Source organism: Rhizobium laguerreae (genome assembly GCF_019778565.1).
Taxonomy (GTDB): domain Bacteria; phylum Pseudomonadota; class Alphaproteobacteria; order Rhizobiales; family Rhizobiaceae; genus Rhizobium; species Rhizobium laguerreae.
In genome coordinates this window covers 1-115,343 of record NZ_JAAXQT010000010.1, presented here as the reverse complement: position 1 = coordinate 115,343, position 115,343 = coordinate 1, and the positions used below count along the sequence as shown (strand labels likewise).

The 115,343-nt window shown below is 60.1% G+C and carries 102 protein-coding genes and 6 pseudogenes (1 of these 108 running past the window's edge); 65 read left to right on the top strand and 43 right to left on the bottom strand.

The features are described from left to right. The 4 genes in view from hutU to hutI are tightly spaced (at most 24 nt apart) and all read right to left on the bottom strand, a layout consistent with a single transcriptional unit that may run on beyond the window. Window positions 1-1,596: the 5' portion of a urocanate hydratase gene (gene hutU, locus HFO71_RS27280; protein WP_221988652.1), read on the bottom strand. It extends 78 nt beyond the left edge of the window; 1,596 of the gene's 1,674 nt are visible here — the first part of the coding sequence; it begins with the start codon at window positions 1,594-1,596; the stop codon falls past the left edge of the window. Window positions 1,597-1,620: 24 nt separating this feature from the next. Continuing rightward, window positions 1,621-2,442: an N-formylglutamate deformylase gene (gene hutG / locus HFO71_RS27275; RefSeq protein WP_221988650.1), complete on the bottom strand. Its 822-nt coding sequence runs from the start codon at window positions 2,440-2,442 to the stop codon at window positions 1,621-1,623. Between the two features lies 1 nt (window position 2,443). Next, a complete protein-coding gene (gene hutH, locus HFO71_RS27270) occupies window positions 2,444-3,979 on the bottom strand; it encodes a histidine ammonia-lyase (RefSeq protein ID WP_221977599.1) in 1,536 nt (511 codons plus the stop codon). Continuing rightward, window positions 3,976-5,238, bottom strand: a complete 1,263-nt coding sequence (hutI, locus tag HFO71_RS27265; RefSeq protein ID WP_221988649.1) for an imidazolonepropionase — start codon at window positions 5,236-5,238, stop codon at window positions 3,976-3,978. The genes hutH and hutI overlap by 4 nt, the downstream gene beginning before the upstream one ends. 119 nt (window positions 5,239-5,357) lie before the next feature. Here hutI and HFO71_RS27260 point away from each other — a divergent pair, with 119 nt between their 5' ends. After that, a complete protein-coding gene (locus HFO71_RS27260; RefSeq protein ID WP_131640735.1) occupies window positions 5,358-6,704 on the top strand; it encodes a formimidoylglutamate deiminase in 1,347 nt (448 codons plus the stop codon). 118 nt (window positions 6,705-6,822) lie between these two features. Continuing rightward, window positions 6,823-7,545 carry a histidine utilization repressor gene (gene hutC, locus HFO71_RS27255; protein ID WP_221988648.1) on the top strand — a complete coding sequence of 241 codons (723 nt, stop codon included), beginning with the start codon at window positions 6,823-6,825 and terminating at the stop codon, window positions 7,543-7,545. Window positions 7,546-7,579: 34 nt separating this feature from the next. On the opposite strand, the gene hutC (HFO71_RS27250) is transcribed toward hutC (HFO71_RS27255), so the two are convergent. Then, window positions 7,580-8,335, bottom strand: a complete 756-nt coding sequence (hutC, locus tag HFO71_RS27250; RefSeq protein ID WP_131640736.1) for a histidine utilization repressor — start codon at window positions 8,333-8,335, stop codon at window positions 7,580-7,582. A 196-nt stretch (window positions 8,336-8,531) separates the two neighbouring features. Here hutC (HFO71_RS27250) and HFO71_RS27245 point away from each other — a divergent pair, with 196 nt between their 5' ends. The 5 genes from HFO71_RS27245 (at window position 8,532) to HFO71_RS27225 (ending at window position 13,206) form a co-directional block, all read left to right on the top strand. Continuing rightward, window positions 8,532-9,374, top strand: coding sequence for a transporter substrate-binding domain-containing protein (locus HFO71_RS27245; protein ID WP_003548669.1), 843 nt, complete (start codon window positions 8,532-8,534; stop codon window positions 9,372-9,374). Between the two features lie 105 nt (window positions 9,375-9,479). Beyond that, window positions 9,480-10,205, top strand: a complete 726-nt coding sequence (locus tag HFO71_RS27240) for an ABC transporter permease (protein WP_077980242.1) — start codon at window positions 9,480-9,482, stop codon at window positions 10,203-10,205. A gap of 10 nt (window positions 10,206-10,215) precedes the next feature. Further along, a complete protein-coding gene (locus HFO71_RS27235) occupies window positions 10,216-10,920 on the top strand; it encodes an ABC transporter permease (protein ID WP_131640737.1) in 705 nt (234 codons plus the stop codon). A gap of 25 nt (window positions 10,921-10,945) precedes the next feature. After that, the gene (locus HFO71_RS27230) at window positions 10,946-11,722 is read left to right on the top strand and encodes an ABC transporter ATP-binding protein (protein ID WP_003548676.1); all 777 of its coding nucleotides are present in this window, start codon (window positions 10,946-10,948) and stop codon (window positions 11,720-11,722) included. After that, window positions 11,719-13,206, top strand: coding sequence for an HAL/PAL/TAL family ammonia-lyase (locus HFO71_RS27225; protein ID WP_168339651.1), 1,488 nt, complete (start codon window positions 11,719-11,721; stop codon window positions 13,204-13,206). The genes HFO71_RS27230 and HFO71_RS27225 overlap by 4 nt, the downstream gene beginning before the upstream one ends. Window positions 13,207-13,212: 6 nt before the next feature. Here HFO71_RS27225 and HFO71_RS27220 read toward each other — a convergent pair whose 3' ends face one another. Further along, complete coding sequence (locus HFO71_RS27220) at window positions 13,213-13,755, bottom strand: hypothetical protein (protein WP_131661951.1); 543 nt, start codon at window positions 13,753-13,755, stop codon at window positions 13,213-13,215. A gap of 249 nt (window positions 13,756-14,004) precedes the next feature. Between HFO71_RS27220 and HFO71_RS36495 the strand changes: the two are divergent. Next, a pseudogene (locus tag HFO71_RS36495) lies at window positions 14,005-14,346 on the top strand (transposase); the annotation flags it as partial. 96 nt (window positions 14,347-14,442) lie between these two features. Further along, window positions 14,443-15,555, top strand: coding sequence for a site-2 protease family protein (locus HFO71_RS27210; RefSeq protein ID WP_077980239.1), 1,113 nt, complete (start codon window positions 14,443-14,445; stop codon window positions 15,553-15,555). A 434-nt stretch (window positions 15,556-15,989) separates the two neighbouring features. On the opposite strand, the gene HFO71_RS27205 is transcribed toward HFO71_RS27210, so the two are convergent. From HFO71_RS27205 to HFO71_RS27190, 4 genes are all read right to left on the bottom strand, one after another. Then, complete coding sequence (locus HFO71_RS27205; RefSeq protein ID WP_077980238.1) at window positions 15,990-16,778, bottom strand: DUF481 domain-containing protein; 789 nt, start codon at window positions 16,776-16,778, stop codon at window positions 15,990-15,992. A gap of 90 nt (window positions 16,779-16,868) precedes the next feature. Further along, window positions 16,869-19,142, bottom strand: coding sequence for a tetratricopeptide repeat protein (locus tag HFO71_RS27200; RefSeq protein ID WP_338150490.1), 2,274 nt, complete (start codon window positions 19,140-19,142; stop codon window positions 16,869-16,871). 73 nt (window positions 19,143-19,215) lie between these two features. Next, window positions 19,216-20,187, bottom strand: a complete 972-nt coding sequence (locus HFO71_RS27195) for an HAD family hydrolase (protein ID WP_376775493.1) — start codon at window positions 20,185-20,187, stop codon at window positions 19,216-19,218. Window positions 20,188-20,296: 109 nt separating this feature from the next. Further along, the gene (locus tag HFO71_RS27190; RefSeq protein WP_221988644.1) at window positions 20,297-21,967 is read right to left on the bottom strand and encodes an arylsulfatase; all 1,671 of its coding nucleotides are present in this window, start codon (window positions 21,965-21,967) and stop codon (window positions 20,297-20,299) included. 299 nt (window positions 21,968-22,266) lie between these two features. Between HFO71_RS27190 and HFO71_RS27185 the strand changes: the two genes are divergently transcribed. The 3 genes from HFO71_RS27185 (at window position 22,267) to HFO71_RS27175 (ending at window position 25,264) form a co-directional block, all read left to right on the top strand. Further along, window positions 22,267-24,162 (top strand): sensor histidine kinase, encoded by a 1,896-nt coding sequence (locus HFO71_RS27185; protein WP_221988642.1) that lies wholly within the window; start codon window positions 22,267-22,269, stop codon window positions 24,160-24,162. Continuing rightward, window positions 24,159-24,797 (top strand): response regulator transcription factor, encoded by a 639-nt coding sequence (locus HFO71_RS27180; protein WP_221988641.1) that lies wholly within the window; start codon window positions 24,159-24,161, stop codon window positions 24,795-24,797. Before HFO71_RS27185 ends, HFO71_RS27180 begins: the two co-directional genes overlap by 4 nt. A gap of 98 nt (window positions 24,798-24,895) precedes the next feature. After that, entirely contained in the window at window positions 24,896-25,264 is a 369-nt protein-coding gene (locus tag HFO71_RS27175) for a response regulator transcription factor (protein WP_131640745.1), read from the top strand. A gap of 575 nt (window positions 25,265-25,839) precedes the next feature. Here HFO71_RS27175 and HFO71_RS27170 read toward each other — a convergent pair. Next, window positions 25,840-27,201: a Fic family protein gene (locus HFO71_RS27170; protein WP_221988639.1), complete on the bottom strand. Its 1,362-nt coding sequence runs from the start codon at window positions 27,199-27,201 to the stop codon at window positions 25,840-25,842. Between the two features lie 577 nt (window positions 27,202-27,778). Between HFO71_RS27170 and HFO71_RS27165 the strand changes: the two genes are divergently transcribed. The 3 genes and pseudogenes from HFO71_RS27165 to HFO71_RS27155 all read left to right on the top strand — a co-directional run bounded on the left by HFO71_RS27165 (window position 27,779) and on the right by HFO71_RS27155 (window position 29,696). After that, window positions 27,779-28,516, top strand: coding sequence for a phosphatase PAP2 family protein (locus HFO71_RS27165; protein WP_131661946.1), 738 nt, complete (start codon window positions 27,779-27,781; stop codon window positions 28,514-28,516). A 207-nt stretch (window positions 28,517-28,723) separates the two neighbouring features. Beyond that, window positions 28,724-29,475 (top strand): annotated as a pseudogene (locus HFO71_RS27160) (COG4280 domain-containing protein). Next, the gene (locus tag HFO71_RS27155) at window positions 29,472-29,696 is read left to right on the top strand and encodes a hypothetical protein (protein WP_065283859.1); all 225 of its coding nucleotides are present in this window, start codon (window positions 29,472-29,474) and stop codon (window positions 29,694-29,696) included. The pseudogene HFO71_RS27160 and the gene HFO71_RS27155 overlap by 4 nt, the downstream one beginning before the upstream one ends. A 147-nt stretch (window positions 29,697-29,843) precedes the next feature. Here the strand turns inward: HFO71_RS27155 and HFO71_RS27150 are convergent, their stop codons facing one another. The 5 genes from HFO71_RS27150 to HFO71_RS27130 form a co-directional block, all read right to left on the bottom strand. After that, a complete protein-coding gene (locus HFO71_RS27150; RefSeq protein WP_168337042.1) occupies window positions 29,844-32,405 on the bottom strand; it encodes a GcvT family protein in 2,562 nt (853 codons plus the stop codon). A gap of 100 nt (window positions 32,406-32,505) precedes the next feature. Continuing rightward, complete coding sequence (locus HFO71_RS36590) at window positions 32,506-32,637, bottom strand: hypothetical protein (RefSeq protein WP_338150491.1); 132 nt, start codon at window positions 32,635-32,637, stop codon at window positions 32,506-32,508. A 136-nt stretch (window positions 32,638-32,773) separates the two neighbouring features. Next, window positions 32,774-33,013: a hypothetical protein gene (locus tag HFO71_RS27140; RefSeq protein ID WP_017957896.1), complete on the bottom strand. Its 240-nt coding sequence runs from the start codon at window positions 33,011-33,013 to the stop codon at window positions 32,774-32,776. A gap of 9 nt (window positions 33,014-33,022) precedes the next feature. Further along, on the bottom strand, window positions 33,023-33,283 hold the full coding sequence (locus HFO71_RS27135) for a hypothetical protein (protein WP_131661943.1): 261 nt from the start codon (window positions 33,281-33,283) through the stop codon (window positions 33,023-33,025). Further along, the gene (locus HFO71_RS27130; protein ID WP_131640750.1) at window positions 33,284-33,604 is read right to left on the bottom strand and encodes a helix-turn-helix domain-containing protein; all 321 of its coding nucleotides are present in this window, start codon (window positions 33,602-33,604) and stop codon (window positions 33,284-33,286) included. A 195-nt stretch (window positions 33,605-33,799) separates the two neighbouring features. Between HFO71_RS27130 and HFO71_RS27125 the strand changes: the two genes are divergently transcribed. After that, window positions 33,800-34,861 carry a class I SAM-dependent methyltransferase gene (locus HFO71_RS27125; RefSeq protein WP_221988638.1) on the top strand — a complete coding sequence of 354 codons (1,062 nt, stop codon included), beginning with the start codon at window positions 33,800-33,802 and terminating at the stop codon, window positions 34,859-34,861. A gap of 21 nt (window positions 34,862-34,882) precedes the next feature. On the opposite strand, the gene HFO71_RS27120 is transcribed toward HFO71_RS27125, so the two are convergent. After that, the gene (locus tag HFO71_RS27120; RefSeq protein WP_207159552.1) at window positions 34,883-35,908 is read right to left on the bottom strand and encodes an AraC family transcriptional regulator; all 1,026 of its coding nucleotides are present in this window, start codon (window positions 35,906-35,908) and stop codon (window positions 34,883-34,885) included. Between the two features lie 60 nt (window positions 35,909-35,968). Between HFO71_RS27120 and melA (HFO71_RS27115) the strand changes: the two genes are divergently transcribed. The 6 genes from melA (HFO71_RS27115) to melA (HFO71_RS27090) all read left to right on the top strand — a co-directional run bounded on the left by melA (HFO71_RS27115) (window position 35,969) and on the right by melA (HFO71_RS27090) (window position 45,038). After that, window positions 35,969-37,435, top strand: a complete 1,467-nt coding sequence (gene melA / locus HFO71_RS27115) for an alpha-glucosidase/alpha-galactosidase (protein WP_221988637.1) — start codon at window positions 35,969-35,971, stop codon at window positions 37,433-37,435. Between the two features lie 124 nt (window positions 37,436-37,559). Continuing rightward, window positions 37,560-39,647 carry an ABC transporter substrate-binding protein gene (locus HFO71_RS27110; RefSeq protein WP_131640752.1) on the top strand — a complete coding sequence of 696 codons (2,088 nt, stop codon included), beginning with the start codon at window positions 37,560-37,562 and terminating at the stop codon, window positions 39,645-39,647. A 177-nt stretch (window positions 39,648-39,824) separates the two neighbouring features. Next, window positions 39,825-40,832: an ABC transporter permease gene (locus HFO71_RS27105; protein WP_077980222.1), complete on the top strand. Its 1,008-nt coding sequence runs from the start codon at window positions 39,825-39,827 to the stop codon at window positions 40,830-40,832. A gap of 1 nt (window position 40,833) precedes the next feature. Beyond that, window positions 40,834-41,967: an ABC transporter permease gene (locus HFO71_RS27100; RefSeq protein ID WP_221988636.1), complete on the top strand. Its 1,134-nt coding sequence runs from the start codon at window positions 40,834-40,836 to the stop codon at window positions 41,965-41,967. Between the two features lie 10 nt (window positions 41,968-41,977). Then, window positions 41,978-43,645: an ABC transporter ATP-binding protein gene (locus HFO71_RS27095; protein WP_221966429.1), complete on the top strand. Its 1,668-nt coding sequence runs from the start codon at window positions 41,978-41,980 to the stop codon at window positions 43,643-43,645. Between the two features lie 22 nt (window positions 43,646-43,667). Next, window positions 43,668-45,038 carry an alpha-glucosidase/alpha-galactosidase gene (gene melA, locus HFO71_RS27090; protein WP_168327511.1) on the top strand — a complete coding sequence of 457 codons (1,371 nt, stop codon included), beginning with the start codon at window positions 43,668-43,670 and terminating at the stop codon, window positions 45,036-45,038. 653 nt (window positions 45,039-45,691) lie between these two features. On the opposite strand, the gene HFO71_RS27085 is transcribed toward melA (HFO71_RS27090), so the two are convergent. Further along, window positions 45,692-45,919 carry a hypothetical protein gene (locus tag HFO71_RS27085; RefSeq protein WP_221988635.1) on the bottom strand — a complete coding sequence of 76 codons (228 nt, stop codon included), beginning with the start codon at window positions 45,917-45,919 and terminating at the stop codon, window positions 45,692-45,694. A 976-nt stretch (window positions 45,920-46,895) separates the two neighbouring features. Continuing rightward, window positions 46,896-47,501 carry a hypothetical protein gene (locus tag HFO71_RS27080; protein ID WP_221988634.1) on the bottom strand — a complete coding sequence of 202 codons (606 nt, stop codon included), beginning with the start codon at window positions 47,499-47,501 and terminating at the stop codon, window positions 46,896-46,898. A gap of 390 nt (window positions 47,502-47,891) precedes the next feature. On the opposite strand from HFO71_RS27080, the pseudogene HFO71_RS36585 reads away from it, so the two are divergent. Continuing rightward, window positions 47,892-48,015 (top strand): annotated as a pseudogene (locus HFO71_RS36585) (DUF983 domain-containing protein); the annotation flags it as partial. 3 nt (window positions 48,016-48,018) lie between these two features. Here HFO71_RS36585 and HFO71_RS36490 read toward each other — a convergent pair. The 3 genes and pseudogenes from HFO71_RS36490 to HFO71_RS27065 form a co-directional block, all read right to left on the bottom strand. Next, a pseudogene (locus HFO71_RS36490) lies at window positions 48,019-48,276 on the bottom strand (hypothetical protein); the annotation flags it as partial. A 573-nt stretch (window positions 48,277-48,849) separates the two neighbouring features. Next, window positions 48,850-49,284, bottom strand: coding sequence for a hypothetical protein (locus HFO71_RS27070; RefSeq protein WP_020053042.1), 435 nt, complete (start codon window positions 49,282-49,284; stop codon window positions 48,850-48,852). A gap of 291 nt (window positions 49,285-49,575) precedes the next feature. After that, a complete protein-coding gene (locus HFO71_RS27065; RefSeq protein ID WP_025397805.1) occupies window positions 49,576-49,875 on the bottom strand; it encodes a hypothetical protein in 300 nt (99 codons plus the stop codon). Window positions 49,876-50,125: 250 nt separating this feature from the next. Between HFO71_RS27065 and HFO71_RS27060 the strand changes: the two genes are divergently transcribed. From HFO71_RS27060 to HFO71_RS27050, 3 genes are all read left to right on the top strand, one after another. Continuing rightward, window positions 50,126-51,040, top strand: a complete 915-nt coding sequence (locus HFO71_RS27060) for a hypothetical protein (protein ID WP_221988744.1) — start codon at window positions 50,126-50,128, stop codon at window positions 51,038-51,040. 82 nt (window positions 51,041-51,122) lie between these two features. Next, complete coding sequence (locus tag HFO71_RS27055) at window positions 51,123-51,521, top strand: hypothetical protein (protein WP_245006991.1); 399 nt, start codon at window positions 51,123-51,125, stop codon at window positions 51,519-51,521. Window positions 51,522-51,523: 2 nt separating this feature from the next. Then, window positions 51,524-53,542 (top strand): hypothetical protein, encoded by a 2,019-nt coding sequence (locus tag HFO71_RS27050; RefSeq protein WP_245006996.1) that lies wholly within the window; start codon window positions 51,524-51,526, stop codon window positions 53,540-53,542. Window positions 53,543-53,645: 103 nt separating this feature from the next. On the opposite strand, the gene HFO71_RS27045 is transcribed toward HFO71_RS27050, so the two are convergent. The 9 genes from HFO71_RS27045 to HFO71_RS27005 form a co-directional block, all read right to left on the bottom strand. Beyond that, complete coding sequence (locus tag HFO71_RS27045; protein ID WP_221988631.1) at window positions 53,646-54,458, bottom strand: ABC transporter ATP-binding protein; 813 nt, start codon at window positions 54,456-54,458, stop codon at window positions 53,646-53,648. Beyond that, entirely contained in the window at window positions 54,455-55,444 is a 990-nt protein-coding gene (locus HFO71_RS27040; protein WP_077980212.1) for an ABC transporter ATP-binding protein, read from the bottom strand. The genes HFO71_RS27045 and HFO71_RS27040 overlap by 4 nt, the downstream gene beginning before the upstream one ends. Window position 55,445: 1 nt before the next feature. After that, entirely contained in the window at window positions 55,446-56,303 is an 858-nt protein-coding gene (locus HFO71_RS27035; protein ID WP_131640760.1) for an ABC transporter permease, read from the bottom strand. A 3-nt stretch (window positions 56,304-56,306) separates the two neighbouring features. Then, complete coding sequence (locus HFO71_RS27030) at window positions 56,307-57,311, bottom strand: ABC transporter permease (RefSeq protein WP_025397817.1); 1,005 nt, start codon at window positions 57,309-57,311, stop codon at window positions 56,307-56,309. Between the two features lie 113 nt (window positions 57,312-57,424). Next, window positions 57,425-59,329, bottom strand: a complete 1,905-nt coding sequence (locus tag HFO71_RS27025; protein WP_131640762.1) for an ABC transporter substrate-binding protein — start codon at window positions 59,327-59,329, stop codon at window positions 57,425-57,427. 197 nt (window positions 59,330-59,526) lie between these two features. Next, entirely contained in the window at window positions 59,527-61,035 is a 1,509-nt protein-coding gene (gene arfA, locus HFO71_RS27020; protein ID WP_132614838.1) for an arabinosylfuranosidase ArfA, read from the bottom strand. A gap of 210 nt (window positions 61,036-61,245) precedes the next feature. Continuing rightward, window positions 61,246-62,169: an ArsR/SmtB family transcription factor gene (locus HFO71_RS27015; protein ID WP_026158376.1), complete on the bottom strand. Its 924-nt coding sequence runs from the start codon at window positions 62,167-62,169 to the stop codon at window positions 61,246-61,248. A 117-nt stretch (window positions 62,170-62,286) separates the two neighbouring features. Next, window positions 62,287-62,706 (bottom strand): type II toxin-antitoxin system VapC family toxin, encoded by a 420-nt coding sequence (locus HFO71_RS27010; protein ID WP_206988756.1) that lies wholly within the window; start codon window positions 62,704-62,706, stop codon window positions 62,287-62,289. Beyond that, on the bottom strand, window positions 62,703-62,951 hold the full coding sequence (locus tag HFO71_RS27005) for a FitA-like ribbon-helix-helix domain-containing protein (RefSeq protein WP_077980279.1): 249 nt from the start codon (window positions 62,949-62,951) through the stop codon (window positions 62,703-62,705). The genes HFO71_RS27010 and HFO71_RS27005 overlap by 4 nt, the downstream gene beginning before the upstream one ends. An 87-nt stretch (window positions 62,952-63,038) precedes the next feature. On the opposite strand from HFO71_RS27005, the pseudogene HFO71_RS27000 reads away from it, so the two are divergent. Beyond that, window positions 63,039-63,220 (top strand): annotated as a pseudogene (locus HFO71_RS27000) (acid phosphatase); the annotation flags it as partial. Window positions 63,221-63,268: 48 nt separating this feature from the next. Here HFO71_RS27000 and HFO71_RS26995 read toward each other — a convergent pair. After that, the gene (locus tag HFO71_RS26995; RefSeq protein ID WP_221988629.1) at window positions 63,269-64,027 is read right to left on the bottom strand and encodes an IclR family transcriptional regulator; all 759 of its coding nucleotides are present in this window, start codon (window positions 64,025-64,027) and stop codon (window positions 63,269-63,271) included. 337 nt (window positions 64,028-64,364) lie between these two features. Here HFO71_RS26995 and HFO71_RS26990 point away from each other — a divergent pair, with 337 nt between their 5' ends. The 9 genes and pseudogenes from HFO71_RS26990 (at window position 64,365) to HFO71_RS26950 (ending at window position 74,590) form a co-directional block, all read left to right on the top strand. Continuing rightward, on the top strand, window positions 64,365-67,439 hold the full coding sequence (locus HFO71_RS26990; RefSeq protein WP_221988627.1) for an ATP-binding protein: 3,075 nt from the start codon (window positions 64,365-64,367) through the stop codon (window positions 67,437-67,439). 25 nt (window positions 67,440-67,464) lie between these two features. Further along, complete coding sequence (locus HFO71_RS26985) at window positions 67,465-68,643, top strand: YcaO-like family protein (RefSeq protein ID WP_221988743.1); 1,179 nt, start codon at window positions 67,465-67,467, stop codon at window positions 68,641-68,643. Between the two features lie 9 nt (window positions 68,644-68,652). Further along, complete coding sequence (locus HFO71_RS26980) at window positions 68,653-69,396, top strand: TfuA-like protein (protein ID WP_221988626.1); 744 nt, start codon at window positions 68,653-68,655, stop codon at window positions 69,394-69,396. Window positions 69,397-69,440: 44 nt separating this feature from the next. Further along, window positions 69,441-70,625, top strand: coding sequence for a gluzincin family metallopeptidase (locus tag HFO71_RS26975; RefSeq protein WP_168286824.1), 1,185 nt, complete (start codon window positions 69,441-69,443; stop codon window positions 70,623-70,625). Between the two features lie 242 nt (window positions 70,626-70,867). Further along, a pseudogene (locus HFO71_RS26970) lies at window positions 70,868-71,176 on the top strand (hypothetical protein); the annotation flags it as partial. A 237-nt stretch (window positions 71,177-71,413) separates the two neighbouring features. Next, window positions 71,414-72,121: a 3-oxoacid CoA-transferase subunit A gene (locus tag HFO71_RS26965; RefSeq protein ID WP_221988624.1), complete on the top strand. Its 708-nt coding sequence runs from the start codon at window positions 71,414-71,416 to the stop codon at window positions 72,119-72,121. Further along, window positions 72,118-72,822, top strand: coding sequence for a CoA transferase subunit B (locus HFO71_RS26960; protein WP_168286826.1), 705 nt, complete (start codon window positions 72,118-72,120; stop codon window positions 72,820-72,822). Before HFO71_RS26965 ends, HFO71_RS26960 begins: the two co-directional genes overlap by 4 nt. Before the next feature lie 9 nt (window positions 72,823-72,831). After that, window positions 72,832-74,037, top strand: a complete 1,206-nt coding sequence (pcaF, locus tag HFO71_RS26955) for a 3-oxoadipyl-CoA thiolase (protein ID WP_025397831.1) — start codon at window positions 72,832-72,834, stop codon at window positions 74,035-74,037. Between the two features lie 70 nt (window positions 74,038-74,107). Continuing rightward, a complete protein-coding gene (locus HFO71_RS26950) occupies window positions 74,108-74,590 on the top strand; it encodes a GNAT family N-acetyltransferase (protein WP_206988765.1) in 483 nt (160 codons plus the stop codon). Here the strand turns inward: HFO71_RS26950 and HFO71_RS26945 are convergent, their stop codons facing one another. After that, window positions 74,591-75,499, bottom strand: coding sequence for a LysR family transcriptional regulator (locus HFO71_RS26945; protein WP_206988767.1), 909 nt, complete (start codon window positions 75,497-75,499; stop codon window positions 74,591-74,593). 244 nt (window positions 75,500-75,743) lie between these two features. On the opposite strand from HFO71_RS26945, the gene HFO71_RS26940 reads away from it, so the two are divergent. The 5 genes from HFO71_RS26940 to HFO71_RS26920 all read left to right on the top strand — a co-directional run bounded on the left by HFO71_RS26940 (window position 75,744) and on the right by HFO71_RS26920 (window position 81,777). Further along, a complete protein-coding gene (locus HFO71_RS26940) occupies window positions 75,744-77,036 on the top strand; it encodes an ABC transporter substrate-binding protein (protein ID WP_206988769.1) in 1,293 nt (430 codons plus the stop codon). Window positions 77,037-77,038: 2 nt separating this feature from the next. After that, window positions 77,039-78,001: a carbohydrate ABC transporter permease gene (locus HFO71_RS26935; RefSeq protein WP_206988771.1), complete on the top strand. Its 963-nt coding sequence runs from the start codon at window positions 77,039-77,041 to the stop codon at window positions 77,999-78,001. After that, window positions 77,998-78,855 carry a carbohydrate ABC transporter permease gene (locus HFO71_RS26930; protein WP_221988622.1) on the top strand — a complete coding sequence of 286 codons (858 nt, stop codon included), beginning with the start codon at window positions 77,998-78,000 and terminating at the stop codon, window positions 78,853-78,855. The genes HFO71_RS26935 and HFO71_RS26930 overlap by 4 nt, the downstream gene beginning before the upstream one ends. A gap of 38 nt (window positions 78,856-78,893) precedes the next feature. Continuing rightward, the gene (locus HFO71_RS26925; RefSeq protein ID WP_206988775.1) at window positions 78,894-80,387 is read left to right on the top strand and encodes a sulfatase; all 1,494 of its coding nucleotides are present in this window, start codon (window positions 78,894-78,896) and stop codon (window positions 80,385-80,387) included. A gap of 175 nt (window positions 80,388-80,562) precedes the next feature. Next, window positions 80,563-81,777, top strand: coding sequence for an MFS transporter (locus HFO71_RS26920; protein ID WP_221988620.1), 1,215 nt, complete (start codon window positions 80,563-80,565; stop codon window positions 81,775-81,777). A gap of 163 nt (window positions 81,778-81,940) precedes the next feature. Here HFO71_RS26920 and HFO71_RS26915 read toward each other — a convergent pair whose 3' ends face one another. Continuing rightward, the gene (locus HFO71_RS26915; RefSeq protein WP_221988619.1) at window positions 81,941-82,216 is read right to left on the bottom strand and encodes a hypothetical protein; all 276 of its coding nucleotides are present in this window, start codon (window positions 82,214-82,216) and stop codon (window positions 81,941-81,943) included. Between HFO71_RS26915 and HFO71_RS26910 the strand changes: the two genes are divergently transcribed. From HFO71_RS26910 to ligD, 7 genes are all read left to right on the top strand, one after another. Next, window positions 82,189-86,853: a caspase family protein gene (locus HFO71_RS26910; RefSeq protein ID WP_221988617.1), complete on the top strand. Its 4,665-nt coding sequence runs from the start codon at window positions 82,189-82,191 to the stop codon at window positions 86,851-86,853. The two genes, HFO71_RS26915 and HFO71_RS26910, sit on opposite strands and share 28 nt — an antisense overlap. Further along, window positions 86,840-87,280 (top strand): hypothetical protein, encoded by a 441-nt coding sequence (locus HFO71_RS26905; protein ID WP_077980200.1) that lies wholly within the window; start codon window positions 86,840-86,842, stop codon window positions 87,278-87,280. The genes HFO71_RS26910 and HFO71_RS26905 overlap by 14 nt, the downstream gene beginning before the upstream one ends. Beyond that, window positions 87,277-87,867, top strand: a complete 591-nt coding sequence (locus tag HFO71_RS26900; protein WP_077980199.1) for a DUF4760 domain-containing protein — start codon at window positions 87,277-87,279, stop codon at window positions 87,865-87,867. Before HFO71_RS26905 ends, HFO71_RS26900 begins: the two co-directional genes overlap by 4 nt. Before the next feature lie 115 nt (window positions 87,868-87,982). Further along, window positions 87,983-88,777 carry an SDR family NAD(P)-dependent oxidoreductase gene (locus HFO71_RS26895; RefSeq protein ID WP_026265610.1) on the top strand — a complete coding sequence of 265 codons (795 nt, stop codon included), beginning with the start codon at window positions 87,983-87,985 and terminating at the stop codon, window positions 88,775-88,777. A 103-nt stretch (window positions 88,778-88,880) separates the two neighbouring features. Continuing rightward, window positions 88,881-91,037 (top strand): glycogen debranching protein GlgX, encoded by a 2,157-nt coding sequence (glgX, locus tag HFO71_RS26890; RefSeq protein WP_168256043.1) that lies wholly within the window; start codon window positions 88,881-88,883, stop codon window positions 91,035-91,037. Between the two features lie 12 nt (window positions 91,038-91,049). Beyond that, a complete protein-coding gene (locus tag HFO71_RS26885; protein WP_077980196.1) occupies window positions 91,050-92,057 on the top strand; it encodes a DNA topoisomerase IB in 1,008 nt (335 codons plus the stop codon). Beyond that, the gene (gene ligD / locus HFO71_RS26880; RefSeq protein ID WP_221988615.1) at window positions 92,054-92,932 is read left to right on the top strand and encodes a non-homologous end-joining DNA ligase; all 879 of its coding nucleotides are present in this window, start codon (window positions 92,054-92,056) and stop codon (window positions 92,930-92,932) included. The genes HFO71_RS26885 and ligD overlap by 4 nt, the downstream gene beginning before the upstream one ends. A 12-nt stretch (window positions 92,933-92,944) precedes the next feature. Here ligD and HFO71_RS26875 read toward each other — a convergent pair whose 3' ends face one another. Genes HFO71_RS26875 through HFO71_RS26865 form a run of 3 tightly spaced genes read right to left on the bottom strand, consistent with a single transcriptional unit; the run spans window position 92,945 to window position 94,335 of the window. Further along, entirely contained in the window at window positions 92,945-93,670 is a 726-nt protein-coding gene (locus HFO71_RS26875; RefSeq protein ID WP_221988613.1) for a glutathione S-transferase, read from the bottom strand. Between the two features lie 6 nt (window positions 93,671-93,676). Further along, window positions 93,677-93,967, bottom strand: coding sequence for a DUF3175 domain-containing protein (locus HFO71_RS26870; RefSeq protein WP_020053081.1), 291 nt, complete (start codon window positions 93,965-93,967; stop codon window positions 93,677-93,679). Between the two features lie 53 nt (window positions 93,968-94,020). Further along, window positions 94,021-94,335, bottom strand: a complete 315-nt coding sequence (locus HFO71_RS26865) for a plasmid stabilization protein (protein ID WP_221988612.1) — start codon at window positions 94,333-94,335, stop codon at window positions 94,021-94,023. 153 nt (window positions 94,336-94,488) lie between these two features. Here HFO71_RS26865 and HFO71_RS26860 point away from each other — a divergent pair, with 153 nt between their 5' ends. After that, window positions 94,489-94,866, top strand: a complete 378-nt coding sequence (locus HFO71_RS26860; RefSeq protein WP_026158379.1) for a hypothetical protein — start codon at window positions 94,489-94,491, stop codon at window positions 94,864-94,866. Window positions 94,867-94,900: 34 nt separating this feature from the next. Here the strand turns inward: HFO71_RS26860 and HFO71_RS26855 are convergent, their stop codons facing one another. The 5 genes from HFO71_RS26855 to HFO71_RS26835 all read right to left on the bottom strand — a co-directional run bounded on the left by HFO71_RS26855 (window position 94,901) and on the right by HFO71_RS26835 (window position 99,346). Continuing rightward, window positions 94,901-97,624 (bottom strand): hybrid sensor histidine kinase/response regulator, encoded by a 2,724-nt coding sequence (locus tag HFO71_RS26855; RefSeq protein ID WP_221988611.1) that lies wholly within the window; start codon window positions 97,622-97,624, stop codon window positions 94,901-94,903. A gap of 177 nt (window positions 97,625-97,801) precedes the next feature. Further along, complete coding sequence (locus HFO71_RS26850) at window positions 97,802-97,975, bottom strand: hypothetical protein (RefSeq protein WP_165503844.1); 174 nt, start codon at window positions 97,973-97,975, stop codon at window positions 97,802-97,804. Window positions 97,976-97,985: 10 nt separating this feature from the next. Then, window positions 97,986-98,168 (bottom strand): hypothetical protein, encoded by a 183-nt coding sequence (locus HFO71_RS26845; protein ID WP_020052618.1) that lies wholly within the window; start codon window positions 98,166-98,168, stop codon window positions 97,986-97,988. Window positions 98,169-98,307: 139 nt separating this feature from the next. Continuing rightward, on the bottom strand, window positions 98,308-98,562 hold the full coding sequence (locus HFO71_RS26840) for a DUF2934 domain-containing protein (protein ID WP_168256041.1): 255 nt from the start codon (window positions 98,560-98,562) through the stop codon (window positions 98,308-98,310). Window positions 98,563-98,704: 142 nt separating this feature from the next. Then, window positions 98,705-99,346: a UdgX family uracil-DNA binding protein gene (locus HFO71_RS26835; RefSeq protein WP_077980190.1), complete on the bottom strand. Its 642-nt coding sequence runs from the start codon at window positions 99,344-99,346 to the stop codon at window positions 98,705-98,707. A gap of 165 nt (window positions 99,347-99,511) precedes the next feature. Here HFO71_RS26835 and HFO71_RS26830 point away from each other — a divergent pair, with 165 nt between their 5' ends. From HFO71_RS26830 to HFO71_RS26810, 5 genes are all read left to right on the top strand, one after another. Further along, window positions 99,512-100,975, top strand: a complete 1,464-nt coding sequence (locus tag HFO71_RS26830; protein WP_077980276.1) for a phospholipase D-like domain-containing protein — start codon at window positions 99,512-99,514, stop codon at window positions 100,973-100,975. A gap of 95 nt (window positions 100,976-101,070) precedes the next feature. Continuing rightward, window positions 101,071-101,886, top strand: coding sequence for an endonuclease/exonuclease/phosphatase family protein (locus tag HFO71_RS26825; RefSeq protein ID WP_077980189.1), 816 nt, complete (start codon window positions 101,071-101,073; stop codon window positions 101,884-101,886). A gap of 313 nt (window positions 101,887-102,199) precedes the next feature. Next, window positions 102,200-102,487: a DUF2934 domain-containing protein gene (locus tag HFO71_RS36485; protein WP_077980188.1), complete on the top strand. Its 288-nt coding sequence runs from the start codon at window positions 102,200-102,202 to the stop codon at window positions 102,485-102,487. Window positions 102,488-102,638: 151 nt separating this feature from the next. Beyond that, window positions 102,639-103,559, top strand: a complete 921-nt coding sequence (locus HFO71_RS26815; protein WP_132614820.1) for an NAD(P)/FAD-dependent oxidoreductase — start codon at window positions 102,639-102,641, stop codon at window positions 103,557-103,559. Window positions 103,560-104,151: 592 nt separating this feature from the next. Continuing rightward, window positions 104,152-104,493 (top strand): hypothetical protein, encoded by a 342-nt coding sequence (locus HFO71_RS26810; RefSeq protein WP_077980185.1) that lies wholly within the window; start codon window positions 104,152-104,154, stop codon window positions 104,491-104,493. A gap of 172 nt (window positions 104,494-104,665) precedes the next feature. Here the strand turns inward: HFO71_RS26810 and HFO71_RS26805 are convergent, their stop codons facing one another. Beyond that, window positions 104,666-104,869, bottom strand: a complete 204-nt coding sequence (locus HFO71_RS26805; RefSeq protein ID WP_025397417.1) for a hypothetical protein — start codon at window positions 104,867-104,869, stop codon at window positions 104,666-104,668. 291 nt (window positions 104,870-105,160) lie between these two features. On the opposite strand from HFO71_RS26805, the gene HFO71_RS26800 reads away from it, so the two are divergent. The 11 genes from HFO71_RS26800 (at window position 105,161) to HFO71_RS26755 (ending at window position 115,204) form a co-directional block, all read left to right on the top strand. Then, on the top strand, window positions 105,161-106,702 hold the full coding sequence (locus HFO71_RS26800; RefSeq protein ID WP_077980183.1) for a UbiA family prenyltransferase: 1,542 nt from the start codon (window positions 105,161-105,163) through the stop codon (window positions 106,700-106,702). Between the two features lie 10 nt (window positions 106,703-106,712). Next, window positions 106,713-107,144, top strand: a complete 432-nt coding sequence (locus HFO71_RS26795; RefSeq protein WP_025397419.1) for a GtrA family protein — start codon at window positions 106,713-106,715, stop codon at window positions 107,142-107,144. A 7-nt stretch (window positions 107,145-107,151) separates the two neighbouring features. Beyond that, window positions 107,152-108,474 (top strand): FAD-binding oxidoreductase, encoded by a 1,323-nt coding sequence (locus HFO71_RS26790; RefSeq protein ID WP_077980182.1) that lies wholly within the window; start codon window positions 107,152-107,154, stop codon window positions 108,472-108,474. Further along, on the top strand, window positions 108,471-109,220 hold the full coding sequence (locus HFO71_RS26785; protein WP_077980181.1) for an SDR family oxidoreductase: 750 nt from the start codon (window positions 108,471-108,473) through the stop codon (window positions 109,218-109,220). Before HFO71_RS26790 ends, HFO71_RS26785 begins: the two co-directional genes overlap by 4 nt. A gap of 145 nt (window positions 109,221-109,365) precedes the next feature. After that, entirely contained in the window at window positions 109,366-110,925 is a 1,560-nt protein-coding gene (locus HFO71_RS26780) for a hypothetical protein (protein WP_077980180.1), read from the top strand. Window positions 110,926-111,084: 159 nt separating this feature from the next. Then, window positions 111,085-111,831 (top strand): hypothetical protein, encoded by a 747-nt coding sequence (locus HFO71_RS35955; RefSeq protein WP_245006988.1) that lies wholly within the window; start codon window positions 111,085-111,087, stop codon window positions 111,829-111,831. A 20-nt stretch (window positions 111,832-111,851) separates the two neighbouring features. Continuing rightward, window positions 111,852-112,454, top strand: a complete 603-nt coding sequence (locus HFO71_RS35950; protein ID WP_245006987.1) for a hypothetical protein — start codon at window positions 111,852-111,854, stop codon at window positions 112,452-112,454. 708 nt (window positions 112,455-113,162) lie between these two features. Next, complete coding sequence (locus HFO71_RS26770; RefSeq protein ID WP_077980179.1) at window positions 113,163-113,486, top strand: DUF736 domain-containing protein; 324 nt, start codon at window positions 113,163-113,165, stop codon at window positions 113,484-113,486. Window positions 113,487-113,828: 342 nt separating this feature from the next. After that, window positions 113,829-113,996: a hypothetical protein gene (locus tag HFO71_RS26765; RefSeq protein ID WP_165504247.1), complete on the top strand. Its 168-nt coding sequence runs from the start codon at window positions 113,829-113,831 to the stop codon at window positions 113,994-113,996. A 325-nt stretch (window positions 113,997-114,321) separates the two neighbouring features. Next, window positions 114,322-114,798, top strand: a complete 477-nt coding sequence (locus tag HFO71_RS26760; RefSeq protein ID WP_221988610.1) for a hypothetical protein — start codon at window positions 114,322-114,324, stop codon at window positions 114,796-114,798. Between the two features lie 136 nt (window positions 114,799-114,934). Further along, window positions 114,935-115,204 carry a type II toxin-antitoxin system prevent-host-death family antitoxin gene (locus HFO71_RS26755; RefSeq protein ID WP_017958416.1) on the top strand — a complete coding sequence of 90 codons (270 nt, stop codon included), beginning with the start codon at window positions 114,935-114,937 and terminating at the stop codon, window positions 115,202-115,204. Window positions 115,205-115,343: the final 139 nt, after the last annotated feature.

The window sequence follows — 115,343 nt, the reverse complement described above, 5'->3', positions numbered from 1 at the left end:
GTGGCGCATGACGCCGGTCGCCGGGTCGTTCCAGAGCACGCGCTCGAGGCGTCTTGCGGCATCGTCCGTGCCATCGGCGCAAATGACCATGCCCGAATGCTGCGAGAATCCCATGCCGACGCCGCCACCGTGATGCAGCGACACCCAGGTGGCGCCCGATGCGGTGTTGAGCAGTGCGTTGAGCAGCGGCCAGTCGGAGACGGCGTCGGAACCGTCCTTCATCGCTTCGGTCTCACGGTTCGGCGAGGCGACCGAGCCCGAATCGAGGTGGTCGCGGCCGATGACGATCGGGGCGGAGAGTTCGCCTGTTCTCACCATCTCGTTAAAGGCGAGGCCGAGCTTGTGGCGGTCGCCGAGACCTACCCAGCAGATGCGGGCCGGTAGGCCCTGAAAGGCGATGCGCTCCCTGGCCATGTCGAGCCAATGATGCAGGTGCTTGTTGTCAGGCAGCAATTCCTTCACCTTGGCATCGGTCTTGTAGATATCCTCCGGGTTGCCGGAAAGGGCGGCCCAGCGGAAGGGGCCGATGCCGCGGCAAAACAGCGGGCGGATATAGGCCGGCACGAAGCCCGGAAAGGCGAAAGCGTTTTCGAGGCCTTCGTCCTTGGCGACCTGGCGGATATTGTTGCCATAATCGAGGGTCGGCACGCCGGCATTCCAGAAGGCGATCATCGCTTCGACATGTTCGCGCATCGAGGCGCGCGCCGCTTTTTCCACAGCCTTCGGATCGCTTTCGCGCTTTGCCTTCCATTCGCCCATCGTCCAGCCCTTCGGCAGGTAGCCGTTGATCGGGTCGTGCGCTGAGGTCTGGTCGGTGACGATATCGGGGCGGATGCCGCGGCGGACCATCTCCGGCAGGATTTCGGCAGCATTGCCGAGCAGGCCGACGGATTTTGCCTCGCCGGCCTTGGTCCAGCGGTCGATCATCTCAAGCGCTTCATCCAGCGTCTCGGCCTTGGCGTCGACATAGCGGGTGCGCAGGCGGAAATCGATCGAATCGGGATTGCATTCGACGGCAAGGCAGCAGGCGCCGGCCATGACGGCGGCGAGCGGCTGGGCGCCGCCCATGCCGCCGAGCCCACCGGTCAGGATCCATTTGCCCTTGAGATTGCCGCCGTAATGCTGGCGGCCGGCCTCGACGAAGGTCTCGTAGGTGCCCTGCACGATGCCCTGGGTGCCGATATAGATCCACGAGCCGGCCGTCATCTGGCCGTACATCGCAAGGCCTTTCTTGTCCAGCTCGTTGAAGTGGTCCCAGGTCGCCCAATGCGGCACAAGATTGGAATTGGCGATCAGCACTCGCGGCGCGTCCTTGTGGGTGCGGAACACGCCGACCGGCTTGCCGGATTGCACGACCAGCGTTTCTTCTTCCGTCAGCGTCTTCAGCGTCGCGACGATACGGTCGAAATCCTCCCAGGTGCGGGCGGCGCGGCCGATGCCGCCATAGACGACGAGCTCGTTCGGATTTTCGGCGACGTCGGGGTCGAGATTGTTCATCAGCATGCGCAGCGGCGCTTCGGTCATCCAGCTCTTGGCATTGAGATTGCTGCCGCGGGGCGCGCGGATTTCGCGGATATTGTGGCGTGGATTGTTCATGGCGGTTCCCCTGTCGAGAGATCGTTATCGTTTCAGGCCTGGAGCAATCTGTTCGATGCGCACCAGAATGTTCTTGAGATGGACGCGGAGTCTGTCTGCCTTGGCGGCGTCGTAGGCAAAGGGCGGTGCCTCGGTCTCGAGATGTGTCGATTGGGCGAGCTCCATCTGGATCGCGTGCACACCAGTGTCGGGCCGGCCATAGTGCCGTGTCGTCCAGCCGCCCTTGAAGCGACCGTTGAGCACACTGTCGTAACCCTCAGTGGCTTCGACGACGGTGAGCGTTGCCTGCTCGATCGCGCTGTCGCAGGTCTTGCCCATGTCGGTGCCGATATTGAAATCCGGCAGCTTGCCTTCGAAGAGGAAGGGAATATGCGAGCGGATCGAGTGGCAGTCGTAGATGATCGCGATGCCATGGATTGCTCTCACGCGCTCGATCTCGGCGGCAAGTGCGGCATGATAGGGAGCATGGAAGTCGCGCAGCCGCATCACGATGTCGGTTTCGTCAGGTCCTTGCCCATCCTTCCAAATCGCCTTGCCGTCGAAATCCGTTTCCGGCACGAGGCCGGTGGTGTTCTGGCCGGGGTAGAGGCTGACGCCGGCCGGATCGCGGTTGGCGTCGATCACGTAGCGGTGGAAGGTGGCGCGCACGGTCGTGACGTTGTCGAGCAGGCCATCATAGAGCTCGTGGATGTGCCAGTCGGTGTCGGCGAGGATCCTGCCATTGTCGTTGAGACGGTCGGCGATCTCAAGCGGCACCTCGGTGCCGGTATGGGGGAAGCCGAGGATGATGGGCGAGGTGCCCTGGCGAATTTCGCATGGGGAGGAGACTCTTTCCTTGAACATCATCTCAGCTCTCCAGAACCGGCAATATCCCAGATGAAACCGAGGCGTTCAGCGTGCCCGCCGCCACCAGTTCCGCGGCGGCGGCGAGGTCGTTTGCCATGTAACGATCGACGTCGAGGCTCGGAACTTTGGTGCGGATCGTGGCGATCGCCTTGCCGAGTTCCGGGCTTGTCGACAGCGGCGCGCGCAGCTCGACGCCTTGGGCGGCGGTCAGCGCCTCGATGCCGATGATGCCGAACAGGTTCTCGGTCATGGCAAGCAGGCGGCGGGCACCGTGGCAGGCCATGGAGACATGGTCTTCCTGGTTGGCCGATGTCGGCGTCGAATCGACCGAGGCCGGGTGCGACATCTGCTTGTTCTCCGACATCAGCGCCGCAGACGTCACCTCGGCGATCATCAGGCCGGAGTTCAAGCCCGGCTTCTTGGCGAGAAAGGCCGGCAGACCGTAGGAGAGGGTCGGATCGACGAGCAGCGCGATGCGGCGCTGCGAGATCGCGCCGATCTCGCAGACGGCGAGCGCGATCTGATCGGCGGCAAACGCGACGGGTTCGGCGTGGAAATTGCCGCCGGAGACGACGGAATTGTCCGAGAGCACCAGCGGATTGTCGGTGACCGCATTGGCCTCGATTTCAAGGGTGCGGGCGACCGAGCGCAGCAGATCGAGGCAGGCGCCGTCGACCTGCGGCTGGCAGCGGATGCAATAGGGATCCTGCACGCGTTCGTCGCCCTCGATGTGGCTTTGGCGAATGATGGAGTTTTCGAGCAGCGCGCGAAGTGCCGCCGCCGTGTCGATCTGGCCCTTATGGCCACGCAATGTGTGAATATCGGGATGGAAGGGCGCCGAAGAGCCCATGGCGGCATCGGTGGACATGGCGCCGGTGATGAGGGCCGCCTGTGCGGCACGATGGGCGCGGAAGAGGCCGGCAAGTGCCAGTGCCGTCGAGGTCTGGGTGCCGTTGATCAGCGCCAGGCCCTCCTTGGCGGCGAGCACCACCGGTTTCAGCCCGGCCCTTTCGAGGGCTCGCGCGCCCGGGAGCCGTTCGCCGGCGAAGAAGGCTTCGGCCTCGCCCATCATCACCGCCGCCATATGGGCAAGGGGCGCAAGATCGCCGGAGGCGCCGACGGAGCCTTTTTCCGGGATCAGCGGAATGACGCCCTTATCAAGCATGCCTTCGATCAGCCGCACCAACTCCAGCCGCACGCCGGAGGCGCCGCGCCCGAGCGAGACCAGCTTCAGCGCCATGATCAGCCGCACGATATTGTCGGGCAACGGCGCGCCGACGCCGCAGCAATGCGATAGGATAAGATTGCGCTGCAAGGTGGTCACATCGGCGCTGTCGATCTTGATCGAGGCGAGTTTGCCGAAGCCGGTATTGATGCCGTAGACTGGCGCATTGCCGGCGGCGATCTCGGCGATACGGGCAGCGGCCTTGGCGATCCCCGCATCGAAGGCGGGATCGAGCCTTGCCGGTGCGCCCGTCCAGTAGATGATTTCCAAATCCTTGAGCGAGACGGAGCCCGGGTGGAGTGTGATGGTCATCGACCGTTCCTTTCGCCCTTGAAGACGCGTGTATGAAGCGGATTGAAGCCGATGCGGTAGACGAGCTCGGCGAGGCTTTCGATATTCCAGACGGCGAGATCGGCGGATTTGCCGGTTTCGAGCGTTCCCGTTTTGTCGAGCAGGCCGAGCGCGCGGGCGCCTTCGCGGGTGGCGCCGGCGATGCATTCCTCGACGGTGAGGCCGAAAAGTGTGGCCGACATGTTCATGGTGAGCAGCATCGAGGTGAGCGGCGAGGTGCCGGGATTGCAATCGGTGGCGATCGCAATCGGTACGCCCGCTTGGCGCAGCGCCTCGACCGGCGGCTTCCGCTTTTCATGGATGGCGTAGAAGGCGCCGGGCAGGAGCACGGCGACGGTGCCGGCTGCGGCCATCGCCGCAACGCCATCTTCGTCGAGATATTCGAGGTGATCGGCCGAAAGTGCGCCATAGGATGCGGCGAGCCTGGCGCCGCCGAGATTGGAGAGCTGCTCGGCATGCAGCTTGACCGGCAGGCCGAGCGCTTTGGCCTTGTCGAAGACGCGGGCGATCTCGGTCGTGGAAAAAGCGATGCCCTCGCAGAAGCCGTCGACGGCATCAGCAAGACCGAGGCCATGCATGTCGTCGAGGCCGGGCAGGACGACATCATCGAGAAAATCATCATTGCGACCCTTATATTCCACGGGCGTCGCATGGGCGCCGAGATAGCTGGTGGCGACGCGGACCGGGCGGATATGGCCGAGCAGGCGGGCGCTCTGCAGCATCTTCACTTCACCGGTCCGGTTCAGCCCGTAGCCGGATTTGATCTCGATCGTGGTGACACCTTCGGCAAGCAGCGTGTCGAGCCGCGGCAGAGCCTGCGCGACAAGCTCCTCGACCGACAGCGCATTGGTCGCCTTCACCGAGGAAACGATGCCGCCGCCGGCGCGTGCGACCTCCTCATAAGTCGCGCCTGCCAGGCGCATTTCGAACTCGCGGGCGCGATTACCGCCGTGAACGATATGGGTATGGCAGTCGACGAGACCGGGCGTTACCCACCGGCCCTCGAGATCGACGATTTCGGAATGTTCGATGGCCGATGCCGGCAGCTCGCTTTCAGCGCCGGCAAAGGCGATGCAGCCATTTTCGATCAGCAAGGCGCCCTTTTCGACGATACCGAGCCCCGATTTTGTCGGCGCGAGCGTGGCGAGCCGCGCATTGCGCCACAGCACTGGGCGGGTGTCGGCAGATGGGGCTTCCTCTGAAAAATTGTTCCCGGTCATCAGCTTTGCGCCTTTCCTTATGCCAAAACATGTATATACATAATCGAGAGGTGACAAGAGAAATTTTGTGCGCTTTTCTGGAAAAGAAAGATCGACGCGGCAAGAGGAGAGGGAAGGCGATGACCACACTTCACGCAGACACGGCGCTGACGCCGCAGGGCTGGCAGAAGGATGTGCGGCTGACGCTTGAGGCCGGGCGCATCGCGCGGGTCGAAATCGGCACCGCTCCCGAGCCCGGCGATGAACGCCACGCTCTCCTCGTTCCCGCCATGGCGAACCTGCACAGCCATGCCTTCCAGCGGGCGATGGCCGGTCTTGCGGAAGTGCGCGGCCCGGCAAATGACAGCTTCTGGAGCTGGCGCACTGTCATGTACAAGTTTGCCCTGGCTATGACGCCGGACCATGTCGAGGCGGTCGCCGCCAAGCTTTATGCAGAAATGCTGGAGGCAGGCTTTTCCCGTGTCGGCGAGTTTCACTATCTCCACCACGACAGGGATGGCAGCGCTTACGCCAATATCGCCGAGCTTGCCGAACGCATCGGCGCGGCAAGCGAAGAGACCGGCATCGGCCTGACGCTGCTGCCGGTCTTCTACGCTCATTCCGGCTTTGGCGGTGGCGCGCCCATCGACGGCCAGCGGCGCTTCATCAATTCGCTCGAAAGCTTCCAAAGGCTGATGGAGGGGTGCCGGACGGTGACCGGCCGGCTCGACGGCGCCGAGCTCGGGTTGGCGCCGCACAGCCTGCGCGCCGCAACGCCGGAAGAGCTCACAAGGCTGGTGCCCATGGCGGGCGACGGTCCCATCCATATCCATGTCGCTGAGCAGGTGAAGGAGGTCGAGGACTGCATCGCCTGGTCCGGCGCGCGGCCGGTGCAATGGCTGCTCGATCATGCGCCGGTGGATGAGCGCTGGTGCCTGATCCACGCGACGCACATGACCGAGGACGAAACGCGGCGGATGGCGAAAAGCGGCGCGATCGCCGGCCTCTGCCCGATCACCGAAGCCAATCTCGGCGACGGCGCCTTTGCCGCGCCGCTTTTCCTCGAAGAGGGCGGGCGTTATGGCATCGGTTCGGATTCCAACGTGCTGATCTCCGTGCCGGAGGAACTGCGCCAGCTCGAATATTCGCAGCGCCTGGCGCTTCGCGCCCGCAACGTCGTCGCGGCACCTGGCGGTTCGACGGCGCTTTCGCTGTTCAGCCAAGCGCTGGCCGGCGGCGGTGCCGCGCTGAAGGCACCAGCAGGTCTCGCCGAGGGGCATCATGCCGATATAGCTTCGCTCGATACGACGGCCGTTCCTTATCTCACGGGCGACCAGATCCTCGATCACTGGCTGTTTGCAGGCGGCGTTTCCGTCGATTGCGTCTGGGCGCGCGGCCGCAAGCAGGTGGAGGCCGGACGCCATCTCAGGCGCGATGCCATCGACCGGCGTTTCCTCGCGGCGATGGGTGAGTTGCTCGCCGTTTGAAAAAGAGCTTTTCCGGTCCAGGCATTCGAATTAGAGCAATTTCAGCAAGTGTGTAGCGGTTTGTGTCCGGAATTGCGTAAAAACAAAGAGATAGCGGGAGGCCAATCGGAACGTGGCGATGAACCAAAGCAGGGATCCCACCTTGCATCAGCGCATCCTCGGCGACATCGAGGGCCGTATCGTCTCGGGCGATTGGCCGCCGGGGCACCGCATTCCGTTCGAGGTCGATCTCGCCACGCAGTATGACTGCTCGCGCATGACGGTGAACAAGGTGCTGACCCAGCTTGCCAAGGCCGGCCTCATCGAGCGCCGCAAGAAGTCCGGCAGCTTCGTCACCCAGCCGCAGGCGCAATCGGCCATTCTCGAAATCCACGACATCAAGGCCGAGGTGCAGTCGCTGAACCTGCCCTATTCCTATGCGGTTTCGAAGAAGGTGAGCCGCAAGGCCAAGGCGGATGACAGCCGCCGGCTGGAACTGCCTGTGGCGTCCTCGGTCGTCGAGGTCGTCTGCATCCACAATGCCGGCATGCGCCCCTTCTGCCTGGAGGAGCGGCTGATCAGTCTTGCGACGGTTCCTGAAGCCGCCGATGCCGACTTCCTGACGACGGCACCGGGTCCCTGGCTGCTCAACCAGGTTCCGTGGAGCACGGCCGAACACCGGATCCATGCCGTCTCAGCTGGTGCCGAGCTGGCCGCGGCTCTCGATATACCACGCCATGCCGCCTGCCTCGTCGTCGAACGCCGCACCTGGAGCAATGCCGGCCCGGTGACGCATGTGCGCTTCACCTATCCCGGTGATCGTCACGCGCTGGTGGCGCGTTTCACGCCGGCATCGCAATAAATCCCCGATGTTCCATATACAACATGGGCGGTTTTCACTCCTCGAACATCTTACCGCTGCGCGCTTCGAGCCGGTAGCGGTGGCCGGGATAGACGAGGCGAGCTGTTGAGACCACCTGCTTTGCCGACCACGTGCGCCGGCGGATCGTCAGGCAGGGTTCGGTCTTCATGATGGTCAAGAGCTTGCATTCCCAGGCCTGCGGCATTGCCGCCTCGACGACGTGCTCGGAGCCGCTGAGCGGGGCTGCGGCCGTCAGATAGGCGTTCGGCGTCAGCGAGGTGAAATCCTGGGCGAGATATTCCGGGGCCGCCTCCGGATGGACGAAGCGATCCTCGATCTGCACCGGAACACCGTCTTCGCTGTGGACGATCAGCGAGTGGAAAACCGCAGCACCAATTGCAAGTTCCAGCGCGTCGGCAATCTCGGGAGAGGCGGTTTCCTGGGCGAGAACGACGACGGCGGCCTCATGGACATGGCCGCGTTCGGCGATTTCCTCGGCGATGTTGCGGACTTCGAACAGTGCCGAATAGCCCTTGCGCTCGGCGACGAAGGAGCCGACGCCCTGGATGCGGATCAGTTCGCCTTCATTGGCGAGTTCGCGCAGCGCCCGGTTGGCGGTCATCTTGCTGACGCCGAGTTCGACGACCAGCTCGTTTTCCGAGGGCACGCGATATTTCGGCGGCCACTCGCCGCTATGGATGCGGCCGAGGATCACCTGCTTGACGCCGGCATAAAGCGGAGTGCTGTCATTTTCCGCCAGTTCGCGCTTCATTTCGCCGGGACGCTTCATTGCCTATTCCTTTTGCACGAATGGAATTCGCCACATAATTCAACTTTCCCACTTGCATATCACAAAATATCTCATATGGTACCATATACAACCTCCCAATCGGTCCTCTGAGAAAAATAGGACAAGAAAGGGCAAGCCGGCGAAGATCGGTCGTGGTGCCGCAAGGTCTGTTTCAACTCCAGAGGAGAATTCACAAATGAAATTCAGCGCAATCCTGCTTTGTGGCGTGGCGGCTTTTTCCGCCTTCGCCGCGCCTGCCTTTTCCAAGGACTGGACGAAGGCGACTATTACTCTCGAAGGCGCCTATGCGCCCTGGAACCTCACCAATGCCGACGGCACGCTCGGCGGCTTCGAGCCGGAACTCGCCAAGGTGCTGTGCGAACGCGCCAAGATCGAGTGCACGCTGGTTGCCTCCGACTGGGACGGCATGATTCCGGCGCTCAACGCCGGCAAGTTCGACGTTATCATGGATGCGCTATCGATTACCGAAGAGCGCAAGAAGATCATCGACTTCACCATTCCCTATGCCGCCACGCCCGCCGCCTTCGCCGCCGCCAAGGACAGCCCGCTGGCGAACGCCGCCGGCACCGGCGCCACGATTAAGATGACGCCCGGCCAGACCGGCGTGAAGGAGATCGACGCGCTGAAGGAAGTCTTCAAGGGCAAGACGATCGGCATCCAGGCGGCCACCGTCTACGCCAAGTTCGTCTATGACAATTTCGGCGACATCGCCGAGATCCGCGAATACAAGACCGGCGCCGATCGCGACCTCGACCTGCAGAACGGCCGTATCGACCTCGGCTTCGATGACGCCGTCTATTTCGCCAACGCGTTCAAGGCCGCCAACGACACGCTCGCCTTCACCGGCCCAGAAATCGCCGGCTCGATCTGGGGCGAGGGTGAAGGTCTCGGCCTGCGCAAGGCCGATACCGACCTGCGCGACAAGTTCAACGAGGCGATCAAGTCGACGCTTGCCGACGGCACGGTCAAGACCCTGTCGATGAAGTGGTTCAAGATGGACGTCAGCCCGCAGCAGTAGGCGTTTCGGCCTTTCGGCCGCAGACACGGGTCTCCGGCTTTATCGCCGGGGACTGCGTGTTATTGTCAATCCACAAAACACTGCCGCGGACGGGGAACGGACGATATGGCAAGTTTGGAACTGCTTGGCTTCGGCTCGACGGGATGGGGCGCGCTGCTCATTGCCGCCACCTTGATGACACTGGCCGTCACGGCAACGGCGCTGGCGATCGGCGCGGTGCTCGGCGCGATCGTCGCGGCGGCGAAACTCTCCGGCAATCTTATCCTCATCACGCTTGGCAACGTCTATACGACCGTGTTTCGTGGCGTGCCCGAACTGTTGATCATCTATCTCATCTATTTCGGCGGCTCCTCGGCCGTCACCGCGATCGGCAAGGCAATGGGTTACGAGGGCTTCCTCGGCTTGCCCTCCTTTATCGCAGGCGCGCTTGCCGTCGGCATCATCTCCGGCTCCTACCAGGCGGAGGTCTTCCGCGGCGCCTTCCTTGCCATCTCCAAGGGCGAGCTCGAAGCCGCCTCGGCGATCGGCATGCATCGTGGCATGCGCCTTCGCCGCATCATCATGCCGCAGGTGTTTCGCCTCGCCATTCCCGGCCTCGGTAACGTTTGGCAGCTCAGTCTCAAGGATTCGGCGCTGATCTCCGTCACCGGCCTTGCCGAGCTGATGCGAACCAGCCAGGTGGCGGCAGGCTCGACCCGGCAGTATTTCCTGTTCTTCATCGCTGGCGGCTGCCTCTATCTCATCCTGACCAGCCTTTCAGACCGCATCTTCAACGGGGCGGAGCGCCGCGCCAACCGTAGCATGCCGGCATCGGCCATGGGCCAGGCGTAAGGAGGCGACAATGGATTTTACCTTCATCGCCTCGACCCTGGTCACCCTGCTCAAGGCCGTACCGACGACGCTCATCCTGTTTTCGCTGTCGATCATCTCAGGCGGCTTGCTGGCGCTCGTCATCGTGTGGATGCGGACCAGTGGCAATCCGGCACTTTCGGGTTTCGCCAAAGGCTATATCTTCATCTTCCGCGGCTCGCCGCTGCTGATCCAGATGTTCCTGGTGTTCTACGGCCTCGGCCAGTTCGGCTTCATCCGTTATTCCTTCCTCTGGACGTTCCTGCGCGAGCCGATGGTCTGCGCCGTGCTGTCGCTGGCACTCTGCACCGCCGGTTACACGGCGGAGATCTTCCGCGGCGGCATTCGCGCCGTCTCCCCGAAAGAGATCGAAGCGGCGCGCTCGATCGGCATGTCCGGCTTCCTGCTGGTCCGCCGTATCCTGGCGCCGATCGCCTTCCGCCACGCGCTGCCGGCCTATTCCACCGAGATCGTGCTGATGATGAAGTCGACGGCGCTTGCAAGCCTCGTCACTGTCTGGGAGGTGACCGGCGTCGCCCAGCGGCTGATCTCGCAGACCTACCGCACGATGGAAGTCTTTCTCTGCGCGGCGATCATCTATCTCATCCTCAACTTCATCATCCTGCAGGGCATGGCTCTGCTCGAATATTCGCTCTCCCGACACCGCCGCGCGGCCCCGCAGGCGCTGAAGGCGTAGCAGTTTTGACCCGATTGGAGCAACCATGCCAGGCGTAACCCGACTATCGGTCCGCAATATCCGCAAGAGCTTCGGTACGCACGAGGTCTTGCGCGGCATTTCCCTCGATGCGGAAGACGGCGATGTGATTTCGCTGCTCGGCGCCTCCGGCTCCGGCAAGTCGACCTTTCTGCGCTGCATCAACATGCTCGAAACCGCCAGCGACGGCGAGATCTGGGTCGATGGCGAGGAGGTCCGCATGGTGCACAAGGGCGGGCGAAGCAAGCCGGCCAGCCAGAAGCAGGTGGACCATATCCGCTCCGAGCTCGGCATGGTGTTCCAGTCCTTCAATCTCTGGTCCCACATGACGATCCTGCAGAACGTCATCGAAGGTCCGATCCATGTGTTGAAGCGGCCGCGCGCCGATTGCATCGCCGAGGCCGAAGCGCTGCTCGAAAAGGTCGGCATCGCCGATAAACGCCACGCCTATCCGGCTCATCTTTCCGGCGGCCAGCAGCAGCGTGCCGCAATCGCCCGCGCGCTGGCGATGAAGCCGAAGGTGATGCTGTTCGACGAGCCGACTTCGGCGCTCGATCCAGAGCTTGTCGGCGAGGTGCTGCGCGTCATGCGCGCGCTTGCCGAGGAAGGCATGACCATGCTCGTCGTCACCCATGAGATGAGCTTTGCCCGCAACGTCTCGAACCGCGTCGTCTTCATGCGCGAGGGGCTGATCGAAAGCAGCGGCAAGCCGGACGAGATGTTCACCGGCGGCGCGACACCGGCTTTCCGCCAGTTCATCGGCCATTTCGGAAGCGGTCAATGACGATCACTATCGATGCGGGGCTTACCTGGCGCGATGTCGCGCGCGTCGGGGCAGGGGAAGCGCTGGCGCTGTCGCCGGCCGCCTGGGGGCGGGTCGAGCAGGCAAGCCGCATCGTTGCGCGTATCGTCGAGACGGGCGTGCGCGCCTACGGCGTCAATACCGGCGTCGGGGCGCTGGCGGATACCGTCGTCGATCGGGCCTCGCAGAGCCTGTTGTCACGCAGCATCGTGCTCAGCCATGCCTGCGGCGTCGGGCCATTGCTGGCTGCCCGCGAGGTGCGTGCTATCATCGCTGCTGAGATTGCCAATTTCGCCCATGGCCATTCCGGCGTGCGGCGCGAGATCGTCGAGCATCTCGCGGCCTTGCTGGAACATGATTGCATTCCCGACGTGCCATCCAAGGGCTCTGCCGGTTATCTCGTCCACAATGCCCATATTGCCCTTGTTCTGATCGGCGAAGGCAGCGCTCACCTGGGCGGCCGGCGCATGAGCGGCCGCGAGACGCTTGCTGCGATCGGGCTCGAACCGCTGGTGCTCGGCGCCAAGGAGGGCTTGAGCCTTGTCAACGGCACCGCTTGCGCCACCGGCCTGACCGCCGTAGCGCTGTCACGCGCCGAGCGGCTGCTCGACTGGGCCGATGCGATCGCAGCCCTGACGCTGGAAGCGGCGGGCTGCCAGATCGCCGCCTTCGACGCCGCCGTGCTGGCGCTGCGCCCATCGGCGGGGATCGAGAACGTCGGAGCGAGCCTGCGCGCGCGGCTTCAGGGCAGCGGCCTTGTCGCCGCCGCCTTCGGCCGGCGCACGCAGGATGCGCTCAGCCTTCGTTCGGTGCCGCATGCGCATGGCGCCGCCCGCGACGTCTTCGACAATTCCGCCCGCGTCGTCGATCAGGAGCTTGCCTCAGTGACGGACAATCCGGCTGTCTCAGGCACGCCGGAACAGCCGATCGTCTGCTCCGAGGCGCATGCGGTCGCCCCGGCGCTCGGGCAGGCAGCCGATAGCCTGGCGATTGCGCTCGCTCAGATCGGTGCGATCAGCGAACGGCGCATGGACCGGCTGGTCAATCCGCTGGTAAGCGGCCTGCCTCCGTTTCTGGCCAGCGACGCCGGCCGCCATTCCGGCTTGATGATCGCCCAATATACCGCCGCCGCCCTCAGCAACGAGAACCGCCGCCTTGCCGCACCGGCGGCCATGGACGGCGGGCTGACCTCCGGCCTGCAGGAAGATTTTCTCGCGCATCCTACGGCCGCCGCCGGCAAGCTGCTCACCGTCATCGACAATGCCGAATATATCCTGGCGATCGAGCTGATGGCGGCTGCCCAAGCGCATGATTTCCTGGCGGCGACGGCGCCGCGGGCGCCAGGCACGAACCTTGTCTATCAAGCGGTGCGGCAGCATGTTTGCCATTATGGCGACGAACGGCCGCTCAACGGCGATATCGAGACTGTCCGCACGCTGATCCGCGAGACTGCGCCGCCGTTATGATCGGCCTCAGAACGGCTGGGTTTCGGAATTCTGCTTTGGCTTTTCGCCGGCCTCGAGACGTTTGAGGCACTGGACGAAGGTCGGGTAGAGCTGCTCCACCCGCGAGAGCGGCAGCGTCCAGTCGCCTTCGTCGCCGGCAAAGCTGATCTGCACGTCAGGCATTCCGGCAAAGGAATTCTTGATGATCTTCTTCAGCCCGGCGCTCCCCTTGCTGGCCGGGCCCCAGAGGCGAAGCGTGTTCTTGTCGAAGAAATCGGCAGCGATCACTTTCGTCACCGTACGATCGGTCAGCGTCACCTCGGTCTTGGTGCCGGCCGGAATGTCCCATGTGTTTTTTTTGACGAGCCAAAACGTCTCGGTCGCGCTCTGGCGGAATTCCATGGTCTTGCCGATCTCGCTGTCCCACAGCAGCCGGCAATAGGGATCCGGGCTCTCGTCGGCAAAGCCGACCGACCATTGTCTCGCGCCGCCTATCCATTCGGTCTCGCCAAAGGCCGAGACCGGCTGCAGGAGGGCCGCCATCAGAACCATTACTGTCGGAATTTTCATCGCCGAAATCACCTCCAACGCAATCGTCTCCAGCGATAGCAAAAGAAGGTTGAGCTTTTGCTACTACAGCGCCGCGCGTCTTTTCAGGCACGCAAAGGACGCCGCAGCAGTTTGAACTGCTGCATAATTTATCCTTAAATCGATTTCCGATCTAAGGAACTATTCAGAAAGCGGGCTGAGATCAGGCGACGGCCGCGCTCGGTGTCGCTTTTACGTCCCGATGGCAGCGGCCTGACCGTCTCCGCATTCAGAGACAACCTGACGAAATCCGAGACCGTCACCATCGCCGCGATCGAAAGCGGCGTTCCCTTGCTCGTCGCTGCTTGCAATATCATTGTCGACTTCCATTTTATGATCTGGCGCAAATCGGAAAACGAGCTCGCATCGTGGATCGACCGCGCTCGCGAAAGTCTGGTTGCCTCCTTTGCCAGTGGCGTTGCGAAAGACATACAGGCAGTCCGAGCAGCGATCGTCTCACCGTAGTCCAACGGACAAACTGAGGGGCAGATCACCAAGCTCAAGCTGGTAAAGCGCCAGGTGTACGGTCGCGGAAAGCTTGATCCATCTTCCCGCCTGATCGGCTCGACATGAGAGAATTGCACCAAATCTGCGTCAGAGCCAATTTGCCGCCGTTTTACTGCCAGGGATTGCGTCCGAAATCTTCACCAGAACGGAAGGGAGTGCCTGATGGGATGGTCTTTCAAGATCGGGACGGTCGGCGGCACGGTGATACGCGTTCATATCACCTTCTCGCTCCTGCTCGTCTGGATATGGCTTGCGCATTATCGGGTCGGCGGCGCGCCGGCGGCCTGGGAGGGCATTGCCTTCATCCTATCCGTCTTTGCCTGCGTCGTGTTACACGAGTTCGGCCATATTGTCGCTGCGCGCTACTTCGGGATCAAAACGCCGGATATTACCTTGCTGCCAATAGGGGGTGTCGCCCGTCTTGAGCGCATGCCCGAAGAACCACATCAGGAACTGCTGATTGCCATCGCCGGTCCGCTGGTCAATCTCGTGATCGCCGGGCTGATCGTTCTCGTGCTCGGCGCATCGGTGGGCGTGGAGCAGATCATCGAAGTCGACGACCCGAAGATCGGCTTCCTCACGAGGCTCGCCGGCGTCAACATCTTTCTGGTATTCTTCAACATGATCCCCGCCTTTCCGATGGACGGGGGTCGGGTGCTGCGTGCCGCTCTCGCTTCGCGTCTTACCTGGTCGCGTGCGACACAGATTGCCGCGATGATCGGCCAGGGGCTAGCCTTTGTCTTTGGTTTCATTGGCCTCTTTTATAACCCGCTGCTGATCTTTGTCGGTATCTTCGTCTATCTCGCCGCGGCGGCGGAGGCGCAGAATGCGCAGATCCGCGAGATCTCCGGCAGCGTTCTGATCAGCGATGTCATGATCACCAAATTCGCAAGGCTCGATCGTTCAGCGAGTATCGACGAGGCAATCGAGATGCTGCTTGCGACAACACAACGCGAATTTCCAGTGGTCGATTCTGCCGGTCATTTTGAAGGCCTCCTGACGCGTGACGACATGATCCGTGGGTTGAAGGACAAAGGCCCTGACATGCCGGTCGCAAGCGCGATGCGCGTCGATATTCCAAAAATCCATCATCGCAAGAGCCTGGAAGAAAGCTTGCGATTGATGCGGCAGGGAAATGTGCCGGCCATCGCTGTCGTTGACGGCGCAGATCATCTCATCGGCCTCATGACGCATGAGACAATCGGAGAAATGATGATGGTCCGCGCCGCGGTATCAGATGGTTTTCGCTTTGGCCGCCTGCGCAGACACCAGTGAGATTAGCCGTGGGCGCACGGCCTTGTCCGAAGAGCATTTGACGAGGAATCAGGCAGCGGATCGCGCGAAACATGACAGAAAACTCGTCAACCTGCCGCTCAACGAGATCGAGAAGCACCTGCCCGCCCGCGTCGAGCGCCGAGGCAACTGCCCAGCTAGCGGCCTGCGATGGCGGGCCAGAGAGACCGCAGCGGGGCAGGCAGACCGTCGATCAGCTTGGCGGTCAGTCCGGGATCGAGTTCCTTCCACAACAGATCGAAAACGGCGTGGGTGGGTCTTCGGATTCGTTACCACCTTCTTAGAAGATTGATCATGAGCGACCGTTTTAAAGCGGCTCTCTGTTTTTTTGGTGGCGTCGCCGTTCCAGCTTCTGCACCACACCTACTTTCCCAAGGCGGGCATACCAGCACTGAAAGTACGAAGCTCGCCGTCGGCTAGAACCGGACGGCAACCCCGATAATCGGCCCCTGCTGGACGACGTCGAAGACGAACCCGTCATTATCGTAATTGACGCCAAGTGCACGATACCCGGCGACCGCCGAGATAGTATCGTTGAACTTGTAGCCGAGGCCCAATGCCACGTCCCAGTCGATATCGGCGCCGCCAGCACCCACTAGGCCCCATCCGGTGACATAGATTTGCGGCGTGAAGAAGTAGTTTCCTCGGACGCCGGCGACGGCATCGACCCATGTGGCGCTGTCTTCGACATCCACTCCGGCAAGAATGCCGCCATTGAAGGAGATCTCGGTTTTGGCCGACCAGACCTTCATGCCACCGACCACGTCGAGGTGGCCATTTTGGTCTTCGAGCACGGCGTAACCGACGCCAAGAAATCCCGCGAAGGTCTTCGATGTCACATCGACGCTCTCGGCGAGGATGCCGGCAGGTGTGTCGGCGTCGGCACCGAGCTTGGTGTAGATCACGTCACCGACGATGCTGAAGCGATCGTATCTTGCTTCGCCTGCCGCCATGAAAGCGAAGTCGAGATTATTGAGGATATCGCCGAAATCCGCGTCGATATGAACTTCCGGAAGCCCAAACTGGCCAATATCGCCGGATATGCCGGCAGCCCAGAAATATGGCGCGAAGGTGAATTCCCAGCCGCTCTGGCTCTCGACAGTTTTTGCTTCCGGCGTAAGTGGCGTGACATCAGCGGCATTACCGGCCGACGCGGCGCAGACGCCTGCCAGTAACAGAATGGCATGCAAGTGTATGGCTTTCATGAGAATCCCCCGATCTCGTTTGTCGCCTCGGCACTGTTGTCCCGAGTCGGCACTTTGCAGCGAGAAGTAGATTTGGACAAGCTTAAATACCTATTTTCCGTTGATCGCCTGCTTCAGCTGTCCGATGAGGCCTGAAATCTCCCGGTCCCCAGGTCTCAGTCGCGCCAGGTCTTCCGCGTGTTTCAGCGCCTGCGGCAGCCGTCGAAGCTTGAGACTGTATTGGAGCGCCAGACCGATGATGTCGGGGTCTGCGCCCGTTGCCCAACCATCGAGCCTGTCCAGTGCCTCTTCCGTCCGGCCAGCCGAATCGAGAGCGACGGCGAAGGTCGTCTTGTAGCGGGAGTTTTGCGGATCGAGCCGCACCGCTTCTGCGAGTTCCGTTATCGCCTCGGCCAATACCTGCTTGCGAACCAGGGATAGCGCATGTCCGTAACGCAGATCCGCGCGTTCGGGCGCCATGCCAATCGCTTCGGCATAGGTCTGCTCCGACCTGTCGTTCTGACCGGTGGCGCGGTAGAATTCGGCGAGATTGATGCGCATTGCCTCGAGTGTCGGGTCGAGAGAAATCGCTCGCCGGAATGCCGCTTCGGCCTCGGCCGTACGCTGTCGGGCGAACAGGAAGAAGCCATAACTGCTTTGAGTTTCCGCGACATCGGCATTCGTTTCGACATAGGCGCGCAGGTCCCCGACAGCGGCTTCCAGATTGACTTGCCGATCGCCGAAGAGTTCGGGAGGAGTGCTGGCGAGCACATTGGCGGCAGCAACGCGAACCGCACGCGTTGCATCGCCCACCAGATTGCCGATTGCCTCCAGCCTCTGTTCCGGCGCAAGGTTGCCTGCTGCTTCCGCTGCACCGAGCCTGACGAGCGGATCGGCATCGGCTGCGGCCATTCGGATGTCGGCGGTGACGTCCACTCCGGCGATCCCGCTCATTGCGGCGATGGCGCTGCCCCTGACAATTCCTGCTTGGGTTTGGTCACCGACAAGGTCGCGCAGAGCCTCCACCGCGGCTCCATCGCCGTTTGCAGCTCCGGTGAAGGCATGGGCGATCGACGCGCGTTTGCGCCATTGCGTCCCGTACCAATTGTCCATCTTTTCGGCTGCCCAATCATTCGTTCTGTCGACATGGCAGGTCGTGCACGCATTCGGCGTTCCGAGGGTTGCCGACAGGTCTGGCCGGGGGATGACGAAGGAGTGGTCGCGGCGGGGATCGACCTTCATGTAAGTGCGCTCCGGCATGTGGCAGTTGACGCATTGCGCTCCGGTCGAACCGGCCTGATGGCGGGTATGCGCGGGGGTGTCGAACAGGCCGCTCGGGTCCTGGCCGGTAAAGCGCTCCGGCCTGGTTTCCGCGTGGCATTGCGTGCACAGCGCATTGCCCTCAGCCTTAAGGCCGGCATCGTGCGGCCGATGACAGTCGAGACAGGTCACGCCCGCCCTTGCCATCTTGCTTTGCTGAAACGAGCCATATTCGAAGACCTCGTCGAGTATCTGTCCGTCCGGGAAGTAAAGATCCGGTCGCAGCAGGGCGGGGGAGAAATAGTCGAGAAAGGGCTTTCCCGGCTGATAGCCGTCCAGCAGCCGGGTGCGTCTGGCGTGGCAGGCGAAACAAATGCCCGCATCGACTTTCGGCAGGCTTGTATCCGGCATGGAGGACGAAGCATTGCCCGAATGCGCCGAAGCCACGTGTTTCGCGCCGGGGCCATGACAGGACTGACAGCCGATGCTGGTGGCGACGTAGGTCGACTTGTATTCATTGGTCTGCGGTTGAAACTTCGCCTGGGGGTCGGTCGAATGACAATCGATGCAGGTGCGGTTCCAGCGATAGAAGGGACCTGTCCAATGATAGGTCGAGCCCGGTTTGGCCGGGGTGCCGTCGCCGAGCCAAAACCACTGTCGTCTGGCCGTATCCCAGGCGATGTCGAGCGCCTGCAGCCGCCCGCCTCCGATCTCGACGAGATATTGCTGCAGCGGTTCGTAGGCGAAGGTATATTTGACTTCGAACTCGCCCTCGCCTCCGTCCGCATCCTCGGTGTTCACGAAGAAGCGGCCATCGCGGCGGGTGAAGGTCGTGACGACGCCGTCATGTTCAAACCTGCTATTGTCGAAATCGCCGCGGACCGTTTCGTCGTCGGCGAGCGCCATGGCCTTGGCATGGTGGGACTTCGAAAAAGCCGCCGCCTGATCGGCGTGGCAGGATGCGCACGTCTTTTCGTCCACGAAACCCTCATGGATCGATATTCGCGGGTCGGCAGCGGGCCTCGAGAGGGCGTCACTCGCAAGGCTGTGCTTGGCAAAGGAAAGCACCAGGAAAAGCAGGAGGGGCACTCCTCTCACTGCTGCTGATCGGACAGACGCTGCCACTCAATCGCTCCCCGTCGACGCTCCAGAAGGTCACGGCGCCATCATGCAAGGCTCCGGCGCTCGGCGCATTCCCCTAGTCCTTGAACACCTGCTTCCAGTCGGCCTTCATGTCGACGACGGTCCAGCCGGCGATGGAGGCGGCATCGAGCGCCTTGTCGAGGCGGCCGAATTCGGTTTCGCGGTCGTAGGCGTATTCGCGCTCGGCATCGGTATGATGGATCAGCACGCCGAGCCTGGCAGGCCCGCCGGCCATGGTCGTCCATTGCAGCATTTGGAGATCTCCGTCGGAATTGCCGAAGGCTGCAATCGGCCGCCTGCCGATCTGCTGGTTGATCCCGACGGGCTTGCCGGCCTTGTCGTCGATGAAATTGATTTCGGGGAGCCGAAAGAGGGTCGGTGTGTCGTCCTGCATCCTGAACTCGGTCTTGATCGACGAACCAATCACCTGCTCGGGCGGGACGCCATAGACTTTTTCAGCCCACGGTCGCATGAACTCTATGCCTCCGCCTGAAACGATGAAGGTCTTGAATCCGTTGGCGCGGAGATAGGCGAGAAGCTCGATCATCGGCTGGTAGACAAGCTCCGTGTATGGCCGCTTGAATTTCGGGTCGCGTGCTGAAGCAAGCCAATCGGTCACGACCTTCTGGAAATCGCCGCTGGTCATCCCCGCATGCGTGGTCATGATGAGTTCCATCAGGCCCTTTTCGCCGGATGCGGCGAGCGTCTTCATGTCGCCTTCGAGCACCGCCTTGAACGGCTGGGTTTCCTTCCATTCCGGATGCTGCGGAGCGAGTGCCTTAACGCGGTCCAGGGCGAAGGCGAGCTGGGTGTACATCGGATGTTCCACCCACAAGGTGCCGTCATTATCGAACACCGCGATCCGTTCGTTTTCCGGGACGAAGTCGGGCGATCCCTGACCGGTAACCTTTTCGACGAAAGAGACGATGGCAGCTTTCGAGGCTGTATCGTTCCAGGAGGGCAAAGGATCGCTTTGAGCGAATGGGGAAGTGGCATGAAGCAGTGCGGCACCGAGCGCAATGATCATGAGGCAGATCAATCGCGGCGCCAAGCGGACAAGAGACATTGGTCATTCTCCAGGGTTGGCAACAGGGAAAACAAGAACGGGCGGCGGCCTCGAGAGCCGCCGCTCTTTGTCAATTCCCGGTCGGGAGGGTGAGCGTCACGCCATCCTTGGCGAGTTGATCCCGCACCCATTGAAAGCGTTCATAGTTCGAGAGAGTGATCGGACCCGTGTAGCCGACGCTCTGCATCTTTCGGGGAGGATACTTCATGTAGGTCGCCATGATCTTCTGGAGCTCTTCGCCCATGACAACGCCCATCCAGGTTCGTTCCGCAAAGTTGTTCATGAAGATGTCATAGCGCTCTTGCGGATCCTGCCAGAGGTCGAACACCTGGGGAACCGTCGCGACATACTTGTCCGGCCCCTTCCAACCGAGGTTTGAATCAACCGCCAGTCCGCCGGTCGACGCTCCGTCGTCGCCACGGATATTGAACGCAAACTTGTAGTTATTGACCCGAATAGCACCTGGCGACAGCTCATTTTCAGTGAAGTAGAACCAGGATTTCCGTTCCGATTTCCCCGTGCCAAGGAGGATAGGCGACATATCATAGCTATCGAAAATGATTGGCTTGTTTTCGCGGTCCTCTGTCGGAAGAGGGACCGCGCCGACTGCGGCAAAAGTCGCCATTAGATCGAGCCCGCCGACGATGTCATGGTTCGACGTGCGAGGCTTGATCTTTCCCGGCCAGACCGCGATCGCAGGGACGCGATTGCCGCCCTCGCGCAACGTGCCCTTGGTGCCTCGCAAGGGGGTGTACCCGGCGTCCGGATAGACATCCTGCCAAGCGCCATTATCGGTGGTGTAGAACACGAGTGTATTCCGGTCCATTCCCGTTTCACGCAGCTTGTCCATGATCCGGCCAATACGGGTGTCCAGCTCCACGATCGAGTCGGCATACTTGCTCTTGGACAGCGACTTGTGCTCGAATTCGGGCGCCGGCATGTTTGGCTGGTGCACCTTCATGAAATTTACATTGATGTAGAATGGCTCGTCGGGCTTCTTGGCGGCGGCGTCGAGGAATTCCAGCGCTGCTTTTTCGACATAGCTGTCGAAGTAGGGGATGCCGACGACGCCCTCCTTGCCGTCGATAACCGGCGTATCGACATATTGACCGTTGACTTTGAAGTCTTCGGTGACAGGTCCACCGGCCTTGCCGGAAAGCGCCCCCTTCGTCACCCTTTGGAACATTTCACGCAGCTTCGGGTCCATGTCCGGAAACCACGTTGGGTCCGCGTAGGTGTAGGCATTCAGATGATAGAGGCCGGTGTACCGCATCTCGTCATAGCCTTGCGCAATCGGCAGAGCATAGTCCGCTTCGCCGAGATGCCATTTGCCGGTGAAGTAGGTGTGATAGCCACCGCGTTTCAGCACGGATGCAAGCGTCCATTCGGCCGCGGGCAATCCGCCGCCCTGGCCTTGAAAGGCGACCGTCGTCATGCCGCTGCGGTTGGGAATGCGTCCCGTTTGCATGGCGGCGCGACCGGGCGTGCAGCTCGGCTGGGCGTAGAAGGAAAAGAAGGTCATGCCTTCGTCGGCCAGCTTGTCGATGTTCGGGGTCGGCATCCCGCGCCCTTCACCCCCGCCATAGGGGCCGAGATCGCCGTAGCCGGTATCATCCGAAACGATGAACAGGATGTTGGGTTTTCGCTGAGAGTCCTGCGCTTGCACGGGCAAGGCTGCCAACCACAGAATGGTGGATGAAGCCAAGGCTCCGATGCAGCGGATAAGGATTCTGCCGTCCATGTCAAATCCCTCCGTTGGAGTTTGGTCGATGACGGTGTCGCTCGCGGCAAAGGTCTGCGATCGCATGCGTGCTCGACCGGACTGCTTTGAAAATGACGTTCCTGCCGTAGCTGTCTCCGGCGGGTTACGAAGCCGACCGCATATCTGCCCCGGCGCGTTGGACCTTAGCGAATACGGCCTTCGCCCGATATTGTACTTTGGGGAATCCCGCTCTCGGGAAGCAATCGAAAGTAGTGCTATGGCAGATGACGTCGCAGCGGGAAGCTGTTATTGTTCGCCCGGCTTTGGGGGGAAAGCTGATGGGCTTGGGCAAATGGTCAGGTCGATTATGCTGCACTGCCTTTTTGTTGGCGGTGGCCGCCCTGGGTGTGTGCACTCGTCAGGCAGCAGCTTCCGACCCCTCGATTGCCGTGATCGACCGGGTTCCCCGCGTCCTCGTTCTCTATCCTTATGACGAGAGGGTCGCGGCGACGACCGCTGCCGGTGAGGCGTTGCGGAGCCGTTTGCTGCAGGCGACCAACGGCAAGATCGATCTGTTTTCCGAATTCCTTGATCTCTCGCGGTTTCCGGAAAACGACCATATCGCGCGCATGGCCCAATATTTGGGCGAGAAATACGCAGCACGCCGCCCTGACGTGGTCGTGGCCGTCGGCCGGGAATCCGCCAGCTTCATCGTCGCGAACCGCGGCACGATAGCTCCCGGCGCAAAAATCGTCGCCGCCGGTTTCGGCACCGCCACTGCCGAGAAAATCGCTTTGCCGGATGACGTGATCGGAGCCTTTTCGACATTCAACATTCTGAAGACGGCCGAGATGGCCCGGAGCCTGCAGCCCGATGCCCGCCACCTCTACATCGTCGGAGGCTCGTCCGACTTCGACCGGAGTTGGCTGACGACGGCCCGCGCGGATTTGAAACAGTTCTCCCAGTCCTTTGATACGACCACCTATCTGGAAGATCTGACGATCGACGAATTCGTCGAACGCGCATCCCGCGTGCCGCCCGACAGCATCATCCTGGCATTGACGGTCTTCAAGGATCGGACAGGGCGCAACTTCATTCCGCGCGACGCGATCAGGCAGATCGCAGCGACCGCCAGCGCGCCTGTCTACGGACCCTACCAGACCTACATCGATCATGGCGTCGTCGGGGGCAATACCGTCACATTCGATGCGCTAGGCCGCACCGTCGGCGACCTGGTCATCGGTGCGATCGCCGGCAAGACGGTGTCCGATCTCGAAGCGCCCCAGACCTATGTCGCCGATGCCCGACAACTTCAGCGCTGGGGGCTTGCCGAAAAGGATCTGCCGCCGGGCACGATCCAGATGCACAAGGAGAGGAGTCTCTGGGAGGAACACTGGGTCATATTGACGGCGGTGAGCGGTCTCCTGCTGGCGCAAGCTGGCATCATCTCGGTGCTGCTGCTCGAGCGGAGGCGGCGCCGCGACGCCGAGCGCAGCGCGCAACTTCATTTGCTGGAAGCCGTTCATCTCAATCAGTCCGCGACAGCCGGTGCGTTATCCTCGTCCATCGCTCACGAACTGAATCAGCCTCTTTCGGCAATCAGAAACAATGCCGAGGCAGCCTCGATGCTGCTGCGAAGCGAGAACCCGGATCACGAACTGATCCAGCAGATTCTCCTCGACATCCAGGAAGACGATCAGCGCGCAGGCGATATCATCAGCCGGATGAGAGGATTGCTCAAGAAAAGAGACGAGATCGATTGGCAGGAGTTCGATCTGAACGATGTGACATCGAGCGCAATCCGCATCATTCACGGCGAGGCGGAACGGCGCGGAATTAAGCTGACCTCAACCCAGCCGCCGGGCGAGCTGCCGGTACGTGCCGACAAGGTTCACGTGCAGCAGGTTATTCTCAACCTGGCGACCAACGGGATGGATGCCATGCTGAACGCGGTCCCGACCGGGAGAACGCTTAGCTTCGCAACTGGACTGGCGAACGAGAAGGCGGAGCTGCGGGTCTCCGACACCGGAGACGGCATTCCCGAAGAGAGGCTGATCCGCATCTTCGAGCCGTTCTATACAACCAAGCAGGCGGGTACCGGGCTTGGGCTTTCCATAGCCCGCGCCATTCTCGAGACCTATGGCGGGACGATCCGTGCCGACAACCGCCCCGAAGGAGGCGCAGTCTTTCGCGTGGCCCTGCCGCTCGCCCACAGGGAGGAGCGATCGAGATGAAACCGATTGTCCATATCGTCGATGACGACAAATCCTACCGGACGGCGATCGCAAGGCTGCTTTCCGCACACGGCCTCAAGGTAGAAGCCCATGAATCCGGAGACCAGTTTCTCGCCGGCCTTTCCGCTTGCGAACCGGGCTGCGTTCTTCTCGACCTCCAGATGCCTGGTCAGTCCGGCCTGCAGATTCAACGGCGGCTGCGCGAGCTGGCGCCGCTATTGCCGGTCGTCTTTCTGACCGGAAAAGGAGACATCAAGGCAAGCGTCGAGGCGATGAAGGCGGGCGCCAAGGATTTTCTGGAGAAGAGTTCGAACACAGCGGCATTGATGGAGGCGATCGATCGCGCTCTCATCCAATATGAAAGGCAGCGGGCCGGACACGACCGCCTTCGAGCCCAGCAGGCCCTGGTGGCGGGGCTTAGTCCGCGCGAGGCTGAAGTGTTCCAGTTCCTCATTCGCGGCCGTCTCAACAAGCAGATCGCTTTTGCGCTCGGCATCTCGGAGCGCACGGTGAAGGTACATCGACATCAGGTCATGGAAAAACTTGGCGTGCGCTCGCTGGCAGAGGCGGTGTCGATCGCGGCGAATATCGGCCTCATCGAACAGGATACGACATCGCCGGCGGGTGACAGGTGACTCCTTCCCCTTAGGACAATATCAATCGACCTCCAACTGGCCTACTCTGGCCAGGAACCGTCGATCTCTTATGTGTTCGAAAGAGGAGGGGGCATGAGGTGGAGAAGCTTCGCCGCACGGTCGCTGTCGTCGATGATGACGCAAGCCTGCGGCGCAGCCTCGGGCGGCTGCTCAACGCCTATGGTTTTCTGGCTGAGGAGTATGTGTCCGCCGAGGACTTTCTCGCTCGCGATCGGAAAAAGCCGATAGATTGCCTTGTCCTTGATATCGACCTCGGTGGCATGTCCGGCATTGATCTGCAACGCAGGCTGAAGGCCGAAGGGTCTGTCCTTCCGGTAATCTTCATCACGGCGCTGGAATCCGGCGCCGTGAAGGCGGAGGCGGAAAAGGTGGGATGCGTTGCTTATCTGCAGAAGCAATTTTCCGGAGCCGCGCTGATCGCGGCCATCAACAACGCATTGGCATGATGTCCATGGAGCCCATCCGGGCTCTCAGCCAAAGCGGGAAGGGTATCGTTGGCAAGGTGGGCTGATCCTCGCGAAAGACGCTGAGTTGAAGGAACATTCCCTCGTACGCTCCATGGGAACGGCTCCCCGTCGAAATGCCTTTCCCCATCTCGCGGGTGGTGTCGAGACCATGGACGGCGGCCTCGCCGACCGCAAAAACTCGCTTCAGGAGCGCCGTGGAATGGGGCAGGGCCTTGAGGCGAGGACCGACATTATGAAAAGGGAGTTCGACGGCAGGCATGACCGGAGGTTCAACGCGGCGCACGGCCAGCAATCTTAGCGTTTTGGCTTTCGGTCCATGATGCGTTTATTGTATTTTGCCGCTAGCGCGGGTGCGGCGGCAAAGACGCGCTTTTCAATCTCATCCTTCTGTTCCTGTGACACTGCGCCAGGGCTGAACTCGCAAAGCGCTTCGATGACCTCCGCGCGAGAATGCCCGTACTCTCCAATGCTCTGAGAAATCACGCGGTCCTCGACAAATTGCCAATCTATCGTCGTAGGTTCGGTCGTTGCGAGTTCTTGGGCCGCTATTTTGCCTAAGGTACTTCTCGCGCCAAGCGATTGCTGCAGGGCAGTGATACCGTGACGCGCTTTTGAAATTCCTCATCTTCATTGGAAGGTGGCTTGAAGGAAGACCGAATGGCAGCCTCTTTCGTGCGCGTCTGAGTGATGAATGACGGAACAGGCGGCTTTGGCGCATCTATCTCCCCATCTGTGAAAAGATTGGGGAATAGCCGCTCGCGGTAATCAAGCGGGAAAGCAATCCGCACGGGTGTTTTCGGTGAGGAGGACTTCAGAAAGCCACCATCGAGCAGGGCCTTCAATGTGTTTCGCGCTGTGCGGTCGGGCGACTTCGTGATGAAGCCGATATCACCGCGATCTATCGAGCCATGTTTCAGGGCTGCCGAGATGATGTCCGGGGCACGCTTATCGTCGATAACATCTTCGATCAATTTGCGATAACGGCTTTCAAGCTTGTCGAAAGAGAAGACAGCATTGGAAAACTGAATCTGATCAAGGGCCGCCGACAAAAACCATTCGCAAAAGTCTTGAAGTGCCTTTGCAGAAAGATTGCCTCGGCCATCTCTATCATTCATCCGCTGCTGGTCGGCATGATCCATCATGCTTTTGTATTCTGTCTTGTCTTTGAGGCCACGGGCCAAGCCACGCGATATGGACCACAGCCCTTTCCCGCCCACACCTGCTTCCTGAGCCATGGCGTGCGACATCAGCCGGCTCACCCGGCCGTTCCCGTCCATGAAGGGGTGGATGAAGTTGAGACGATGATGCGCCGCCGCGATGGCAATGATCTTGTTGGTAGCTCCGGCCTGCGCGGCTGCGTAGCGCTTGGAAAAATGTTCCATGAGCGCTTTGACATACGCGGAGGATGGCGGCTGGTGCCGACCGACGGAGACATCGTCTTCGCTTTTTGATCTGAAGGCGCCGGGAACGATCTCGACCTTAGGTCCATCACGGCCTTCGACGAAGCGGAATTCTTCCGGCATCTCCTCATAAAAGCGACGATGTACCCAAGCGATGAACTCGGAAGATGTTGGTGATGGCAACGCACCATCCCGGCTCAAACGGTCAATTTCACGCTGAACGACAACATGCGCCTTTGCCTCCAAGACCAGAGGGCGCGTAGCCTCCTCAATTTCAACGCCCGCGAGCGCTCGCTCGATGTCCTTAGGACGCGTGTTGTGCCCTTCGATCAGGTTCGAGTAATAGCAGTTCATCACCCTCACGAGGTCAGAGAGCTCGAAGGCGGCGTCGTTGTGCAGGCCGTAGCCCAGCTTCGCAGCTGCCGCCTGAATCTCCACAACCAGATCGGAGATCGAGGATGGGATGCTTTCCTCGAAAAATGCGGGCTCAATTCGGGTCGGGACTTCTTCTGCCATTTTTTGCCGATCTTTTTATCTCGAAAACATGATTATATTTAGGAGGTTAACACGCCTAAATCAAGAAAATTGCCGATGTTGATTGCCGATCTTTGAAGTTTGCAACATGTCGATGGTTTTGCCGATAGTTGAAAACAAATTTGTATCAATAAATCATACGCTTACCTAAGACGTAGCGACAAACCTGCCGATGTTTCTTGCCGATCTTCGCTGCCCACAGTTCGCCATGAATATCAGGCGGATTCCGCATCTGACGGCCAGGGATCTGGCGAGCTTCACCAGTCTCATCGACCAGGATATATAGCATCGCTGGCGGGGTGATCGGAGCCCTTTCCCTTAGGGCGGCGGCAGCAACGCGTTTTTTCCGACCCGCCTGCGGCAGACCTTTGCCAGGACGCGACCGGATCAATCCCTTCCCCCATCTCGCGGGTGGCGCCGATGAACCATGGAGGCGGCTTCGCCGACCTTAAAAACTCGCTTCAGGAACGTTCTTGCATGCAGCTGGGCCTTGAATCCTGAGGTCGCGTTGCCAATCTGGCGAGGACCGGCATCATGTAAAGGGAGCTCGACGGCAGGCATGACTGAGGTTCAACGACAAGGTTTTCTCACAAGGCTTACCGCCTATGAACCGCTGACGCTGATTACGCTGGCGTCGATCGCGGGCGGACTGTTCGTGCTCCAGCGGCTGACGAGTGAAGTCCTGGAAGGCGAGTCCTTTCGCTTCGATGAGGTGATCCTGCTGGCGTTGAGACGTGCGGACGATCTTGCCGTGCCGATCGGCCCCGGATGGCTGACTCATGCCGTCGACGATATCACCGCCCTTGGCGGCATCACCGTTCTCTCGCTCCTGACGGCTCTGATCACCATCTATCTTTTGTTCGACCGGCGCTGGCCGATCGCTATCTTCGTCTTTTCCTCGGTGCTGACCGGCTGGCTGGCCAGCGCGACACTGAAGATCCTTGTCGCCCGGCCGCGTCCCGATATCGTTCCGCATCTGGTCGAAGTGAGCGATCTCAGCTTTCCTAGCGGACATGCCATGGTGTCGGCGGTAACCTATCTGACCCTAGGCGCGCTTGTCGCGCGAACGCAGCGTTATCCGTCGACGCGGATCTTCGTCATGGGCGCCGGCGTCTTCCTTGCCGTCATTGTCGGTTTGAGCCGGGTCTATCTCGGAGTCCATTACCCCACGGACGTCTTCGCCGGATGGTGCGCAGGTGCGCTCTGGGCGCTCGGCTGCTGGCTGATCTCGAAGCGGTTCATTCCGAGCCGCGCGCCTGACGCTGCCGCCGAGGCTGAAAACGGTGACAGAAGATAGCTCTCCCAAGTCTCGTCCATCGCGTTGACGGCGGAGAGATAGGGGATGTCGATCAAGGCGGATGCGCTTCCAGATTTTCGATTTCATCCTTCAATACCTTCATGCACAATCTTTAGCCGCGCACGCCTGTTTCCTTTCTCGCAGCTGTTGCACAGTGCTGCCGGCATCAACAACGCATTGATCTCCGCCGTATAACGGACAAAAACCATGACAACTCTGACAACGATCACCTCGACGGTCGCGGCCGCATTTCTCGGATCCTTCGTCGAGGTTGTTGAAGCCTTCACTATCATCCTCGCCGTCGGCGTCACGCAAAGCTGGCGGCCGGCCTTTATCGGCACCGGTCTTGCGCTCGGCGTTCTGGCCATCCTTGTGCTGGCGCTCGGTCCATTGCTCGGCCTCATTCCGCCGAGCTGATGCAGTTCGTCATCGGAACGCTGCTCGTTCTCTTCGGCCTGCGCTGGTTGCGCAAGGCGATCCTCAGGGCTTCGGGCTTCATCGCGCTGCACGACGAGGACAAGGCCTTTGCCGCCGAGACGGACAGCCTGAGGCGCCAATCCTCAGAGCGCCGCGCCAATCTCCTGGCGGGCATTGCCGCCTTCAAGGCCGTGCTGCTCGAGGGGATCGAGGTGGTGTTCATCGTCATCGCCACCGGCGCCGGACATGGCATGATCGGCTATGCCAGCCTTGGGGCCGCTGCGGCTTGCCTTTTGGTGCTGATCATCGGCATCTTCGTGCACAAACCGCTTTCGGCGGTTCCGGAGAACAGTCTCAAATTTGTCGTCGGGCTGCTGCTTAGCGCCTTCGGCATTTTCTGGGTCGGCGAGGGCATCGGCGCCGACTGGCCGGGCGACGATCTTTCGCTCCTGGCGATCCTTGCCGTGCTTGCCGTCTTTTCCTTCGCCGCGGTCCGGATGCTGCGCCAGTATTTCAACGCCCATGCCGAGGTCGCCGCATGACGAATATTCTTAAAGTCGTGTTCAAGGAATTCTTCGGCATGTTCATCGACGACGGCGCATTGGCGCTGGCGGCGCTGCTGCTGATCGCTGTCGTCGGCGTGCTGGTGAAATTCGCCCATGCCGACGCGCTGCTCGCCGCCGCTCTGCTTCTCCTCGGCTGCCTGCTGATCCTCGCCGAGAGCGTGGTGCGCGCGGCGCGGAAGAAGTTTCAGGGGAAATAGCCTCGAGCATGATGCCGACAACATCATGCTCTATTTCTTTGATTTAGAGCAGCTATTGGGCCCCTGGAACAGGTGTCACCAGCGAGCTCATCGAGCCGCCGTTCAGCGTGGCGCCCCGTGTTTGCGGCGCCACATGCACGTGAGTGCTCAGCTGCGCGGCTTCAGATTTTCTGGGTCATAGATCGGCTTGTACCCGACGCCGACAACCTCGACCGGAAAAGTTTCGGCGAAATATTCGACATTCAGCCTGCGTCCGACCTGGCAATGCGACCAAGGCAGATAGGCCAAGGCGATGTTCTTTCCGACCGTTGGGCCGTAGGCGACCGAGGTCGTGTAGGACCGACGGCCAAGCTCGTCGACCAGAACCTCTCCCGTGGCGGGATCGACAACCGGCATATTGCCGACGGGATAACGCTTCACGCCTGATTTGTCGGTATTCTCGGTCATCACAAGCGTGCAGAGCATGGCCGGCTGGTGTTCGCGCGCCTTGTATTCCAGATGTTTTGCCTTGCCGCGGAAATCGGCTTCCTTGACCTTCGGACGGGCGAGATCGGCTTCGATCAGGTTGTACTGGGTCAGCAGGTCGGCGTTCTGCAGGCGTAGGCTCTTTTCCATGCGGCGCGAGTTTGCATAGGTTTCGACGCCGAAGGCCATCACGCCGGTCGACCGCAGCGCATCCCAGACGGCGAGGCCGTCTTCGTACTTCATGTGCAATTCCCAGCCCTGCTCGCCGACATAGGAGATGCGGAAAGCGGTGACAGGCTTACCGGCGATTTCGATCGGCTTGATCGCCGCAAAGGCGAAATTTTCCTGATCGAGCCCGGCCGGATCGGCCACGGCCTTCTTCAGCGTGTCGCGCGCGTTCGGACCCCAGATGCCGATCGTCACGAATTTTTCCGAGACGTCGGTGATGATCACGTCGAGGCCGCGGTCTTCGGCGACGCGTTTCATGTAGTGCAGGTCGCGCGGGCCGGCATCGGCGCCGTTGACGAGACGGCATCGATCGGCCATGCGGAAGACTGTGAAGTCAGCGCGCACCATGCCTTCGTCGTCGAGGAAGTGGGTGTAAATGCCCTTGCCGATGTTTGCATCGCCACCGATCTTGGCGGCGCACAGCCATTCCATCAGTTCGACATGGTCGGGTCCCTCGATATCGACCATGTGGAAGTGGCTGAGATTGACGATGCCGCAATCCTCGCTCATCGCCAGATGCTCGGCATTCGATACGCGCCAGAAATGGCGGCTGTCCCATTCATTCTCGCGGACCGGGACGCGGTCGGCGTATTTCTCCAGAAGGTGTTCGTTGGCGGCGTAGCCATGCGCACGCTCCCAGCCGCCAAGTTCCATGAAGTAGCCGCCGAGTTCCTTTTCGCGTTCGTAGAAGGGCGAGCGCTTGGCGTTGCGGCCGGATGCATAGGGTTCGCGGGTGTGAACAGCCGGGAAATAGATCTTCTGGGCGGCTTCGTAGCAGCGGCCCTCGATGAACTCTTCCGTCAACTGATGCGGATAGAAGCGGGCGTAGTCGATGCTGTTGTGATCGATTTCTGTACGGCCATCGGTCATCCAGTCGGCGATCAGCTTGCCATAGCCCGGGCCGTCCTTGACCCAGATGGCAACGCAATACCAAAGACCGCGCACCTTCTGGCTCTCGCCGCAGGATGCGCCGCCGCCGGCGGAAACCTGCAGCAGGCCGTTGAAGGAGTGACCTTCGTTATAGCCGAGTTCGCCGAGGATCGGCGTCAGTTCCATGGCCCGCTCGAGCGGCTCGATGATCTGTTCCATCTCGAGATCACGCTGCGAGGGCGAAAGGCGCGCTTCGTGTTTTTCGAGAATGTCGCGCGGATGGCACATGCGCGGATTGGTGGCTTCGTAGTAGCCCCACTCGATCTGGCCGCCCTCCGTCGTCGCCGGGTCGCCGGTATCGCGCATATAGGCGGAGTTGCCCTGGTCGCGCAGCAGCGGGAAGCCGATTTCCTTGCCCGTGCCTTCGAATTCATTATACGGACCGAAGAAGGTGAGCGGGTGGTCGACCGGCATGACCGGCAGGTCTTCGCCGACCATCTCCGCGATCAGGCGCCCCCAGAGGCCGGCACAGACGATGACGTGGTCGGCCATAATAGTGCCGCGATGGGTGACGACGCCCTTGATGCGGCCACCTTCGACGATCAGCGACTTCGCCGGCGTGTTGCCGAACACCTTAAGCTTGCCGGCCTTTTCGGCGGCATCGACCAGCTTGCCGGCAACGGTCTGCGAGCGCGGAATGACGAGGCCGGCATCGGGATCGTAAAGGCCGCCCATCACCTGATCTTCCTCGATCAGCGGGAACTTCTCCTTGATCTCGGAAGGGCTGACATAATGAGCGCGCGTGCCGAAAGCGCGTGCCGAGGATAGCTTGCGCTTTATTTCCTCCATCCAGGCATCGTCGCCGGTGCGCGCCACTTCGAGGCCGCCGATGCGGGCGTAATGGCCCATCTTCTCGTAGAAATCGATCGAATATTGCGTTGTCCAGACCGACAGATAGTCGTGGCTCGTGGTGTAACAGAAGTCCGAGGCATGGGCTGTCGAGCCGATATCCGTCGGTATGCCCGACTTGTCGATGCCGACGATATCGTCCCATCCCCGCTCCACGAGATGATGCGCGATGGAGGCGCCGACGATACCGCCGAGCCCGATGATGACGACCTTTGCCTTTTCCGGAAATGCTGCCACGTGCTGTTCCTTCTATTTATCGCACGAATTAAAATGCCCTAACCGCGCTTGACGTACGCTTCGCGCGTGAGATGCAGGAGCCATGTCAGCGGTAGGGGTGTCACATTTGCCGAAGCAGCGGAACCCCCCGACGGCTCCGCATGGAAGCTGCGATGAGGCTATTATGCATAAGGCCCGTGATCGTCATTGGTCCTACGCCGCCGAGTAACGGCGTAATTGCGCCAGTCCGGATCGAGGCAGCGCGGCAACCGCAAAACAGCGCCGGCGCGCGCCGGGGAACCGTCCCGCATCGAACGGTTTGGCAATGGCTGGCGTGCGAGCGGATAGGCGAGCCTTTGCAGCTCGCCTATCCGCTCGCACGCCTGGGATCACGGCGCCGCAATCGCTGCGAGTCGATCGATGTCCACCAGCACGATGTCTTCGGAAACAGGTTCGCGATTGTGCAGCCGGAACCATTCCGCAGCTTCCCGCACGCGGTCACCATGCGGCGGCGGATAGGCGCCGAGTCCCAGAACCCATTCCCGCACGGTCTCGCGCTCCATCCGCCCGGCCCGATACCGATCGCAGACGGTTTTCGCCGATGCGACGAGATCATTGATGCTTTTCACGGATATTCCTCAATGCACGGATGGCTCGTCTTCTTCGAGAAAGGATCGAATGCCGTCGCGGGCGACGACGGCAAGGAATTCGTCGAAGGCATCCCTGTCTGTCGCAAATGGCTCGTCCCAGCGGATCAGGTCTTCCGCTTGCGTGACCACTTCCATCGTCCAGTCTTCATTGCTGCCCGATGTGCGGAAGATATCGACGAGCACGGTGATTCCGTCGTCGGTGAATTCTCCCGCCAGTTCGGAGTGTTCAAGCTTCTCTTTCTTTGCCATTCAGCCGCCTGCACCGGGAGGGGCGTCATTTGTGAGATGCTCCTCGTATTGAACCGTCTGGGTTTCGTTCGTGTCGATCGAGGCGGTCGCGCGTTTCGCAAGGCGAACGCCGGCCCCTCCGCCGTTTTCGGGGATGAAAATGACGCCGCCAACTTCCAGCGCCTGCTTCATGTCCTCAAGTGTGCGTTCATAGGGAGAGCGCTTTCCGGCCTCGAAATTGGCAATCGTCGCTTTGGCAACTTTCGAGGCTGACGAGAGGTCGTCCTGCGACCACTCCAGAAGTGCCCGGGCAGCCCGACATTGAGCAGAAGATAGAGACAAAACGACAACCTTGCATCAAAAGCGTAGTCTGCTTCCGCAAAACTATACGAAAACCTCATCTCGACACAAGCGATGTTAGCCCATCCATCACATTCTTCGACCGCTGGTATCCCATCTGCAAAAGGTCCAGGTGATTGACGGAATATCATTAAAGTCTAATTTAGATCATCCTTATCGCGCCCGGGGGAGGCAACAATGCGTGAACCAGATATGCAGAAACTCGATGCGCTTGTCGGTCGCCTTGTTGGCGACGTCGGCGCCGCCATGTCAGGCGCCCTGGTCGTGCTTGGCGACAAGGTGGGGCTCTTCAAGGCGATGGCCGACGGAACGCCGATGAGCGTCCAGGATCTTGCCGCGAAGACGGGGGTGAAGGAGCGCTACGTCAGGGAATGGCTGAGCGCCCAGGCGGCCGCCGACTACATCGCTTATGATGAAAAGACCGATCGTTTCAGCCTGACGCCGGAGCAGGCGATGGTGTTTGCCGAGGAAAACAGCCCGGCCTTTTTCGTCGGTGCCTTCGAGGTCGTTCAATCCATGTGGATGGACGAGCCAAAAGTCGCTGATGCCTTCCGCTCCGGCAAGGGTCTCGGCTGGCATGAGCACAGCACCTGCCTCTTCCGGGGAACCGAGCGGTTTTTTCGTCCGGGCTATAACAGCCATCTCGTCAATGAATGGATTCCGGCCCTTGGCGGCGTCGAGGAAAAGCTCAAGGCCGGAGCCAGCGTCGCCGATGTCGGCTGCGGTCATGGGGCATCGACCATCCTGATGGCGCAGGCCTATCCCGCCTCCCGCTTCACCGGCTTCGACTATCATGGCCCGTCGATCGAAAGGGCAAAGGCCGCCGCCGAAGATGCGGGTGTTGCGGACCGTGTGACCTTCCAGGAGGGCTCGGCGGCGGAATTTCCGGGGCGAGACTATGACATGGTCGCCATGTTCGACTGCCTTCACGACATGGGCGATCCAGTTGGCGCCGGCCGGCATGTCAAGGATACGCTTGGACCGAACGGGACGTGGCTGATCGTCGAGCCCTTTGCCCATGACCATCTCAAGGACAATCTCAATCCGGTCGGCCGTGTCTATTACGGTGCGTCGACGATGATCTGCACACCGGCATCGCTCTCCCAGGAGGTGGGGCTTGGGCTCGGCGCGCAGGCAGGAGAAATGAGGCTTCGAAAGGTCGCGCTCGACGCCGGGTTCACGCATTTCCGGCGCGCCACGGAAACGCCGTTCAACATGGTGTTCGAGGTGCGGGCCTGAAGCCAAGCCGGGGACGACCAGCTATCTCAGCTTGCCGATGCTGGCATACATGCCCGTCGTGCGGAATTCGGTGGGGTTGGTGCCGTAGACGCGGCGGAAGACTTTGGAGAAATAGTTGGGGTCCTCGAAGCCGCACATGATGGCGACTTCCTTGACCGGCAGGAAGTCCGCCTTGGTCAAAAGCTTGACGGCGCGCTGCAGGCGTTGCTGCAGCACGAATTCGGCCGGGGGCATGCCTTCGCTCTCGGCAAAGCTGCGCGAGAAATGCGCGCGGCTGAGGCCGACGATGCCGGCAAGCTCGCTGACCGGCAGCGGCTTTTCGAGATTGGCATTGATATGGTCGATCACCGGCTGCATGAGGCTGAGCTCGGCGGCGAAGGCCGGCGAGCCGAAGACGTCGTCGTAAAGCGCCATCGCCGCTTCATAGGCGATCGCCGAGGCGGCACCCGGCGACGTCGCGCCCTTGACCAGCCGCAGGCTGCAATCGGCGAGATGATCGATGGTCGCGGGCTGGAGCTTCAGCACCGGGCCGGCTGTCGACAGCACCATCTGGTGGATGCGCAGCGTTTCCTCGCCGTTCATCGAGATCCAGAAATATTCCCAGCGATCGCCCTTCTCCAGCCAGTAGCGATGATTGTGCGGCACCAGGACGAGCAGCGTGTCGCCACCCTGAAGGCGATAGTTGCGGTGCTGGTAGCGCAGCTGGCCGCTGCCGCTGATCGTGTGCTGCAGCACGGTGAAGGGAGTCTGGCCGCGCCGGCGACCGTCCCAGTCATAGCTCTCGTTCTCACGCACTTCATAGCCGGCGCTGGTCGGCATGGCGTGCAGTCGCTGGCGGCCGCGGGGTAGCGAAACCGTCCTCATCGACTGTCCGTTGGCGATCAAATCCTGCAGCACAAAATTACCCCTGAAAGCATAATCCTTCTCTGGTCGCCCTGCCGATTTCGGGCATAATCCCGGCCGACACGAGGAAGAGACCACGGCCGACAGAGCGGCCGGGAGGAAAAAGGCAGATTTTACGGTGTTTTCAGCCACATGCGTCGGCATGCGGCCTGATCCTCCATAACCGTCTTTTCCTTAGCATTCGATTGGGTCGAGGTGAAGATCATGAGTTTCAAAATCGCTATCATCGGTGCGGGCAGCGTCGGTTTCACCAAGAAGCTGTTCACCGACATATTGTGCGTTCCGGAGTTTCGCGACATCGAGTTTGCACTGACCGATATCAGCGAACACAATCTGGAAATGATCAAGGCGATCCTCGACCGCGTCGTCGAGGCGAATGGGCTGCCGACGAAGGTGACGGCGACGACCAACCGACGCCAGGCGCTGGAAGGCGCGCGCTACGTCATCAGCTGCGTCCGGGTCGGCGGGCTCGAGGCCTATGCCGACGATATCAGGATCCCGCTGAAATACGGCATCGACCAGTGCGTCGGCGATACGATCTGCGCCGGCGGCATCCTCTATGGCCAGCGCAACATCCCGGTCATCCTCGACTTCTGCAAGGATATCCGCGAGGTCGCGGAGCCCGGCGCGAAATTCCTGAACTATGCCAACCCGATGGCGATGAACACCTGGGCGGCGATCGAATACGGCAAGGTCGATACTGTCGGCCTCTGCCACGGTGTCCAGCATGGCGCCGAACAGATTGCCGAGGTACTCGGCGCAAAGTCGCTGAGTGAACTCGACTATATCTGCTCCGGCATCAACCACCAGACGTGGTTCATCGACCTGCGCCTCAACGGCCGAAAGATCGGCAAGGACGAGCTCATCGCCGCCTTCGAGGCGCATCCGGTCTATTCGCAGCAGGAGAAATTGCGCATCGACGTGCTGAAGCGTTTCGGCGTCTATTCCACCGAAAGCAACGGCCATCTCTCGGAGTACCTGCCCTGGTATCGCAAGCGGCCGGACGAGATCACCCGCTGGATCGATATGTCCGACTGGATCCACGGCGAGACCGGCGGCTATCTCCGCCATTCCACCGAAACGCGCAACTGGTTCGAGACGGAATATCCGCAATTCCTGGAATCCGCCGCAAAGCCGATCGATCCCGCCAAGCGCTCGAACGAACATGCGAGCCATATCCTCGAGGCGCTGGAGACGAACCGGGTCTATCGCGGCCACTTCAACGTCAAGAACAATGGCGTCATTACCAACCTGCCGTCCGATGCGATCATCGAATCGCCGGGCTTCGTCGATCGCTTCGGCATCAACATGGTTTCCGGCGTCACCCTGCCGGAAGCTTGTGCGGCCACCTGCATCGCCTCGATCAACGTCCAGCGCATGTCGGTGCACGCGGCGATATCAGGCGACATCGACCTCTTGAAGCTGGCCGTGCTCCACGACCCGCTGGTCGGCGCCGTCTCGACGCCCGAAGAGGTCTGGCAGATGGTCGACGAGATGGTCGTTGCCCAGGCGCGCTGGCTGCCGCAATATGCCGATGCCGTGCCGGCCGCCAAGGAGCGGCTGTCGAAATCGAAGGTGCAGACCCGCGACTGGGCGGGGGCCGCACGCCGCAACGTTCGCTCGATCGAGGAGCTGCGCGCGGAAAAGGCGGCGCTGAAACAGGCCGTCTGAATTTTGTGAAGGATGGGTCGTCATGGGTTTCCGGGAGGGAAATCCATGACACCAGACCCGCTTTCATGTCGTTCGAGGAAAAAGGAGCCGCGCAACCCGCGCTCCGGAACAAGAGGGAGAAACGATGATGAATTTCCGTAACGCAGGCATCCTGGCCGGACTGGCGCTCAGCGTCTCAGCCGCGGCGCTGAATGCATATGCCTCCGAGCCAACCATCCCGCCGGCGCCGGCCGACTTTCCGGCCGAGGGCAAGATCAACTATGTTGCGCGCGACTCCATCCTGGAGTTCAAGGCGCTGCCCGAATATCACGAGCCCGACTGGGTCACGAAGAATTTCGTCGCCTCCGGCAAGCTGCCGCCGGTCAAGGATCGCCTGCCGAAGGAGCCCATGGTCTTCAAAACAGGCAATATGCCCGACGGCATCGGCGTCTACGGCGATACGATGCGCCACGTCATCGGCGGCCGGCCGGAAGGCTGGAACTATGGCGCCGGCCAGACGCAGGGCTGGGGCGGCATCGATATCGGCCTTTCCGAATGCCTGACGCGCACCGCGCCGCTGTTCCAGGTGCAGGCCTCCGATACCGAGCCGCTGCCGAACCTCGCTAAGAGCTGGGATTGGTCTGAAGATGGCCACAAGCTGACCATGCACCTGATCGAAGGCGCCAAATGGTCTGACGGCGCGCCGTTCAGCGCCGACGACATCATGTTCTACTGGGAAGACGAAGTCATTGACCCGAACGTCTCGCCGCTCGGCGGCGGCGCATCGCCGGAAGCCTTCGGCACCGGGACGACGCTGAAGAAGGTCGACGACTACACCGTCGAATGGACCTTCAAGGAGGCCTTCCCGAAGCAATATCTCTACACGATGTCCTACCCGAACTTCTGCCCGGGTCCGTCACATATCCTGAAGCCGAAGCATCCGAAATATTCGAAGAACACATACGACCAGTTCAAGAACGCCTTCCCGCCGGAGTTCATGAACATGCCGGTCATGGGCGGCTGGGTGCCGGTGGAATATCGCTCCGACGACATCATCGTCATGCGCCGCAACCCCTATTACTGGAAGGTCGACGAGAAGGGCAATCAGCTGCCTTATCTGAACGAGCTGCACTACAAGCTCTCGACCTGGGCCGACCGCGACGTTCAGGCCGTGGCCGGATCCGCCGACATCTCGAACCTCGAGCAGCCGGAAAACTTCGTCGCCTCGCTGAAGCGTGCCGCGGAAGAAACCGCACCCGCCCGTCTTGCCTTCGGCCCGCGCCTCATCGGCTATAATCTTCGCATGAACTTTTCCGCCAATGGCTGGGGCAACCCGGACGAGCGCGGTCAGGCGATCCGTGAGCTGAACCGCAACGAGGACTTCCGCAAGGCCGTCACCATGGCGCTCGACCGCAAGGCGATCGGCGACTCGCTGGTCAAGGGACCGTTCACCGCGATCTATCCCGGCGGGCTCTCCTCCGGCACCAGCTTCTACGACCGCAACTCGACCGTCTACTATCCTTTCGATCTCGAGGGCGCCAAGGCTGAACTCGCCAAGGCCGGCCTCAAGGACACCGACGGCAACGGCGTCGTGAACTTTCCGGCCGGCACGGCAGGCGGCAAGGATGTCGAAATCGTCATGCTGATCAACAATCAGTACACGACCGACAAGAGTCTTGCCGAAGGTGTCGTCGGCCAGATGGAGAAGCTCGGCCTGAAGATCGTCATCAATGCGCTCGACGGGGCCAAGCGTGACGACGCCCACTATGCCGGCCGCTTCGACTGGCTGATCCAGCGCAACACGACGGAGCTGTCGTCGGTGGTGCAGAACACCGAGCAGCTCGCCCCTGTCGGTCCGCGCACCAGCTGGCACCACCGCGCCGGCAAGGATGACCAGCTCGATCTGATGCCCTTCGAACAGGAGCTTATCGACGTCATCAACAAGTTCAGGACGAGCCAGAGCAACGAGGAGCGCGTCGACCTGATGAAGCAGTACCAGAAAATCTCGACCGAGCACGTCAATACTGTGGGCCTGACGGAGTATCCGGGCGCGCTGATCATCAATAAGCGGTTCTCGAACGTGCCGCAGGGCACGCCGATCATGATGTTCAACTGGGCTGAAGACTCGGTGATCCGCGAGCGCATGTGGGTGGCCGCCGACAAGCAGGGCAAATACGAGCTGTTCCCCGAACAGCTGCCCGGCAAGCCCGGCGAGAAGGGTCCGATCAACTGATGCATGATGCCCGGAAACAAAGAGTTAAAGCGCGTCGCATGTGATGCGACGCGCTGGAGAGCTCCCTCCCAGCTGAAGTGAGTTCCGGGCCGCGCGTGCCGCGCGCGGCCCGATATGACCAACGAGCCGGCCGCGCTGACAAGGAGCGACTGGCGGCAAGGAGAAGCGAACCGTCTGATGTTACGATTCCTGCTCGTGCGCATAGCCTCCGCGATCCCCATTCTCTTCATCCTGAGCGTGGTGACTTTCGCAATCATCCAGGCCCCGCCCGGCGACTATGCCGATTACATCCGCTCCCAGCTGATCAACCAGGGGGGCGCCTCCTATGCCCAGGCCGAAGCGCAAGCGCAGGCTTACCGCGTCGAACACGGGCTCGATAAGCCGCTGGTCGTCCAGTACATCAACTGGATCGGCGGAATTGTGACGCGCGGCGATTTCGGTTACAGCATGTTCTACAACAAGCCGGTCGCCGATGTCGTCGGTGAACGCCTGCCGCGAACGTTGCTTCTGGCGCTCGTCTGCCACCTCTTTGCCTCGGTGCTTGGCATCGGCTTCGGCATCTGGGCGGCAACGCGACAGTACAGCTGGATCGACAGCCTGCTTTCGGGAATTTCCTTCCTCGGCATGACGGTGCCGCGCTTCCTGATGGCGCTGATCATCGTCTATCTCCTGGTCTTTCAGCTCAACGTGACCGAGATCGGCAGCTTCTTCTCGCCGCAATATGGCGGGGCGCCCTGGTCCTGGGCGAAATTCGTCGATCTCGTCCACCATGTCTGGCCGGTCGTGGCGATCGCCACCTTCGGCGGGCTCGCCTACAACATGCGCGTCATGCGCGGCAATCTGCTCGATACGCTGAACGCCCAATATGTCGAGACGGCCAAGGCCAAGGGCCTTTCAGGCGGAGCGGTGGTGATGCGCCATGCGGTGCCGAATGCGCTGCATCCGCTGGTGATGTACCAGGGGGTCGTGCTGCCCTACATGCTGACCGGCGAGATCGAGACCGCCATCATCTTCGCGCTGCCGACCGTCGGTCCGGCGATCGTCGGCTCGATGGCGGTCGGCGACGTCTATGTCACCGCCACCTTCATGATGGTGCTGTCGGCGACGCTGATCGTCGGCAACATCATCGCCGACATGCTGCTCGCCTTGCTCGATCCGCGTGTCCGCCAATATGGAGGAGCCTGAGATGCTTGCTTTCGACTCTTCCGCAACACCGCCGACGACCGACATCGTGGCCAAGCCATCGCATGGTCATGAGAGCTATATCGCCCTTGTCTGGCGCCGGTTGAGGCGCTCCTGGACCGGCATGGCAGGCCTCGTGCTCGTCGTGCTCCTGCTCCTCATGGCAATCTTTGCCGATTTCTTCGCGCCGATGGATCCGAAGGCGACCGATGTCGGCTTCGCGCCGCCACAGGTGATGAGCTTCCACGACAAGGACGGCAATTTCGTCTTCCAGCCGCGCGTCTATGCGCTGTCGGATTCCGAAGAGCTTGATCCGGTCACCTTCCAGCCGATTGTCGGCATCGACTACGATAATCCGCGGCTGCTCGGCTTCTTCGTCAAGGGCGCTGAATACCGGCTGTTCGGCCTGATCCCGGCCAACCGCCACTTCTTCGGCTCGACCGACGGAAAGCCGGTGCATTTCCTCGGCACCGACAAGTTCGGCCGCGACGTGCTGTCGCGCGCCATCATCGGCTCGCGCATTTCGCTGACGATTGCCCTGACGGTCGTGTTCATCGTCACCATCATCGGCACGACCGTCGGAATGGTGTCCGGCTATTTCGGCGGCACCTTCGACGTCTGGCTGCAGCGTTTCGTCGAGCTGGTGCTGGCCTTCCCGCAATTGCCGCTCTATCTGGCGCTGACCTCGCTGATCCCGGTGACGGCGCCGACCAATGTCTTCCTCGCCTTCGTCATCGTCGTCATGTCGGCGCTCGGCTGGGCGCAGATGTCGCGCGAGGTGCGCGGCAAGACGCTGGCGCTCGCCCGCATCGATTATGTCAGGGCCGCCATGGCCGTCGGCGCCACCGACACACGCATCATCTTCCAGCACATCTTGCCGAACGTGATGAGCCACGTCATCGTCGCGGTGACGCTGCATATACCGAGTGTCGTGCTGCTGGAATCCTTCCTCGGTTTCCTCGGCTTCGCCGTCAAGCCGCCGCTGATCTCCTGGGGGCTGATGCTGCAGGATACGGCGACCTATTCGGTCATCGGCTCCTATCCCTGGATTCTCGCTCCCGTCGGCTTCGTGCTCGTCACCGTCTTCGCATTCAATGCGCTCGGCGACGGATTGCGCGACGCGGTCGATCCTTATTGAGGTGATTGATATGGCTCTTGCACTGGTCAATTCCTTCGCTCCGCCCGTCCGCCATGATCATGATGGCCGTTCGGACACGCCGATCATCGATGCCCGCAACGTGGCGGTGAATTTCAAGGTCGAGGACGGCATGGTCGAAGCCGTCAAGGACGTCTCCTTCCAGCTCTATCGCGGCGAGACGATCGCGATCGTCGGCGAATCCGGTTCGGGCAAATCGGTGACGGCGCGAACCGTGATGGGATTGTTGTCAAAGCGCGCCGTCGTCTCCGAGAAATCGACGGTCGCCTATGACGGCAGCAATATCCTGAAATTCTCCGAGCGGGCGCGCCGCAAGCTGCGCGGCGATCGCATCTCGATGATCTTCCAGGAGCCGATGAGCTCGCTGAACCCGATCTATACGATCGGCAGCCAGATTGTCGAAGCGATCCGCGTGCATCGCCGGATCAGCAAGAGGGATGCGCAAAAGCGCGCGCTCGAACTGCTGGAACATGTGCAGATCCCCGATCCCGCCGCGCGGCTCATGCAATATCCGCATCAGCTTTCCGGCGGCCAGCGCCAGCGGGTGATGATCGCCATGGCGCTTGCCAACGATCCCGATGTGCTGATCGCCGACGAGCCGACGACGGCCCTCGACGTCACCGTGCAGGCGCAGATCCTCAACCTGATCCGCAACCTGCAGAAAGAGCTGGGGATGGCCGTCATCCTCATCACCCACGACCTGACGGTTGTGCGGCAGTTCTCGGATTACGTCTATGTGATGCAGTACGGCGAAGTGCGCGAGCACAACACCACCGAAGCGCTGTTTGCCAATCCGCAGGACGCCTATACCAAGCATCTGCTCGCCTCCGAGCCGCGCGGCCTGGCCAATCCGCTGCCCGAAGGATCGGATGTCATCCTCGATGCCAAGGGCGTGCGCGTCTCCTTCATGATGCGTCACGGCACATTTCTCAAGCCGGCGATGCGTGAGCTTGTCGCCGTCGACAGCCTCGACCTGACGTTGCGCCGTCACGAGACGCTGGGGCTGGTCGGCGAATCCGGCTCCGGCAAGACGACGTTCGGCCAGGCGATCCTGCGGCTGAACACGCCCGACAGCGGCGAGATCCGTTTCGACAATCAGCCGATCCACGGCCTGTCCAGGTCCGAGATGCGGCCCTTGCGCGCCCGCATGCAGGTGGTGTTCCAGGACCCGTTCTCATCGCTCAATCCGCGCATGACGATCGGGCAGATCATCGAGGAAGGTCTCGTCGTCAACAGGCTGGGCGCGACCAAGGGCGAACGGCAGGATCGGGTGCGCGAAGCGCTGATTGCTGCCGGCATGCCGGGCAATATCCTGTCGCGTTTCCCGCACGAATTTTCCGGCGGCCAGCGCCAGCGCATCGCCATTGCCCGCGCTATCGCGCTGGAGCCGGAATTCATCCTGCTCGACGAGCCGACATCGGCGCTCGACCTTTCCGTCCAGGCGCAGATCATCGAACTGCTGCGCAAGCTGCAGGACGAGCGCGGCCTGAGCTACCTCTTCATCTCCCACGACCTCAAGGTCGTCAGGGCGCTCTGCCATCGCGTCATTGTCATGCAGCATGGCAAGATCGTCGAAGAGGGTCCCGTCGACGAAGTACTATCCCATCCCAAGACCGCCTACACCGAACGGCTCGTCAAGGCCGCTTTCGAGGTAGCATGATTATCGAATGCCGGAGGCTATAATGGCAGGAAATCCCAAAATCACCTTTATCGGAGCAGGCTCCACCGTCTTCATGAAGAACATCGTCGGCGACGTGCTGCAGCGGCCCGCGCTGTCAGGCGCGACGATCGCGCTGATGGATCTCAATCCGCAGCGGCTGGAGGAAAGCGCCATCGTCGTCAACAAGCTGATCTCGACGCTCGGCGTCAACGCCAAGGCCGAGACCTATTCCGACCAGCGCAAGGCGCTTGCAGGCGCCGATTTCGTCGTCGTCGCCTTCCAGATCGGCGGCTATGAGCCCTGCACGGTCACCGATTTCGAGGTGCCGAAGAAATACGGGCTGCGCCAGACGATCGCCGATACGCTCGGCGTCGGCGGCATCATGCGCGGCCTGCGCACCGTGCCGCATCTCTGGAAGGTCTGCGAGGACATGCTCGCCGTTTGCCCCGAGGCGATCATGCTGCAATATGTCAACCCGATGGCGATCAACACCTGGGCGATATCGGAGAAATATCCGACAATCCGCCAGGTTGGGCTTTGTCATTCGGTGCAGGGCACGGCGATGGAACTGGCCCACGATCTCGACATCCCTTACGAGGAAATCCGCTACCGCGCGGCCGGCATCAACCACATGGCCTTCTATCTCAAATTCGAGCATCGCCAGCCGGACGGTTCCTACCGCGACCTCTATCCCGATCTCGTGCGCGGCTACCGCGAGGGCAGGGCGCCGAAGCCCGGCTGGAACCCGCGCTGCCCGAACAAGGTGCGTTACGAGATGCTGACGCGGCTTGGCTATTTCGTCACCGAAAGCTCGGAGCATTTCGCCGAATACACGCCCTATTTCATCAAGGAGGGCCGTGAGGATCTGATCGAGAAATTCGGCATTCCGCTCGACGAATATCCGAAACGCTGCATCGAGCAGATCGAGCGCTGGAAGGGCCAGGCGGAGGCCTATCGTTCGGCCGACAAGATTGAGGTCCAGCCGTCGAAGGAATATGCCTCCTCGATCATCAACTCGGTCTGGACCGGCGAACCCTCGGTGATCTACGGCAATGTCCGCAACAATGGCTGCATCACCTCGCTGCCTGCCAATTGCGCCGCCGAAGTGCCCTGCCTCGTCGACGCCTCCGGCATCCAGCCGACCTTCATCGGCGACCTGCCGCCGCAACTGACGGCGCTGATCCGCACCAATATCAACGTGCAGGAGCTGACGGTGCAGGCGCTGATGACGGAAAATCGCGAGCACATCTACCACGCCGCGATGATGGACCCGCATACGGCAGCCGAACTCGACCTCGACCAGATCTGGTCGCTGGTCGACGACCTGCTCGCCACCCACGGCGACTGGCTGCCGGAATGGGCGCGCACGAGCCGCAAAGTACAGGCCGCCTGATCCCCTCTCCCGGGTGAGGCGTCAAGGAGCCCCGCGGTCGCAACAACCGCGGGGCTTTTTGCGCGTGTGGGGTGGGGCGCTTTTTCGATTAAGGTGCCGGCAGGCCATCGGCTGTTGCGCAGGCGAGATGTCGATACGTCGGATTGGCGGAGTTCTTGCCGGGCGACTTGAATTAAACACAGTCCGACGCTATCTAACGGTCATCGGCGTTGCTGGTGAGTGCTCCACGCGAGCGTTCGCGACTGCCGAAGTCGCTTATCTGCTTTTGACCACGGATGTACTGGCACTGGTGTGAGAGCGATGTTGGAAAGGTCGGTGCGATTTCGCCCCGGCCTTTTTTATTTGCCCGTTAGCCAGGGCGGCAAGTGTCCCCTCAAACGACATCGGTGTCGTCTCCAACAAGGTTGGCTGCGTCTTCAGGGCTCAAACTGGGTCGGCCCCATCGTCGAACTTCCCGCAAGTTCCGTTGGGTTATGGCAGCAAACTTCTCCATCGGGCAGTCACCGGTCAGTTAGACGGTTCGATCTGCTACGACTGGACCCCGAAGGGTTGGTCGTTGTGTTTCGATTAAAGGAAAAGCGATTGTCGGTATGAACGCCCGACAAAAAGGGTGCCCTCTGTCAGGCCCCTCGTTCGCTTGCCCGGTGAACGGTTCACTCGGCGGCTTGCCGGAGAGGGTATTCTTCTGGGAGCTCCGCCAGAGCGATGATCTCGAAGTCTGCGGGCATAGCGTGCTGATCGGTTCCCAGGAGCGCCAGCGTCCAATAGTCAGAATCCTCCCCGAAGACCGTGGAGACCCGAACGATCGTCGGTCGTCCGTCGAAATATTTCGAGGACTTCGCCCAGTAAAATGCATCCGGAACCAAACTCGCTGCAATCATGACGCCTACTCCCGTGACCTGTGGATGATAGCGGAAAACCTGGAAATGAGAATGCCTCAGCTTGTCCAGGTCGTCATCGGGTGGATAATGATCACCCGTCGATCTACCCGGCTTCCAATTCCTCGCACGACGACCTTCCAGCGCAGAGACGCGGCACTGCTCCGAAGCCGCCGTTCGTCGTCGGGCAGAACCTTCAAATGGGCGGCTCGACTTTGCTGCCATCCAGTCCGGCTAGTCCGCTCATTCAGGCGGTGTCTGGCGGTTCCGAGGCACTGACGGAGGTTCGAAGCGCGACTAGAGTCGTTGCGGTTGTAGCTTGGTGATGCGACGCAGCTCCTTTGGAAGCTCCCTGCTGATCGAGAGCCACACCTGAATAGAAATCCGATTCCACACTGCGCATCTACGGTAAGGGCCGCCGTTTGCCGCCGGCGCTGACGTCACGTACTGGCGCTGACCCGCGTGCATCCCCTTTGCCTCGGGCGCCGCTTATCAAGCGTCATCCCTGCGAATGGTCGATAGCTATGCTGCAGATGGATATATGCTCTGACGACGGCAGTCTGGCTGCCTCGGAACTTTTGATCTCGCCATTCTGTTCAGACCGTTGAATGGAGGAGCTGACCATGTCCAAAGAGAATAATGCCCCATCACAGGGCGGCAATCTTAGAGAGCAGCCTGTCAATCGCCCTGACCGTAAGGAAGCGCCACCAGAGACTGACGATCACAAACCCCCGGCTCGAGATACGAGGGAGGCACCGGTGCCCAACCCAAACGGCGAGCCTGTCGACAAACCTTAGCAACTGCCGGACCCTCGTGAAGCAACTTTAGCGGGTTCGTTGTCTGGAACAACTACGATCCAACCGTCTCGCGATGCCATCACCGATATCGCACGTTATTGGCACGGCCGGAGGCGGTCGCTCAGCGTTCATGAAATTGATGCGAAGCTGCTGTCTTACTGGCAGTCTGACCTCACGATCAATCAGTTGCCCCAGCCAATTTGGAACCGATCAAATCGAACCTCGCTCAACGGCTGGTTGGAGGGGCCTAGCCTTACCGAACGAAGAACGAGACGAAGCTCGGGGGAATAGTATTGTTCAAAAATAATCGGAGGCAATCCCGTCAGTTCGAGACGGCTGTTGACGGCCCAAACTTTGTAGGAACAAGACGCGATAGCTTCTTCTCCCCAGCCGTCGAACCTAATAATAGTAGCGCCCAAAACGGATTTTTGGCCATTGATGAAAAGCTTAGTCTCGGATTGCCAGTTCTTCTTCTGTGGTAGATCGTCTAACGCAATCGCATTCGTGTATTTCAGCTCATGCGTCCCGCTGGCACTAACTCTCTTTTCGACGAGCAAGGGGTGCAAATATACAGCCGACACCGGCTGCAGTGAACGGTTACGTTCCATCAGCCGTTGTTCGGTGAGACCCGGACCGTCCGCCTTGTAGAACGCGGAAAAGAAAGGCACTTCTCTGGTAAGCAGCACGCCCTGTTTGGTTTCTTTAGCGCTCAAGCAATTGCCAGAGGCGGGCGCCGCCAATGTTAGTCCAACCAACAGGGACGACAAACTTCTCAGCAAGATCGACATTCCAGATATCCCTCATCGAGACTGTGATGCTTTTGGCCTGACCCGATGTCACAACGACAGCATGACAAGTTCGCACCTCAGCTATGAGTATGCACGGCGCGACTTTGTCGCTGTGGAGCCGCCCGTGGCAAAATACCTTCGCTTGATACCGAGCAAGGCCGCTTTCGTCCACGGAATCGGGATCTCAAGAGGGTCCCGCTGCCGCTTAACAAACGCGAGAAGCCCTCATCCATGCCGCCGACGAAGCTGGCATTTCGTTGATCACCGTTGTTCACTGAGTTTCGCAGCCGACGATGAAATGAGCTCAGGGGCGTGCCGCCTCCTTCCTCTTGCCGATCGCCTTCGCATACGCTGCCTTGATCTCCTCAAAGCGGGCTCGCTTTAACTGGTATCAAAGGGCGTTGCCCACGTTGCCAGCGCCGACATCTGTTCAATGGCCTCCTATTACTCCTTCGCGGACCCGGCGGCCGGGCAGGCATTCTTCGCCATGAGCATCGTCGCGGTTCCCGCGCTGGGGTCACCCGATCTGCCAACGCGATGCAGTACCTGCGGTCCGTGGGTGGTAAACGCGGTGAGGTCGCGTCGGAGCCGTGACCGAGTCACGTAACGGGCGGAACTGGTGGCGCAGGATTTCGCCGCCGGCATCCATGAACACTACGCGTTGCGCGAGCTTGCGGGCAAAGCCCATTTCGTGGGTCACCATCGTCATGCCTTCCTCCGCGACAGCGACCGACATCGGATCGAGCGCCGAGGTTGGTTCGTCGTAAACAGCCAGGCTGTGTTTCTAAAGCGGTCGAAACACCCTCGATGGGCTAGTAACCGCCTATCTCACCGCGTACTGGGCCTATCCCCTGCGGCTGTGCATAGGTTGTGTTGTCCGATCCGCTAGTTGCGCATCCTGAGAGTGTCATGAAGACGATTGCTGCTGCGGCCAAAATGTTCTTCAGAGGCACGGCGTTCTCCGATCATGGCAGGCTGCCCAGGCCTCAAGGGCCACGCCGGGGATTTTCCGTTAAATCACCTATAATGGCAAGTGCGTGGTTAGCTGGCGCTAAGTAGCGATACGGCCTCTTCAAGCCTCTCCCTGACTGGATAGTCGCTCGGCGAGGCATCTTTCCCCAGCACGCTGACATAGATGTGGGTGCTGCTGGTGAACGCCCTGACCCAGGTCCTTAGGGGCGTGGTCGGCCAGCGCAGAAAACCTGGTTCCTGCTGACCAGCAGGAACCAACCGCTTCAGAAATCTGCCCCCTCAAAATGTCAGCGATAGTCGATGCCGCAGGAGCAACGACCCGACGGGGATCGATGCATCCCCGAGTAGCACGTCAGATAGTGGCCTGTGGCCTCAATCAGGCAAACCACGCACGAAGCTGAGCGAAAAACCCGTCTGGTTTGGAACCTGACATCTTCCGCAAACGGCGAGCGACGACTGCCGCGCTGACGCGTTCACCGAAATGGCAGAAGCACACAAGATCATGCAATTGCTCATCGCTGAGTTCGAAGAACCGCTTGGCCTCTCCATAGCTGTCATTTTCCATTCCTGCCGCCCGCAGCATGGGATCAGCGAATGCAACGGAGATCGGGGTGCCGTCATCCCTGAGAGCAAGCCGATCGGCAATCGGTTGATATTCGGTTTCGTGAAGTGTCTTGAGAAACGGTCTCGGGCTGTGTTCGAGACTTTCGGCCCACCGTTCAAGCCGTTCGCGCCGGGTCATTTCAAGGCGCTTGCAGGTCGGGCTGACCGTTGCGATGCTTTTCAACTGGTCTAATGCGTACTGTTCCATTTCGGCCTCCTATCTCCGGAAAAATAGATGGTCCGCCTCCCGATAACAGCGTCGCTCAGGTCGCAGCCGATGTCCAATCACGATTGAAAACGGCGCTCGCTGACGTTTGCGTAATCACTGCAGGCGCCTTTGATTGCGGGCTGGCTCTTTCTCATAAAGTTTCTCCGCCATGTCATACCAAGGCAACCAGGCAGGGTTCGGTATGAGGCGACTTCGTCGCGCCGCACTCGTGGCCGACGACAACTGGACCTGTTCGCTGAGGCAGGAACCAATGCTACTGTGCGCGATCTCTTAAATCCCCGACCCGTAGAGTTCCTGGTCATCGTCGCCTTCCCAAGGGGAGGGCATCGAGGTGCGATTGGCCGAGGGCATCGGCATCCAACACTTCAATTCCGGCTCGGCATATTCGATGATGTGCCCGGGCGAGGAATCAGAGGCGCGCCAGCCTTCACCGGCGAACTGATCGCCATTCGACCAATAGGCGAGATCAACTTCCGCCGGCCCCTGTTCGGACGGGCGAATCGTGACGAGGATCCGGCTACCGTCTCTCGGTGCGCTTGCCATGTCGCGCCAGCGATCTGTGTCGTCCATCGTTTTCCTCCTGCCTCGCCGCAGCTTGCAAGTGTCGCCTCGCCATCGGAAACGGTCAATTGAAACTTTGCGGAACCATCCTCGTCGACGCCTCCGGCATCCAACGCCGACCTTCCGAGGATTCGCGCGTGTGGAATATTCTAGACTATAAGGAGCTTCGGTTGTATTCGCGGGTGCTCGAATAACCAATTGATTGTGCCGCCGTCAGATGTAAGGATAGTCAGCATATTCGCAGGGGGGTACATAATTGGTGACGAATGCAGTTCAGGTTTGGAACCCTGACGACTGGGAATTATTTTCTTTAAATCTGCTTCAACATCGGCACGGCGCTTTAAACGTGCATAAAATCCCCGCCGCACATCAAGGCGACTTTGGGATCGATTATTACTGCACCAAAGAGGCAGTCGCGTATCAATGTTATGCGGTTGAAGAGCCAATAGATATTTCGACGCGTGCTGATAGGCAGAAAAACAAGATCACCAGAGATTTAGCAAAGATCGTCGCGAATGAGGTCGAAATAAAGAAACTCTTCAACGACGTTAAAATCAGACACTGGATCCTACTGTCACCCCTGCACGACAGCAAAGACGTCAACATTCATTGCTCGAAAAAGACCAAAGATATGCGCAATAAAAAATGTAGCGCATTAGATGACGTGTTTGAAGTTGCCATTCACGACTTAACGCTCTTTCCCGCAGCGGTGATCGCAAACGGCCTCACGTCGATATCTAGCGTCAAGCTTTCCGTTCCTGCCCCTTCAACGGAGGAGGTGGCGGCCTGGACCGTGGGCTCGTCCAATTTGCTGGCCAACGCTCATCATAAACTTCTGAAGCGCACGTCTGCCGAGAACGTCGGCGAGGCTGTTGCCGATGCAACGTTAGCATTCCTGCAAGGAAATGCTTTGCTCGACGCATTGCGCAGTGGATCGCCGGACCTTCATGAGAAAGTGACTGTCGCCATCAAGAGCCGAGCGCGGCGCCTTCAGTTCGCCGGCCCACAGGGCGGACAAAGTGCCGGCGGCATTTTACATGCGGAATTAGACTCGTTGATCTCAGCTGTCCTATCGGCCGCGCCAAACCTTTCAAACGAAAACGCAGAGCAAATCGCGTACGGTGCGATCTCGGAGTGGATTATGCGTTGCCCATTGGACTTCCCAAATGCCTGACGGGTCTGCATTCCGAAATGCGGTTCAGCGCGGGACGTTTACTTACACGCCGAGACCAGACCCTGTGCCCGCCGATTTGAGAATGTCGTGGGGTCTCGCAATTCTCTTGCTGGCGCTTCTTTACAGCAAGGGCAAGAAATCGAATTTTCAAAAACTACAGTTTCTTGCCCATTCGGTACGTCTCCCTGAAGGAAGAGAAGAGGTTCGAGGTCTACTTGCAGGGCAGTATCGGCCGTCTGATGTATCGGTGCGGGTCGAGCCGTCTCTAAATCGGGCCGTATCACTGGCCTATGGGTTGAAGCTGGTAAAGATCGATCGTGGCGTTTCCGTCACGTTGACGGATAGCGGGAAAACTACCGCGGAGACCATAGCTAAGACGGGCGATTTGCTTGAGGAGGAACTTCAATTTTTACGCGAGGTCGCACCGCGAATGACCGATAATCTCATGAAGCGCGTATGGCGGTTGGAGGACTTGCTTTGACCATGAGGTTTAGACACCTTCGCCTGCGAGCGGTGACGTCTGACGGAACGTATGGTGCTGACGTCGAATTCGGCGACGGTCTGACGGTGCTATGGGCAGACAACACTAAGGGTAAATCGACGTGCATGCAGGGGATGCTCTACGCGCTTGGCTTAGAAAAGATGTTGAGCCCGCGCAGAGAAATTCCTTTGCCTCACGCGATGACGTCTTACTTGAATCGGGATGACGGCCAGCGCGTCGATGTAGTCGAGTCCAGGGTCTCGCTAGAGATTGCAAATGGCAAAGGGCAGATCATAACAGTTCATAGGGCCGTTAAGGCGCCTACCGACAGCAGATTGATAAGTGTCGATTTTGGCGCGGCTCTCACGGATGGATCCAAGCCACTTCGGACCCAGAATTTCTTTGTCCTTGATGGCGGTGCAGCACAACGCGAAGATGGCTTCCATTATTTTCTCGAGCAGTTTTTGGGCTGGGAACTGCCGCAGGTACGTCGATACGACTCGCCGGAGACCAAACTGTATCTTGAAACGGTATTCCCGCTCTTTTGGGTGGAGCAGAAATACGGATGGTCTGCGATCCCGGCTGCAATACCGACCTACATGCGAATCCGCGAAGTTCATAAGAGGGCGGTAGAGTTCCTTCTGGATCTTGATGTGCATAAACTTGAGATGCAGCGGGAGCGGTTGTCTGAGCGTATAACGGCGAACGCCAAGGACTGGTCAGCGGTGCACGAGGAACTAAATCGCTTCGCGTCTCGAAATGGAGGCCGAACTGTTGCGCTTACGGAAAAGCCTGTTGCGGACGGTGAAACTCTGGACCGTGCTCATTTAGAAATGGCTGACGGACTTGACTGGGTACCACTTTCGACAATGGTGGCGCGGTATCGAGCAATCGCCGCGGAACTAAGCGCTGTTTCCGTGCCAGAGGTTAGCGAGCAGGCGGTTGAGGTGTCACGGCGTCTGGACCGGCTAACGGCGGAGGTTGACCGCCTCAATGCCGAAAGAATTCGAGTTCATGGGATCCGACAGTTGAAGGCGGCGGACATGCTTTCGCTACAGAGGCGTATCGATACGCTCGCGGACGACCTCGCAAAAAACTTGGACGTGCAGAAGCTGCAGCGATACTCTGGTATTTCGGCAGTCCTTACCCCGGATCGTTGTCCAACCTGTGAGCAGGCCCTGATCGACACGTTACTTTCCCAAGACGCACTGTCCGCTGTGATGCCGATCGCCGACAATATTGAGTATATTCGCTCGCAAAAGAAGATGTTCGAGGATATCCTCGGACGCGAGGCTGCCGATGACGATGGCAGAGCCGACCAAGTTGGTGCAATCAACCGCGAACTCGCTGATCACTACGCACAAATTAGATCCCTTCGTTCTGAGTTAATTGCTCCCGGATCAAATCCATCGGCGGCCGCCATCGAAGATCGTATCCGTGCGGAGGCGAAGGTTCGCGACCTAGAGGCACTCCAGACAGTCTTTGAAGATGCGATCGACAGGTTGGCATCGATCCAAAAGGAATATGCTTCGCTCTTACTCGAGCAAGCAAATCTTCCGAAGGATAAACTCTCCGCTACCGACCAAGCCAAACTAGATCGCCTCACAGAGTTGCTCCAGTCGCAAGCAGCCGAGTTTGGGTTCAGTACCTTTTCGGCGAGCGAGCTAGAGATTTCTGCTGATAGTTACAGACCGGAAAAAGAAGGCTTTGAAATCGGATTTGAGACGTCAGCAAGCGACGCAATTCGGTTGAAGTGGGCGTATCAGCTTAGCTTACTCGAACTCGCTTCTGGCTCCGAGACCAACCATCCAGAGCTGCTCATTTTCGACGAGCCTCGGCAGCAATCCTCGTCAAAGGTCAGCTTCGAAAGCTTGCTCAGGCGGGCATCGAAGGCACAGGATCGCGGACAGCAGGTGATATTCTCGACTAGCGAAGACTTGGAAAATCTCCGCCAAATTACGAGTTCGATGGAATGCCACGAAGAGATATTCAAAGGCTATATCCTGCAAAAGGTCGGGTAAATGATTGTCAGCGTTGCCTCACCAAATCGCAACGGCATGGGCCGTTTTCGACCACATTTGCCGTTCAGCAGGACAACTGGAACGATTGCCATCTTCCCCGCCCTTACGTCGCCGCACTAAAATCCGCCGCCAGCACCGCCTCCTTGAGCGCCCGCGAATACTCATGCTGCGGATCGTCCAAAACGGCCCGGGCCTGTCCTCGCTCGACGATCTCACCTTTGCGCATGATGATGATGTTGTCGCTGATATAATAGGCGGTGGCGAGGTCGTGGGTGATGTAGACGATGGAAAGACCGAGCTCGTTTTTCAGGCGGCCAAAGAGATTGACGATGGCCATGCGCAACGATGCGTCGACCATGGAGACCGGTTCGTCTGCCACCAGCAGGCGGGGTTGCGGGATCAGCGCGCGGGCGATGGCGACGCGCTGGAGCTGGCCGCCGGACAATTCATGGGGAAACCGGCCTTTCACCTCTTCAAGGGTCAGGCCGACATGGACGAGGGCGGCATCGGCCATCTTCTCCGCCTGCTGCTTGTCCGGCCGGTTTCCCGAGAACGAAAAATTGCGGGCGGTCTCGAAGAGATAACGATCGACACGTTTCAGCGGATTGAAGGCTTCGAAGGGGTTCTGCAGAACCGGCTGGACCTCTTTCATGAAAGCCTTGCGCTCGGATCGGCTATGAATGGCGACGGTCTTGCCGCTGAATTGAAGCTCTCCTTCGGTTGGTTCGGTCTGCCCGAGGATCATCGCCGCGATCGTCGATTTTCCCGATCCAGATTCGCCGACGATCGAGAGGATCTCCGGCTCCGCTCCCAGTTCGAAGCTGACGTCCTTGACCGCCGTGATCAGACGCCGGCCAAGCATGCCGCCCTGGCGGTAAACTTTGGTGACATGCGAGAGGCTAAGAAGAGCGCTCAAACCGGATCTCCCGTAACGGCAAAACACGCCACCCGCCGCCCCGGCTCGACGGTGACGAGCGGCGGAACCTTCTGCGAGCAGATCTCCATGCGCTTCGGACAGCGCGGGTGGAACCGGCAGCCTTCCGGCGGCATGGCGAGGTTGGGGGGGCGGCCCTCGAGCGAAGGGCGGGCCGTCGCATCGCCGATCCGCGGCAGGCTGCCGACGAGGTGCTGCGTATAGGGGTGGAGCGGTTTGCTGAAGAGCTTGGGGGTCGGCGCTTCCTCGACAAGACGCCCGGCATAGACGATGCCGATGCGGTCGGAGACCGTCGCGTGAACCCCCATATCATGGGTGACGAACAGGAAGGACGAGCCCATCTCGCGCTGGATTTCGCGGATCATCGACAGCACGTCGCGCTGAACGATGACGTCGAGCGCGGTCGTCGGTTCGTCGGCGATGATGAATTCGGGCGTCAGGATGGTGGCCAGCGCAATGGTCATGCGCTGGCGCATGCCGCCGGAGAGTTCGTGGGGATAGGCGTCGAGCAGATGCGGATCGAGCTTCAGCCGCTGCAGATGGGTGGCGACCCTTTCGAAAAACACCGGGCCGCTGACCTTCATGTGGCGAAAGGCGAAATCGGTGAAGGAATGCCGGATCCGGCGCACCGGATTGAGCACATTCATCGAGCCCTGCATGATATAGGACAGATGCTTCCAGCGCAGCGCCAGCCGATCCTCCGGCTTCATCGCGTAGATATCCTGGGTGCCGCCGTCGAAATGGAATGTCACTTTACCGGACACGACCCGCAGCGGCGGCCGGATTGCGCCGGCGATGGTCTTGATCAGGGTGGTCTTGCCGCTGCTCGATTCACCGGCGACGCCGTAGACCTCACCGCGGGCGATGGTCAGGCTGATATCGTCGACAGCACGCACCTCGCGATCGACGCCAAAGAGGAAGGCACGGTAATAGGCTTTCAGATTCTCAATTTCGACCAAAGGATCCATACTAACTTCCCATCCGGTTCAGCCGGCTGCGCGGATCATTGTATTCGTTCATCGACATGGACAGCAGGAAGAGCGCCAGGAAGAGGACGACGATGACGGCGACGGGGGCGGCCACCCACCACCATATGCCTGATATCAGCGCCGAATGGGCATTGGCCCAATAGATCATCATGCCCATGGTCGGCGTCTCGATATCTGTGAAGCCGAGCACCGACAGGGTGATCTCCATGCCGATCGACCAGATCATGTTGTTCATCGTGGTGGCAAAGACGATCGGCAGAACATAGGGCAGGTGCTCCTCGACGAGGATCTTGCGCATGCTCATGCCGGAATAGACGCTCTGGGTGGTGAAGGATCTGGTCTTCAGGCTGATCGCCACCGAGCGGATGAGGCGCGCGTCATAGGACCAGCCGAGCGAGGCCATGATGAGGATCAGCGCCGTCCAGGTCATGCTGTCCTTCAGCACAAAATAGAACAGGATCAGCAGCGGAAATTGCGGGATGACCATGACGCTGTCGTTGATGGCCATCAGCACCCGGTCGACCGCGCCGCCGGCATAACCGGCGACGAGGCCGACGACCAGCGAGATGATGCGTGAAATGACGGCGACGCCGATGCCGAAAAACAGGGTGTTCCTGAGCGCGGTCGTCAGCTGCCAGAAAACGTCCTGGCCGCGCGACGTCGTGCCGAGCCAATATTCGCCGTCCGGCGGCATATCGGGCGGCAGAAGATAGATGTCGGTCGCGCTGTAAGGCGAGAAATAGGACACCACTATCAATGCGACGATGACGGCAAAGAGCAGCAGGCCGCTGAGGAATTCCATATTCTGGCGCGCGAGGTCGCGGACGATCGTAAACATGCTCTATTCCACCTTGATGCGCGGGTCGATCAGCGGGCTCAGAATGTCGATGATGAACACCGCGGCGGCAACGCCGACGATCGACAATGCGCTGAGGCCGAGCACCAGGCTGTAATCGCCGGCATGCACTGCTTCGATCAGCAGGTTGCCGATGCCCGGATAACCGAAGACGATTTCGGTGATGACCGTGCCGTTGAAGATCGCGCCGAGCGACATGGCAAGCCCGGTGAACTGCGGCACCATGGCATTGCGGGCGATATAGGAGCGCAGGATCTTCCGCTTCGGAACGCCGCCGAGCTCGGCGAAGACGACGTAATCCTCGGTGATGATGTTGGAAACGAGCGCGCGCATGCCGATCAGCCAGCTGCCGGCGCCGACCAGGATCAGCGACAAGGCCGGCAGGATCGAGTGTTTCAGGATATCGAAGACCAGCGCAAAGGAGAGGTCCAGATTGGCGTTCATCTCGTAGCCGCCATTGATCGGCAGCACCGGCCAGAGATAGCCGAAGACAATCAGAAGCACGAAGGCCAGAATGTAATAGGGAATGGGAAGCAGGGCGATGAAGACGAGGCTGACGGCTTTCAGCACCATGTCCTTGCGGTAATAGCCGGCGAGTGCGCCGAGCGCATTGCCGAGCACGAAGGTGATGAGGGTCGACACCGTCATCAGCCCGATAGTCCAGGGCAGGGACCGCAGGATGATGGTGGAAACGGGTGTGGGAAAGGCCGAGAGCGAGGGACCGAGATCACCTGTCGCAAGCCGAAGCCAGAAATTCAGATATTGCTGCCAGATCGAGCCCTCCATGCCGTAAAGCTCGCGAAGCGACTGGCGCATCAGCTCGATCGCATTGGGATCGGACTGCCCCATCTGGGTGATGGCGCCTATGCTTTCTTCGACCGGATCGATCGGGGTCAGGTGGGTGACGAAGAACGTGATGGTCACGCCAAGAAATACGACAAGCAGAAACTGACCGAACCGCTTCAGCACAAAGATCAGATAGGACGTCATAGGGCGGTGGTTCCTCTCTGGTTCCCTTCATCAAGTGGAAAGGATCGACGGACATGCCACATGCCCGTCGATTAGGGGGCCGGCGCGCAACACTCGCGCCGGCGTTGGGAGGATTATTTCGGTTGTGCCGGCTTCAGCTTGACCATCATCAGCCTGGAGTTGGCCCAATTCGGCACCGGATCGGTATAGGGATCGGATATCGTCGGATAACCGGTCCAATAGGTCGTATCCATCGAGGTGAAGACGTTATACGACATCAGCGGGATCGTCGGCATTTCGCGGGCGACCAGCTTCAGATAATCCTTGCCGAGCTCGACGCCCTTCGGATCGTCGGCGCTGATGCCGCGGATGCTTTCGATGATCTTGTCGAGCTCCGGATTGCTCCAGCGCTGCCAGTTGCGCGGCGGCTGGTTCTCACCCTTCTTGGCCACGAACTGCGAATGCCAGCTATCGAGGAAGAACGACAGGTCGGGATCGCCGCCCCAGGTTTCGACGCTCCAGGCGATCGCCACCTGGAAATCGCCGGGCTGTAGCGCCGTCTGCCAAAGTTTCGCGGCCGGCACGGCTTTGGCGTCGATGCCGAAGGCCGCCCATTGCTGTGCAATCAGCGTCCCGGCGCGGGTGAAGACCGAGCGCGTGTCGCCTTCCACCGTCATCCGGATCTTGAAGGGCTGTCCATCAGGTGTCAGCCATTTGCCGCCGGATTTCTTGAAGCCTGCCTTCTCCAGCAGTTCGCCGGCAGCCTTCGGATCCGGTTTCCACCAGCCATAGCCGAACGCACCGCTGATTGCCTCAGGATCGCTCGGGATCTGGTCCTTGAACTTCGGCTGCTTGCGCAGGATATCGGCGATCTGTTGCCCGACCGTCGGGTCATAAGGCTTGATCTTGCTCTTGCCGGTATCGATCTCGAAATTCTTCAGCCAATCCTGCATCGGCGCCTGATAGTCCTTCATCGTGGCCGCCGTCGGCGGCACGCCGAGCGCCGAAAGCGTCGCCGCCCCGCGATAGCTCGCCATATCCACCGCCTTGATGTCGATCAGCAGGGCAAGCGCCCAGCGTACATCGGCGTTGTCGAAGGGCGGATTCTGGGTGTTGAAGATCACGGCCGGAAGCGTCGGGTCCGGATGGGCGAAGGGGAAGCCCGGGAACCATGTCTCGACCGTCTTAGATTTTTCCTTCAACGTGAACATGCCCTCAGGCGTGTTGTCGTGAATGATATCGAGATTGTGCTCGAGCTGGGCGATCGTGCGCTTATCCGGCGGGCCGGGATCGGTGTAGGTTACGTATTTCGGGGCCGGCTCGCCGAAGCGGGCAAGCGAGGTCCGCTGCCAGTCGTCACGCTTCTCCCAGGTATACCACTTGCCCTGGGGGTCGTAGGACTTGAGCTTGTAGGCGCCGAGCGAGACGGGATTGGCGAAATCATAACGAAGCGGATCTTCGACTTTCTCGAAGACATGCTTGGGCATGATCCAGGCGCCGTTCCAGCGAACGGTGAAGATGGCATGGAAGCGCGAGTTAGGCTTCTTCAGCTTGAACACCACCGTCTGGGGGTCGGTTGCCTCGACGCTTGCCACCTGCACCGAGAAGGCAGCACTCCAGACCATGCCGGGGTGATCCATCTGCGTCTTGACGGTATAGACCACGTCGTCTGCCGTGAACTCCACGCCGTCGCTCCAGAAGAGCCCCTTGCGCAGTTTCACGGTCATCTCGGTGAAGTCGGCATTATATTGCGGCTTGTCGGCGGCGAGCGAATTATCCCAGGTCGCGCCGCCAAGTCCTTGTTCGGGGTCGATATACCAGAGCGTATCCATGGTCAGCTGCTGCAGGCCGGTCGATACGCCGCCGCCGCCATTGACCCAGATGTTGAACCAGCCGGGATTTTTAATCGTCCCTTCCGGATTTTCGACGATGAGCGTCTCCTTGCGCGGCAAGGAGGTGTATTCTTGGGCTCCGGCCACTGCGGTCAGGCCGAACGTGGCCAGCACGAAGCCGAATGCAAACCTCTTCCACTTTTGCATGAACTCCTCCCTTGAAAGCGATAATGCCGCGGCCGCAAAGGCACGCATGGGCATGTCGCGGTTGTCGGTTCGCAGAGGCATCAGGACCTGAAAGTCCAGAGCCTCGGTGAACCATCCCTCCGGCTCCCTGCCTCCTCGCAGCGAGCCGAATATCTTCAGCCGGGGCGTGCCCCAAATGGGCTACCCGGCGGCAGCTGTCAAACCGACAGCCGGATGACGTTGTAGGAGAACGGTTTCAACGCCGCCCGCAGCCGTCCATCCTCGATCTTTCCACTCTCGACATCAACGGGGGCGACCGTCTGCGGCCGCGCTGCCGTGTTGACGGCTTCCAGGTCCCCGTGGGTCATTTCCACCTGCTCGACCACCCGGGCGCTTCCGAAGCCTTCCAGCCGCACATCGAGATCGAGCGCCGTGCTCGGATGGCGGTTGACGGCAAAGAAGGTCAGCGTCTTGCCGTCCTCGGAATGGACTGCCGATACGTCGAGATAGGGGACGTCGTTCTCCTCGTCGCTGTCATAGGTCGGGCCATCGACGACCAGCTGGAGCGCCGTTCCACGGCCATATCTGGAGGCGTAATAGAACGGGTAATAGATGGTCTGGCGCCACGCCGCACCGCCGTCCTCGGTCATGATCGGGGCGATGACGTTGACGAGCTGCGCGATGCAGGCGATGCGCACCCGGTCGGAGCGGCGGATGAAGGTGTTCAAGATGCCGCCGACCTGCAGCACGTCCTCGAAATTATAGATATCTTCCAGGAGATGCGGGGCATCCGGCCACTCGTCGCGCGCCAGGATCTCCTTGTCCTGCTGGTTGGAATGATACCAGACATTCCATTCGTCGAAGGAAATGCCGATCGTCTTCTTCGAGCGTTTTTTTGCCTTGATGTAGTCGATCACGCCGCCGATCGTGGTGATGTAACGGTCGAGCTTTGTCGCGCGGGCGAGATAGTTGAGCGTATTTTTCTCACGGTTGGCAAAATACATATGCAGCGAGATATGGTCGGCGCTGTCATAGCACTGCTCGAGAACCTGGGCTTCCCATTCGGGATAGGTCTTCATGTCGGAATTGGACGAGCCGCAGACCACGAGCTCGAGCGACTTGTCGAAGCCGCGCATGGCCTTCGCCGTCTCGTCCGCCAGCCGGCCATATTCATAGGCCGACTTGTGGCCGACCTGCCAAGGACCATCCATCTCGTTGCCGAGGCACCACAATTTGACATCGTGCGGATTGGACCAGCCGTGCTTGCGGCGCAGATCAGACCAGTAGGTGCCGCCGGGATGATTGCAATATTCGAGGAAATTGCGGGCGGCATCCAGGCCGCGTGACCCGAGATTGACGGCAAGCATCGGCTTGGTATTCGCCTTCTTGCACCAGTCGACGAATTCGTTGACGCCGATCTGATTGGCTTCACGGGTGCGCCAGGCAAGGTCGAGGCGAACCGGGCGCTCGGCACGCGGGCCGACGCCGTCTTCCCAATTATAGGCCGAGACGAAATTGCCGCCCGGATAACGGCAGTAGGGCGTGTCGAGCTCACGCACCAGATCGAGGACATCGCGGCGGAATCCGTCCTCGTCGGCGGTCGGGTGACCGGGCTCATAGATGCCCCCGTAGATCGCCCTGCCGAGATGCTCGAGAAATGAACTGTAAAGCCTGGAATCGATGGTCGCGATGCGGAAATCGCGGTGAACCACAACGTTCGTCTTCAACGGATCCTCCCGTTTATATATCAGGTATTTTGTTTTCTTGCCTCTAACTTGATATCAGGAATGTTGTTCTGTCAACCAAGTTGCGAATTTAATCATACTAATATGGATTTCAGAGAAAATTGTGTTGTTTCAGTTGCTTGGGAGACTTTATCGGCAGCCGAAACTGGAAAGAATCGTGATATTTAAATCAAGATTTCCGATTTTGATTTTTCAGACGTGAAGTCGCATGATGATGTCGCGCCCGTGATTTCCGAAGCCGCGGCCGAAAATATTCACGCCGCCGGTATGGCCGGCATTCTCGGCGATGCCGACCCGGAGCCGGATGGAAGAGTGCTGGGCAAGCGCGAGATCGCTGAGCGTGACATTCGAGGCGGCGACGCCGTCGATGAAGGTGCCGCGCGTCGAGATCCGCCAGGTCTTCATCATCCCATATTGCGAGCCTTCGAGCTTCCACCAGGCCGGCGTGAAGGCGCCGCGCTTGTCGCCGTAGTCGCCAGGGGACGTCCAGGTTCCGATCGCCATTCCATTGACCCAGAGCGTTATATCGGAAGGCCAGTCCGGATTGGTGCCCGGCACTTCCGACGACAGCTCCAGCGAAAACTCGATGGCGCGGATATCCTTGTTCAACACCTTGGCATTGTTGGGGAATTTATATTCCACATAGCCCCTGCCGAACCAGACGAGCCCGGCCTGCATGCGCTGCGGGTCGAGAAAGTAGTCAGGCACATCGAGAGGACCGATGACGCTCTCGGTCGAGCAGAGACCACAAGGGGCATGGACGTCACAGCTGGTATATAGCCCGACCGGCATCTCGACTTCGATGATATTGTTGGCCCTCTGGGCGGCACTTTCCTCGAAGCTGATCAGAATTTCGCTGTAGATCGCCGAGCAGATCTTCTGGTTTCCCTTGCGCGCCTTCGTCAGCTGGGAATCGACAAGCCGGGCGTCTTCCAAAATCTGGATCCCGGTAGCGACAGTCGATTGAGGAAGAGAAAGGGCACGCGCGATATCGTTGATATTCATCGGCCCTTTGGCGCAAAGCAGCTTAAGCATCTCCAGCCGCGCAGGTGCCGAAAGCGCCCGTATCGCATCGTTATTCTCGCCGGCGGCAATCGTCAAAAACGAGCGTTCCATCGTTCCCCCAGTATTTCCGATGAAATGATGTATATCGGAAATTATGATACATCAAGTGGAATGATTAGGTCGAGCGTGCCTGACCTGGACGGTTTAGAATTCTGCGATGCGAGGGTGTTAGTGGTCCGTCCACGGATTGATGATCTGCAAGCCTATTCCTTCGAAATCGGACAAATTGCGCGTTGCGAGTGAAGCGCCGCGCGAAATGGCGATGGCTGCGATCTGCGCATCGAACTGCCTGATCGGCCTGCCAGCCTTGCGGCGATCGGTAATGATGGCATAGACGTCTGCCGCGTCACGATCGAATGGCAGGACACGGCCACTCATGTCTTCATTGAATATCGGCAGGACTGCCGCCTCGAGATCACTCCGACGCCGTCCGTGAGGAAGGAGACGCAAGCCATATAGAATTTCCGCTTCGGTAATCGCGGTCGTGAATACCGATAGTGGATGTTGTGCCCCGAGCCATTCGATTACACCCACATTCGGCGCCGGCGTGAGCAGTTCCGAAATGACGTTGGTATCGAGGACGATCACGCGTCAAAGTCCGGCGCGTCCCGGATCGGCTGCCGGGGCGAAATTTCGAGCTCCACCCCTCCGACCGATTGCAAGCGGGCGCGAATGGTATCGGCAAGATTGCTCGCCACCGGCTCGGTAGTCGCAAGTGCCATACGCTGAATATCGCGTGCTTCGTCTTCCATTGACCGGCCATGCGTGTCGGCGCGAACACGCAGCCGCTGCTTCAAAGCATCATCGAGATTGCGGATCGTCATGCTGGCCATCATTGCCTCCATTCATCAATGACAGCATATAAATCACTGATTGCATATTCTCAAGCAACGGTCGCGAGATGCGTTTCCGTCCTCAGCAACCGCATTCCGGCCTTCATCATCTCGCCCTTCGCCAAGGGCGGCATGGTCGATCATCCGCTTCATCACCGCGCTACGATCTGGCGGTGCTGCCCGGCGTCATCGCCCGCGACAAGGCGCTGCGCAATAACGACCGGCCGCCAATGGGCGACCTGACGGCCGCGCTCGACCTGTCGCATTGACCGATTACGATCGGCCCCGGCTCTGACCGGGGCCGCTCCGCAACGAAGTCACCGCCTCAGCAGCGGCCGCAACGCTGCCTGTGTTTCCTTCAGCAGAGGCAGATAGCGTTCCTTCATTTCCGCGGCGGGAACGAGGGCGGCCGGCGCGCCGATATTGATCGCCGCGACCGTTTCGCCGCGGTCGTTGTCGACAGACACGGCAATGGAGCAGAGGCCGATTTCCAGCTCCTGATCGATGATGGCGTAACCCTCAGTGCGGACACGGCGGAATTCGGCGATCAGCTCGTCCGGCTCGGTCTTGGTATTCGGCGTGTTTTGCTTCAACTCACTGCGGGCGAGAATCGTGCGTGCCTCGCTCTCTGGAAGGGCAGCGAGCAGCACGCGGCCCATCGAGGCGCAGTAGGCGGGCAGGCGGCTGCCGGGGGTGAGATTGATCGACATGACGCGGCGTTGCGAGGCGCGGGCGATATAGACGATGTCGGTGCCGTCGAGCACCGAGGCCGAGGCGCTCTGGCCGGCCCTTTCCGAGAGTTGATCGAGATGCGGCTGCAACAGCGCCGGCAGCGGCGTCGCCGAGAGATAGGCATGGCCAAGACGCAGGATTTTCGGCGTCAGCGTGAAGAACTTGCCGTCATAATCGGCATATCCAAGCTCGGCGAGCGTCAGCAGCGAGCGGCGCGCGGTGGCGCGGTCAAGCTCCGTCAGCTTCGAGGCCTCGGCAATCGAAAGCCGCTGCCGCGTTTCACCGAAAGCTTCGATCACCTTCAGGCCGCGGGCAAAGCCGCTGACAAAATCCGTTTCGCGCATGGGTCGGGTTATTGATGCTCTTTTGGTTTGGCGCTTGCGCAGTTTTCTAACGACAGTTTCTCTGCGTCACTTGGAACCGATCCTTATTTGATTTGGACATTTTGCGCCAATAGATTTGGCCTAGCTAGAGCCAGTGCTCATCAGAGCGATGGCGCAGTCAGCCAGACACCGCAGGTGTCATATCGGCGCGTTGAATGTTCGTAGCGGGGGTTACAGCTGCAGCGTTGACGATTTCGTTGGAAACACCTCCCACATTCCCAGCCGACAACCCGGATAAGCCGTGATATGATCGCCCGAAATAGCGTGATTATCGATACTCGGAAGGCAGGAGCCGCTTATGAGTCGCGACACGCCAATCGATAAGCAGGGGCGATCCACAGACGTTTCGAGTGACGATAGCCGTTCTTCCCAACATGGCGGCGAGCGGCGGGTCGTGACTGCATTGTGCTATGACCTGATCGGCTCCACCAATCTCTTCAATCTGATGGATATTGAGGACTATCAGGATATGATCGCCGCCTTCCAGCAAGCGGCGCGGCAAGCGATTACGACAAATTCCGGTGTCGTCCGCGTCGAAGCCGGGGACGGTGGAGTTGCGCTTTTCCCGATCGAGCTTGGACCGAGGGATGCCGCGTCAGCTGCGATCCGTGCCGGCCTTGAAATCGTGAAAGCCTGTCAGCGCCTTGCGCATGAACTTGTTCGAGACGATCTGCGCGTGCGCGTGGGTGTCGCGACATCGGTCGCCCTGATCCGGGATGCGCAGCTGCAGAACTGGATACATGAGCCGGTCACGGGCGCGGCACTTGCGCTTGCTACACGGCTCGAGGCCGCCGCTGAAGCCGACAGCGTGCTGGTTTCAGAAGAGACCCGGAACCTCGCCGGCCGCTCACACGCCTTCGTTCCGGAAGGCACACGCATGTTGAAAGGCTTCTCCGAGCCTGAAAATGTCTGGAGAGCAATCGGCCACAGACGGGAGCTCGACCGCTTCCACGCCTTCGGAAGGCTGGACGGCACGTTCGTTGGCCGCGTCGCGGAGCTTGACCGAATAGAGAAGACCTGGGACGCAGCCGTCGGAGGCAAGGGCCAGGTCCTTGCGATCACAGGCCAGGCTGGCATCGGCAAGTCGCGGTTGTTACGGCAAGCCCGGCGCATGATCCATGCGCAGCCGGCCCGATCGCTGTTCTTTCAATGCCTGCCGGGAGGGTTTCGCTCGACGCTTCACCCGCTGGTGAATAGTTTTTCCCAGCGCCGTTCCGATGCTGCGGATGGCGGGCGGCTGACGGTCGACGCGGTCGCCGCCCAGTTCGCGCGCCATGGTGTCGAAGATCCGCAAGTGATTGGCATATTTTCCCATTTGCTCGGCGCGGATGGGCGCAATGAAGCTTTTTCCGACAGCTCCCCCAAGGCAATCCAGAAAAGCGCACGGCAGGCGCTGTCAAAAGTGTTGAGCGTCATATGCGGACAAACACCGCTGGTCATTGCAGTGGAGGACATTCATTGGATCGACCCTACGTCCGAGTACCTGCTTCGCGAAGCGGCGCGGCTCGTGCCGACGCTTCCCGCACTGCTGATCGTCACCAGCCGAGAGAACCGCCATGCCAGCCTATTCGATGAGGGCGAACCAGAACATATTTCGCTCGGCCCGCTCGACCATGACGAAACGCGGCTGGCGATCGCCGCGCGATGGCCAAACCATCGCCAGGAGGCGTTGCCGCAGCTGCTTGAAGTGAGCGAACGCATATCCGGCGGCGTACCGCTTTTCATCGAGGAAATATGCCAATGGGCATTCGAATCTGCTGCCGAAGATGCAATGAGCGTGCCGCCAAATGCGTCCCGTAATCATGTTTCCGCCTTCGAGGGGATCTTGAATTCGCGGCTCGAGAATTTGGGTTCCGCCAGGGATGTAGCGCGCGCCGGGGCCGTCGCAGGGGATCGTTTTACCGTTTCGCTGCTCCGCCCACTGTTGCCGGAAGCGAGCAGGAAATCTCTCCTGCATGCTGCTGAAACTCTATGCGAGAGTGGATTTTTGACCCGCGTGCGTGCCCATGGCGGCATCGCCTACGGCTTTCGCCACGCTTTGATCCAGGAGACGATTTACAACGGTCTGCTGAAAACGCAACGCCGGCTTCTCCACCGACGCCTCTTCATGGCCGCGAACGGCAATCGCGCCATCGCGGGTTGGCTGGATACGGGTGCGCTTGCCGAGCATGCAGAGGCTGCCGGCCTTCCGGAGCATGCGGTTTTGTCGTTCATGAGGGCCGGAAAGGAGCACGCCAGCCGATCGGCAATGGTGGAGGCGCGCCACCATCTCGAACGAGCCCTAGCGCTTTGCGAGACTATGCCCAAAGGTGTTTCCGATGAGTTGCACCTTTCGGTGTTGACGGTGCTCGGACCGCTGCTGACGGCAACGGTCGGACCCAATTCGACACCGGCGCGAATCCTTTACGAAAAAGGCGTCGAGATCGCGCGCCGTCAGCCGAAGGAAGATCAGCCCAAGTGGTTTCCACTCTATTGGGGCTGGTGGTTGACCGGGCAAAACTTCATGGAGATGCACAGCCGCGCCCGTAAAGTCCAGGCGATGCTCTCCGGAATCGCCGATCGCGAAATCGAACTGCAGGTCAACCATTCGATCTGGGCAATCGAGTTCAATGTCGGAAGGCAGGGGGAGGCCCAAAAGGCGATACGAGCGGGGCTTGCTCTCTACGACGATGAGGCAGCGAAGGCGAGCCGCAATGTCTTTGGTGGCCATGATGCCAAGGTTTGTGGTCTCGGACAGCTTGCGCTGTCGCTCTGGCTGACGGGGCAGACCGAAGAATCCAGCAAGGCACTTGCAGACATGGTCGCTTTTGTGGATCGGATCGAGCATATGCCGAGCAAGTCGCACTCGCTGGATACCGAGGCGGTATCGGCGTTCTATCGCAACGACCATGCACGCCTGATCGAGATTTCGGGCAGGATGGGCGATTTTGCGAAAAAGCACGAACTGCAATCCTTATCGGCACTCGCGATGCTCTTTCGCGGATGGGCGACTGCGCACATTGAAAACCTATCCAGCGGCCACGAAATCTTCCGCGCAGGCTTGGCGCTTCTGAGAGAGCTCGGAACCGTCGCCGATCTGCCGATCTACCTCTACATGCATGCGACCATGCTCGGCCAGGCGCGGAAGTACCAAACAGCGATCGAGGTCGCCACCGAAGCTATCCGGGAGGCGAATGCGACAGGCCATGGTTATTGGTTGGCCGAGCTTCACCGCCGTCGCGCATTGCTGCTGTCGTGCGCCAAGGTAGAAGAGCCGGCTCTCCTGCCGGATCTGAGGACTGCGATCGTCATTGCGCAAGAGCAAGGTGCGGTTGCCTTGCTGCACCGGTCGCAACGATCGGCGAAGGAGCTTGGCCTTGCTGGCGAGCTCTGAAATTTCTTCCGAAGACGGGAGGGAAATGCTCTCGGCATTTTATGCCGACATCATGAACGGAAACATGTCTCTCGTATCGCCGGAACCGGACCCTCGGGACGCCGAGGCCTATTTCCGCTCCCTGCTGCCGCTTTGCCGCCGAGCCCGGATCACACGCGTCGCCGATCTGACCGGCCTTGATCGAATCGGATTTCCGGTCGTTCAGGCCATACGACCGGCCGCATTGTCGGAAGTCACCTCGCTCGGCCGTGGAATGTCCATGGCGTCTGCCGCGATCGGAGCGGTCATGGAATCGTTCGAGCGCCTTTACGCCGAGGCAATCCCCGCGTCCCGCGTCTTCCTATCGACTGCAGAAAGGCTAGAGGTTGGCGCTGGTTCCTTCGATGATTTCTGCCTTGCTGATTCCCGCACGAATTGGCGTGAACGCGAGATCGACTGGATCATGGGTGTTGATATGGCAACCGGCGCTACTGCGCCCATCCCGTTTGAGCTTGTGCACACGATCTATACCGATCCGCCCCCACGCCATGATGGCGTTTTTCTGCGCACCACGGCTGGCCTCGCATGCCATCGGTCAGATTTTGGCGCGTTGCGGCATGGGTTGCTGGAATGCATAGAGCGGGATGCGATTGCCCGGGCATTCAAAACCCACGGCTTCATGGATCGGATGAGACTGCCCTTATCGGAATTGGGCACAGCAGTTCAGGATGTTCTCTCGCACGTGGCCAAACTCGGAATATCGGCTGCCTTCTGGTACGCCCTTTCGCCGACACGTATTCCGGTCGTCTGGTGCCAGACGATTGAAGCCGGCAAAGGCGAACCCGTATTGGCTCTCCCGACGGAGGGTTATTGTGCCGGTCTCGATCTTCATAAAGCGGCGTTCGGTGCGTTACTTGAAGCGCTGGCCGCCCGAGCCGGAGCAATATCTGGCGCGCGAGACGACCAGACGCGGAAACACTATGCGAGGCCAAGCAGCGCTATGCTTGCCGATGCCCGCGATCTCATTCTTGATGAATGTGCTCCATCGATCGATTTTGTGGGCGTTTTGCCCGCGGTTGCCGGCCTTGCCGATCTCCTGGAAAGGATCATTTCTGCCGGTCTAGGCCCCGTTCTCGCCGTTCCAGTCGCGTCCGAGAACAACCCTCACATTCATTGCGTGCGAACGGTACTTGCGGGCATGCGCCCTTTTACAGTCGAGCGGTGAGGGTCCGGGATGGATCAGAAAACGAACGGTCCAATACTCGTTTTTCTCGGTCCGACCCTCCGCTTGCCGGACGCGCAACGCACTCTTGACGCCATCTACCTGCAGCCCGTTTCGCAGGGAGACATCATTCTTGCCGCCCACGCATTTCGCCCGAAAGCGATGGTCTTGATCGATGGTCTTTTCGAGGACAGGCCGGCGGTGCGTCACAAGGAAATTCTCTGGGCGCTATCCCAGGGTATCGTGATGATCGGGGCTGCAAGCATGGGCGCGCTCCGGGCCGCCGAACTGCATCCATTCGGAATGATCGGTGTCGGTCTCATCTATCGATGGTACAGGCGTTGGCCGCTGACAGCGGAAGATGCAGTCGCGGTCGAATGCGGTCCCGCGGAACTCGGCTTCACGGCTTTGACCGAAGCACTGGTGGACCTGCAGCGCACCTTTACCGCGCTCTTTCGACGTGGCCTGATTGCGAAATCCGAAATGGATGCAGGTATCGCCGCAGCTCGACGGCTTAATTTTCGTGAGCGGTCAGTTCGAAAGGTGCTCGACGCAGCACAATGGCCAGCGGAAAGATCGGTCTTGCTACGCAGCCATCTGATCGCACAGAAGAAAGCCGATGCGCGCCTTGCCCTACGGTTGGCGCCAGGCTTGTCGAAACACAAGCCTGCGAGGTTGTCTTTTACGGTAACCAATACCTTCCTGCGCGATCTTGAAGCTGGATCTATTGACATCAATTTAATTAGCAAGTACTAATTTAAGTTGTTGCCATATAACTCATCTAACTGAGTAGTTGAGCTATGGAATTGTCTCCTGACATATCACTTAGAAAGTCTGAGCCCAGTCTTGGGACTCGATTCTGGATATTTCCTCAGCCGCCCTTTATCTTTGGATATGAGCAGCCAGATCGCGTCTTGCTGTCGATATTGCCTGACGAGATCGGTGATGGACCTAGCGACATGTCGATGTATGTCGCGGATCCGCTGTTCGACAAGGAGCCTTATCGTTTTGGTGGGTTACCTCCATACCGTGGTCCCCAACGACGGCCGGTTCGGTCAGGCCCGGATCGCCACTTTGATAGCCTCGACCCGAGATCGCGGGATTATCTGGGCGCCCATGCCTTTGCTTGCATTCATTTCGTTCTTGATGTCTGGCGCAATTATCTCGCACGACCAATGCATTGGTTCTTCTCTGATTTCTATCCGCGGCTTGAAATTGTCCCCCTTGTTCGGTGGAAGAACGCGCAAGCGGGCTTTGGTTTCATCGAACTCGGTTACTCGGAAGTGGGTGACGAGCAATCGCCCTATGCGCTGAATTTCGACACGATCGCCCATGAGATCGGTCATCTCATCACGCTCTCGCAAACGGGGCTTCCCGATACTCTTTCTCGTGAGGCAGATTTCTTTCCATTCTCCGAAGCCATGTCGGACAGCATATCCTTGATCTCGTTCCTGCATTTCGATTCCGCCATTGACCGCCTGCTGCGCAGGACAAAGGGGAACCTCCTTCTCTATAACGAGCTCAACCGCTTTGCCGAGACAAGCCCGGAGACGCAGATCCGCCTTGCGACCAACTTCCGACGCATGTCGGAAGTCACAAGCGAGGTTCATGACCGATCCTTGCCCTTCCTCGGTGCGATCTTCGATGCGATCGTTGAACTCTACCATCGGGAGTTGGTTGCCAGCGGCTGCGCCGATCACCGTCTTCTCTCCGTCGATCTTCGCGATCTGACGCTGGATGAGTTAGATTGGTTCCGGCAATCGACGGCGGCGGCCTTTCGGGACCGACCGCTCTTCTTCAAGCTGGCCCTGACCAAGGCAAGGGATTCAGTGGGAAGGGCGATCGGCGGAGCACTTCATAGCTTGGATCCAGACACGATGCGGCTTAGGGACGCCGCGCGGGCTATCATCTCGGCGGCGGATGTAGCGACTGCCGCACAATTAGAGGAAAACTTTGCATGGCGTGAAATTATCGGCTCGAGGTGAGCCAGAAAAGGAGAGGGGAAATGAGTTGCTGCTCTGAGACTCCGTTCATTGGCACAGGTAAAGTGCCATTCAATCCCAGCGAGGTCCGTCTCTATGGGCGAAATGAATTTTGTCAGCCCGGCACAGACGCTCATCCGACTCAAGGGGCTCAAGTAAAGCCAACCGAGGATAGCGGTTCGGACAAAATTAAGCTCAAGGTGGGCAACTGTTACATTCTGATTGATCCTGGCAGGGTCCAGATGGTCAGCATTGGCGTGATCTATGGTTATGCCTATGAGGGCCATTGCTACAAGCTGCCGAAGCCGCGGATCATGTATCTCCCGGTCAAGGCCACAGAGATATCCCGCGACGACTGCGGATGCGATTGCGGCTATTCGCGGGCGCTCGGCTATTCAGTCTGGTCATTGGACAAGCTCGAACGAGTGATCGCGCTCGACGTCCGCTCCGACGACATCAAAACGCTGATCCTTGACGAAAACCTGCCTGGCAACCGTTCGCCGCTTGCCTATGCGCAGACGCAATCGCTGGCGCCGCAACGGCTTCGTGATTGAATCCATGGCAATGCTCGGATTGGGGCCGAGATGGGCCTCAATCCTTCCGATACTAGCGGCACAACAAACAGCATACCTGTCAATCTTGATCTGGGACTTAAAGGCCAGCCCGTGCGGTATATGAACAAAAATCAAATAACGCACAAATTTCTTGCGGTCACGTCCGCCGCGCCTTATGCCTGACGCTGGAGGACGGGATCAGCTTCCCGGCCGCTTCTAGCCAAGGAGAGATCCCGCATGGACAAGACAGTCGGGAGCACGGCGGAAGCCGTCTCTGAGATCGGTGATGGCGCGACCGTGATGATCGGTGGTTTTGGCGGCTCGGGCGCACCGATCGAGCTCATTCATGCCCTGATCGACAAGGGCCCCAAAAACCTCACCGTGATCAACAACAATGCCGGCAACGGGCGCATCGGCATCGGTGCGATGATCGATGCCGGCATGGTCAGAAAGATGATCTGCTCTTTCCCGCGTTCGTCGGACCCTCGCGCCTTCACGGATAAATATCTGGCCGGCGAAATCGAGCTCGAACTGGTGCCGCAGGGAACGCTTGCCGAGCGCATCCGCGCCGGCGGGGCCGGCATCCCGGCTTTCTACACGCCGACCGCCTATGGCACCGAGCTTGCCGAGGGCAAGGTCATTGCCGAATTCGACGGCCGCCATTATGTCCAGGAGCGCTGGCTGAAGGCCGACTTCGCGATCGTGAAGGCTGCGATCGGCGATATTCAGGGCAATCTCACCTACAACAAGGCCGGCCGCAACTTCAATCCGCTGATGTGCATGGCGGCGGCGAAGACCATCGTCCAGGTCTCATCCATCGTACCGGCCGGCGGCATCGATCCCGAGCAGGTGGTGACGCCAGGCATCTTCGTCGACCGCGTCGTCGCTGTCCCCAATCCCCAGCAGGAAGAAGAGCTTATTCGAGCCGGAGTGGCCTACGTATGACCATCGATATCAGCCCCATCAACACCCGGGAAGACATCAAGCTTTCCAATGCGCAGATCGCCTGGCGCGCCGCGCAGGACATTGCCGACGGCGCCTATGTGAACCTCGGAATCGGTTTTCCCGAAATGGTCGCCCGCTATCAGCCGCCCGGCCGTCAGGCGATCTTCCACACCGAAAACGGCATCCTGAATTTCGGCGAGCCGCCGGCGGCAGGGGAAGAGGACTGGGACCTGATCAACGCCGGCAAGAAAGCGGTGACGCTGAAGCCGGGTGCTGCCTTCTTCCATCACGCCGACAGCTTCGCCATGGTGCGCGGCGGCCATCTCGACGTCGCGATCCTCGGCGCCTATCAGGTTGCCCAGAGCGGCGACCTTGCGAACTGGCGGGTTGGCAGCAAGGGCGTGCCGGCCGTCGGCGGCGCCATGGACCTGGTGCACGGCGCCAAGCAGGTCTGCGTCATCACCGAGCACGTCACCAAGACAGGCGAGCCCAAGCTGGTGGAGAAATGCACCTTCCCGCTGACCGGCGTCGCCTGCATCACCCGCGTTTATACCAGCCATGCCGTCATCGACATCGTCAAGGGACGTTTCGTCCTGCGCGAGAAGCTGGCCGCGATGTCGCAGGAGGAATTGCAGGCGATGACCGGCGCGCCGCTGCATGTCGAGGGCCCGGTTGCCGACCTTGTTGTCCCCAAACTCTGAGGAAAAGCCATGACCGAAGCCTTTATCTGCGACTATGTCAGAACGCCGATCGGCCGCTTCGCCGGCTCGCTGTCCCAGGTGCGGGCCGACGATCTCGGCGCAATTCCGCTGAAGGCGCTGATGCAACGAAATGCCGCCGTCGATTGGGACGCTGTCGATGACGTCATCTTCGGCTGCGCCAACCAGGCGGGCGAGGACAACCGCAATGTCGCGCGCATGTCTGCTCTGCTAGCCGGCCTGCCGATCGCGGTTCCCGGCACGACGATCAACCGGCTCTGCGGCTCCGGCATGGATGCGGTGATCACGGCGGCGCGCGCCATCCGCTCCGGCGAGGCCGAGCTGATGATCGCTGGCGGCGTCGAGAGCATGTCGCGGGCGCCCTTCGTCATGCCGAAGGCCGAGACGGCCTTTTCACGGGCGGCTGAAATCCATGACACGACGATCGGCTGGCGCTTCGTCAACCCATTGATGAAGAAGCAGTACGGCGTCGATTCCATGCCGGAGACCGGCGAGAATGTCGCCGAAGACTACCATGTCAGCCGCGAAGACCAGGATGCCTTCGCAGTGCGAAGCCAGGCGAAGGCGGCTGCCGCCCAGGCGAACGGACGGCTGGCGAAGGAGATCACCCCGGTGACCATTCCGCAGCGCAAAGGGGATGCTGTTATCGTCGACAAGGACGAGCATCCGCGGGCGACGACGATCGAAACGCTGGCGAAACTCGCGACACCTTTCAAGAAGGAAGGCGGTACGGTGACGGCAGGCAATGCCTCCGGCGTCAATGACGGCGCGGCGGCGCTGATCGTCGCTTCGGAAGCGGCGGCGCGGAAATACGGCCTGACGCCGATCGCCCGCATCCTCGGCGGCGCGGCTGCCGCGGTTCCGCCAAGAGTGATGGGTGTCGGGCCGATCCCGGCCTCGCGCAAGCTGATGGCACGGCTCGGTATGACCGCGGATCAGTTCGACGTGATCGAACTCAACGAAGCCTTTGCCAGCCAGGGGCTGGCGGTGCTGCGCGCGCTCGGAATCGCCGATGATGATGCGCGGGTGAACCGCAATGGCGGCGCGATCGCACTCGGCCATCCGCTTGGCATGTCGGGTGCACGCATCACCGGCACGGCAGCGCTCGAGCTTCTGCAGACCGGCGGACAATATTCGCTGTCCACCATGTGCATCGGCGTCGGGCAGGGGATTGCGATAGCGCTTGAAAGGGTTTGAGGTCGGGGCGCTTTTTGCCGGAGGCTGCCGACCCGTTGCGCCGGGCGCCCGGTTTCGTTAGAGATCGGCCATGCTGATCCGACCCGCAGACAAGAACGATCGAAGCGCCATCTGGAGGATCATCGGTCCGACGATCCGCGCCGGCGAAACCTATGCGCTCGATCGCGATCTGAGCGAAGCCCATGCGCTGGCTTACTGGATGGGACCGGACCGCGAGACTTTCGTCGCCGAAGAGGACGGCGCGGTCCTCGGCACATATTACATCAAGGCCAATCAGGCAGGCGGCGGCCGGCATGTCTGCAACTGCGGCTACATGACCGATGCTGCCGCGAGTGGCCGTGGCGTCGCCCGGCTGATGCATGAGCATTCCCTGGACCATGCCCGCTTGCGGGGCTTTCGGGCAATGCAGTTCAATTTCGTCGTCAGCAGCAACGAACGCGCGGTGGCGCTGTGGCAATCTCTCGGCTTCGATATCGTCGGCCGGCTTCCTGGCGTCTTCCTTCATCCGACGCGAGGTTATGTCGACGCGTTGGTGATGTTTCGCACGCTTTGATCACGCGGTTTCCGCGAGCGAGAATTCAGGTAGCTCCAACAACGGCATCGAACCACGCACCAAACGCAGGAAGTCGCGGACCGGAGATTTTTCGAGCGCACGCGGAAAATAGATCGCGCCCGATTCCTGTACCCGGCCGTGGTCCTGGAACATCACGGGTTTGATCCCGAACCCACCGAACAATTTCTCGAAGCCGCTGGAGGCGGCCATCACCAGCGGCGAACCCTGCATGATCAACAGAGCCTGCAACATGGAATCTACGCGTACCGCAAAGTCCCGGGTCTGACGCTCGAGTTGACCAGGTCCTTCATCGTCTCCGTAGCCGGGGCTGATCCAGCGCTGACGCAGAAGATCATCAAGGGTGACAGCCGCCGCTTTGGCCAGGTGGTGATCCTTATCGCAGTAGATGTAGGTCGCCTGCCTTACCAGCGTTTCGAACTCGACCTGCATGACGGCTTCATATTTGTAGGAGAGCGTTCCGAAGACGAGATCGTAGACGCCATGGCGCATCCCCTCGAAACGCGTTCCGTCATCGGCTATCTCGACATGAACGACGACACCCGGATGCGTCCGGCTGAAGGCTTTTATGATCCCCGGCAATATGACAAGCCCCCAAAGGTCGCCGGTGGCCACCCGAATGACGGCCTTGGCGCGGCCCTGAAGATGTTCGATCTCTTCTTTCGCTTCATCGAGCGCCGGCAATATCCGCACCGCCCGGCTATAGAGGGCTGAACCGTAAACACTCAATTCGACGCCGGCTCCGGTCCTGTTGAACAGCGGAACGCCATAGCTGTCTTCGAGTTGCCGGATCGCCCGGGAAAGCGCCGGCTGCGAGATATTCAGCTTCTTGGCGGCACGCGAGATCGATCGCTGGTTTGCCACTTCGACGAATTGACGTAGCTCCCGCATCCGTCTCTCTCCCTATGCGAATTATGCATAACATATAGCATGTTTGCATTTGACCTCAGCGCCATCTGCGCCACATTGTACACAACAATAGTAGACTAATTCGGGCGTGCCAAGTGCTGCGAAAGCCCTTCATTGCGTGGAGTTTCGTACCCCGAGCACGTTCTCGACGGATGTTCGACACAGAAGAATAAGCCTTCGACAAGGAAATCGGGGCGCGGGATGGGGATAGAAGGAGGAGGAACCGATGTTTAAAAATGGCATAGGCCGGCCGCTGATTTTCGCCGTGACGACGGCGGCGTCGATGATCTTTGCGATCGTTCCATCGGCGGCGCAGGAAAAGGTCCAGCTGACGTTTCGTCAATTCGATCCTCCGACCGAAATTCAAGGCCTGATTGCCGCCGTCGACGCCTGGAACTCCGGTCATCCCGATGTCCAGGTCAAATTGGAGACGATGTCGGGCGGTGATACGCTTGCCCAGTTGGCGCGCGAAATTCCTGCCGGTGCGGGACCGGATGTTCAGCAGCTGGCTTTCGTGTGGACGCGTGATCTGGCGCGATCGAAGCTGCTTCTCGATCTCAGTCCTCTCATCCAATCGAAGGCGCCGGGAGCCGGCACCGACGATTTTCTGGCTCTCGACCTCGCCACCCTCGACGGCAAAATCTTCGGCCTGCCATGGACGGCAGATACATTCTCAATGGCCTATCGCCCAGATCTCCTGCAGGCAACAGGTGTCTCAAGCTTTCCGGATAGCTGGGACGATCTTGCGGCAGCTGCCAAGAAATTGACCACCGAAGGTGGCGAAACTGAACAATACGGTTTCTGCTTCCCCGCGGGCAGCGCACCCGACAGCGGCATGTGGACGCTTGTGAATTATTACCTCTGGAGCAACGGCTCGACCCTGGTCACGGAGGAAAGCCCGGGGAAATGGAAGGTGTCGGTGACGCCGGAGCAACTGGCGGCGGCGATGAACTATTTCAACCAGTTTTTCGTGAACGGAACGGCGCCGGAAAATCTCATCACCGTAAATGCGTGGGGCGATCCCGAACTGATCGGCGGGCTCGGCCGAGGCGATTGCGCGATCACTTTCTTTCCGCCGCAAACCTTCAGGGCCGCCCAGAAACAATCGGACAAGCCGCTGCTGACGGCACCGATCCCGAAAGGGACGGCAAAGCGCATCTCCCATCTTGGCGGACGTGCGCTGGGCGTCAATCCCAACACCAAGCATCAGAAGGAGGCCTGGGAGTTTGTCAAATATCTGGTCGGCCCCGAGACCTTCAAAACCTATAACCAATATCCCTCGCAGAAGTCGCTGCTTTCACAGCTCCAGTTTCCGCCGGCCGAGCAGGGCTATGTGACGATGCTTCCATTGGCGCAGACCTTCGAGCGCTACATCTCTTCCCCGATCAAGGTGTCGAGCATGACAGCCCTCATCAATCGTGAGTTCGGCGCCGTATTCTCCGGGCAGCGCAATCCTGATGAGGCTGCGGATGTCATCATCAGGGAGCTCAACGACTTGCTCGCCCGCGGCAAGGGCTGACCATGTCTGTTTCCGCAAACCCGGACGGCGCGCTGGCCAAGCGCGCCGAAAGACGAGGATCATTCCGGAGTTGGCACTTCGAGCCTTATGGCCTGGTCATGCCGGCGATGCTCATCCTGGCAATCTTTTTCGCCGGCCCGGCATTCTACAATATCGCGCTCAGCTTTCAGGACCTCAGCCTTTTCGATCTGGGAAAGGAGGGTCGGTGGGTCGGTTTTGCCAACTTTGCCACCGTCCTCAAGGATGAAGGAATTGCCGGCGCGTTGTTCAACACGGCTTTCCTGCTGACATTCGTGACGGTCGTCATTCGATTGGCACTCGGACTTGCGCTGGCGATCCTTCTCAACGCCGAGGTCTTTGCCAGATGGCGCATCGGCTGGCTCGTCCGGTCGCTGGTCCTTGTCCCATTCGTAACGCCGCCGGTCGTCGCCGTCGCCGCCTGGAAGTGGCTGCTTGACCCGCGCTATGGCGCGGTCAACCAGTTTCTCCTGTCGACTGGGCTCATCGACAGGGGAATTCCGTTCCTTTCCAGGACGTCGACGGTCTGGGGCGCGGTCGAAACCATGTTGATCTGGCGCGAGCTCCCTTTCGTCATCATCACCTTCCTCGCGGCGCTGCAGTCGATTCCGAGGGAACTCAGGGAGGCCGCCCGCATCGACGGCGCGTCGGAGTTTCAGATCCATTTGCGCATCATCCTGCCGATGCTGAAGCCGGTGATCGCGGTCGTCGCGCTGCTGACGACGATCTGGACCTTCAACAATTTCGTCTATGTCTGGCTCGCCACCCGAGGAGGGCCGGGCGACTACACACAGGTTCTGGCCACGAAGATGTACACGGTCTCGTTTGTCGACTATCGCGTCGGCGAGGGTGCCGCCATCGGCGTTCTGATGAGCCTGATGATGTTCGCCTTCGCGCTCATCTACCTCGGGGTTCTCTCCCGCGGGAAACGAGGAGCTTCGTCATGAATGTTTCAATGACGCATCGAGCACGGCATATCAGGTTCGCCAGGGACCTGATCACCGTCATTCTGGGTCTCGGCCTGCTGCTGATTTTAGCATTCCCATTCATTTGGGTGGTGCTGATTTCCTTCCGCCCGGACAACGAAATCTTCACCCGGACGTTTCACCTGTTCACCAGCGTCACCCTGGAAAACTACTACACGCTCCTTCAGAACTCGCCGTTCCCGAACTACCTCAGAAACAGCCTCGTCGTCTGCACGATCTCGACTGTTGCCGCCGTTACCATCTCGCTGATCACCGCCTATGGCTTTTCGCGCAACCGCGATTTCCGCGGCCGCGGCCTATTGCTGATCCTGGTGATCTGCACGCAGCTGTTTCCCTACGTGATCCTGATCACGCCGCTGTACTCGATGTTTTTCGCCGTGGGCTTGATCAACAATCCGCTGAGCCTGGTTCTGTCCTATACAGCGATGAACCTGCCATTCGCCATCTATCTGCTTCTCGGCTATCTCGACACGATTCCCCAGGATCTCGACGAGGCAGCCAAGCTCGACGGCGCCTCCACGATCCAGATCATCTTCAAGGTCATTCTGCCGATCGCCTGGCCGGGTGTGGTGACGGTCGCGGTCAACGCCTTCGTGTCGGCGTGGGATGAATTTCTGTTTGCCCTGACACTGATGACAGCGGACGAAAACAAGACCGTGCCGGTCGGGCTTGCCGGCTTCTTCGGCGAATACACCACCCAATGGAATCTGGTGATGACGGCATCGGTGATATCGACGCTGCCCACGCTTGTCCTTTTCATGCTGCTTCAGCGAAAGCTCGTCTCCGATCTCGCGGCCGGTGCGGTGAAGCTGTAGCGGTGTGAAAGCCTCGAACGAACATCGAAGGTCCTTCCATGAACATCATCCTCGTGCTTATCGACAGCGTTAACCGCAATGCTCTTTCGGCCTATGGCGGAACCGAGTTCGCGACGCCCAATCTCCAGTCTTTCGCCAAAAAGGCCTGGCGTTTCGACAATCACTTCGTCGGCAGCCTGCCCTGCATGCCGGCGCGACGTGAAATCTTCGCCGGCTTCAGCGGCATGCAATGGCGCCCTTGGGGACCGCTCGAACCCTTCGACCTACGCCTGCCGAAACTTCTGGAGATTGCGGGTTACACAACCGCGATCGTCACCGATCACTATCACTACTGGGAGGAGTCGGCGAACGGCTACATCCAGAGCTTCCAGGGTGCGGAATTCATTCGAGGGCACGAGCTGGATTTCTGGGAGCCGCTCGTGCCGGAGGCGGATCTGCCGCAATGGGCGCACAATATTGAGAAATGGCGCCCGGGCTATGGTCATCGCTACTTTTCCAATGTCGCGAACTTCAAGGATGAGGCCGATTTCTTTCCTGCCAAGGTGATGACATCAGCGAGCGAATGGCTCGCCAAGCCGAAGACTGGAAAGCCGTTCTTCCTGCAGGTCGAGTCCTTCGACGTGCATGAACCCTTCGATGTGCCGGAGCCCTATGCATCGATGTACGGCGACGGTGCGGCACGCGACCGCTTCACGCTGTGGCCGCCATATCAGGATGCGGCACGCCAGGCGGAGTTCATGAGCCAGGCGAGCCCCGAGGAACTGGCTTTCGTTCGCTCGCAATATGGCGCCAAGCTGACGATGACGGACCGGTGGCTGGGCAAGCTGTTCACCACCCTGGACGAACTCCAGCTCTGGGACGACACGGCCATTATCGTGACCACCGATCACGGACATGATCTCGGCGAACGCGGCGGCTATGGCAAGCAATTCCCGCATTTCGACAGCCACGCGAACATCCCGCTGCTCGTCTGGCACCCCGCCTTCCAGGCCAATGGCGGCGCGATTCAAAATCTGACGTCGACCGTCGACCTCTTCGCGTCGATCCTGGCGATCGCCGGCGTCGAGCCGCCACGAAAGACGCACTCGCATTCATTTCTGCCGCTTCTCAAGGAAGATACCAGCAACACGCGGAACGCCGTCATTTACGGCACATTCGGGCAAGGCATCTGCTGCACCGATGGCGAATGGACGCTGATCCAGCCGCCGGATCGCGACAAGCCGCTTTACGCCTACTCGACCATGGTGCCGACCACTATCGAGCCGCAGGACAAGCCGGTCGATCATGGGCGCTACATTCCCGGTATCGACATGCCGCAATGGAAAATTCCCATCACTCCCGACGGCCCCGGTGACCGGCGGAACCTCGACAGCCAGCCGCTGCTATTTAATCGACGCAATGATCCAGGCCAAAAGCACGACCTCTGGCAAGACCGGCCCGAAGAGCGGGAACGAATGCTGCGTCTTATGCGGCAAGTCATCGAACGGTACGGTGCACCGGCCGAGCTGTTTCAGAGACTGGGGTTGGACTAGTTTCGAGCATCAGAGCGCATTGCCGATAGGGCCATTGCCGATTCGACACTTAAAAAAGATGTGAATGCGCTGTCGAATCCGCCGCGGCCCAAACGTCTTGAGATCGCAGGCGCGAAATGCGGTAGGTTTGTCGCATGCGTCGCGGTCACTCTGTCGGCATGGAGGTTATGAAGCCATGAGTGTTTCCTATCGTTGGGTCATCGTCGCTGCGGGCGCATTGATGACATGCGTTGCGCTCGGCGCGATGTTCTCGTTGGCGATCTTTCAGGAGCCGATTGCAACGGCGACCGGCTGGTCGCGTGTCGGTATCGCGAGCGCGATGACGCTGAATTTCATCGTCATGGGTTTCGGCGGCTTCTTCTGGGGGGCGGCAAGCGACCGCTTCGGCCCGCGCGTGGTCGTGCTGATAGGGTCCGTGCTGCTCGGCCTGGCGCTGGTGCTGGCGAGCCGGGCCGAAACTCTGCTGCAGTTCCAACTGACCTACGGCATCCTCGTCGGGCTGGCCGCCAGCACGTTTTTCGCGCCGATGATTGCGGCGACGACCGCCTGGTTCGATGAAAATCGCGGCCTTGCGGTGTCGCTGGTCTCGGCCGGCATGGGCGTTGCCCCGATGACCATCTCACCCTTCGCGCGTTGGCTGATCTCGGCCTATGAATGGCGGCCGGCCATGCTGATCATCGGCATTGCCGCCTGGGTGCTGCTGGTGCCGGCCGCGCTGCTGGTCAGGCGCCCGCCAACGGAGACCACTGACACCGGAAACGCGTTCGCCATCGACGGCGCGCGGCCGCAACTGTCGAAAGTCTTCCGGTCGCCGCAATTCATCGTGCTTGGCCTGACCTTCTTTGCCTGCTGTGCGGCGCATTCCGGGCCGATCTTCCACATGGTGAGCTATGCGACGATCTGCGGCGTAGCACCGATGGCGGCCGTCAGCATCTACAGCGTCGAGGGTCTGGCGGGATTGGGCGGCCGGCTGCTCTATGGCAGCCTTGCCGACAAGATCGGGGTGAAGCCGGTGCTGGTCGCCGGCCTGCTGGTGCAGGCAGTCGCGCTCGCGACCTATCTCTTCGTCAGCCAGCTCGGCGAATTCTACGCACTCGCCATCGTCTTCGGCAGCGCCTATGGCGGCGTGATGCCGCTCTATGCGGTGCTGGCGCGGGAATATTTCGGCCAGCGCATCATTGGTACCGTCTTGGGCGCAGCGACGATGCTATCCAGCCTCGGCATGGCGTTCGGCCCTCTGATCGGCGGCTGGATTTTCGACACTTTCGCCAATTATTCCTGGCTGTTCATCGGCTCCGCGATGGTCGGGCTGGGGGCCGCGGCGATAGCGCTGGCATTCCCGCCTCTCGCCCGCCAGAAACCACAGCCGGCCTTCGGCGTGGCGCCATAACGAGCGCCTTGCCAATCCTCACAGGCGATATCGAGAGTGGACGTCGGCGAACGCCCACTCAAGGTTTTCGCATCGTCGCGACTCTTGCCGCCAAATCGCCAACACCGCAGGCGGCACATTCGCCTCCACCGTAACAAATGGACGAGGACCAGCCGGACTGCGATCATTCATATCCGCTGGCATCGAGCGCCATTCTGGATGTCGAAAGAACAAAGTGTTCAAAGGCAAGGAATAACTTGATGCCGGCGAAAATCGAACTCGTATTGGTGTAGTAGTGGACGCTGCGGCGACGCGCTCTGCTAGGGCGGTAACGGGTAAGACGCACCAGTCCTGAAATATTCACTTGAGGAACCCTCAGTTCTTCGGCAGTATACTCTTTATTAACTTTTGGCTGGGGGCCATGCTGCAGCAATGAGGGTAATGGGGATTGCTCTGGCATGTATCATGTTGCTGTCGCAGCCGGCTCTGGCGCAGTCTCCACTCGACATCATCAGGAGCTTGACCGACGGCGTCACACGTGATGCTGCGCCGCCCGAGGCTGGTCGCCTAACGTCTAAACCGATGCCGACTTTTCGGTCACAGCTGACAGGAACGCAAGTGCAACGCCTGCAGCGTGCCCTGGAAGCACTCGGTTACTATCACGGTCCGATCGACGGAGATGCCGGGCCTGACACGTGGAGTTCGGTAGCAGCGTGGGCACGCGATCGGGGATGGGAGGCTCCAACAACCCTCCGTGTCGCGCATCTCAATTCCCTGGAAGCTGAACGCGCGCAGGGACAGGTTGCAGAACAGGATCGTCCAAGCTCTGGTCCAGAAGATGGGACTGTTCGTCGTGTTCAATCTGCCCTATCCCGGCTCGGCTACTATTCGGGGCCGGTGAATGGGCAGACAGACCAAGCGACCATGGCTGCGATGGCGGCCTGGGCGGCGGATCGGAGCTGGGAAGCGCCGGCATCGATCCGCGAGGCACATGCCGTCAACATGGAGGAGGAGCTCTCCCATGGGACAGGCCCGGTTGTCGGCGATGCGGCCTTGCCACCGTGGCAGCTGGACGACACGGGGATCGGCAGCAAAGTCTGCGCCTCCACCGGCTACAGCAAGGTCTGCCTTCGTCTTGCCTGCGATGCCGAAGTCGGTGTGGTCCTTGATTTAGAAGAGGTGGCGGGCTACTCGACACCGTCGGTCTCTAGCGCGGGTCTGACGGTGGATCGAGGCCCTGAGGCAATGCTTCCTCTCGATGGCATCCGCAAAAGACCGGTCCTCGATGCCGGTCGTGATGCAGCGCTCATCGCCCGCCTTTCCTCCGGGCGATCGTTGAACCTCAAGTTGGGGACATGGTCGATGTCCTTCGGTCTCGCGCAATTCGGCCCCGAATACGACCGGGTTGGAAAGGCATGTGCTACCCTCCTCGCCAGACTCCGCAGCGGCCAGGATCCCTTCCCTGGACGGTTCTCCCGCCTTGCCGACGAGCTGGCCGAGGTCACGATGTCCGAAGGAACGTGGACCTCGCAGCCGAACACGGATCTTGCCGGCAATGACATTCGACATGGGCTGGCCGATCCGCTTCTGCGTGGCCTGACGGAAGGCGGCTGTATCGCGATCTGCTCGGAAACCGACATGTGCCAGGCCTATACGTTCAACCCGAGCGGCGGGGCATGTTTCCTGAAGTCCGAAAAGGGCTCGCCCAAACCCCACGCAGCCGCAAGGAGCGGCGTTTTCGATGGCCGGAAGGCGAGTTTAGCACCTCCACCCACCCGTGGACCGGGACCGATCGTCGATGGAGCGGTCGGGTGGCACGAGGGCGAGACACTGGAGGGCTTCCAGGCCCGCGTGAAACAAGCCGCTCGCAGGCTCGGCGGGTCATGCGACGAGGAGAAGGAGACGCTCCGGCGTCTGGCCGAAAAATTCCAATGGACACTGCCGCATCAGGGACCGCTGCGCGCCGGAAACAGCTTTGCGATCGAGTGGTCGGGCAACACGCTCGCAGATCGCATACCGGTTTGGTTCATGGTCAAAGCAGAACAGCCCGTCCGTTTTAAAGGCAAGGGGCATGTGGCGCTTGGTCCTGCCGCACCCAATCCGTTCGCGATAAAAACCGGTCTCGGCAAGACACGCGCGGTGGTCGCTCTGGCGACGCGTGGCGCCGGGGCCGACGGTTCAGTTTCAACCATTCCGCTGCAAGCGGGGCCTTTGAACCTATCCGTCTCATTGGTCGGCTATCTGCGCGCCTGTGAGGAGGAGATCGTTCTGAAGGAAGAGTCAGAGCGGCTCGAAATCGTACCGGCGCCTGCCGAGATCGTCCTCAACACCGCCGAGGGCCGCGCGGCGTTCACACATAGCATCGATATCCCTAAATTCTCCCGCCGCATCCTCCTCAACGATACCCGCTTTCTTCTGCTGGATGCGGCAAGCGGGACGGAAATCGTCGAGCGGGCAGGCACACACCTGCAGATCTCGCCGACCCACCGCTTCATCGGCGTCGAGCATAATGGCCGGCTCGACATCGTCGACATGGTCGATGGGCATACGGCCGCGACGGCGGATGCCGGCGACCTTCGCTGGGCGCTCGGTGACAGTGTCGTCTTCACCACGCTCGCGCCTTGGGCAGAGGTGAATTTTTCCTCCACCTTCGGCGACCATTTGCGCATACGTGAACAGATTACCGGGCCGTCTTGCTGCACGGCGGAACGCGGTCAAACGCGGGTGGCGATCGATCTGGAGAATGCCGCCTACGCCATTTGGGGTGGCGCCGGCTACCGCGTTGGTGCGCTCCAGAATCCAGATTACGCTTCGATCGCGAATTCTTCCGGCGCTTACAGTTCTCAAGGTGGCGAGACGGTTCCCCTTCATTTTCATATGTTCTGGTCGCTTGGCATGGTGTCGCCCGTCAGTGTCGCTCGGGAATTCGATGTTGCCGGCGGCTTCAGGACGACCAGTACCTGGGAAGACTGGGAGGTCGCGGACGCCGATAGCCGCCGCCCACGCGATTTTACGGAAAGCCTGTCGCGCACACTGGGCAAAATTGAGCTTCAGGCAGTCATGATCGATGCGGCCGTGGCATCGAACGACCAAGGCTCCACCAGAGCCGGCAACGACACACCTCTCGCCGCTGCCTTGCCCGAACAACTCTTGCGCCTCGGCGTCGCGCTCGATCCAATGGTCGACGGTGAACGCCTCGTCGAGTCCTACGCCGCAGGTGAGAATAACGCCCTTCACGCGCTTGATCGTGACCAGCGGCTGAAACGATCCGCAGAGGCGATGGGGCGCTTCCGCCGCGAGGCGGAGCGTGCGGGCTGGCGCTTCGACTGGGCTCTGCCCGTCGGGGACGAGGGTCCCATCTCCGACTGTGAACATCTTCTACTCGGAGAATCCTCAAGCACGGGGGGCACGGGTTCGCTGTTAGCGCCTCGCGATGTTGTCGAGGTCTCGACGGTCCGCACGTCTCGCGGGGCGGTATGGGTGGCACGTGCGGAGTGTGTTGCGGGCGCGACGTTCGGGAGCCTCAGGCCCTATGCTGCCCTTTACGTCATGGATATCGCGCGCCCCGCGCCGGCGGCGAGTGCGTCACTTCAGGCGGAAGGCGCATTTTTCTTCGAAAACAATGCCCATCGTCTGTGGTACGAGCACCCTTTTCGTATCAAAGCCAATGACGACCTTCTGCTGACCTATGCGCCCGGCAACGGCGTCATGACTGTGCGTGACCGCGCAACACAGAAATTCCTCTGGATCGGCGAGAATCTTCCGAATGGCGACCTCCTCGTCGATGCCTGGTTGACCAAAGACCGTCGCCATGCGGTGCAACTTAATTCTGACGGCAACTTCTACATTCACGCCATTCTGGACGATAGGCAATCGCCCCTGTCCGGGCGCATCGCCGACGACGAGATCGCGGTCTGGACCAAGGACTATTACTACGACGCGACAGCCGAGGCCGCCACCCTCATCGATCTGAAGTTTCCCGGTAGGGTTGGACAGTATAGTCTCGACCGGTTTGGCACAGCGCGCCTGGTCCCAGATCTGGCGCGCGCCGTTCTTGATCGCGGGCAGACGCCGGAGGCTGCCGCCGAGGTGGGCGTACCGCCGTCGTTGACAGGCGAGATCGCGCTCGAGGAAAACGGCAGTCGCGTAAGAGCGGTATTGCACTTCGATCCGGCTGAGACGGTGCATATGTCCGTTTTTCAGGACGGTGTCCTGACCGAAACGGTTGATGCTGCCACCGTCGGAAATGCAGTGTCGTTCGAGAGGCTTAAGGACGCGCGTTGGGTGTCCGTCATCGGATTCAATTCTGCGGGTCTGGCCAGCCTCCCGGTATCCGCTGATCTCGGCGAGCCTCTTGCGCGCCGCGCGATCACCCGCGCGCTCGTCATCGGCGTGAATACTTACGAGGACGAGCGACTGCGCTCGCTCAACTACCCTCTGCGCGATGCAGGCACGGTGCTCGAAACGCTGACCGAGCCGCTTGGCAAAGAGCCACCGTTCCGCGGCGAGGTAGGGCCGAAGGACAGGCGTGCCACACCCGAGGCCATACTGGAGGCGACTGCGCGACTGCTGGACGGGCTGGCGCGTGGGGACCACGCGGTCCTGTTTCTGGCCGGCCATGGCATGCAGGACCGCAATGGGCGTTTCTTTTTCGCGACGTCGGCCACCGATCCAACGGATCTCGAACACACAGCCTTGCCTTTCGACCGGCTGGCGGCGCTGTTCGAAAGGACCGAAGCGCGCATCACCATCCTTCTTGACGCCTGCCACTCCGGCGCCGCGGGGACCGGGTCTTTCACCACCAACGACGATCTCGCCAACAGCCTCGCCGCCCTTAGATCCAATCTCACCGTTCTCGCCGCTGCGAAGGGGCGACAGGAGTCGCTCGGGCGCCGCGAGGTGGGGGGCCTGTTCACCAACGCGATCGTTACCGTCCTCGGGAAAGAACGTGATCGTTATGACCACAACCACAATGGTCGCATCGAGGCCTCCGAACTGTATCGCGGCGTCAAGACGCTGGTTTTCGCTGCGAGCGGCGGCAAGCAGACACCCTGGATCATCAACAGCCGACTGGTGGGGGACTATGCCCTTTTTTAGATTTCGCAACGCCTATAGAACGGTTGCGATCCTAGCAGCTGCCATGCTGCTTCTCGCACCTGCCGCCTCCGGTGCTGCGTGCCTCATCTGTGACGAGGTCGTCGAGCTGGATGGAGTGCGGGCAAATTGCTTCCGTCAGGACTATGAAAAGTTTCTTTCAACTGCTCGAAGCTCGGAAACGAGCAATACGGAGGTCGATCTCTCCGCCTGTGCTGGCGATGACGGGCGCGAACGTCGCGGTCTGGATCGGATGCCTGGGCTTTTATCACTCGGAAGCGAATCCAGCGCGCGGAACCAGCGCGAGCTACGATCGGTCTACATCTTCGATGAGGCAAGCCTTGTTTGCCTCAAACGATTGCTGGATGGGCACGAAGGTAAGATCGATCCGTCGGTGCGGTTCGATCTGGTGGAGAATTGCAAGCCATGAGCCAGCCATCATCCAAGCGGCGGGTCGGGCTCTCTTTCTTAAATATTTCGGAAGCCGGCTGGTCGTTTCTGAGCAGCATCGTTGCCGTTTTGACCTTCGTCAGCGCGATAGGCGGTATCTTTTGGGCGGTTTTCGAGTACATCGAGAAGAAGGAGATGGATCGCACGAAATATACGCTCACTCTCATCGAGACCTGGGAAACGCAAGGCTATCGGCAAGCCTACGGCGAACTTCGCCAGTTTTATTCAACGTTCCTTGAGACGATCCCGGTCGGCGACAAGAGGAGGGCTGACACAGGCGGGCATGCCATGGATAATCTGTTGCAGTCCTTAAACCGTCAGATTGCGCAGGAGCCTGCGCGCCGGGAGCAAGTCAGGGAAGTCGTCTATTTCTTCAACCGGCTTGCTCTTTGCGTGAATGCGTCACTCTGCTCCAAGGAAACAACGGCAGTCTTCTTCAATGATACCGTGCAGTCTTTCCTTGAGGTTTATGGTCCTTACATCGACAATAACAAGGAAACATTGCCAGGCCGGGGCGTGACACTTGTCGAGCTCTCTCGGGAACTCAATCCTGCTGGCCGGCATTAAACACCATGCGAATCTCGCTCTTTCGTGCATTGCCCTTCGTCGATTTACCCTGATAAGACTTCTCCTATTCGTTTCATCACCTATGTCCTTGGTTTTTCGGGAGGCAATCGTCGCCATGGTCGAACTTGCGCAATCGCTAGCATCCATCAAGTTGCCGGACCTGTCCGGCAAGGCCGTGCTGATCACCGGCGCCTCGACCGGCATCGGTGCGGCGCTCGCCCGCGCCTTCGCGGCTCAAGGGGCCAAGGTCGGCGTGCACTACAATGCCAGCCGCGAACCGGCGGAAAAACTTGCTGAGGAAATCCGGGCTGCTGGCGGCACCGTGCATCTGATTCAGGGCGACGTGTCGAGGGAAGGCGAGACCGAGCGTGTCGTCGACGAGACGGCGAAGACTTTCGGCCATCTCGACGGCCTCATCAACAATGCTGGCGGCATGCTGGGGCGCAAGCCCACCTCGGAATATACCGACGCGCATTATGCCGCGGTCATGGACCTCAACGCCCGCTCGGTGCTGGCGGCAACACGTGCGGCGCATCCCTGGCTGAAGAAGCAGGGTGGCTTCATCATCAACACCACCTCGATCGCCGCGCGCAATGGCGGCGGCAATGGTGCGATCCTTTATGCGGCGTCCAAGGGCTTCGTCTCGACGATCACCCGCGGTCACGCCAAGGAATTCGTCGCCGACAGGATCCGCGTCAACGCGGTGGCGCCGGGTGTCATCGCCACACCCTTCCACGAGCGTTATACCAATGACGAGCAGATGGAGCTGCAGCGCAAGTCGATCCCGATGGGTTTCGTCGGCACGTCGGAGGACTGCGTCGGCGCCTATCTCTTTCTCGCTTCACCAACCTTGTCGGGCTACATCACCGGCCAGATCATTGAGGTCAATGGCGGGCAGCTGATGCCTTAAAGACGCCTTTTGGCGAGCCACATCGTTTGCTTTTCCCCTCAAGGACGGAACTTTCGCACCGCCCTCACGTTTCCCGCTTGGTCTTTTGACATAGCGGGGCACCATGAGCTTTTCATTTTCGGAACTCGACTTCCTCAAGCCGGAGCTGGGGGCGGAGTATACGGGTTCTGGCACCCATTTCGCGGTATTTTCCGCACATGCGGAACAGATGGAGCTCTGCCTCTTCTCGCCTGACGGAAAGAATGAGATCGCCCGGCTGCCCCTGCCGAAACGCGAAGGAGACATCTGGTCGGGCTATATTGCCGGCATCGGACCGGGCACTGTTTATGGTTATCGGGCGCACGGTCCCTACGATCCCAACGCCGGCCATCGCTTCAATCCGAATAAGCTTCTGCTCGATCCCTACGCCAAGCAGGTGACGGGCGAACTGAAATGGCATGATGCGCTGTTCGGTTATCAGATCGGCGAGGACGATCTAACCTTCGATGAGCGCGACAGCGCGCCGTTCATGGTCAAGGGCGTAGTGCAGGATCCGGACTTCGACTGGGCGGGGGAAGAGGCGATCCGCCGCCCTTGGCCCGACACCATCATCTACGAGGCGCATGTGCGCGGCCTGACGATGACGCATCCAAAGGTGCCCGACCGTCTGCGCGGCACCTTTCTCGGCATGTGCAGCGATCCGATCATCGACCATCTCGTCAAGCTCGGCATCTCGGCGATTGAGCTGCTGCCGATCCAGTATTTCCTCGACGATCGTTATCTCCTGGAAAAGAATTTACGCAATTATTGGGGCTATCAGACACTCGGTTTCTTCGCACCGCAATCGCGTTACATGTCCGGCGACAAGATTACCGAAATCAAGACGATGGTGAAAAAGTTCCATGCCGCCGGCATCGAAGTCATCATGGACGTGGTCTATAACCACACCGCCGAAGGCAGCGAGAAAGGACCGACGCTGTCCTTCCGCGGGCTCGACAATGCGAGCTATTACATTCTCTCTCCCGACGATCCGCGCCACACCTTTGATACCACGGGGACCGGAAACACGCTGAATGCCGCCAATCCCATGGTGATGCGCATGGTGCTCGACAGCCTGCGCTACTGGGTCGGCGTCATGCATATCGACGGCTTCCGTTTCGACCTCGCCAGTACGCTCGGCCGGCAGGATATGGAATTCGATCGGCAGGGCCTGTTCTTCGGCGCCATTCGCCAGGATCCGATCCTTGCCGGTGTCAAGCTGATCGCCGAGCCCTGGGACGTGGGCGATGGCGGTTATCAAGTTGGCGGCTTTCCACATCCCTTCCGTGAGTGGAACGACAAGTTTCGTGACGACGTGCGTCGCTTTTGGAAGGGCGATGGCGGCATGGTCTCGGAGATCTCGCAACGCATCACCGGCTCGTCGGTACAGTTCAACCACTCGGATCGCGGCGCGACGTCATCGATCAATCTGCTGTCGGCCCATGACGGCTTCACGTTGATGGACACGGTTTCCTTCGACGACAAGCACAATGACGCGAACGGCGAAGAAAACAGGGACGGACATTCGGACAATCATTCGGACAATATGGGTGCCGAAGGAGTGACTGATAACGAAGACATCAATAGGCTTCGGGCGCGGCGGCGCCGTAACATGATGGCGACGCTGATGCTCTCCCAGGGCGTTCCGATGATCCTTGCCGGCGATGAGGTGGGCAACAGCCAGGGCGGCAACAACAACGCCTATTGCCAGGACAACGAGATCGGCTGGACGGATTGGGTGGGGCTCGACGATCCTTTCCTCGATTTCTGCCGGCAGGCCGTCGCCTTCCGCAAGGCCCATCCCGTGTTGCGGCAGGAGCGGTTCCTGACCGGGGAGACAGCCGAGGACGGGCGCATCGAGATCGCCTGGTACAAGCCCGACGGCAGTTTCATGGATGACGGCGCCTGGAATGACGACGGATTGCAGGTGATTAGCGTCTATGTCTCGAGGAGCGTGCATGCTCCGGATACCGAGAAGATGGACGACCTCTTCCTCGTCTTCAATGCAGGTGGCGATTGCGAGCTCCATCTGCCTGTTGTGAATGGGCTGAAAGAGTGGTCGAGGGTTCTCGACACGGGATCGGAGACGGATTCCTTCGAAGTGCACGATGAGGACAATCCGGTGATGGTTTATGCCCAGAGCGTCGCAGTCTTCGCACCGAAGGGGCAGACCGAACCGCCGCAAGGCGCGACAAAGGCCGAGCGTCGTCGCTGGTTCCAGTTCGGCCGCTGGAGCAAGTAGGTCTCAGAAAACATGAATGCCGAAGTCATCACCGAACTTGGTCTCGTCTATGTCAGCGATACCGAACCTGGCATCCGCAGACGAAGGAAGGGCAAGGGCTTCAGCTACGTCATGCCGGACGGCACCACGCTTACTGATGAATCGCAGCGGGCGCGCATCAGGACGCTGGGACTGCCGCCGGCCTATGAGAACGTCTGGATCTGCCTCTACGAAAACGGCCATCTGCAGGCGACAGGCTTCGACGCTCGCGGGCGCAAGCAATATCGCTACCACAAGGAATGGCAGTCCTTCCGAAGTGCGGGAAAATTCCATCAGCTGATTGAGTTCGGCCGGGCGCTGCCTCGGATCCGCCGGACCGTGCTGCGCCATCTCGACACCGGTGCGGAGGATATCAACGGCGTGCTTGCGGCTTTGACGACGCTGCTCGACGAGGCGCACTTGCGCGTCGGCAACCAGGCCTATGTCAGGGAGAACGGCACCTATGGCGCAACGACGCTGCTGAAGCGCCACCTGAAGATCGTCGACGGTCAGATAGAGCTAAAATTTCGCGCCAAGGGTGGCAAGCGCGTCCAGCGCAGCCTCAAGCATCCCAGGCTGCAGAAGATCCTGGAGGAGATAGCCGACCTGCCCGGCCGCCAGCTCTTCGTCTGGAAGGACGAAAGCGGGGCGCTGAAACCAATCGATTCCGGCCGGTTGAACGCCTATCTGGCCGAAATATCGGGCATTCCCATTTCGGCGAAAACCTTCCGCACCTGGGCCGGATCGCTGGCGGCCTTCGGTGTGGCGCGTGAGACGATCCTCAGTGGCGGCCGGCCGACGGTAAAGCAGATGTCGGAGGCCGCGGCCGAGGCGCTGCACAACACACCGGCGATCTCGCGCTCGAGCTATATCCATCCGGCGATCATCGCGCTCGCTGGCAACGATCATCGGCTGATCGAGAGCGGTAACGAGCCGCTGCGGGGCTTGCGGGCCGAGGAAAACAGGCTACTTGATTTCCTCACAAGCGAGATCGAAGAATGAGCCCCAGACATCCGCCGGTATCGGACGTATCGCTGACTAATCCCGACCGGCTCTACTGGCCGGACGAGGGCTTCACCAAGCAGGCGCTGGCAGACTACTACGCCGCAGTCTGGTCGTTCATTGCGCCTTATATCGTTAATCGGCCCTTGGCGCTGCTGCGCCTGCCCGACGGCATAAAAAGCCACCAGCGGTTTTTCCAGAAACATGCCTGGAAGGGCATGAATCCGCATATCGAGGAGATCGCCGATCCGCAGGATGCGGACGGCGAAAAGCTGCTGCGCATCGCCGATTTCAACGGGCTCGTGGCGCTGGTGCAGTCGGCCGCGCTCGAAATTCATCCCTGGGGCACGACGGCCGACAATTGGGAAACACCCGACATGATCACCATGGACCTCGATCCTGGCGAGGACGTGGCCTGGAGCGCGGTGATTTCGGCAGCGCTTGAATTGAAGACGCGGCTGGAAGCCCGTGGGCTGGCCGCCTTCGTCAAGACCTCAGGCGGCAAGGGGCTGCATGTGGTAACGCCGCTCGCGCCGAAGGCCCGCTGGGCGGAGGTGAAGGATTTCGCCCATTCGCTGGCCGAAAGCATGTCGGCCGACACGCCGGAGAAATATCTGGCAACGGCGACGAAGGCAAAACGCGGTGGACATATTTACATCGACTATCTGCGCAACGGCCGCGGCAACACGGCAGTCGCGGCCTATTCGACGCGGGCACGATCGGGTGCGCCGGTTTCCATGCCGCTGGATTGGTCAGAATTGAACGAGGTGAGCGGTCCCGCCGCTTTCACGCTCGGCAACGTGCCGGGGCGATTGGAGACCCAGCCGAGAGACCCGTGGGGAAATTTCTTCGATGCGGCGGTGCCGCTCGAATGAACGGCTCTTAACTCAGCCCGCACTGTCCAGCTCAGGATAGTGCCTGAAAATCCCTTCCTCGTTGAAGGCCAGGCGGCGCGGCGAGGCGAGATAACGGGCAATGTTTGGACGCTTAGCCACAGCATCATGCAGAGCCTGCAGGGCGGGATATTCCCCCTTGCGGTTTGTCATGGCTCTCGGGAAGGCGTAGCTCAGGCCCTCGATCACCTGGAAGAGCGAGAGGTCGACATAAGTCAGCGCATCGCCGACCAGATGGTTGGGGCCTTTCGGGTTCTGCCGCAGCACACGCTCGAAATAACCGAGGAATTTCGGAATGCGGTCGCGAATGAAAGCGGCAGAGCGGGCTTTCGCTTCCTGCTTCTGATCCTCGTAAAAGAGAGACATGTCGATCGGGTGGTGCGTATCGTGCACCTCGGCGACGAAATCGGTGACGGTCAGCTGCAGGCCGTTGACGACATGGCGAAGGCCTTCATCCTGAGGCGCAAGACCGAGCTTCGGGCCGAGGTAAAGCAGGATGTTGGCGACATGCGGGACAATGAGACGGCCGTCCTTCAGGAAGGGCGGCGCAAAGGGAATGTGCGGTTCGCTGTCGCTCTTCATGATGTCGAACATGACGCCGGTACCGCGCCCGGGCTGGCGGGTGATGTCGATATAGTCGGCGCCGGCTTCCTCCAGCGCCAACCGCACGAATTCGCCGCGGCCTTGAATGCCGTCCCAATAATAAAGTTCGTATGCCATGAGCGCTCAATCCTTCGGTTGACGACCGAAGTCTTTTCGCAGTTCGTCCTTGGCCTTTTCAAGGGTGCCGCGCCGCTTTTTCGTCAGCTGGTCGCCGGCGCGGTTGATGTAGAAGGTCAGCATCGACATGGCGGCGCGGAAGGGACTCGATTTGCGGCGATCGCTCTCCTCGGCGGAGTGCTTGACGGAGCGGGCAATCTTCTTCGGATCGTCCGATTTGAATACGCCTTCCTTCAGGTCCATCGCATCACTGTGTTCGGTGACGTCCTGCGACCATTTCTTTTTCGATTTGGCCATGGGTTAAACTCCCTATGCGGCTGACGGAAAGCCTCCGCTTGCCGCATCAGTTGTTAATGGTGGCTGTGGTGTTCGTTGCGCTTGTGCGTCGCAGCGGCCTTCTTCGCGGAAGCGGACCGTTCCTCCTTCGAGCGTGCGGCGGATGCCGCGCCGCCGATGCGGCCGCCCTTTTCGGAGGATTCATGCGTATCCTTCTTGCCACGGCCGGAACCGGATTTGTTGCCGCCGCCGCTTTCCTTGTTGACGGTCGCCCAGGCGCGCCGTTCGGCTTCCTTCTCGGAGACGCCGCGATCCTCGTAGCCCTCCTCGATGTGCTCGGCCTTGCGCTTCTGCTTGTCGGTATAGTCGGATTTGTCACCTCTCGGCATCTCGGCCTCCTCTGGTTTGCAAAGGGACTGAACCGATCAGGAGCCCAAAAGTTCCGGCCGCGGTCGTGGCCCGCAAGGCCCGGATTCGGAACAAAAGCCGGTTTTATCAGGTTTCCGATGGGAAAGGCCTGCACAGAAGAAGGAGCCGAGAACATGGAAAAACACATCGTCAAAGCCGATGGAAACGGCGCGATCGACGTGAACGGCCAGGTATCGCCGGTCACCTATACTGTCGGCCTCAAGCAAGGGAAGGGACGTTCCTACGAGGTCGACATCCGCCTGATGGCGCCGCGTGACTGGCTGCTGCAGAGGGGCTTCGAGCGGGATGCCGTGCTGGTCAGTCAGAGCGGCGCGCGTATTCCCGTCTATCACGATGGCGGCAGCCATCACGACGATGGCAATTATCACGATAATGGCCGTTTCGGTCCTGCCGACACGGTCTCGATCGAACTGACGGCGCGCGACGACAGCTGCACCAGCGAAGTGGATCTGATGCGCAAATATCCCGAGTTCGACGGCGCCGACGCATAAAAGCAGAGGTGGCAGCAGAGAAGCCAGAGATACTCTAGGCGCCAGGCCGCTGCTGGACGGCGTTCTTGACCGCCTGGTCGAGCGCCGTGCTGCTGAAAGGTTTCGACAGCAGCACTGAACCGGCGAGACGGTTTGCATCCGGATCCGGCAGGCTGCTGTTGCCGGTGGCAAAGACCAGGCCGACCGACGGAAAGGCCTCGCGCGCCTTGGCGGCAAAGACCTGGCCCGACATACCGGGCAGGCCGACATCGGCGACGATGATGTCGACAATGGTGTGTCCGAGGATTTCCACGCCCCGTTCGCCGCTCTCAGCTTCGATCACGTCATAGCCGAGATCCTGCAGAATCTCGGCAGTATCCATCCGGATGAAAGCGTCGTCTTCCACGAGCAGCAGCTTCAGCTTTTCGCGGGCGTTCTCGGGATGTTTGGGAACCGTCACCGCGGCATCGCTCGCCCCTTGGCGGCGTTGTGTCCTGATAGTAAGCACGTGGCGGATCTTGCGGGCGAGTTCCTCGCGCGTATAGGGCTTGGAGAGCAGTTCGAGGCCGGGATCGAGCCGGCCGCCATGGACGATCGAATTTTCGGTATAGCCCGATGTATAGAGCACGGCGATATCAGGCAGACGCTCGCGTGCCATCCGCGCAAGCTCCGGGCTCCTCAATGGCCCGGGCATGACGACATCGGTAAAGAGCAGGTCGATATGGGCGCCGCTTTCGATCACGGTGAGCGCGCTTTGCGCATCCTTGGCCTTCAAAACGTAGTAGCCGAGATCCGACAGCATCTCGACGACGGTGACGCGCACGCCCTCATCGTCCTCGGCGACAAGGATGGTTTCCGTGCCCCCGGCGGCCGGTACGCTGTCGGCGGCCGTGACCCGATCCTCGCTTCGGAACGAGCGGGTCAGGTAGAGCTTGACGGTCGTGCCTTCGCCGATCTCGCTGTAGATCTTCACGTGGCCGCCGGATTGCTTGACGAAGCCGTAGACCATCGACAGGCCGAGACCGGTGCCCTTGCCTTCCGGTTTCGTCGAGAAGAAGGGCTCGAAGGCCTGATCCATCACCTCCTGCGTCATACCGGCGCCGGTATCGGTCACGGCGAGCACCACATATTGGCCGGCGGTGACTTCAGGATGGATGCGGCTGTAGGAATCGTCGAGGAAGGCGTTGCCAACCTCGATCGTCAGCTTGCCGGCGCCATCCATCGCGTCGCGGGAATTGATCGCAAGGTTGAGCAGTGCGTTCTCGATCTGGATCGGATCGGCGAAGGTGTTCCAGAGTCCGCCGGAGAGCATGGTCTCGACTTCGATCTCCTCGCCGAGTGCGCGGCGCAGCATGTCGTCCATGCCGGTGACGAGACGGCCGATGTTGATGACCTTCGGTTCCAGCGGCTGGCGGCGACCGAAGGCGAGCAGCTGGCTTGCCAGCCGCGAGCCGCGTTCGACCGCGGCAAGCGCGTTGGAAATGCGTTCCTTGCCTCGGCCGCCATCTGCCACATCCTTGCCGAGAAGCTGCAGATTGCCTGAGATCACCTGCAGCAGATTGTTGAAGTCATGGGCAACACCGCCGGTAAGCTTGCCGATCGATTCCATCTTCTGCGACTGCTGAAGTGCTGCTTCAGCCTGCTGGCGTTCGGCAATCTCGGCCGCGACGCGGACCTCGAGCATTTCATTGAGTTTCCGCAGCTGATCTTCCATGTCGCGGCGCTGGTCGATTTCGACTTTGGCGGCACGAAAGAGCCGGATATTGTCGATCGCGACGGCCGATTGGCCGGCGAGGCTGACGAGGCTCGCCTCGGCCGCTTGGGAAAAACGGCCGGGCTGGCCGTGACCGAAGAACAAGCCGCCGATGACGCTGCCGTCGCGTGATTTCACCGGCACGGCAAGATAACTCCTGACCGGAAGATGCCCCTTCGGCATGCCTGCATGCGGCGCATTCTGCCCGTAGCGCGGGTCGAGCAGGATGTCGTCGGAGCGCACGATGCCTTCGCCGTTGAAGGTCGGTGCGAAGACCTCGGTATTGCGCGGCATCGGGAATTTCTCGAAGTTCTTCCGATCGACACCGGCAAGCGCATAGAGCATGTAGCTGCCGCCCTCGCCATCATCGACATTGTAGAAGAAGGCACCGAATTCCGCGCCGGTCAGCGTCACGCCGGCATCGACGACAATCTGGGTGAGGCGTTCGACACTGGGCTCGGCGGTGATCGCCGCACCCGCCTGGTTGACGACTGCAAGCGCTTCCGATTTCGCGCGCAGCTCTTCCAGCGCGCGCTGTTCGCCGCGCTTGGCCGACACCTGATCGGTGACATCGAGGGCCGCGCAGAGGATGCCGGCGACCTTGCCGTCATCGTCGCGCAAAGGCGTGTATGAAAAGGTGAACCAAGTGTCCTCGGTACGGCCGTCGCGGCGCATCGGGATGAGCAGCTCTTTGAAGAGCTGCGAACTGCCTTCCAGCGTGCTGGCGACGATCGGCGAGAACTGTTCCCAAATATCCGCCCAGACCTCGCGGAAGGGTCTTCCGAGGGCATCGGGATGCCGCTCCTGGAAAACAGGCACATAGGCGTCGTTATAGAGAAAAGCGAGGTCCGGACCCCAAGCAACGAATTTGGGCTGGCGGGAATTCAACACCATTTCGGCGATATGCTTGAGAGATGCAGGCCAGCTTTCGACCGGACCGAGACCGACGGCGTGGAACGCCGGATGCCGTAACAATTCGCCGATTTCGCCGCCGCCTCTCGGCCAGCCGTTCCCGACGCTTCCCATTCAAAATCGCTTTCTTGTCGTCAGCCGCGCCGGGGGTGATCTGTCACCTCGGGGTTCAGCCCTTCCAAACCGTCAACATAGAGGCTTCCGATGGGAGGGAAAGGGCGCGGTCGAAATATCCTTAACTGCCGGGTGTTCAAACAGTTTTAGCAGTCTGCGGACGGCGCCTGTGGGCTGTTATTTTCGGTAGAGTTTCTGCGAGGCGGCAAAGGCGCGGCCGATATAGACGGAGACCAGCTGAACCGGCGCGCGCGAATCGCGAAAAACCAGTCCGACGAGATTGTCGATGACAAGGATGAACCCGAGCGCGAGACCGAGGTAGAGCAGTGCGGCGATGACGAGGAGCGACATCTCCATCCCCTCACACGATCGCGGTTGAAACGCGGCCACTGGCGGCGAAGAGCGGGATTGAGAGGATTTCGATACGGCCGTCGTTCATGGCAACTTCCCCGGTTTCGCCATAAACAGCCATGGGATGCTCTTGTTCCCGATTATTCGGGCAGGGCTCAACTTTTTTGGGAAGCCTCAAAGCTTGCAGCGTCATCCGGCCTCTGTTCACCCCCGCATGGAAGCCCCCATCCCTGCAATTCAATATCGCACAACCAATTCAGGCATATGACAAAAAAGGATCAAGGGCGTCGAGGCGACGCCCTTTTTAATTGAGATGCTCAGTATTCTAGTGTTCAGGACGCGGTCTTGCGGCTCGCGGTGCGCTTCGGCGCCGGCGTGACCACGCCATTCGTCTTGCCGCCTGTCGCAGTGCGCTTCGTCTTGGGCTTGGCTTCCTTGCCGTTGGAAGACGCAGCCGAGCCATCGAGCGCGTCGCGCTCGTGTCGTGCCTGTTCCCAATGGATCGACTCTCGCCCTGTCGGATAACCCTCTTCTTCCCAGAGGGTGTATGCACGTTTTTTGATCCACTCTTCCCGAGTTTCTGCCATCGCTGATCTCCAGTCACATGATGCCGTCGTTCGAACGCGATACCGCTTGGATGGTTCCAGAGGAGGGGAGCTCTTTCAAGCGAAATCGCGCCGCAACCGGAAATATTTCGCATCGCAGCATATTAGGGTTGAGAATCGGCCTTCACTGGGACCGAAACTCCACCGCCTTGTGCAGATCTGAGACGAAATCCCGGCGCTGCCGGCGCTGCTCTGCCTCGTCGCGAATGCGCAAGAGATAGGAAGGGTGGATGGTGACCAGGACAGGCGGACGGTTTTCCGGATGCAGGATATGGCCGCGCTCCGGCGTCAGCTTCACCTTCGGACCGAGCAGCGCATAAAGCGCGCTTGCGCCGAGCGTCACGACGAGCTTCGGCTGCAGGATGTTGAGCTCGGCGCCGAGCCACCAGGCGCACCGCCTGATCTCGCCGGCATTCGGTTTTGCATGCAGCCGCCGTTTGCCGCGCGGCGTGAACTTGAAGTGCTTAACGGCATTGGTGACATAGCAGCGCTGGCGGTCGAGACCGGCCTCTTCCAAGCATCGATCGAGCAGCCGACCGGCGGGACCGACAAAAGGCCTGCCGGTCAGATCCTCCTGATCGCCCGGCTGCTCGCCGACAAGGACGATCTCGGCTTTCACAGAGCCTTCGCCGAAGACGATTTGCGTGGCATTCCTGTAAAGATCACAACGGGTACAGCCATCGGCCTGATGCCGGAGTTCGGCAATGCTTTCGGCATCCGCGACTTCGAGCGCCAATGCGGGACCGATGTTTGCGGCGATGTTCATGATGGCGATCCTCACCTCCTCGGGATCAATCGATCCGCGCAGGGATTGTTCCCTGCTGAAACGGACGGCGCCGGGTCGGCAAAATGATCACGGTGAAAAATTTCGCGTCATGGGAGAGCGACGGCGCGATTGAACGCCGCCGTTTCGCGGCTATATTCGCCAGCGATGTTCTATCTCCTGTCGACCTACTGGCCGCATATCCTCTTTGTCGTCTCGATCGCCATGGGGGCCGCGGCGGCGATCCATGCCGCCATGACCAAGGAGGAGGTGCGTGCCGCGATCGGCTGGGTCGGCGTCATCATCCTGTCTCCGATCATCGGCGCGGTGCTCTATGCGATTGCCGGCATCAACCGTATCCGTCGCAAGTCGCTAAGCGTCCGCCGTGACGCGCTGCTGCTTGCGGCCGAATTCGACGAGTTGGAGACCTTCGACGCCGAGGCCGAGACGGTGATCAGCCAGTTCGGTCGCCGCTTTGCGGCGCTGCAGACACTCGGCGACCGGGTAACGCGCAATCCGCTGACTTCAGGCAATACGATCGACATGCTGGAGACCGGCGACGAGGCCTATGCGGCGATGAAATCAAGCATCGACGAGGCGACGCGCAGCATCCTGCTCGAAACCTATATCTTCGACCGCGATGCGGTCGGCCTTCGCATCGCCGATGCGCTGATTGCGGCGGTCAGGCGTGGTGTGGAGGTCCGGGTGCTGATCGACGCGGTTGGCGCGCGTTATTCGGTGCCGAGCATTCTTGGCCATCTCCGTGAGAGCGGCGTCACCGTCGCCGTCTTCAACGGCAACGTCATCATGGGGCTGCGGCTGCCCTATGCCAACCTGCGCACCCACCGCAAGATTCTGATCGTCGATGGGAAAATCGCGCTAACGGGCGGAATGAACATCAGGGCGGGCTTCAGCGAGGAGGCAACAGGCGAGAGCTTTGCCCACGACACGCATTTCAGCGTCACCGGCCCTGTCGTGGCCGATCTTTTCGACCTCGCCGCCGAGGACTGGCGCTTCTCAACGCAGGAGTTGTTGAACGACGAGCCCTGGCGCATCGAACTGCCAGAGCGCAGCCCCGGCGACCCCATCCTGATGCGCGTCGTCGCCTCCGGCCCGGACCGCAGCGTCGAGACCAACCACAAAATGCTGATGGGCGCCTTTTCCGTGGCGCGCCAATCGATCCGCATCATGTCACCCTATTTCCTGCCGGACCGTGAACTGATCAGCGCCCTGGTGACGGCGGCGCGGCGCGGCGTTGAAGTCGATATCGTCGTGCCCGCGGTCAACAACCTCGTGCTGGTCGACCGAGCGATGACGGCGCAATTCGACCAAATCCTCAAGAACTACTGCCGCATCTGGCGCTCCACCGGCAGCTTCAGCCATTCGAAGCTGCTGACGATCGACGGCACCTGGGCCTATGTCGGCTCTTCCAATCTCGATCCGCGTTCGCTGAGGCTGAATTTCGAGGTCGACCTCGAAGTGCTGAATGAGGGCTTTGCCGCCGAGATCGACGAGCATATCGAGGAAACCCTGAAATCAGCGACGCCGGTGACGCTCGACGGGCTGCGCGCGCGGCCCTTCGCGGTGCGCCTGCTCGAGAAGGTGCTGTGGCTGGGCTCGCCCTATCTCTGACGAATTTTTTGCATTCTGACATGGCAAGTTCTGCCCGGCTGCCTATACTGCCGAATGAGTAGCCCTTTTGATCAACGGAACAAGTGCGCCGCCCTATGCACGCCAGGAAAGACAGTCTTCCCGCCAGTATTCTCGCCTCGATCAGGAGCAGGAAAAAGCGGCTCGACGCGGCGCATATGGAGGCAAGGCCGCGTAGCGCCGGCACGCTGATCGCCTCCTACAACGTGCACAAGTGCGTCGGCACCGACCGGCGTTTCGATCCGGAGCGCACCAGCCGGGTGATTCACGAAATCGGCGCCGACCTGATTGCGCTGCAGGAGGCCGATACGCGTTTCGGCGAGCGCACCGGCATTCTCGACCTCGGCCGGCTGGAGCGGGAGACGGGCCTCATTCCGGTGCCAATTGCCGGTATGGCGAAGGCGCATGGCTGGCATGGCAATGTCGTGCTCTTCAAGAGAGGGCTGGTGCATGACGTGCATCAGGTCAAACTGCCGGGTCTCGAGCCGCGCGGCGCGATTGTCGCCGAGATCGAACTCGAAGAGGGCGGGGTGCTGCGCATCATCGCCGCGCATTTCGGCCTGCTGCGCCATAACAGAGCCCAGCAGGCCCGCACCCTGGTCGAGCTCATCAACGACAGGCACGAGATGCCGACCATCCTGCTCGGCGACCTCAACGAATGGCGGCTCGGCGACCGCTCCTCGCTCAACACCTTCCAATCCGCCTTCGGCGAGCTGCCGCGCGCCGTGCCAAGCTTTCCCGCCGGCCTGCCCATTCTGGCGCTGGATCGCATCATCGCCAACCGCAAAGGCATCATATCCGAAGTGGAAGCGCATGATACGCCGCTCGCCCGCGTCGCGTCCGACCATCTGCCGATCAAGGCGCTTGTGGATCTGAAACCAGCAGCAGTCTGAAGAACGGAGCCGACGCGCGGGCTTAAGTGGCCGAATGTTCCCTTGAGCTTGATAGGGCCTCAGGATCGGAACTGTGGGGTAAAGATCACGCCCATGCCAAGCGCCTTCCGCGCGATCCACCTTCAGCTTCAACGAACACCGAAACGGTCGTTGCGCGTGAAAAGAGCGACTCGTCTTTACTGGCCTTTTCGGCATCGACCCCGCCGCTCGGCTTCTCCTGCGTGTCTACGGCGCCTGGATGCCGGGAACTTCGCTGAGGACGACGAGTTAGCGGCGAGGCCATCGGCTTCCGCCGGTGCAAAGGAGAAGCGTTATGGAAGATCGGGATCGAGAAAACAGAATCCGCGAACGCGCCCATCAGATCTGGGAGCGCGAAGGAGGAGGCGAGGGTAATCAGGAACGTAATTGGGAGCAGGCTACCCGCGAGATTGATGCAGAGAACGCGGCAGCTGGTGAAGGCGACGATGGAAAAACCGGCTCGACTGGGTCGGCGAGCGGCCTGCAAGGGGGCGGAACCTCGCCAGGAGGTGGGCCGGCATCCGGCGTCGACAGCATGGCGGTGCCAAGGAAGAGTGGAAGAGGCGGGCCCGGTCCGAACTAATCCATCTCAAAGACGCAGACAAACCTGAGAGACCAAGTGGTCGCATGCTGTAAGAGCGTGATCAGGGTTAGCGATGATCGGTTCCGCGGAAATTCGACAAGATCGAACGTCGCGAGCGTGGGAAGCCCCATTTGATCGAGGGACCGAAGCGATGACGACGGAATTGCGGATTCTCGACGCCGTAGTGGTAGGCGCGGGCCCTGGAGGCATGACGGCTGCTATCTATCTGGCGCGGCTGAACCGCAAGATCGCTGTGGTCGACTCTGGCCACAGCCGCGCACTGCTCATCCCTCGCTCACGCAACCATCCAGCCTTCCCTGAAGGCATCGAGGGAACCGAATTATTGCGGCGCATGAGCATGCAGTTGCAGAACTTCGCCGTCGACACTGTGATTGGCACCGTTAGGCGGCTGAGGCGATGTGAAGCTCGTTACTTTTTGGTTGAATTCACCGGCGGTCGGATCTGGGCGGAAAACATCGTGCTGGCAACGGGTCTTGGGGACATATTCCCACCCATAGATGGAGCCTATGATCTCGTCCGCTCTGGCCACCTCCGCTTCTGCCCGATCTGTGACGGTTATGAAATTGCGGGACGACCGGCAGTGGTGATCGGCGCAACGGAGCGGGCCGCTTCCGAAGCGCGCTTCTTAAAATCATTCACAACCGACATCGCCATTGCGACCCTCGGGAATACCTTGGACGTCACAGCCGAAACGATGGATCGGCTTATCGACGACCGAGTCACCGTACGGTGCGAGCGCTTGGTGCGATGCTTGCGTTCCGAGCACGGAACGGTCGACCTCGTCCTTGAAGCACCGACTGCGCTCGAAAAGGTCGTGCTCTATTCCGCGTTGGGGGTTCGGCCCCACTCGCAGCTCGCTGAGCGACTGGCTGTTGCACTCGATAGGGATCGGCGGATCAAAGTTGGTTCACATCAGGAAACAAACATCCAGGGGATCTACGCGGTTGGCGATGTTGTCACAGGTCTGAACCAACTCGGTGTGTCGATGGCGCAAGGCGAAATCGCGGCCGTCGCCATTCACAATCGGCTGCGCGAACGCAAGAACGACTGATGAGGCGTTAGTTGCCCGAGGCGAAGGGGCAATCTTCGCGCATGAGGAACGGTGATACCACCCGAAGGAGCGCCGAGAAACCAACGCATGCGAGCCCCGAATTGGAATCGATGTGCCTCGCCCCGTCGCGGAGTCGACCCGACGGTGGCCTGCAACAGCCGATTTGGCCTTCGGCGACCCGATACCGTGGAACCTTTGCTGAGCTTGAATGTTAGCGGCATCTGCACGGCAAAGGCCGTATTGCCGCTGGTCTATCCCGAGGCAACCGGCCCAGATGCTGGTGGAAAAGCATAGGAACGGCTGAGGACCCAGCGTTACATGAACCAACGGTGCCCATCATCAATGGGAGTGCTGTTATCTCTGTCCCTCAGGGTTGGCAGCCGGGCGGCATCGCGGTGCGGAAGCTTTTGAAGGCTTACAAGGCAGGAGGAGGATCGACAATGGACCAAGGCTCATCCCCGTGGTTGCTTTCGTCCTACGTGGGTGCCGTCATCATCATCGGCCTCATCATCACCGCGGGCTCGATCTCAATGTGGTGGTTGAGCGGGGGCGACGGTGCGGCATCATCTCCAAGCGAAATAGGAGAACCGCGATGATCAAGAAGGATGGCAAGACCGCTGCCGAAGTGCGCGGTCGAATCCAATCAGGAGACAGCGGAGACATCAGATCGGGATTTGACCCTGCAGCCGCGCCACTGGAAACAGATGCTGAGGCCGCAGGTCAGCCGATGAGCCACGAAGAGATCGAGACGGCGCTGCATACCCAGAGCAGGGGAGCGGCCGATCGCCAACGCAACTACGATGTCGCCATGCGTGAACCCGGGAGTGCAGGGACCATGCCCCAGACGACGCGCTCTAACCCTTTACGCATCTTCATCGCCACACTGGCTCTTGTTGCGCTGGCAGTGGCGATCGCCAGCTGGATTTACAGCTGACAAGCTAGACGTTTGATCCCGGATTTTGATGGTGCAATCTTCTCACAGGCTAGGAGGGATTCGCTATGGGACAAATTCTGCATGGGAGCGCCACGACGACAGAGGCGATAGGCAAAGCAAGCCGCGCCAAGCGGAGCTTCTAGTAACTAAAGACCGTTCAACCTTGTCGGCACTACTGCGCGACCAGAACGGCTCCCATCAGGATTGCGCAGACGAGTCCAAGGATGTTCAAGCCGAGCGAGACGAACTCGCTGATCTGCTGACGGTGGGGATGGCAATGCTCTGCATTTCCTATGACGGCAATAGCCCCGCCGACCATCCAGCAAGTCAGTGTCAATGTCCCAAAAACAAGTGCCAAGTTCATCGCTTCGTTCAACCGGTCTTTGCGTATGGGGCACCCAACCGATACATCAGGGGTTTGTTCCGGCAGTCGAAACTCCGTCCGGTGGGGTACATCGCTCAGTGCAACCAGCCTACGCCCCGGCAACGAGGAGGTGCCGGATAGATCACTGATCATCCGTTCCGTGCGCAAGGGTATCCGCTGCCTGTCTAAACTTAGAGGTGAAGGTCGAGCAAAGAGTCAGACGCAAGCGACTGGGCTATGGAACTAAGCGGCTTGGCCGTTGTTCGGCGATTTCCACATACCTCAAGTATAAAGGGAAATCCTTTGAGCGAATTGCGCCAGGAGTTTGAGCTTCGAAGAGATTTTCTACCGACGGGTCAGGAGGACGACTGGATTTCACCTCGTCGAACGATATCAACGCTCGGTGGCTCGTCGACACCACAAAGTTCGGATTCGTCGCGGCCGCTGGTCATCGATCTCGATGGCACCTTGGTTCGATCCGACCTGCTGATTGAGGCCGCCTTTTCTGAACTCAGGCGCCGCCCCTTTTCCATCGTTGACCTTGTCCTCGCAACGTGCAGGGGAAAGGCATGCCTCAAGCACCGTCTTTCCACACCCGCGGATTTCGATCCGGCTATCCTGCCCTTTGATCCCGAGGTTCTGAACTTGATCCATACGGCGCGGGAAGAGGGACGTCAGGTCTATCTCGCATCCGCGACTCACGAGCGCCTTGTCTCGCGCGTTTCCGACCATCTAGGGGTCTTCAACGGCTGGTTTGCAACGGACGAGACGACAAACTGCGCCGCCGAGGTGAAGGCGGAAAAGCTCGTTTCGGCCTTTGGCCATGGCGGTTTCGACTATGCCGGCAACAACGCCGCAGATCTGCCTGTATGGCGCCACGCCGGAAAATCATACGCTATTCGGACGCCGGCCAGGGTAGCGAGGCAACTGTCGCGCCAATGCGACAATGTTGAACATCTTGCGCACGACAAACCGACCTGGCGGACTTGGGCGCGGTTGCTGCGGGTGCATCAATACGTCAAGAACGGGCTCGTCTTTATCCCGTTGCTGACAAATCAACTCTTCGACGTCCATAGTCTTGCCAATTCCGCTCTGGCTTTAGTCGCCTTCTCGCTTTGCGCGTCGAGCGTCTATGTGCTGAATGACCTGGTCGACCTTCAAGACGATCGCGGTCATCGCAGCAAATGCCGCAGGCCGCTGGGGTGCGGCGATATCCCGCTCTCACACGCGCTCATGGCAATCCCCGTTCTCCTTCTGCTGTCGTTTATGGTCGCCCTGACGATTACACCCGCCTTCATTTTGGTGCTCGCCGGATACTTTGCGTTGACCACCGCCTATTCGTTCTTTCTGAAGCGGAAGATGATCCTCGATGTCGTGACCCTTGCAGCTCTTTATACCACACGAGTGGTAGGAGGGTCGGCGGCGATCTCGGTTTGGCCTTCTCCTTGGCTGCTTGCCTTCATGATGAGTTGGTTCCTCTCGCTTGCGCTCGTCAAGCGATACACTGAGCTCATTTCGCGCCGAGCCGCGAACCTACCCGACTCGAAGAGCCGCGATTACAAGAATGGAGACGTCGGCATGATCGGCGCATTGGCGGCCGGGGCCGGAATGAACGCGCTCACATTGTATGCGCTCTACGCTGCAAGCGACAGCGTGCAGGATCTCTACACCCGGCCGGGAATTTTATGGCTGGCGGGACCAATCCTGGCTTGCTGGATTGCCCGCATCCTGTTGCTCGCCCATAGGGGACTGATGCATGACGATCCGGTCGTATTTGCGATCAAGGACAAGGTGAGCCTTGCGACTCTGGGCGTTGCCAGCGCCTTTGTTGTCGCCGCACTGTGAGGTGAGCGAGATGCGTTCCCATTATGGGGGTGAAGGGATCCCGACCCGCATCGCAGTTCGCTATGTCGTGTTCGCGATCCTCTCGACTTTAGCAAATTTTGCGGTTCAGGCGGCTGTCGTGAAGATCTACCCGTCGCAAAGCCTCGTGCCGTCAATGCTCGCGGGCACTGCCGCCGGGTTCGGGCTTAAGTACTTCCTCGACAAAAGGTGGATCTTCTTTGACCGATACGAGTCGCACGGCGACGAATTGCTCAAGATCGTCCTTTACGGCCTGTTCAGCGTCGTGACGACGATCATATTCTGGGGATTCGAAATTGTCTTCTGGACAGTCTGGAGAACGGATCTAGCGAAGTATGCGGGCGGGGCGATCGGTCTGGCGATCGGCTACATCTCAAAATTCGCGCTCGACCGAAAATTCGTGTTCAAGTTGGAAGGGGCGTGACAGACTGATGGAGGGATGGGGACGTTATCCACGCCATGATGGTGAAGTGCTTGATTGCAGGCTGCCGGAAGCGCTGCCTGGAACGGTGTCATCGCGCGCGGGTCTGATTGCTCGCGGCAACGGCCGCTCGTATGGCGATGCCGCGATCGGTGAGCATCTCACTTTGACCTGCGGTGCATTGAACCGGATGAAAAGCTTCGACGAGGTGAACGCGTCGCTGACCGTCGAAGGTGGCGTCATGCTGTCGGACATTCTCAGGTCGTTCATCCCCCGGGGCTATTTCCCCCCGGTAGTCCCAGGAACGAAGTTCGTCACAGTTGGAGGAATGATCGCATCCGATGTGCACGGGAAGAACCATCATCGCGACGGTGGGTTCGGCGAACACGTTCGCGAAATCAAGCTGGTTATCGCCAGCGGTGAGATCATTACCTGCAGCAGAACCCAGAATTCAGAGCTTTTTTTCGCAACGCTCGGGGGTATGGGCCTGACGGGCATCATCGCTGAAGCGACCTTTACGCTGAGGCCCATCAGTACCGGCTGGATTGTTCAAAAGACGGTCGCGACAGAAAATCTCGGCGATACGCTGAAAGCCTTGAAGCAAACAGACGACGCGACCTATTCCGTCGCCTGGATTGATTGCCTTTCGCGGGGCGCTTCGCTCGGCCGCTCGCTGATCTTTGTCGGCGAGCACGCCAGCCCGAGCGACATCGCTCAAATGCCAAAAGCAGCGCCATTGCCTCCCTTCAAGGCAGCCCGTTTTTCACTGCCGGTCGACCTGCCTGGTTGGGCGCTCAACAGAAGGAGTGTTTCCGCATTCAACGATCTTTATTATCGGGCGGGTGCCCGGAAAGCAGCCCGAGTCTCTTTGGTCCACTGGGACAGCTACTTCTTCCCGCTTGACGGTCTTCTCGAATGGAACCGCCTGTACGGCAAGCGCGGCTTCCTGCAGCATCAATGCGTGGTGCCTGACGAAAACGCACTTGCGGTTCTGAGCAGTATGATCGATCGTTTCGCTCTTTCTGGGAAAGCCTCATTCCTGGCCGTTCTGAAAAGGCTGAGGGGTGGCGCAGGCCTTCTGTCATTTCCGGCGCCAGGTTATACCCTCGCACTCGACCTGCCGGTCGCGCCCGACGTGTTCCAGCTGTTAGACGAAATTGACAAGCTGGTTGTCGCGGCGGGAGGGCGGCTCTATCTCGCCAAGGATGCGAGGCAATCCCGTCACACATTCGAAGCCGGTTACCCCCGACTGCAGGCGTTCAAAGAGGTGCGACGAACAACGGGGGCCGACCGTCACTTTAGTTCCCAGCTGGGAAAAAGGCTTGGCATATGAAAGCCATCGGCAAGACACTGCTCCTGATTGGGGCGACGTCGGATATTGGTCGTGCGACTGCCCTGGTCTATGCCGAGGCGGGCTGGGACATTCATTTGGTCGGACGCAGGCGTGAGCTTGTCCAACGTGAAGCCGATGACATCGTCACGCGCACCGGCGCCGTCGTCGCCGCCCATGAACTGGATATTCTTGATACCGGCCGCTTCGAAGAGTTCCTGAGCACCGTGTCGCCATTGCCTGACACGGCCATTTGCGTCGTCGGCGAACTCGGCGAGCAGGCCCGCGCCGAAAGGGAACTCGAACACGCCGCCATGGTGATGCGGACAAACTTCGAAGGACCGGCTTTGATGCTCGGCCTCCTGGCTAGCCGCTTTGCCGCGCGCGGGTCCGGCACCATCGTCGGCATAAGTTCGGTCGCCGGCGACCGCGGGAGAGGATCAAACTATGTGTATGGCGCCGCGAAAGCTGGCCTGACGGCGTTCTTGTCCGGTCTCAGGAACAGACTATCCACAGCCGGGGTACGCGTCCTCACCATTAAACCGGGTTTTGTGCGAACGCGGATGACTGATGGAATGAAGCTTCCACCCATGCTTACGGCCGAGCCTGCAGAGGTCGCTCAAAGGATCTTCGGCGTTGCCGATGGCAGCAAGGGAGGGGACGTCGTCTATGTCAGGCGGATTTGGTATCCGCTCATGGCGATAATCCGAGGCATCCCGGAACCGATCTTCAAGAGGTTGCGGCTGTGATCGAACCCTGGGGAATAGAAGATAGAGATTGCCCTGGCCGCTTCGTCGTCCACATGTTCCATCTTGTTGATCCGCTTTTTCTTGATCCGCTTTTTCCGGGCGCCGATGCGGATCAAGGCCTGCCCTCGGGAAGGACGGGGTCTAGATGATGCGCCGCCTTTTTTCCGCACAAGTTGCGCTCCTGGTGGTCGCGGCAATTTGTGCCGCCATGCTTGCCCTTCCTGGACGGACCATCAACACCGCTTTCATCAACGATGTTTTGATATTCATTGATGGAGCGCATCGTATCGCTGTCGGGCAGGTGCCAAACCGTGATTTTCATACGGCGCTCGGACCGTTGGTCTTCTATATCCCTGCCTTGGGATACCTCCTGTCCGGAAATTTCGGCGCCGCGATACCGATGGGAATGGCGCTCCTGACCGTCGCGTTCATGCCTGCGATGATCCGTATCCTTCTTTCGCGCCTCAGCTCACCCTCAGCCATCGCCTTGGGCATATTCCTGATTCTTATTCTCGCTGTCCCGATCAATCTCGGAAGTCCGGTCCGGCTTCTTTCTTTTGCGATGTTCTACAATCGCATCGGCTGGGTCGCTCTCGGGCTCATCCTGGTGATGTACCTGACGCCGAGATCCGAAGCCGCGCGCAACGACGTTGCAGACAGTCTCGCGACGGCCTTTCTTCTACTTGTCCAATTCTACACGAAGGCGACCTACGGACTCTGCGGCGTGGCCTTTCTGATCTTCCTGTTGTTGGACCGGCAGCAACGTTCCTGGATCCTGGTCAGTCTGCTCCTGACCGCACTGGCAATGATCGTCATCGAGTTCTTCTGGCGCGGCACGCTTCAGCATATAGAGGATCTGCGGGCCGCCGCACGGGTCAGCGGTGATCATGACGTCCGCAGCATACTGAAAAATGTCCGTGAGAATTTGTCGGATCTGGTGGTTTTCACGGTGTTTGCGCTGGTTGCCTTCTGGCACATCCGCAGCCTTCGAGACCTCCTCTACAGTGGCTTCTGCGTGGGTGCAGGATTGGCAATCATCAACCAGAACGCCCACAGCTGGGGTATCATCACTCTCTATTGCGGAGCGGCCGTCCTGGCGGAAAAGGCACGGCGTTTTCAATCTGGCGACCAAAGCGCGCAAATGGAGAGGCCTGCTCGTCTTGCAGCTGCACTGCCGCTGCTTCTAATCTTCTTTCTGTTGCCGCCCATCGTCCACCACGGAGAGGCGATCGCTCTCCACACGGCACTTGCGGCGGAGAATGTGGGCAAGCCCCTTGGCCCTCCGCTTTTTGAAGACGTCCGGGAAATCGACCCGCCCGGTGGCGAGCCTGATTTCATTCAGCGCTACCTCGATAGTATCGAAAGTGGGGGTGCTCTACTTCAGGCCCTGCCGATTCCGCTCGAACGGGTATTCGTGCTCGATTTCGTCAACCCCTTTTCCGCGGGGCTCGGAATACGTCCTCCCACAGGTGACACTGCGTGGTTCCACTGGAACCGCAACATCAATGAGAAGGCTTACATCCCACCAGAAGCACTGTTCGCCGACGTGAAGATTGTGATGGTGCCGAAGACTGGCATCAATAGCCTGCCGTTACAGGAGCTGTATGGCCCATTCATCTCGAAGAATTTCGACATGGTGCAGAAAACGCCGGAATGGACGATCTACCAGCGACCACAGGCCGCGTTGGAAAGCGAGGCGCGGTGACGCAGGCAGTGAGGTCGATGCCGGAGCAGGAAGGCGCATCGCCACGGGCGGGCCGCCAATACCTCTGGTGGACCCCCATCGCCTCATTTGCTCTGGTACTTTCAGCTATTCTCGCTCTGCCCAACCAGACGATCACCAGCAAATACGTCAACGATCTATATGTTTTCCTCGACGGTGCGCATCGCATCTGGTCGGGACAAGTTCCGAACGTTGATTTTCCATACGTCGCTTGGCGCGCTCACCTTGTATATTCCCGCTGCCGGCTATGGCCTTTCGGGAAGTATGGGCGGCGCGATGCCAGTGGGAATGGTCATAGTCATCCTGCTGTTCGCAGCCGTTGCCGCGGAGATCCCCGGCAGCCGCATGCAAAAGGCGCTCGGCTTGCCCTTGGCAGCTTTTCTGCTTTTGCTCGTCGCGGCTCCTGCCAATCCGGGAGAACGGATAGGCGATCTCACATTTGCTATGTTCTACAATCGACTGGGCTGGGCTTCGCTCGGTCTCCTTTTGGTCATGTACCTGCCCCGCCTATTCAGCGCTGGGAGCAAGGCCGTGGATGCCGCATGTGCAAGCTTCCTCGTATTGCTCATGGTCTACACAAAGATCACCTACGGCGTCGCAGAGCTTGCATTTCTGGTCTTCCTGGCGACCGACCGACGTCAAATCGGCTGGACGGCGCTGGCGCTCGGGATAATCGCGAGCAGCGCCCTTGCCATCGAACTTCTCTGGCGCGGTGGCCTCAACTATCTCGCGGATCTGCGCGTTGCAGGCGAGAATAGCGGCGGCCTCGCGACGCTCGACGCTCTGGGGCACGTCTTGCTGAATAATCTCGCTGACCTTTCTGTCTACGCACTTGTCGCTGGTATCTTTCTTGTCCTCGCACCAAGCTACCGCAATCTTTTTTTATAGTTTTTTGCGGCGTAACCGGGGTGCTGCTCATTGAACAAAATTTTCAACGTGCGGGCATCCTGACGCTGGGGCCGAGCGCTGCTGTCATCACTCAATCTCTTTTGAAGGCCAAGCTTTCCCGACTGCACCCGAAGGCTCGCCTCGTCTTGCCGCTACTGCTGGCATTTCTGCTTGTGCCGGCGGCGATAAGCAATTCCGCGGCTGTCGCCATTCATGCCCGTTACGCCATTGCCGGGCAGGGCGAGCCTATGCCGCTGCGAGAATTTTCCAGAATTCGGCTTGTCGAGACATGGAGTGCTGGTCAGTACGACTACTTTGTACAGTATAATCGCACTCTGGCTGAGGCGTCGGACGTGCTGTGCCAGTTGGGCGCTCGCCAAGCGACTGTCGCCGTGCTGGACTTCGTCAACCCCTTCTCGGCCGGCCTGGCGCTCCCGCCGCCCGTTGGCGACAGCGTCTGGTACCACTGGGGACGGACGCTCGGTCCCGAATATCATCCACCCGCGGAGGAGATGTTTGCCGACGTCGACCTGATCCTCGATCCCAAATGGCCCATCGAAATCTGGACGGCGAATGGCATGCGCGACTTTTTTGCTCACTATTATCGCCCGCCATTACAATGAGGTGCGGGAGACGACGAATTGGCGCATCTACCGCAGGAAAGCATGACCGGCGGTTGCCTTCCCGCTCAGCTTTGAGCCGACCTACCGGAACCTCCGTCCTCGTTTTTTTATGGTGTCATCAATCAAGCCCAGCACCTTTTACCGCCGCTGCCTGGATGTTTGCTAACCGTGCTTCGGAGCGGGATGTTCCTAGGGTCGCGTCGAAGAATCGCTTACCCTACGGCCTCGTCGCAGACAGCTTCGAACGGCTCAGCCCTGTTGCATCGTCCTTCGTTCGCTTGATGCCTAGCATCCTGGTTGGATGCCTCAACGGACGGCGGCTCGGCGTCTGGTCTTCGCTCAACACCTACCAGCCCGCCTCCCGCCGCCCCAAGTTTCCCGCCGTCCTGCCGGATCGCAACCCGCTGTGGCGTGCAAGATGGCTTGCTGCCCGGCGCAGATATGCGGAAGGAGGACCTGTCGCTGTGTAAGACATCCGGGGCAGGGCCCGTCCGCGAGGCAGCAATCGGATAGCATGGATTGTTGTCTCCGCTGACGGCTGCCATTCAAGACCATACCCGTTCTCCATGTCGCCTTTTAAGAGGCCGGCCGCCATCAGCGTCAACCCGCAAGGGGTTCCCCTGCGCGGCGCTCCGGTGACGCCTGCGGCTCGGCCCCTTCTTCGGGCGCCATCGGGAATGGTCCCGAGCAACCGAAGGAGACACCACCATGGCTACCACGATCGCAATCCTCACCGCAAAGAGCGATGGCACCCTCGAAGGCATTTTCGCCACCATCCGGGTCAACGCCCCGATCGCCATCGTCCCGAATGCCAACAAGGTGAGCGAGGAAGCTCCCGACTACCGTATCATCCACCGCAAGACCGGCTTCGAGATCGGCGCGGGCTGGAACCGCATCGCCCGCCTGACTGGCGAGGAATACCTCTCGGTGAAGCTGGAGGCTCCGGAAATCGGCGTGATCTTCGGCAACCTCGCCCCCGCTCCCGGCGGCGAGCCGAACCGCAAGGTCATCCTCTGGAACAACCCGAACTGAACGACAGACCGTCGGCCTCGAGCGATCGAGGCCGACTTCCGGAATGTCTCTGCCGCGAGCCTTGTTGTTATTCGAGCCGGCGAGGGGCATCGAGCCCCTTGCCGGCTTTTCCGGTGCCATACGAGAGGGAGGGTCTGCTCAGTCCGTCCAAGGGTGCCATGGCGGCATGAAGGCCTCAAGGACGAGCGGTGCCCCCAATTTTGTCTGCGCTCCGGGTCCCCCTCCACTTCGACAAAATCGGCTCCCCCACTCGCCGGCTCCGCCGATTGCTTCGCAATCCTTGACCCCTGCATCCCTCCATGACCGCGGGCGTCGTCTTTCACAAACGTCAAGGAGACGACAATGACCACTTGCATCGACGAAGTCATCGTGCTGCTGCAGGCCGAGCTGCGAAACGCTGATCCAACCGAGCGTCGCCAGATCGAGAACGAACTCGAACTGGCTCTGGCCGAACGCGAGGTGATCTGGGCCGAGCAGGAAGGCCGCATCGAGGCTGAGCCTCCGTTCTGACGGAGGCTTATCCCGTATTCGTGAGCCTGGCCGGCCGGATCGACCGGCCGCCAGGCTATCAAGGGTTTCACCCCTCGACACTCCCCGCCGGCTGACGCCGGAAACGGTCGCGTCCCCTTTGGGGCCGCGGGTCTCTTCTCTCTCTGACGTCCTATTTTACTCCAGCAAATCCGGCGTCAAGGACGGCGCGGTCTCCCCCAATTTTTCCGGGCGCTGCGCTCTGGAAAAATCGGTTCCCCCGCTTGCGAGCCGCGTTCCGCGGTCCTTGACCCCTCTTTGCAACAGAGTGGCCGATCTCCGTCATCAACATGAAGGAGATCACATTATGACATCCGACCAGAACCTCATGCTTTACGCCAAGCTTGCCGGTTTCCGGCTCGTCGTCCTCGCAAATCGCTTCGGATGCGACACCGATTTCTCGCGAGAACTACACGATCGGCTGATTGAAGGGCTCGAGGCGGCAGTCGCTCGCATCCGCGTCATCATGGAATTGGAACGAACCCTTATCGTCGGAGATGACGAATTCATTGCCTATCAGCTGCAGGGCGAGACCGAGATTTTTGGGCGCTTCACCATCAACCTGCTTGATGATCTCGACATCGATCTCGACACATGTGAATACCGCATCAACAGCCGTGGCTGGACCAACGCGGTTGCGGCGGATGACGGTGGGGTCGAGGTCAACTTTCCGACATTGGTCCGGTTGACCGACGATGAACTCGGCACACTGGCGCCGATCGTAAAGCAAATCACGCAGAAAACTGGAATTCCGGTTCATGCGGTGCGCGCCGTTCAATGCTAGCGGTAAAAGCGCTCGGATGCAGAGAGAGGCGGCTGATGCCGCCGCCTCCTACTGGCGATGCTTACATTGTGAGCAAAGTTGCAGCATTGCTGTAAATATTGTATATCACAACAAATACAGCAAAAAGGAAATCCATATGTCAAAATCAAGCGGTTCCTATTCAACCAGCGATCTCTCGCGTAAATCTGGCGACATCATCGCCGAGGCTCTCCGCCATCCAGTGACCATCACCCAGCGGAATAAACCCCGGCTGGTTCTCCTGAATATCGAAGACTACCAGCGGCTGATGAAGCAATCGAACCAGCGCACCGTCGGGATCATCGAAACGATGCCCGATGAACTGTTTGCCGAGTTCGAAAACGCCGTCGAGGCCTACGCCAGCGAGGACGAGGCAGGACGCTCATGAACTACGAGCTGTGAGAATGCCGCGGCGGGACGGTGATCTGGTTCTCTTCTTTCCCGTCACCACCAAACAACCGGAGGCGTCGCGGTTTGCTGTGGAAGTGCCAGCGATCGAAAAGGGCCGCGCCGGTCTCGATGCCGAT

Bases quoted from the DNA above. Each gene is read 5' to 3' on its own strand.
- hutG (WP_221988650.1), bottom strand. From the start codon at position 2,442: ATGATGTTCAAGGAAAGAGTCTCCTCCCCATGCGAAATTCGCCAGGGC.
- hutH (WP_221977599.1), bottom strand. From the start codon at position 3,979: ATGACCATCACACTCCACCCGGGCTCCGTCTCGCTCAAGGATTTGGAA.
- hutI (WP_221988649.1), bottom strand. From the start codon at position 5,238: ATGACCGGGAACAATTTTTCAGAGGAAGCCCCATCTGCCGACACCCGC.
- HFO71_RS27260 (WP_131640735.1), top strand. From the start codon at position 5,358: ATGACCACACTTCACGCAGACACGGCGCTGACGCCGCAGGGCTGGCAG.
- hutC (WP_221988648.1), top strand. From the start codon at position 6,823: ATGAACCAAAGCAGGGATCCCACCTTGCATCAGCGCATCCTCGGCGAC.
- hutC (WP_131640736.1), bottom strand. From the start codon at position 8,335: ATGAAGCGTCCCGGCGAAATGAAGCGCGAACTGGCGGAAAATGACAGC.
- HFO71_RS27245 (WP_003548669.1), top strand. From the start codon at position 8,532: ATGAAATTCAGCGCAATCCTGCTTTGTGGCGTGGCGGCTTTTTCCGCC.
- HFO71_RS27240 (WP_077980242.1), top strand. From the start codon at position 9,480: ATGGCAAGTTTGGAACTGCTTGGCTTCGGCTCGACGGGATGGGGCGCG.
- HFO71_RS27235 (WP_131640737.1), top strand. From the start codon at position 10,216: ATGGATTTTACCTTCATCGCCTCGACCCTGGTCACCCTGCTCAAGGCC.
- HFO71_RS27230 (WP_003548676.1), top strand. From the start codon at position 10,946: ATGCCAGGCGTAACCCGACTATCGGTCCGCAATATCCGCAAGAGCTTC.
- HFO71_RS27225 (WP_168339651.1), top strand. From the start codon at position 11,719: ATGACGATCACTATCGATGCGGGGCTTACCTGGCGCGATGTCGCGCGC.
- HFO71_RS27220 (WP_131661951.1), bottom strand. From the start codon at position 13,755: ATGAAAATTCCGACAGTAATGGTTCTGATGGCGGCCCTCCTGCAGCCG.
- HFO71_RS27210 (WP_077980239.1), top strand. From the start codon at position 14,443: ATGGGATGGTCTTTCAAGATCGGGACGGTCGGCGGCACGGTGATACGC.
- HFO71_RS27205 (WP_077980238.1), bottom strand. From the start codon at position 16,778: ATGAAAGCCATACACTTGCATGCCATTCTGTTACTGGCAGGCGTCTGC.
- HFO71_RS27195 (WP_376775493.1), bottom strand. From the start codon at position 20,187: ATGATCATTGCGCTCGGTGCCGCACTGCTTCATGCCACTTCCCCATTC.
- HFO71_RS27190 (WP_221988644.1), bottom strand. From the start codon at position 21,967: ATGGACGGCAGAATCCTTATCCGCTGCATCGGAGCCTTGGCTTCATCC.
- HFO71_RS27185 (WP_221988642.1), top strand. From the start codon at position 22,267: ATGGGCTTGGGCAAATGGTCAGGTCGATTATGCTGCACTGCCTTTTTG.
- HFO71_RS27180 (WP_221988641.1), top strand. From the start codon at position 24,159: ATGAAACCGATTGTCCATATCGTCGATGACGACAAATCCTACCGGACG.
- HFO71_RS27170 (WP_221988639.1), bottom strand. From the start codon at position 27,201: ATGGCAGAAGAAGTCCCGACCCGAATTGAGCCCGCATTTTTCGAGGAA.
- HFO71_RS27165 (WP_131661946.1), top strand. From the start codon at position 27,779: ATGACTGAGGTTCAACGACAAGGTTTTCTCACAAGGCTTACCGCCTAT.
- HFO71_RS27155 (WP_065283859.1), top strand. From the start codon at position 29,472: ATGACGAATATTCTTAAAGTCGTGTTCAAGGAATTCTTCGGCATGTTC.
- HFO71_RS27135 (WP_131661943.1), bottom strand. From the start codon at position 33,283: ATGGCAAAGAAAGAGAAGCTTGAACACTCCGAACTGGCGGGAGAATTC.
- HFO71_RS27125 (WP_221988638.1), top strand. From the start codon at position 33,800: ATGCGTGAACCAGATATGCAGAAACTCGATGCGCTTGTCGGTCGCCTT.
- HFO71_RS27120 (WP_207159552.1), bottom strand. From the start codon at position 35,908: ATGCCGACGCATGTGGCTGAAAACACCGTAAAATCTGCCTTTTTCCTC.
- melA (WP_221988637.1), top strand. From the start codon at position 35,969: ATGAGTTTCAAAATCGCTATCATCGGTGCGGGCAGCGTCGGTTTCACC.
- HFO71_RS27110 (WP_131640752.1), top strand. From the start codon at position 37,560: ATGATGAATTTCCGTAACGCAGGCATCCTGGCCGGACTGGCGCTCAGC.
- HFO71_RS27105 (WP_077980222.1), top strand. From the start codon at position 39,825: ATGTTACGATTCCTGCTCGTGCGCATAGCCTCCGCGATCCCCATTCTC.
- HFO71_RS27100 (WP_221988636.1), top strand. From the start codon at position 40,834: ATGCTTGCTTTCGACTCTTCCGCAACACCGCCGACGACCGACATCGTG.
- HFO71_RS27095 (WP_221966429.1), top strand. From the start codon at position 41,978: ATGGCTCTTGCACTGGTCAATTCCTTCGCTCCGCCCGTCCGCCATGAT.
- melA (WP_168327511.1), top strand. From the start codon at position 43,668: ATGGCAGGAAATCCCAAAATCACCTTTATCGGAGCAGGCTCCACCGTC.
- HFO71_RS27085 (WP_221988635.1), bottom strand. From the start codon at position 45,919: ATGATTGCAGCGAGTTTGGTTCCGGATGCATTTTACTGGGCGAAGTCC.
- HFO71_RS27080 (WP_221988634.1), bottom strand. From the start codon at position 47,501: ATGTCGATCTTGCTGAGAAGTTTGTCGTCCCTGTTGGTTGGACTAACA.
- HFO71_RS27070 (WP_020053042.1), bottom strand. From the start codon at position 49,284: ATGGAACAGTACGCATTAGACCAGTTGAAAAGCATCGCAACGGTCAGC.
- HFO71_RS27065 (WP_025397805.1), bottom strand. From the start codon at position 49,875: ATGGACGACACAGATCGCTGGCGCGACATGGCAAGCGCACCGAGAGAC.
- HFO71_RS27055 (WP_245006991.1), top strand. From the start codon at position 51,123: ATGTCGTGGGGTCTCGCAATTCTCTTGCTGGCGCTTCTTTACAGCAAG.
- HFO71_RS27050 (WP_245006996.1), top strand. From the start codon at position 51,524: ATGAGGTTTAGACACCTTCGCCTGCGAGCGGTGACGTCTGACGGAACG.
- HFO71_RS27040 (WP_077980212.1), bottom strand. From the start codon at position 55,444: ATGGATCCTTTGGTCGAAATTGAGAATCTGAAAGCCTATTACCGTGCC.
- HFO71_RS27035 (WP_131640760.1), bottom strand. From the start codon at position 56,303: ATGTTTACGATCGTCCGCGACCTCGCGCGCCAGAATATGGAATTCCTC.
- HFO71_RS27030 (WP_025397817.1), bottom strand. From the start codon at position 57,311: ATGACGTCCTATCTGATCTTTGTGCTGAAGCGGTTCGGTCAGTTTCTG.
- HFO71_RS27025 (WP_131640762.1), bottom strand. From the start codon at position 59,329: ATGCAAAAGTGGAAGAGGTTTGCATTCGGCTTCGTGCTGGCCACGTTC.
- HFO71_RS27015 (WP_026158376.1), bottom strand. From the start codon at position 62,169: ATGGAACGCTCGTTTTTGACGATTGCCGCCGGCGAGAATAACGATGCG.
- HFO71_RS27005 (WP_077980279.1), bottom strand. From the start codon at position 62,951: ATGGCCAGCATGACGATCCGCAATCTCGATGATGCTTTGAAGCAGCGG.
- HFO71_RS26995 (WP_221988629.1), bottom strand. From the start codon at position 64,027: ATGCGCGAAACGGATTTTGTCAGCGGCTTTGCCCGCGGCCTGAAGGTG.
- HFO71_RS26990 (WP_221988627.1), top strand. From the start codon at position 64,365: ATGAGTCGCGACACGCCAATCGATAAGCAGGGGCGATCCACAGACGTT.
- HFO71_RS26985 (WP_221988743.1), top strand. From the start codon at position 67,465: ATGCTCTCGGCATTTTATGCCGACATCATGAACGGAAACATGTCTCTC.
- HFO71_RS26980 (WP_221988626.1), top strand. From the start codon at position 68,653: ATGGATCAGAAAACGAACGGTCCAATACTCGTTTTTCTCGGTCCGACC.
- HFO71_RS26975 (WP_168286824.1), top strand. From the start codon at position 69,441: ATGGAATTGTCTCCTGACATATCACTTAGAAAGTCTGAGCCCAGTCTT.
- HFO71_RS26965 (WP_221988624.1), top strand. From the start codon at position 71,414: ATGGACAAGACAGTCGGGAGCACGGCGGAAGCCGTCTCTGAGATCGGT.
- HFO71_RS26960 (WP_168286826.1), top strand. From the start codon at position 72,118: ATGACCATCGATATCAGCCCCATCAACACCCGGGAAGACATCAAGCTT.
- pcaF (WP_025397831.1), top strand. From the start codon at position 72,832: ATGACCGAAGCCTTTATCTGCGACTATGTCAGAACGCCGATCGGCCGC.
- HFO71_RS26950 (WP_206988765.1), top strand. From the start codon at position 74,108: ATGCTGATCCGACCCGCAGACAAGAACGATCGAAGCGCCATCTGGAGG.
- HFO71_RS26945 (WP_206988767.1), bottom strand. From the start codon at position 75,499: ATGCGGGAGCTACGTCAATTCGTCGAAGTGGCAAACCAGCGATCGATC.
- HFO71_RS26940 (WP_206988769.1), top strand. From the start codon at position 75,744: ATGTTTAAAAATGGCATAGGCCGGCCGCTGATTTTCGCCGTGACGACG.
- HFO71_RS26935 (WP_206988771.1), top strand. From the start codon at position 77,039: ATGTCTGTTTCCGCAAACCCGGACGGCGCGCTGGCCAAGCGCGCCGAA.
- HFO71_RS26930 (WP_221988622.1), top strand. From the start codon at position 77,998: ATGAATGTTTCAATGACGCATCGAGCACGGCATATCAGGTTCGCCAGG.
- HFO71_RS26925 (WP_206988775.1), top strand. From the start codon at position 78,894: ATGAACATCATCCTCGTGCTTATCGACAGCGTTAACCGCAATGCTCTT.
- HFO71_RS26920 (WP_221988620.1), top strand. From the start codon at position 80,563: ATGAGTGTTTCCTATCGTTGGGTCATCGTCGCTGCGGGCGCATTGATG.
- HFO71_RS26910 (WP_221988617.1), top strand. From the start codon at position 82,189: ATGAGGGTAATGGGGATTGCTCTGGCATGTATCATGTTGCTGTCGCAG.
- HFO71_RS26915 (WP_221988619.1), bottom strand. From the start codon at position 82,216: ATGCCAGAGCAATCCCCATTACCCTCATTGCTGCAGCATGGCCCCCAG.
- HFO71_RS26905 (WP_077980200.1), top strand. From the start codon at position 86,840: ATGCCCTTTTTTAGATTTCGCAACGCCTATAGAACGGTTGCGATCCTA.
- HFO71_RS26900 (WP_077980199.1), top strand. From the start codon at position 87,277: ATGAGCCAGCCATCATCCAAGCGGCGGGTCGGGCTCTCTTTCTTAAAT.
- HFO71_RS26895 (WP_026265610.1), top strand. From the start codon at position 87,983: ATGGTCGAACTTGCGCAATCGCTAGCATCCATCAAGTTGCCGGACCTG.
- glgX (WP_168256043.1), top strand. From the start codon at position 88,881: ATGAGCTTTTCATTTTCGGAACTCGACTTCCTCAAGCCGGAGCTGGGG.
- HFO71_RS26885 (WP_077980196.1), top strand. From the start codon at position 91,050: ATGAATGCCGAAGTCATCACCGAACTTGGTCTCGTCTATGTCAGCGAT.
- ligD (WP_221988615.1), top strand. From the start codon at position 92,054: ATGAGCCCCAGACATCCGCCGGTATCGGACGTATCGCTGACTAATCCC.
- HFO71_RS26875 (WP_221988613.1), bottom strand. From the start codon at position 93,670: ATGGCATACGAACTTTATTATTGGGACGGCATTCAAGGCCGCGGCGAA.
- HFO71_RS26870 (WP_020053081.1), bottom strand. From the start codon at position 93,967: ATGGCCAAATCGAAAAAGAAATGGTCGCAGGACGTCACCGAACACAGT.
- HFO71_RS26865 (WP_221988612.1), bottom strand. From the start codon at position 94,335: ATGCCGAGAGGTGACAAATCCGACTATACCGACAAGCAGAAGCGCAAG.
- HFO71_RS26860 (WP_026158379.1), top strand. From the start codon at position 94,489: ATGGAAAAACACATCGTCAAAGCCGATGGAAACGGCGCGATCGACGTG.
- HFO71_RS26855 (WP_221988611.1), bottom strand. From the start codon at position 97,624: ATGGGAAGCGTCGGGAACGGCTGGCCGAGAGGCGGCGGCGAAATCGGC.
- HFO71_RS26850 (WP_165503844.1), bottom strand. From the start codon at position 97,975: ATGTCGCTCCTCGTCATCGCCGCACTGCTCTACCTCGGTCTCGCGCTC.
- HFO71_RS26845 (WP_020052618.1), bottom strand. From the start codon at position 98,168: ATGACGCTGCAAGCTTTGAGGCTTCCCAAAAAAGTTGAGCCCTGCCCG.
- HFO71_RS26840 (WP_168256041.1), bottom strand. From the start codon at position 98,562: ATGGCAGAAACTCGGGAAGAGTGGATCAAAAAACGTGCATACACCCTC.
- HFO71_RS26835 (WP_077980190.1), bottom strand. From the start codon at position 99,346: ATGAACATCGCCGCAAACATCGGTCCCGCATTGGCGCTCGAAGTCGCG.
- HFO71_RS26830 (WP_077980276.1), top strand. From the start codon at position 99,512: ATGTTCTATCTCCTGTCGACCTACTGGCCGCATATCCTCTTTGTCGTC.
- HFO71_RS26825 (WP_077980189.1), top strand. From the start codon at position 101,071: ATGCACGCCAGGAAAGACAGTCTTCCCGCCAGTATTCTCGCCTCGATC.
- HFO71_RS36485 (WP_077980188.1), top strand. From the start codon at position 102,200: ATGGAAGATCGGGATCGAGAAAACAGAATCCGCGAACGCGCCCATCAG.
- HFO71_RS26815 (WP_132614820.1), top strand. From the start codon at position 102,639: ATGACGACGGAATTGCGGATTCTCGACGCCGTAGTGGTAGGCGCGGGC.
- HFO71_RS26810 (WP_077980185.1), top strand. From the start codon at position 104,152: ATGATCAAGAAGGATGGCAAGACCGCTGCCGAAGTGCGCGGTCGAATC.
- HFO71_RS26795 (WP_025397419.1), top strand. From the start codon at position 106,713: ATGCGTTCCCATTATGGGGGTGAAGGGATCCCGACCCGCATCGCAGTT.
- HFO71_RS26790 (WP_077980182.1), top strand. From the start codon at position 107,152: ATGGAGGGATGGGGACGTTATCCACGCCATGATGGTGAAGTGCTTGAT.
- HFO71_RS26785 (WP_077980181.1), top strand. From the start codon at position 108,471: ATGAAAGCCATCGGCAAGACACTGCTCCTGATTGGGGCGACGTCGGAT.
- HFO71_RS26780 (WP_077980180.1), top strand. From the start codon at position 109,366: ATGATGCGCCGCCTTTTTTCCGCACAAGTTGCGCTCCTGGTGGTCGCG.
- HFO71_RS35955 (WP_245006988.1), top strand. From the start codon at position 111,085: ATGTTTTCCTCGACGGTGCGCATCGCATCTGGTCGGGACAAGTTCCGA.
- HFO71_RS26770 (WP_077980179.1), top strand. From the start codon at position 113,163: ATGGCTACCACGATCGCAATCCTCACCGCAAAGAGCGATGGCACCCTC.
- HFO71_RS26765 (WP_165504247.1), top strand. From the start codon at position 113,829: ATGACCACTTGCATCGACGAAGTCATCGTGCTGCTGCAGGCCGAGCTG.
- HFO71_RS26760 (WP_221988610.1), top strand. From the start codon at position 114,322: ATGACATCCGACCAGAACCTCATGCTTTACGCCAAGCTTGCCGGTTTC.
- HFO71_RS26755 (WP_017958416.1), top strand. From the start codon at position 114,935: ATGTCAAAATCAAGCGGTTCCTATTCAACCAGCGATCTCTCGCGTAAA.